This window comes from Nonomuraea sp. NPDC005501 (genome assembly GCF_040605905.1).
In the GTDB taxonomy this organism is placed as follows: Bacteria; Actinomycetota; Actinomycetes; order Streptosporangiales; family Streptosporangiaceae; genus Nonomuraea.
In genome coordinates this window covers 1-90,386 of the sequence record NZ_JBEXDT010000022.1, presented here as the reverse complement: position 1 = coordinate 90,386, position 90,386 = coordinate 1, and the positions used below count along the sequence as shown (strand labels likewise).

Annotated in this window: 76 protein-coding genes; 49 read left to right on the top strand and 27 right to left on the bottom strand. The window is 71.3% G+C overall.

Annotated features, from left to right (window positions below; all coding sequences use genetic code 11):
• The 4 genes from ABZS51_RS14380 to ABZS51_RS14365 form a co-directional block, all read left to right on the top strand.
• Positions 1-339, top strand: a 339-nt coding sequence (locus ABZS51_RS14380) for a helix-turn-helix domain-containing protein (RefSeq protein WP_355440084.1), incomplete at its 5' end; no start/stop codon positions are given.
• 45 nt (positions 340-384) lie between these two features.
• Positions 385-714 carry a winged helix-turn-helix domain-containing protein gene (locus ABZS51_RS14375; RefSeq protein ID WP_355440081.1) on the top strand — a complete coding sequence of 110 codons (330 nt, stop codon included), beginning with the start codon at positions 385-387 and terminating at the stop codon, positions 712-714.
• The gene (locus ABZS51_RS14370) at positions 711-980 is read left to right on the top strand and encodes a hypothetical protein (RefSeq protein ID WP_355440078.1); all 270 of its coding nucleotides are present in this window, start codon (positions 711-713) and stop codon (positions 978-980) included. The genes ABZS51_RS14375 and ABZS51_RS14370 overlap by 4 nt, the downstream gene beginning before the upstream one ends.
• Before the next feature lie 120 nt (positions 981-1,100).
• Complete coding sequence (locus ABZS51_RS14365) at positions 1,101-3,371, top strand: MMPL family transporter (RefSeq protein ID WP_355440075.1); 2,271 nt, start codon at positions 1,101-1,103, stop codon at positions 3,369-3,371.
• Here ABZS51_RS14365 and ABZS51_RS14360 read toward each other — a convergent pair.
• Entirely contained in the window at positions 3,329-4,270 is a 942-nt protein-coding gene (locus ABZS51_RS14360; protein WP_355440072.1) for an NYN domain-containing protein, read from the bottom strand. The genes ABZS51_RS14365 and ABZS51_RS14360 overlap by 43 nt on opposite strands.
• A gap of 108 nt (positions 4,271-4,378) precedes the next feature.
• Positions 4,379-4,579, bottom strand: a complete 201-nt coding sequence (locus tag ABZS51_RS14355; protein WP_355440069.1) for an acyl-CoA carboxylase subunit epsilon — start codon at positions 4,577-4,579, stop codon at positions 4,379-4,381.
• 101 nt (positions 4,580-4,680) lie between these two features.
• Between ABZS51_RS14355 and ABZS51_RS14350 the strand changes: the two genes are divergently transcribed.
• Positions 4,681-5,880, top strand: a complete 1,200-nt coding sequence (locus ABZS51_RS14350; RefSeq protein ID WP_355440066.1) for an RNA-guided endonuclease TnpB family protein — start codon at positions 4,681-4,683, stop codon at positions 5,878-5,880.
• 14 nt (positions 5,881-5,894) lie between these two features.
• On the opposite strand, the gene ABZS51_RS14345 is transcribed toward ABZS51_RS14350, so the two are convergent.
• Positions 5,895-7,505, bottom strand: a complete 1,611-nt coding sequence (locus ABZS51_RS14345) for an acyl-CoA carboxylase subunit beta (protein ID WP_355440064.1) — start codon at positions 7,503-7,505, stop codon at positions 5,895-5,897.
• A gap of 36 nt (positions 7,506-7,541) precedes the next feature.
• Here ABZS51_RS14345 and ABZS51_RS14340 point away from each other — a divergent pair, with 36 nt between their 5' ends.
• The 3 genes from ABZS51_RS14340 (at position 7,542) to ABZS51_RS14330 (ending at position 12,570) form a co-directional block, all read left to right on the top strand.
• On the top strand, positions 7,542-8,315 hold the full coding sequence (locus ABZS51_RS14340) for an ABC transporter ATP-binding protein (RefSeq protein WP_355440061.1): 774 nt from the start codon (positions 7,542-7,544) through the stop codon (positions 8,313-8,315).
• Positions 8,312-9,880 (top strand): hypothetical protein, encoded by a 1,569-nt coding sequence (locus ABZS51_RS14335; protein WP_355440058.1) that lies wholly within the window; start codon positions 8,312-8,314, stop codon positions 9,878-9,880. The genes ABZS51_RS14340 and ABZS51_RS14335 overlap by 4 nt, the downstream gene beginning before the upstream one ends.
• A 68-nt stretch (positions 9,881-9,948) precedes the next feature.
• Positions 9,949-12,570: a phosphoenolpyruvate carboxylase gene (locus ABZS51_RS14330; protein ID WP_355440055.1), complete on the top strand. Its 2,622-nt coding sequence runs from the start codon at positions 9,949-9,951 to the stop codon at positions 12,568-12,570.
• Between the two features lie 12 nt (positions 12,571-12,582).
• On the opposite strand, the gene ABZS51_RS14325 is transcribed toward ABZS51_RS14330, so the two are convergent.
• From ABZS51_RS14325 to ABZS51_RS14315, 3 genes are all read right to left on the bottom strand, one after another.
• Positions 12,583-13,692: an epoxide hydrolase gene (locus tag ABZS51_RS14325; protein WP_355440052.1), complete on the bottom strand. Its 1,110-nt coding sequence runs from the start codon at positions 13,690-13,692 to the stop codon at positions 12,583-12,585.
• A gap of 137 nt (positions 13,693-13,829) precedes the next feature.
• On the bottom strand, positions 13,830-14,669 hold the full coding sequence (gene fdhD / locus ABZS51_RS14320; RefSeq protein ID WP_355440049.1) for a formate dehydrogenase accessory sulfurtransferase FdhD: 840 nt from the start codon (positions 14,667-14,669) through the stop codon (positions 13,830-13,832).
• Entirely contained in the window at positions 14,666-16,870 is a 2,205-nt protein-coding gene (locus ABZS51_RS14315) for an FdhF/YdeP family oxidoreductase (protein ID WP_355440045.1), read from the bottom strand. Before ABZS51_RS14315 ends, fdhD begins: the two co-directional genes overlap by 4 nt.
• Positions 16,871-16,979: 109 nt before the next feature.
• Between ABZS51_RS14315 and ABZS51_RS14310 the strand changes: the two genes are divergently transcribed.
• The 9 genes from ABZS51_RS14310 (at position 16,980) to ABZS51_RS14270 (ending at position 24,309) form a co-directional block, all read left to right on the top strand.
• Positions 16,980-17,801 (top strand): biotin--[acetyl-CoA-carboxylase] ligase, encoded by an 822-nt coding sequence (locus tag ABZS51_RS14310; protein WP_355440042.1) that lies wholly within the window; start codon positions 16,980-16,982, stop codon positions 17,799-17,801.
• Between the two features lie 55 nt (positions 17,802-17,856).
• Positions 17,857-18,369, top strand: coding sequence for a PH domain-containing protein (locus tag ABZS51_RS14305; RefSeq protein ID WP_355440039.1), 513 nt, complete (start codon positions 17,857-17,859; stop codon positions 18,367-18,369).
• A gap of 98 nt (positions 18,370-18,467) precedes the next feature.
• Positions 18,468-19,496 carry an adenylate/guanylate cyclase domain-containing protein gene (locus tag ABZS51_RS14300; protein WP_355440036.1) on the top strand — a complete coding sequence of 343 codons (1,029 nt, stop codon included), beginning with the start codon at positions 18,468-18,470 and terminating at the stop codon, positions 19,494-19,496.
• 15 nt (positions 19,497-19,511) lie between these two features.
• Entirely contained in the window at positions 19,512-20,597 is a 1,086-nt protein-coding gene (locus ABZS51_RS14295) for an S-(hydroxymethyl)mycothiol dehydrogenase (protein ID WP_355440033.1), read from the top strand.
• Positions 20,598-21,218, top strand: a complete 621-nt coding sequence (locus ABZS51_RS14290) for an MBL fold metallo-hydrolase (protein WP_355440030.1) — start codon at positions 20,598-20,600, stop codon at positions 21,216-21,218.
• Positions 21,219-21,324: 106 nt separating this feature from the next.
• Positions 21,325-21,501, top strand: a complete 177-nt coding sequence (locus tag ABZS51_RS14285; RefSeq protein WP_310708232.1) for a (2Fe-2S)-binding protein — start codon at positions 21,325-21,327, stop codon at positions 21,499-21,501.
• Between the two features lie 16 nt (positions 21,502-21,517).
• Positions 21,518-21,997 (top strand): bacterioferritin, encoded by a 480-nt coding sequence (gene bfr, locus ABZS51_RS14280; protein ID WP_310708231.1) that lies wholly within the window; start codon positions 21,518-21,520, stop codon positions 21,995-21,997.
• 362 nt (positions 21,998-22,359) lie between these two features.
• A complete protein-coding gene (locus ABZS51_RS14275) occupies positions 22,360-23,028 on the top strand; it encodes a response regulator transcription factor (protein WP_043620820.1) in 669 nt (222 codons plus the stop codon).
• A 3-nt stretch (positions 23,029-23,031) separates the two neighbouring features.
• Positions 23,032-24,309, top strand: coding sequence for an ATP-binding protein (locus tag ABZS51_RS14270; RefSeq protein ID WP_355440025.1), 1,278 nt, complete (start codon positions 23,032-23,034; stop codon positions 24,307-24,309).
• A 29-nt stretch (positions 24,310-24,338) separates the two neighbouring features.
• On the opposite strand, the gene ABZS51_RS14265 is transcribed toward ABZS51_RS14270, so the two are convergent.
• The gene (locus tag ABZS51_RS14265) at positions 24,339-24,818 is read right to left on the bottom strand and encodes a GtrA family protein (RefSeq protein WP_355440022.1); all 480 of its coding nucleotides are present in this window, start codon (positions 24,816-24,818) and stop codon (positions 24,339-24,341) included.
• A gap of 295 nt (positions 24,819-25,113) precedes the next feature.
• On the opposite strand from ABZS51_RS14265, the gene ABZS51_RS14260 reads away from it, so the two are divergent.
• Genes ABZS51_RS14260 through purE form a run of 3 tightly spaced genes read left to right on the top strand, consistent with a single transcriptional unit; the run spans position 25,114 to position 27,716 of the window.
• Positions 25,114-26,001, top strand: a complete 888-nt coding sequence (locus ABZS51_RS14260) for a hypothetical protein (RefSeq protein WP_355440019.1) — start codon at positions 25,114-25,116, stop codon at positions 25,999-26,001.
• Between the two features lie 45 nt (positions 26,002-26,046).
• A complete protein-coding gene (locus tag ABZS51_RS14255) occupies positions 26,047-27,195 on the top strand; it encodes a 5-(carboxyamino)imidazole ribonucleotide synthase (protein WP_355440016.1) in 1,149 nt (382 codons plus the stop codon).
• A gap of 41 nt (positions 27,196-27,236) precedes the next feature.
• Positions 27,237-27,716, top strand: coding sequence for a 5-(carboxyamino)imidazole ribonucleotide mutase (gene purE, locus ABZS51_RS14250; protein WP_355440098.1), 480 nt, complete (start codon positions 27,237-27,239; stop codon positions 27,714-27,716).
• A gap of 140 nt (positions 27,717-27,856) precedes the next feature.
• On the opposite strand, the gene ABZS51_RS14245 is transcribed toward purE, so the two are convergent.
• Positions 27,857-29,170, bottom strand: a complete 1,314-nt coding sequence (locus ABZS51_RS14245) for a UDP-glucose/GDP-mannose dehydrogenase family protein (RefSeq protein ID WP_355440013.1) — start codon at positions 29,168-29,170, stop codon at positions 27,857-27,859.
• Between the two features lie 124 nt (positions 29,171-29,294).
• Between ABZS51_RS14245 and ABZS51_RS14240 the strand changes: the two genes are divergently transcribed.
• The 4 genes from ABZS51_RS14240 (at position 29,295) to ABZS51_RS14225 (ending at position 39,406) form a co-directional block, all read left to right on the top strand.
• Entirely contained in the window at positions 29,295-30,458 is a 1,164-nt protein-coding gene (locus ABZS51_RS14240; protein WP_310708224.1) for an acyl-CoA dehydrogenase family protein, read from the top strand.
• A gap of 143 nt (positions 30,459-30,601) precedes the next feature.
• Positions 30,602-31,264: a DUF4240 domain-containing protein gene (locus tag ABZS51_RS14235; protein ID WP_355440008.1), complete on the top strand. Its 663-nt coding sequence runs from the start codon at positions 30,602-30,604 to the stop codon at positions 31,262-31,264.
• Between the two features lie 764 nt (positions 31,265-32,028).
• Entirely contained in the window at positions 32,029-38,295 is a 6,267-nt protein-coding gene (locus ABZS51_RS14230) for a DNRLRE domain-containing protein (protein ID WP_355440005.1), read from the top strand.
• Positions 38,296-38,371: 76 nt separating this feature from the next.
• Entirely contained in the window at positions 38,372-39,406 is a 1,035-nt protein-coding gene (locus tag ABZS51_RS14225; protein ID WP_355440002.1) for a hypothetical protein, read from the top strand.
• Between the two features lie 365 nt (positions 39,407-39,771).
• On the opposite strand, the gene ABZS51_RS14220 is transcribed toward ABZS51_RS14225, so the two are convergent.
• Positions 39,772-41,577: a sugar transferase gene (locus ABZS51_RS14220; RefSeq protein ID WP_355439999.1), complete on the bottom strand. Its 1,806-nt coding sequence runs from the start codon at positions 41,575-41,577 to the stop codon at positions 39,772-39,774.
• Between the two features lie 454 nt (positions 41,578-42,031).
• On the opposite strand from ABZS51_RS14220, the gene ABZS51_RS14215 reads away from it, so the two are divergent.
• Positions 42,032-43,516 carry an MDR family MFS transporter gene (locus tag ABZS51_RS14215; RefSeq protein ID WP_355439996.1) on the top strand — a complete coding sequence of 495 codons (1,485 nt, stop codon included), beginning with the start codon at positions 42,032-42,034 and terminating at the stop codon, positions 43,514-43,516.
• Between the two features lie 71 nt (positions 43,517-43,587).
• Here the strand turns inward: ABZS51_RS14215 and ABZS51_RS14210 are convergent, their stop codons facing one another.
• The 7 genes from ABZS51_RS14210 to ABZS51_RS14180 all read right to left on the bottom strand — a co-directional run bounded on the left by ABZS51_RS14210 (position 43,588) and on the right by ABZS51_RS14180 (position 49,497).
• Positions 43,588-44,064: a DUF1801 domain-containing protein gene (locus tag ABZS51_RS14210; protein ID WP_355439993.1), complete on the bottom strand. Its 477-nt coding sequence runs from the start codon at positions 44,062-44,064 to the stop codon at positions 43,588-43,590.
• A 215-nt stretch (positions 44,065-44,279) separates the two neighbouring features.
• Positions 44,280-44,744: a helix-turn-helix transcriptional regulator gene (locus tag ABZS51_RS14205; RefSeq protein ID WP_355439990.1), complete on the bottom strand. Its 465-nt coding sequence runs from the start codon at positions 44,742-44,744 to the stop codon at positions 44,280-44,282.
• Between the two features lie 79 nt (positions 44,745-44,823).
• On the bottom strand, positions 44,824-45,234 hold the full coding sequence (locus tag ABZS51_RS14200) for a VOC family protein (RefSeq protein ID WP_310708216.1): 411 nt from the start codon (positions 45,232-45,234) through the stop codon (positions 44,824-44,826).
• A 428-nt stretch (positions 45,235-45,662) separates the two neighbouring features.
• Positions 45,663-46,403: a DUF4097 family beta strand repeat-containing protein gene (locus ABZS51_RS14195; RefSeq protein WP_355439987.1), complete on the bottom strand. Its 741-nt coding sequence runs from the start codon at positions 46,401-46,403 to the stop codon at positions 45,663-45,665.
• 227 nt (positions 46,404-46,630) lie between these two features.
• On the bottom strand, positions 46,631-47,470 hold the full coding sequence (locus tag ABZS51_RS14190; RefSeq protein ID WP_355439984.1) for an LLM class flavin-dependent oxidoreductase: 840 nt from the start codon (positions 47,468-47,470) through the stop codon (positions 46,631-46,633).
• A 178-nt stretch (positions 47,471-47,648) separates the two neighbouring features.
• Positions 47,649-47,996, bottom strand: a complete 348-nt coding sequence (locus tag ABZS51_RS14185; protein WP_310708213.1) for an STAS domain-containing protein — start codon at positions 47,994-47,996, stop codon at positions 47,649-47,651.
• A 34-nt stretch (positions 47,997-48,030) separates the two neighbouring features.
• Positions 48,031-49,497, bottom strand: coding sequence for an LCP family protein (locus tag ABZS51_RS14180; RefSeq protein ID WP_355439981.1), 1,467 nt, complete (start codon positions 49,495-49,497; stop codon positions 48,031-48,033).
• Between the two features lie 82 nt (positions 49,498-49,579).
• Between ABZS51_RS14180 and ABZS51_RS14175 the strand changes: the two genes are divergently transcribed.
• The gene (locus ABZS51_RS14175; protein ID WP_355439978.1) at positions 49,580-50,620 is read left to right on the top strand and encodes a glycosyltransferase family 2 protein; all 1,041 of its coding nucleotides are present in this window, start codon (positions 49,580-49,582) and stop codon (positions 50,618-50,620) included.
• Between the two features lie 160 nt (positions 50,621-50,780).
• Here the strand turns inward: ABZS51_RS14175 and ABZS51_RS14170 are convergent, their stop codons facing one another.
• Entirely contained in the window at positions 50,781-52,175 is a 1,395-nt protein-coding gene (locus ABZS51_RS14170; RefSeq protein ID WP_355439975.1) for a bifunctional cytidylyltransferase/SDR family oxidoreductase, read from the bottom strand.
• Positions 52,176-52,268: 93 nt separating this feature from the next.
• Here ABZS51_RS14170 and ABZS51_RS14165 point away from each other — a divergent pair, with 93 nt between their 5' ends.
• From ABZS51_RS14165 to ABZS51_RS14140, 6 genes are all read left to right on the top strand, one after another.
• A complete protein-coding gene (locus ABZS51_RS14165) occupies positions 52,269-53,774 on the top strand; it encodes a CDP-alcohol phosphatidyltransferase family protein (RefSeq protein WP_355439972.1) in 1,506 nt (501 codons plus the stop codon).
• A complete protein-coding gene (locus ABZS51_RS14160; RefSeq protein WP_310708208.1) occupies positions 53,771-54,406 on the top strand; it encodes a DUF5941 domain-containing protein in 636 nt (211 codons plus the stop codon). Before ABZS51_RS14165 ends, ABZS51_RS14160 begins: the two co-directional genes overlap by 4 nt.
• 172 nt (positions 54,407-54,578) lie before the next feature.
• The gene (locus tag ABZS51_RS14155; protein WP_310708207.1) at positions 54,579-55,310 is read left to right on the top strand and encodes a phosphocholine cytidylyltransferase family protein; all 732 of its coding nucleotides are present in this window, start codon (positions 54,579-54,581) and stop codon (positions 55,308-55,310) included.
• Between the two features lie 60 nt (positions 55,311-55,370).
• Positions 55,371-56,411, top strand: a complete 1,041-nt coding sequence (locus tag ABZS51_RS14150) for an iron-containing alcohol dehydrogenase family protein (protein WP_355440095.1) — start codon at positions 55,371-55,373, stop codon at positions 56,409-56,411.
• Positions 56,389-57,156: a CDP-alcohol phosphatidyltransferase family protein gene (locus tag ABZS51_RS14145; RefSeq protein ID WP_310708206.1), complete on the top strand. Its 768-nt coding sequence runs from the start codon at positions 56,389-56,391 to the stop codon at positions 57,154-57,156. Before ABZS51_RS14150 ends, ABZS51_RS14145 begins: the two co-directional genes overlap by 23 nt.
• 186 nt (positions 57,157-57,342) lie before the next feature.
• Positions 57,343-58,227: a glycosyltransferase gene (locus tag ABZS51_RS14140; RefSeq protein WP_310708205.1), complete on the top strand. Its 885-nt coding sequence runs from the start codon at positions 57,343-57,345 to the stop codon at positions 58,225-58,227.
• 34 nt (positions 58,228-58,261) lie between these two features.
• Here ABZS51_RS14140 and ABZS51_RS14135 read toward each other — a convergent pair whose 3' ends face one another.
• Complete coding sequence (locus tag ABZS51_RS14135) at positions 58,262-58,927, bottom strand: acetoacetate decarboxylase family protein (protein WP_355439965.1); 666 nt, start codon at positions 58,925-58,927, stop codon at positions 58,262-58,264.
• Between the two features lie 140 nt (positions 58,928-59,067).
• Between ABZS51_RS14135 and ABZS51_RS14130 the strand changes: the two genes are divergently transcribed.
• Together ABZS51_RS14130 and ABZS51_RS14125 are read left to right on the top strand one after the other, a co-directional pair.
• The gene (locus tag ABZS51_RS14130) at positions 59,068-59,535 is read left to right on the top strand and encodes an RNA polymerase sigma factor (protein WP_355440092.1); all 468 of its coding nucleotides are present in this window, start codon (positions 59,068-59,070) and stop codon (positions 59,533-59,535) included.
• On the top strand, positions 59,532-60,455 hold the full coding sequence (locus ABZS51_RS14125; protein WP_355439962.1) for a hypothetical protein: 924 nt from the start codon (positions 59,532-59,534) through the stop codon (positions 60,453-60,455). Before ABZS51_RS14130 ends, ABZS51_RS14125 begins: the two co-directional genes overlap by 4 nt.
• Here ABZS51_RS14125 and ABZS51_RS14120 read toward each other — a convergent pair.
• The 4 genes from ABZS51_RS14120 to ABZS51_RS14105 form a co-directional block, all read right to left on the bottom strand.
• Positions 60,452-61,444 (bottom strand): glycosyltransferase, encoded by a 993-nt coding sequence (locus ABZS51_RS14120; protein WP_355439959.1) that lies wholly within the window; start codon positions 61,442-61,444, stop codon positions 60,452-60,454. The two genes, ABZS51_RS14125 and ABZS51_RS14120, sit on opposite strands and share 4 nt — an antisense overlap.
• Before the next feature lie 56 nt (positions 61,445-61,500).
• Positions 61,501-62,829: an acyltransferase family protein gene (locus ABZS51_RS14115; protein ID WP_355439956.1), complete on the bottom strand. Its 1,329-nt coding sequence runs from the start codon at positions 62,827-62,829 to the stop codon at positions 61,501-61,503.
• A gap of 176 nt (positions 62,830-63,005) precedes the next feature.
• Positions 63,006-64,643 (bottom strand): LCP family protein, encoded by a 1,638-nt coding sequence (locus ABZS51_RS14110; RefSeq protein ID WP_355439953.1) that lies wholly within the window; start codon positions 64,641-64,643, stop codon positions 63,006-63,008.
• Between the two features lie 184 nt (positions 64,644-64,827).
• Complete coding sequence (locus ABZS51_RS14105; protein ID WP_355439950.1) at positions 64,828-66,297, bottom strand: hypothetical protein; 1,470 nt, start codon at positions 66,295-66,297, stop codon at positions 64,828-64,830.
• Between the two features lie 57 nt (positions 66,298-66,354).
• On the opposite strand from ABZS51_RS14105, the gene ABZS51_RS14100 reads away from it, so the two are divergent.
• From ABZS51_RS14100 to ABZS51_RS14090, 3 genes are all read left to right on the top strand, one after another.
• Positions 66,355-68,445, top strand: coding sequence for a hypothetical protein (locus ABZS51_RS14100; protein WP_355439947.1), 2,091 nt, complete (start codon positions 66,355-66,357; stop codon positions 68,443-68,445).
• Positions 68,446-68,572: 127 nt separating this feature from the next.
• Positions 68,573-69,466 (top strand): glycosyltransferase family 2 protein, encoded by an 894-nt coding sequence (locus tag ABZS51_RS14095; protein WP_355439944.1) that lies wholly within the window; start codon positions 68,573-68,575, stop codon positions 69,464-69,466.
• 1 nt (position 69,467) lies between these two features.
• Entirely contained in the window at positions 69,468-70,529 is a 1,062-nt protein-coding gene (locus ABZS51_RS14090; RefSeq protein WP_355439941.1) for a glycosyltransferase family 4 protein, read from the top strand.
• On the opposite strand, the gene ABZS51_RS14085 is transcribed toward ABZS51_RS14090, so the two are convergent.
• Complete coding sequence (locus ABZS51_RS14085) at positions 70,430-71,389, bottom strand: lysylphosphatidylglycerol synthase transmembrane domain-containing protein (protein ID WP_310708195.1); 960 nt, start codon at positions 71,387-71,389, stop codon at positions 70,430-70,432. The two genes, ABZS51_RS14090 and ABZS51_RS14085, sit on opposite strands and share 100 nt — an antisense overlap.
• 105 nt (positions 71,390-71,494) lie before the next feature.
• Here ABZS51_RS14085 and ABZS51_RS14080 point away from each other — a divergent pair, with 105 nt between their 5' ends.
• The 7 genes from ABZS51_RS14080 to ABZS51_RS14050 all read left to right on the top strand — a co-directional run bounded on the left by ABZS51_RS14080 (position 71,495) and on the right by ABZS51_RS14050 (position 81,059).
• Positions 71,495-72,313 carry a class I SAM-dependent methyltransferase gene (locus ABZS51_RS14080; protein ID WP_310708194.1) on the top strand — a complete coding sequence of 273 codons (819 nt, stop codon included), beginning with the start codon at positions 71,495-71,497 and terminating at the stop codon, positions 72,311-72,313.
• On the top strand, positions 72,310-73,203 hold the full coding sequence (locus tag ABZS51_RS14075) for a lysylphosphatidylglycerol synthase domain-containing protein (protein ID WP_310708193.1): 894 nt from the start codon (positions 72,310-72,312) through the stop codon (positions 73,201-73,203). The genes ABZS51_RS14080 and ABZS51_RS14075 overlap by 4 nt, the downstream gene beginning before the upstream one ends.
• 95 nt (positions 73,204-73,298) lie before the next feature.
• Positions 73,299-74,417, top strand: a complete 1,119-nt coding sequence (locus ABZS51_RS14070; RefSeq protein WP_310708192.1) for a glycosyltransferase family 1 protein — start codon at positions 73,299-73,301, stop codon at positions 74,415-74,417.
• A 20-nt stretch (positions 74,418-74,437) separates the two neighbouring features.
• The gene (locus ABZS51_RS14065) at positions 74,438-75,529 is read left to right on the top strand and encodes an NDP-sugar synthase (RefSeq protein ID WP_355439936.1); all 1,092 of its coding nucleotides are present in this window, start codon (positions 74,438-74,440) and stop codon (positions 75,527-75,529) included.
• 142 nt (positions 75,530-75,671) lie between these two features.
• Positions 75,672-76,565, top strand: coding sequence for a DNA-3-methyladenine glycosylase 2 family protein (locus ABZS51_RS14060; RefSeq protein WP_355440090.1), 894 nt, complete (start codon positions 75,672-75,674; stop codon positions 76,563-76,565).
• A 60-nt stretch (positions 76,566-76,625) separates the two neighbouring features.
• Entirely contained in the window at positions 76,626-79,235 is a 2,610-nt protein-coding gene (locus ABZS51_RS14055; RefSeq protein WP_355439933.1) for a bifunctional FO biosynthesis protein CofGH, read from the top strand.
• Between the two features lie 165 nt (positions 79,236-79,400).
• A complete protein-coding gene (locus ABZS51_RS14050; RefSeq protein ID WP_355439930.1) occupies positions 79,401-81,059 on the top strand; it encodes a substrate-binding and VWA domain-containing protein in 1,659 nt (552 codons plus the stop codon).
• A 112-nt stretch (positions 81,060-81,171) separates the two neighbouring features.
• On the opposite strand, the gene ABZS51_RS14045 is transcribed toward ABZS51_RS14050, so the two are convergent.
• From ABZS51_RS14045 to cofD, 3 genes are all read right to left on the bottom strand, one after another.
• Entirely contained in the window at positions 81,172-81,906 is a 735-nt protein-coding gene (locus ABZS51_RS14045) for a lytic polysaccharide monooxygenase (RefSeq protein ID WP_355439927.1), read from the bottom strand.
• A gap of 87 nt (positions 81,907-81,993) precedes the next feature.
• Positions 81,994-83,277 carry a coenzyme F420-0:L-glutamate ligase gene (locus ABZS51_RS14040; RefSeq protein WP_355439924.1) on the bottom strand — a complete coding sequence of 428 codons (1,284 nt, stop codon included), beginning with the start codon at positions 83,275-83,277 and terminating at the stop codon, positions 81,994-81,996.
• Positions 83,274-84,224, bottom strand: coding sequence for a 2-phospho-L-lactate transferase (cofD, locus tag ABZS51_RS14035; protein ID WP_355440087.1), 951 nt, complete (start codon positions 84,222-84,224; stop codon positions 83,274-83,276). Before cofD ends, ABZS51_RS14040 begins: the two co-directional genes overlap by 4 nt.
• 192 nt (positions 84,225-84,416) lie before the next feature.
• On the opposite strand from cofD, the gene ABZS51_RS14030 reads away from it, so the two are divergent.
• Both ABZS51_RS14030 and ABZS51_RS14025 read left to right on the top strand, forming a co-directional pair.
• Positions 84,417-87,020: a hypothetical protein gene (locus ABZS51_RS14030; protein ID WP_355439921.1), complete on the top strand. Its 2,604-nt coding sequence runs from the start codon at positions 84,417-84,419 to the stop codon at positions 87,018-87,020.
• Positions 87,021-87,340: 320 nt separating this feature from the next.
• Positions 87,341-87,601, top strand: coding sequence for a WhiB family transcriptional regulator (locus tag ABZS51_RS14025; protein ID WP_049564653.1), 261 nt, complete (start codon positions 87,341-87,343; stop codon positions 87,599-87,601).
• Between the two features lie 67 nt (positions 87,602-87,668).
• On the opposite strand, the gene ABZS51_RS14020 is transcribed toward ABZS51_RS14025, so the two are convergent.
• A complete protein-coding gene (locus tag ABZS51_RS14020) occupies positions 87,669-88,121 on the bottom strand; it encodes a metallopeptidase family protein (RefSeq protein ID WP_310708183.1) in 453 nt (150 codons plus the stop codon).
• 157 nt (positions 88,122-88,278) lie between these two features.
• Between ABZS51_RS14020 and ABZS51_RS14015 the strand changes: the two genes are divergently transcribed.
• Genes ABZS51_RS14015 through ABZS51_RS14005 form a run of 3 tightly spaced genes read left to right on the top strand, consistent with a single transcriptional unit; the run spans position 88,279 to position 90,228 of the window.
• Entirely contained in the window at positions 88,279-88,644 is a 366-nt protein-coding gene (locus ABZS51_RS14015; protein ID WP_310708182.1) for a DUF3499 domain-containing protein, read from the top strand.
• Positions 88,645-88,684: 40 nt separating this feature from the next.
• Complete coding sequence (locus ABZS51_RS14010) at positions 88,685-90,046, top strand: phosphomannomutase/phosphoglucomutase (protein ID WP_310708181.1); 1,362 nt, start codon at positions 88,685-88,687, stop codon at positions 90,044-90,046.
• Positions 90,043-90,228 carry a Trm112 family protein gene (locus tag ABZS51_RS14005; protein WP_310708180.1) on the top strand — a complete coding sequence of 62 codons (186 nt, stop codon included), beginning with the start codon at positions 90,043-90,045 and terminating at the stop codon, positions 90,226-90,228. The genes ABZS51_RS14010 and ABZS51_RS14005 overlap by 4 nt, the downstream gene beginning before the upstream one ends.
• The last annotated feature ends 158 nt before the right edge of the window (positions 90,229-90,386 follow it).

The window sequence follows — 90,386 nt, the reverse complement described above, 5'->3', positions numbered from 1 at the left end:
GCCGGGCCGCGGGTCTACCCCGACACGACGCCGCCCTACCCGCCGCCGGTCCGCTACCCGCCGCGGGGCGTGGCCACGCTGTGGGAGCGCCGCGCGGCGGACACGCCCTCCGCGCTGGCCACGGTGCTCGGCCGCACCCGCGCCCGGCTGCTGGCCGAGCTGGACCAGCCCGCCTCCACGCAGGACCTGGCCCGGCGCCTGGAGCTGGCCGAGCCGGGCGTGAGCCGGCACCTCACGGCGCTGCGCGACGCCGGCCTGTGCACGTCGCACCGCACCGGGAGGTACGTCCTGTACGCGCGCACCGCGGTGGCCGAGGCGCTCCTCGGGCAGCGCACCTGAAGAAGACCTGCTAAGTTTTCTTGGCATGTGCCGTTGGACGTTTGCATGAGTGATCCCGCGCCGACGGGAGACGACCTGGTACGGGTGCTGGCCACCCTGTCCAACCCGCACCGGTTGCGGGTCGTCGCGGCACTCATGCACGGACGCAACTACGTGAGCCGGCTGGCGCGCGAGCTGGGCATCAGCAGGGCACTCCTCCAGGTCCACCTGAAGAAGCTGGAGGCGGCCGGCCTGGTCAGCTCCCAGCTCGAACTGTCGGAAGACGGAAAAGCGATGAAGTTCTACGAGACGAGACCCTTCTCGATCCACCTGACGCCGGAGTCCATCGCGGACGCCGTGGAGATGCTGACCGACGAGAAGGGATCGCCGCAGTGAACGAGCACGAGTGGCAGGAGGTCATCGGCACCATCGGCGTCTTCGTCCTTCTCACCGCCGTGATCATCACGGTCGTCTGCCAGGTGGCCGTCACCTGGCGGGCCAAGGCGCGGCTCGCGCGCGAGAGCGAGTACAGGAAGCTGGCCGAGGCCGCGGTCTCGGGACAGCAGGCCGTCGAGCAGCGGCTGGCCGAGATCGGCCGGCAGGTCTCGGAGCTGAGCGGCCGTACCGACTCCATCGAACGGATCCTCAAAGACGTCGAGTGACCCCGTGACCAGCCCTGGGCCGCCGAGCTGCAACTCGGCGGCCCAGGCACGGGGAGACGAACCACCTCGCCCAGGGCGAGTTTCCACAGGCACGTTCCACCAAGGACAGGAGAGCAGCCGATGCTGCCCGAGAGCAAATCCATCCACTCGTCATCGGCCGGCCCCGGGGCGCCCGCGCGGTCCCGGGCACGTCCCGGGTTCGCCGAGACCGTCGCGAACTGGTCGGCGCGGCACCGTGCCATGGCGATCGGTGGCTGGTTCGCGCTGGTCGTGCTCGCGACCCTGGCGGGGGCGCTGACCGGCGGCGAGTCCGCGCGGGCCGTCGATCCGGGCGAGGCCGGCCGCGCCCAGGAGATGATCGACGCCCAGCACGACGTCGGCTCCGTCCGGGAGAACGTGCTGATCCGGTCCGGGCAGGCGGGCGGCGGCCGGCGCTTCGCGGAGGACCCGGAGCTGCGCGAGGCCGCCGCCGATCTGGTGAGCCGGCTGCGCCGGACGGGCGCGGCGGTTCGGGACGTCGGCTCGCCGTCGAGCCCGCACGGCGAGCGCTGGACGTCGCGAGACGGCGGCTCGGGGCTGGTCACCTTCGAGGTGGCCGGTCCGGACGAACGGCTCGAGGACAACTACGCGGCGGCCGTTCGCGCGGTGCAGGAGGTCAGGGAACGGCATCCGGGCGTGCGACTCCTCCAGGCGGGCGACCGCAGCCTGTCGGCGGCCGTCAACGAGGGGATCAAGGACGACCTTTCGCGGGTCGAGCGGACCTCGCTGCCGCTCACCGTCCTCGTGCTGCTGGCCGTCTTCGGCTCCCTGGTGGCGGCGGGCATACCGCTGCTGCTGGCGGCGACCTCGCTGGCGGGCGCGTTCGGGCTGCTGGAGCTCGTCAGCCTGTGGGTGCCGTTCAACAGCGCGGCCTCGGCCATCGTGCTGCTGATCGGGATGGCCGTCGGCATCGACTACTCCCTGTTCTACCTGCGCCGGCTCCGTGAGGAGCGGACCGCGGGGAAGGGGGTGCGTGAGGCGCTGCGGACCACGGCGCGGACCTCGGGGCACGCCATCGTGGCCTCCGGCGTCACCGTGATGGCGTGCGCGGTGGGGCTCCTGCTGACCGGGGTGGACGTCTTCAAGGGGCTCACGGCCGGAACGCTGCTGGTCGTCGGCCTGTCCGTGCTCGGCTCGGTCACCGTGCTCCCGGCGCTGCTCGCCACGCTCGGCGACCGGGTGGATCTCGCGCGCATCCCCTGGCTGGGCCGGCGGCGGGTGACGGCCGTGGAGTCGCGCCTGTGGGGCGGGATCGCGCGTACGGTCGTCCGCCGCCCCGTGGTGACCGGCGTGGCGACGGCCGCGGTCCTGCTCGCCATGGCCCTGCCCGTGCTGGGCATCCGGCTGCAGGACGCGGCGGTGACGGCCAGCCTGCCGCCCGGCGCGTCCGCGGCCGTGGACGCCGCCTCGGCGATGCAACCGGTGTTCCCGGGCGTGGCGACCGCGGCGCGGGTGGTGGTCGCCCGTACGGACGGGGCGTCCGCCGACACGTCAGCGGTGCGTGAGGCGATCGGCGCGCTGCACCGGCAGGCCGCCGGGAGCGAAGGACTCCTGCGGGAGCCGATCACCACGGTGCCGGTCGGCCGGGCGATGGTGGTGCGGGTGCCGCTGGCGGGCGCCGTCACGGACCCGGTGGCCAACCGCGCGCTGGCCGTGCTGCGCGAGCGCGCCCTGCCCGCGACGCTGGGCTCCGTGGACGGCGCGACCTACGCCGTGGGCGGGAAGACCGCCATGCCGTACGACTTCGCGCAACAGGTCAACGGCCGCACCCCGGCCGTCTTCGGGTTCGTGCTCGTGCTGGCGTTCGTGCTGCTGGCGGTGACGTTCCGGTCGTGGGCCATCCCGCTGATGTCGATCGCGCTCAACCTGCTGTCGATCGGGGCCTCGTACGGGGTGCTCGTCTGGGTCTTCCAGGACGGTCATCTGGAGTCGCTGCTCGGGTTCACCTCGTACGGCGGCGTGGTGAGCTGGCTGCCGCTGTTCATGTTCATCGTGCTGTTCGGGCTCAGCATGGACTACCACATCTTCGTCCTCAGCCGGATCAGGGAGCGCCGGGCGGGCGGCGCCTCTCCCCGCGAGGCGGTGGCCGGGGGCATCGCGGCGAGCGCGGGTGTGGTCAGCAGCGCGGCCCTGATCATGACGGGTGTCTTCACGGTGTTCGTGACGCTGTCGGCCATCGAGTACAAGATGCTGGGCCTGGGCATGGCCCTGGCCATCCTGCTCGACGCCACCGTGGTGCGCGGCGTGCTGCTGCCCGCCGCCATGGCGATCCTCGGGGAGCGGGCGTGGCGGGGCCCGCTCCCCGCCGGTCACTTGGACGAGACGCCCACGCCCAGGTCGAACTCCCGGTAGACCCGGGCCCAGAACCCGTCGCGCAGCCACACCCTGGCCTCCGGGAACGGCCGCAGCGAGTGGCCCAGCTCCTTCTCGGCCTCGATCAGCAGCTCCGTGTCGATGACCGTGGGCAGGATCGGGCCGGGAAGCAGGTCGCGGATGTTGTCGCGGCCACGCGTGAGGATCCACTTCTGCGCCACGTGCTCGCCGACGTCCTCCACCCGCGGCCGGCTGGGGCCTAGCTTGGCCACCTGGCCGGGCTTGACCTGCGGCTTGACGGGCGCGCGCCCGGCGAACACCTGCGCGGGCGACGGCGCGGCCACGGGCGGCGCGACCGGCACGGGCTGCGGGGCACGGCTGAAAAAGGGCCTCAGGAAATCAGCGGAGATCACTTCGACGGTGTCGGACTCCCACACCAGCCGCTCGGCCTGGTTGGTCCCGTACGGCGGCTCGACGCCCCACAGGTGGATGCGCACCCCGTACGCCTGGGCGGCCTCCACGGCGGGCACCATGTCCTCGTCCCCGGCCAACAGTATCGTGTCGGTCACCGCGTGGTGGCGGGCCAGCGCCTCCAGGTCGCTCCTGATCTGCGCGTCGACGCCCTTCTGCTGGCCGCGGGCGTTGAGGTTGCCAAGCCGTACCTTGACCCAGGGCAGCTGGGCGATGACCCGCTGGTCCACGGTCGGCACGCGGTCGCGGGCGGCGTCATACCAATAGATCCGCAGCAGCTCACCGGAAATACGTTCCATCGCATGCTTCTGGAGACTTTGGATCAGCTCATCCGCGGCCACCCGGTATTCTTTACGTTCCTTGGCCCCCAGCAGGACTTCACCCGCGGCGGCGTACAGGTATCCGACATCCACGAGGACGGCGTACTTGGCCGCCACAGGATGCGGCATGAGGTCTGGGATGGCCATGATGTCCTCCAGGCCGCAGCGTTAGTTGATCGGCCGACTATATACTCCTGCTTTTTTCTAGATAGTCCCAACTCCCTGGGAAGTTGACACCCGTTTCCTGGGATCTCTCTAGGGCAGGGCGCTCATCCGCCAAGCCGCCTTCCCCGGAGCGAGGGGATTACGCATCCTTCTAGCCGGGTTTCGCCACATTTGTGGAGAGGGCGCGGCGGACGGTCGCGGCGGGGCGGCGCGGGTGGCGAGGACGGCCACGAGTGCGGCGATCTCCTCCGGCGTGGCGTCGCCCCGGACGATCCTGAGGTGCGGCTTCATCGAAACTCCTTTAATGTGGATACTTCGGGCTTCGGCCCCGGGGAGGAAACGCGACACGGCGCCGTGCTGTTTATGACAGTAGTTTTCGATAGGCTTCGAACGTGCGTACGGCTTACAAGGTGCGGGCCTATCCCACCACCGAACAGGCGGCGGTACTGAACCGCACGTTCGGCTGCGTACGCGTGGTGTGGAACCGGACCCTGGCCTGGCGGCATGGCCGCTACCACGGTGAGCGGGTCACAACGAGCTTCACCCAGGCCAATGCCCATCTCACGGCGATGAAAGCGACCGATGAACTGGCGTGGCTGAACGAGGTGTCGTCGGTGCCGATGCAGCAGGCCATCCGCCACCAGCAGGTCGCCTTCACCAACTTCTTCGCCGGGCGCGCCAAGTACCCGCGTTACAAGTCCCGGACCGTGCGGCAGAGCGCCGAGTACACCCGGTCGGGCTTCCGTTACCGCGACGGGCGACTGCTGCTGGCGAAGATGGACACGCCGCTGGCCTTCGTGTGGTCCTGGCCCGACCTCGACCCGGCGACCATCAAACCCACCACGGTCACCGTGTCCCGCGACCCGTGCGGGCGCTGGTACGTGTCCTTCGCCGTGGACGTCGAAGATCTCGAACCGGCTCCGGCGACCGGCGCGATGGTGGGCGTGGACGTCGGAGTGAAGGATTTCGCCGTCACCTCTGACGGAGAAAAGATCACCAACCTGCGCCATCTGGCCAAACGGGAGCACAACCTGGCCCGCTACCAGCGGCGCATGGCCCGCAGGCAGCGCGGTAGCGTCAACCGGGCCAAGGCGAAGGCGAAGGTCGCTCGCGCGCACCGCAAAGTCCGTTCGTCCCGCACCGACTTCCTGCACAGAATCTCGGCGCGGCTGGTTCGTGACCACGACGTGATCGTGATCGAAGACCTTGCCGTCAAGAACATGGTCCGCAACCCCAAGCTGGCCAAAGCGATCTCTGACTCCGGCTGGGGCACCTTCCGCCGCATGCTGGAGTACAAGGCAGCCAAAAACGGCCGCCACCTGATCGTGATCGATCGCTGGTACCCCTCCTCCAAGACCTGTTCGGAGTGCGGGCACCTGCTGGCCGAACTCTCGCTCAGCACCCGGACGTGGCAGTGCCCGTCCTGCGGCACCCAGCATGACCGGGACGTCAACGCCGCGAAGAACATTTTGGCGGCAGGTCTTGCCGTGTCGGCCTGTGGAGGTGACGTCAGACATTCCGGGTCCTCCCGGGTGCGGTCGCCGGTGAAGCAGGAAGCCCAGCCTGTGAAGGTTGGAATCCCCTGCCTTTAGGTGTGGGGAGGAAGTCAAAGCGGGATGTTCCCATGCTTCTTCGCCGGTAGCGAGGCACGCTTGTTGCGCAGCGCGCGCAGCGCCCGTACGACCTGGGCCCGGGTCTCCGACGGCTTGATCACCGCGTCCACGTAACCCCGCTCGGCCGCGATGTACGGGTTGGCCAGCGTGTCCTCGTACTCCGTCACCAGCCGGGCGCGCTCGGCGTCCGGGTCGCCGGCCGCCGCCAGCTCGCGCCGGTACAGGATGTTGACCGCGCCCTGGGCGCCCATCACCGCGATCTGCGCGGTCGGCCAGGCCAGGTTGACGTCCGCGCCCAGGTGCTTGGAGCCCATGACGTCGTACGCCCCGCCGTACGCCTTGCGGGTGATCACCGTGACAAGCGGGACGGTGGCCTCGGCGTAGGCGTAGAGGAGCTTCGCCCCGCGCCGGATGATTCCGTTCCATTCCTGATCTGTACCCGGCAGGAATCCCGGAACATCAACAAATGTCAGGATTGGGATATTGAAAGCATCACATGTTCGTATGAAACGGGCAGCCTTCTCGGATGCGTTGATATCAAGACATCCGGCGAAATGCATGGGCTGGTTGGCGACCACGCCGACCGACTGCCCGTCCAGCCGGCCGTACCCGACCACGATGTTGGGCGCGAACAGCGCGTGGACCTCCAGGAACTCACCGTCGTCGAGCACCCGTTCGATCACCCGGTGCATGTCGTACGGCTGGTTCGACGAGTCCGGGATCAGCTCGTCCAGCTCGGGATCGGGCTCCAGGTCGGCCGCCGTGTCGTAGGCCGGCGCCTCGTCCAGATTGTTGGAGGGCAGGTAGGACAGCAACTCCTTGACGTACTCCAGCGCGTCGTTCTCGTCGGCGGCCTGGTAGTGCGCCACGCCCGACTTGGTGTTGTGCGTGTGTGCTCCGCCCAGCTCCTCGAACGTGACCTCCTCACCCGTCACCGTCTTGATCACGTCCGGCCCGGTGATGAACATCTGCGAGGTCTGGTCCACCATGACGACGAAGTCCGTCAGCGCGGGCGAGTACACGTGACCGCCCGCCGCGGCGCCCATGATGAGCGAGATCTGCGGGATCACGCCCGACGCGTGCACGTTGCGCTTGAAGATCTCCGCGTACAGGCCGAGCGCGACCACGCCCTCCTGGATGCGCGCGCCGCCGCCCTCGTTGATGCCGATGATGGGACAGCCCGTCTTCAGCGCCATGTCCAGCACCTTGACGATCTTCTCGCCGTACACCTCGCCGAGCGAGCCGCCGAACACCGTCACGTCCTGCGAGAACACGCACACCTGCCGCCCGTCCACGGTGCCGTGGCCGGTGATCACGCCGTCGCCGTACGGCCTGCGCCGCTCCAGCCCGAACATCGTCGACCGGTGCCGGGCGAGCGCGTCGAACTCCACGAACGAGTCCTCGTCCAGCAGCGCCAGCACCCGCTCGCGGGCCGTCATCTTGCCCCGGGCGTGCTGCTTGTCCACCGCCGCGGCCGAGCCGGCATGGACCGCCTCGTCCAGCCGCCGCTCCAGGTCCGCGATCTTCCCGCCCGTGGTGTGGACGTCCGTGTGGTTGTCCGTGGTGTGGGTGTCCGGCTTTTCTGGTATGGCGTCCGCTGTCATGCGCGCAAGGGTAATCCCTCCTCCTAGAGTGGATCCATGACGGACGCGGTTCGCACGCACGGCCTTTTCAAGCGCTACGGACCGCAGGTGGCGGTCGCGGGTGTCGACCTCGTCGTCCCGGCGGGCAGCTTCGCCGGCCTCGTCGGCCCCAACGGCGCGGGCAAGACGACGACGCTCAGCATGGTCACCGGATTACTGCGCCCCGACGGCGGCCGTGCCGAGGTGGGCGGCCTCGACGTCTGGCGCGACCAGCTCCAGGTCAAGGCGCGCATCGGCGTGCTGCCCGAAGGGCTGCGGCTGTTCGAGCGGCTGTCGGGCCGGGAGCTGCTCCTCTACAACGGCCGGCTGCGCGGCATCCCCAAGGCCGACGTCGAGCGGCGCGCCACCGAGCTGCTGCGGGTCATGGACCTGGAGGAGGCCGCCGGCAAGCTCGTCGTCGACTACTCCACCGGCATGCGCAAGAAGATCGGGCTGGCGGCGGCGCTGCTGCACAACCCGGCCGTGCTGTTCCTCGACGAGCCGTTCGAGGGAGTCGACCCGGTCAGCGCCAGCACGCTCACCGAGGTGCTGCGCCGCTTCACCGCCTCCGGCTCGACCGTCATCTTCTCCAGTCACGTCATGGACCTGGTCGAGCGGCTGTGCGACTGGGTGTCGGTGATGAGCGGCGGCCACATCGTGGCCCAGGGGCCGCTCGCCGAGGTACGCGGCGGCCGCAGCCTCAACGAGGCGTTCCTCCAGCTCGTCGGCGGGCCCCGCACGGGCGGCGACGCGGGCCTGACCTGGCTCGGCGCCCACCAGGAGGAGTCGTGAGCGGCACGGTCGCGCTGTTCGCGCAGCTCAAGCTGCGCCTGCTCGCCGGCAACCTGCGCGGCGACCTCCAGCGCAAGCTCGGCTTCGTCTTCTCCCTCGTCGTGGCCGCCGGCCTCGCCGTGCTCGGCTTCGCGCTCATGGCGCTGGTGCGCCTCGCGCCGCACGACGTGGCCGCCGACATCGTCGTCGTCGCCTACACCGCCATCCTCGTCGGCTGGATGGTCGTGCCGCTGCTCGCGTTCGGGCTGGACGACACGCTCGACCCCGCCCGGCTGTCGCTGTTCCCCCTCCGCACGGGTGAGCTGGCGGTCGGCATGTTCACCGCGTCGGCCACCGGCGTCTGGCCGGTCGCCACACTCGTGGTCGTCGCCGGCGGGCTGGCCGGCCTCGCGACGAGCCCCGGCGGCGTGCTCGTCGGGGCGGTGGCGGTGCTCCTGCAGTTCGCCCTCTGCCTGGTGCTCTCCCGGCTCGTCACCACGTCGTTGTCGGGCGCGCTGCGCACCCGGCGCGGGCGCGACGTGCTGGCCGTGGCCGCGCTGTTCGTCGTGGTGCTGGCCCAGTTGCCCAACCTGCTCCTCAACACCAACCTCGGCGACCCCGCCGCGATGCTGCGCGGCACGGCGGGAGTCCTGCGGTGGACGCCGCCGGGCATGCTGGCCCACGCGATCGCCGACGGCGGGCTCATCGGCCTGGCCGAGGTCGCCGTCGTGGCGCTCGTCGTGGTGCTGGCCGCCTGGCTGTGGATCAAGGCGCTGAGCCGGGCGCTGGTCACCCCCGACGCCTCTCCCCAGGGCTCCTCCGTGCGCGAGGGGAGCGGGCTGGCCGACCGGTTCCTGCCCGACGGGCCGCTGGCGGCCGTGGTCGCCAAGGAGCTCAAGTACCTGCGGCGGGAGCCTCGGTTCCGGGTGCTCTGGTTCACCTCGGTCGTGGTCAGCGCCGTGCTCGCCCTCTCGCTCAGCTCCAACATCCCGGGCGGGGCCGGCCCGTGGCTGCCCATCGCGACCACCTCGATGGCCGCCATCATGATCGCGCTCCAGTCCGGAAACCTCTACGGCATCGACGGCGCGTCCCTCTGGATGAACGTCGTGGCCATCGGCTCGGAGGACGGCTTCCGCACCGACCTGGCCGGCCGCCACCTGGCCAACGCCATCGCCGCGACGCCGCTGCTGGTCGCCGTCGCCGTGGCCGGCTCGCTGCTGACCGGCCAGCCGACGGCCATCCCGTTCGCCGTCCTGGCCGGCTGGGGCGCGCTCGGCGTCGGGCTCGGCGTCGGCGCGGTGACCAGCGTGGCGATCCCGTACACGGTGCCCGAGCGCATGAACGCCTTCACCGGAGCCGCCCCCGGGCAGGGCGGCCAGGCGTTCGTGTCCTCCATGGGGGCCTTCGCCGGGATCGCCGCCCTGACGCTGCCGCTCGCGGTGCCGATCGCGTTCGGGCTCGTCTGGCTCTGCGTCGTCGCCCCGGTCTACGGCCTGCTGATCGAGACGCTCGGCCGCCGGCTCGGCGCGACGATCGGTTTCTCCCGCATGCCCGAGCTCGTGGCGGCCGTGTCCCGTCCCACGTGAGCAGTGGTCTAGTCCATTAGGTGAGACCGGGCTACGGCCTCCGTCGGCGACTGGATACCCTTCGACACATGATTGACCAGGGGATCGAGCGTCGTAGCGCCGCCGTCACCGAGATGCCCGACGAGCTCCGGCACGATGTGCGGCTGCTCGGCAAGCTGCTCGGACAGGTCATTGCCGAGCAGGGGGGCGAAGACCTCCTGGCCGACGTCGAGAGACTGCGCAAGGCGGTCATCGCCGCCCGCAGGGGCGAGGCGTCGGCCGACGAGATCACCGCCATGGTCGAGGCGTGGGAGATCGACCGGGCCGTCCAGATCGCTCGCGCGTTCACGTGCTACTTCCATCTGGCCAACCTGGCCGAGGAGCACTACCGCATCCGTACGTTGCGCGAGCGCGACACCGAGGGCGGCGTACAGCGCGAGTCGCTGGCGCACGCCGTGCACGAGCTGGGCGCCGACCGCGTCGCCGAGCTGGTCGAGCGCCTGGAGCTGCACCCGGTGCTCACCGCCCACCCGACCGAGGCGCGCAGGCGGGCCGTCGTCACCGCGATCCAGCGGATCAGCGGCCGGCTCACCGAGTACAACACCCCCGGCCGGGGCGCCTCCGAGCGGGCCGAGAGCCGGCGGCGGCTGCTGGAGGAGATCGACCTCCTGTGGCGCACCGCCCACCTGCGCCCGAGCAAGCTCGACCCGCTCGACGAGGTGCGCACCGCCATGGCCGCCTTCGACGAGACCCTGTTCCGCGTCGTCCCGCAGGTCTACCGCTCGCTCGACGCCGCGCTGGCCGACGGCACGGGCACCCGGGCGCCGCTGGCGCGGCCCTTCATCCGCTACGGAAGCTGGATCGGCGGCGACCGCGACGGCAACCCCAACGTCACCGCCAAGGTCACCCGCGAGGCCGTGCAAATCCAGGCCGAGCACGTGCTGACCGCGCTGGAGAACGCCACCACCCGCATCGGCCGCACCCTCACCGCCACCGCCGAGTTCGCGCCGCCGTCGCCCGAGCTGAAGAGCGCCATCGCCGCGGCCGAGGACGCCCACCCGGAGCTGGTCTCCGAGCTGGCCACCCGGTCCCCGCGCGAGCCGCACCGGCAGTGGCTCCTGTTCGTCGCGGCCCGCATCGCCGCCACCCGCCGCCGCGACCTCGACCTCGCCTACCTGTCGCCCGGCGACCTGCTCGCCGACCTGCGCCTGGCCCAGGACTCGCTGGCCCGCGACGCCGCCCGCCAGGCGTACGGGGAGCTGCAGCACCTCATCTGGCAGGTGGAGACGTTCGGCTTCCACCTGGCCGAGCTGGAGGTGCGCCAGCACTCCCAGGTTCACGCCGCGGCGCTGGAGGAGATCAGGGCCGGCGGCGAGCTGTCGGAGCGCACCGAGGAGGTGCTGTCGACGATCCGGGTGATCGGCTGGATCCAGGAGCGGTTCGGCGTGCGCGCCTGCTCCCGTTACGTGGTGTCCTTCACCCGGGGCGCGGCCGACGTGGCCGCCGTCTACGAGCTGGCCCGGCACGCCCTCGGGACGCGGGCGCCGGTGCTCGACGTGGTGCCGCTGTTCGAGTCGGGTCAGGACCTCGCCAACTCGCCGGACGTGCTGTCCGGCATGCTCGACATCCCGCAGGTGCGCGAGCGGCTCGCCGCCACCGGCCGGCGCATGGAGGTCATGCTCGGCTACTCCGACTCGGCCAAGGAGCTCGGCCCGGCCGCGGCCACGCTGCGGCTGTACGAGGCCCAGGAGCGGCTGACCGCCTGGGCGGCCGAGCACGACGTGCGGCTGCGCATGTTCCACGGCCGTGGCGGCGCGCTGGGCCGGGGCGGCGGCCCCGCCAACCGCGCCGTGCTCGCCCAGGCCCCCGGCTCGGTCGCGGGCAGCTTCAAGGTCACCGAGCAGGGCGAGGTCATCTTCGCCCGCTACGGCCACCTGGCGATCGCCCGCCGCCACATGGAGCAGGTGGCCAACGCCGTGCTGCTCGCCTCCTCGGTCACGGTCGGCGCGCGCACGGCCGCCGCGGCCGAGCGCTTCCGTCCGCTGGCCGAGCGGGTGGCGACGGCCTCCGAGAGCGCCTACCGGTCCCTCACGGAGGCGCCCGGCTTCCCCGAGTGGTTCAGCCTGGTCAGCCCGCTGGAGGAGCTGGGCTCCCTGCGGCTCGGCTCACGCCCGGCGCGCCGCGGCCTCGGCGCTCCCCGCTCCCTGGACGACCTGCGCGCCATCCCGTGGGTGTTCGCCTGGGCGCAGACCCGGGTCAACCTGCCCGGCTGGTACGGCCTGGGCGCCGGCCTGGCCGCGGTCGGCTCGCTGGAGGAGCTGCGGGCCGCGTACCAGGAGTGGCCGCTGTTCAACGCCCTGCTCGACAACGCCGAGATGTCGCTGGCCAAGACCGACCGCTCGATCGCCGAGCACTACCTGGAGCTGGGCGGCCGGCCGGACTTCGCGCGCCAGGTCCTGGAGGAGTACGACCGGACGCGGCGCCTGGTGCTGGAGGTCACGGGGCACACGCGGCTGCTGGAGAACCGCAAGGTCCTCTCGCGCGCCGTCCAGCTCCGCGACCCGTACGTGGACGCGCTGTCGCACCTCCAGCTCCGCGCCCTGCGCGCGCTGCGCACCGGCACCCCGTCCGACCACGAGCGCGAGCGCCTGTCCACGCTCCTGCTGCTCTCGGTCAACGGCGTCGCCGCCGGCCTCCAGAACACCGGCTGACGCGCCGGGGGCTCAGCGCAGGCCGGCGAAGAAGGTGTGGATGTCGGAGGTGAGGGCCTCCGTGGCGGTGTGGGCCGTGTAGTGGCCGTGGGCCGGGGCCGGGAGCGTCTTCCAGGAGACGATCCCGGCGTGGTCGCGCTCGGCGAAGCGGCGGATGGACCTGAAGTCTCCCTCGGCCATGGCCAGCGCCATCGGCACCGTCGTCGGCTCCGTGGCGGCCTGCTGAGCGCTCTGCTGGGCGCGGGCGTTCTCCCAGTACAGGCGCAGCGCCGAGCCGGACGTGCCGGTGAACCAGTGGATCGCGGCGTTCAGCACCACGAAGTCGTCGTCGAGGTCGTCGTCGAAGAGCTGGGCCAGCCAGCCGACCAAGCCGGCGGGGGAGTCGGTGATGGCGTGCGCCAGCGTCTGCGGCTGCTGCGACTGCAGGACGTTGAACGCGCCCTTCTCCTTCCAGAACCAGTCGAGCACGGCCAGCCCGGCCTGGTCCTCCTCGGTGAGGCCGGCGAACTCGGCCGGGTCGCCGGAGGGGAAGGAGAAGAGCTGGGTCACGTGGACGCCGACGACGCGGTCCGGGGCGATGCGGGCCAGCTCGGGGGAGATCATGGACCCGGCGTCGTTGCCGACCGCGCCGTAGCGGTCGTAGCCGAGGCGGGACATGAGCTCGGCCCACGCGCGGGCGATGCGGATGTTGTCCCAGCCGGTCTCGGTGGTCGGGCCGGAGAAGCCGTAGCCGGGCAGCGACGGGATGACCAGGTGGTGGTGGCGCGACAGCGGCTCGATGGCGTCGAGGTACTCGGCGATCGAGCCGGGCCAGCCGTGGGTGAGGAGCAGCGGCAGGGCGTCGGGGTCGTCGGAGCGGACGTGGATGAAGTGGATGTTCTGCCCGTCGATCTCGGTGGTGAACTGCGGGTGGGCGTTGAGGCGGGCCTCCTGGGCGCGCCAGTCGAAGCCGGTGCGCCAGTGGGTGACGAGCCGCCTGACCCGCTCGACGCTGACGCCCTGGTCGGCGCCCGGGATCTCGTCGACGAAGCGGGTCAGCGCGAGGCGGGTCTGCAGGTCGTCGAGCTCGGCCTGGGGGATCTCGACGCGGAAGGGGCGGATCTCGGCGCTGATGGCGGTCATGCTGACACCTCTTCGGAACGGAATGGAACGCTTTGTTCTGTCTCCAGAATAGCAGAACGGAATGATTTGTTCCACTGTTGCGGCGGGATCGTCAGGCACGCCCGGAGTACTCGCGAACGCGCCGACACCCCATGTCGTCAGACGCGGACGCGGTCGTGGCCCGCGTAGACGTTGCAGCGCTCGCCGCGCAGGAAGCCCACCAGCGTCATGCCGAACTCCCTGGCCACGTCCACGGCCAGCGACGACGGCGCCGACACCGCGCACACCACCGGAATCCCGGCCGCCAGCGCCTTCTGCATGATCTCGTAGCTGGCCCGGCCGCTGACCATGAGCACGTGCCGGTCCAGCGGCAGCCGCTCCGCCAGCGCCGCCCAGCCGGTCAGCTTGTCCACCGCGTTGTGCCGGCCCACGTCCTCCCGTACGGCCAGCAGCTCGCCCTCCGCCGTGAACAGCCCGGCCGCGTGCAGCCCGCCCGTCTTGCCGAAGACGCCCTGCGCCGCGCGCAGCCGGTCCGGCAGGCCGTACAGGACCTCGGTGGTGAGCTCGACGGCGCCGGGCGGCGCCGGACGGCAGCGGTCGCGCAGCGCGTCGAGGCTGGCCGAGCCGCACACGCCGCACGCGCTGGAGGTCAGGAAGTGGCGCTCCAGCGCCGGCAGGTCGGGGATCGGGCCGCGCAGCCGTACGGTGACCGTGTTGTAGCGGGCCTCGACCGGCACGTCCTCGTCGGTGCAGTAGCCGATGGAGGCGATGCCGCCGGCCCGCACCAGGCCCTCCGCGTGCAGGAACCCGGCCGCCAGCTCGAAGTCGTGGCCCGGTGTGCGCATGGTGATCGCCACCGTGCGGCGTCCGCCGTCGAGCGAGGCGAGCCGGATCTCCAGCGGCTCCTCGGTGGCCAGGTCGTCACGGCGCTCCGTGGCGGCCGGGCCGGTCAGCCGCCGGATGCGGACGCGGGTCGTGGGCCCGGGGCGCTCGCTCATGCGCGGCGCACCGTCACCGTCGCGTTGTAGTCGGGGATCCGGGCGTCGGGTGAGCGGCGCGACTCGTCGAGCAGGACGTTGCCCTCCGGCCAGTGGATCTGCAGGTTGCCCGGCATGACGGGCGCCCGCAGCACCTTGCCCCGGTAGGAGCGCTCGCCGGAGCGCAGCTCGACCGGGGTGCCGTCGGGCAGGCCGAGCCGGTCGGCGTCGTAGGCGCTCATCAGCACCGCCTCGCGCGTGGCGCCGTTGAAGCCGTCGAGCCGCTCGTGGACCATGCTGTTGAACTGCTTGCCGCGCCGGGTGGCGACCATGAACGACCCGTCCGGCCGCTCCAGCGCGGGCAGCGGCACGGCCGAGAACCTCGCCAGCCCGTCGGGGGTCTGGAAGCCGCCGTCGGCGAACAGGTGCCGCCCGCCGTACTGGACGTTGTCGCCGAACGCGCTCAGCCCCGCGATGCCCGCGTAGAACGGCACGGCCCGCTCGATCTCCTCGCGGATCGCGGGCGTGCCGGTGAAACGGATCCTCGACGCCAGCGCGGGACGGCTGCGGGCGGCCAGCTCGGTGAAGATCTTCCACTCCGGCCACGCCTCCGCCACCCGTGGCCCCTCCACCTCCGGCGAGAAGATGATCCGCCGCTCGGTCGAGGTCTCCGTCACGCCGCCCGTCATCTCGTACCGGGTCTGCGCGGGCAGCAGCAGCACGTCGCCCTCGGACGGCACGAGCATCTGGGACGACAGCACGATGTCGATGTGGACGCGCAGGCGTGGCCGGCGCAGCGCCTCGCGGCAGTACCCGGGGTCGGGGAGCACCTCCAGGAAGTTGCCGCCGCTGGAGATCAGCGCGTCCAGCTCGCCCGCGTGGGCGGCGTCGATCATGTCGGTGGCGGTCAGACCGGGGGCGGCCGGCACCTCGAAGCCCCACAGGTCCGCGAACCTCCCCGCGTTCTCCGGGGTGATCGGCAGCCCGCCCGGCAGCCCCGTGGCGTACGCGCCCATCTCCGCGCCGCCCTGCACCCCGCTGTGCCCGCGGATCGGCATCAGCCCGCAGTGCTCGCGCCCCACGAACCCGCGCGCGAGCGCCAGGTTGACGATGGCCCGCACGTTGTCCTCGCCGAAGGTGTGCTGCGTGATGCCCATCGACCACACCAGCACCGCCGACCTGGCCTCCGCGAGCAGCCGCGCCAGCCGCAGCATCTCGTCGCGCGAGGCCCCCGACAGCGCCTCCAGCTCCTCCCACGACTGCGCCTCGACCGCCTCGCGCGCCCGCTCGAAGCCCGTCGTACGGAGCGCCACGAACTTCTCGTCCACCCACTCCCGCTCGACCAGGTGCTTGAGCACCCCGTTGAGGAAGCCGATGTCGCCGCCCACGTTCACGCCGAAGAACTCGTCGGTGATCTTCGTGCCGAACACGGCCGACTCCGCGTTGGACGGCACCCAGTAGCGCTCCATGCCCGGCTCGCGGTAGGCGTTGACCATCGCCACCCGGGTGCCGGCCTTCTTGGCGTGGTAGAGGTACTTCATCGCCACCGGCTGGTTGTTCGACGGGTTGGAGCCGATGAAGACGATCAGGTCGGAGCCGATCCAGTCGGTGTAGGAGCAGGTGGTGGCCGCCGCGCCGATCGTCTGCTTGAGCGCGACCGTCGAGGGGGAGTGGCAGATGCGCGCCGCGTTGTCGATGTTGTTGGTGCCGAGCGCCCGCATCGCCTTCTGCGCGGCGTAGTAGTTCTCGTTCGGCACGCCCCTGCTGGTCAGGTACGCGCCGAAGCGCGCGTCGCGCAGCCCGGCCGCGGCGATCGAGAGCGCCTCGTCCCACGGGACGCGCGTGAAGCCGGGCTCGCCCGCGCGGCGCAGCATCGGGTACGGCAGGCGCCCCAGCTCGCGCAGCTCCGCGCTGCGCCGGCCCTCCAGCCCCGACACGTCACGCAGCACCGAGACGTCCAGCGCCGGCATCGTGTTGAGCGGCAGCAGGCGCAACCTGATGTTGCACAGATGGACTTCCCGCATCGTCCAGTCGCGCATGCCCTTGGTGCCGAGCGCGCAGCCGTCGCACGTGCCCTGCGTGAGGACCCGCCAGGCGTAACGCCTGCGACCCTTGACCGCCCGGAACGCCTTCAGCAGCTCGAGGTAGTTGTTCGGCTTGCGCAGACCGAGGCCGAACGGCCGCCAGGACGCCCAGTTACGTGGATCGAGAAGCTTGCTCACCCCTCCATCTTGCTCGCTTCCCGGCCGGGCCAAGCCCGGCGCACCGGCTCTCCCGCGGGAGGGCAGGGGCGGCGTCCGGGCGGTGCCGCGCGTCAGCCAAGATGGACAGGTGCCCGACTCGCGCTACTCCGACCTCAACCGCCCGCCCCTCTCCGAGGCGGCGCTCAACCGCGCCCTCGTCCGGCCGGGCGGCCTGTGGACGGGCGTGACCGTGGTCGAGAGCACCGGCTCCACCAACGCCGACCTCGCCGGCCAGGCCCGGGAGGGCGCCGTGGAGGGCAGGGTGCTGGTCGCCGAGGAGCAGGTGGCGGGCCGGGGCCGGCTCGGCCGCACCTGGACCGCTCCCGCCCGTTCCGGCCTGGCCGTGTCCGTGCTGCTCAGGCCGGCGCCGCCGGTCACCACGCACGGCTGGCTGCCGCTGCTGTTCGGGGTGGCCGCCGCCTCGGCCGTGCGCCGGCTGGCCGAGGTGGACGTGCGCCTCAAGTGGCCGAACGACCTGCTCGTCGGCGACCGCAAGCTGGCCGGGGTGCTGGCCGAGCACGTGGAGGACGCGGTGGTCGTCGGCATGGGCCTCAACGTGTCGCTGCGGGCCGACGAGCTGCCCGTGCAGACCGCCACGTCGCTGGCCATCCAGGAGGCCGCCTGCCTCGACCGCGACCCGTTGTTGCGGGCCGTGCTGCGCGAGGTCGAGAGCCACTACGCCGACTGGGCCGAGGCCGGCGGCGACGCCGACATGGCCGGGCTGCGCGCCGCCTACCAGGCCTCCAGCGCCACCATCGGGCGTGAGGTGCGGGTGGAGCTGCCCGGCGGCCGCTTCCTGACGGGCCGCGCCACCGGCGTCGACGAGGCCGGCCGCCTCCAGCTCACCTCCGGCGGCGAGCAGCACACGCTCAGCGCCGGCGATGTCGTCCACCTACGCCCGTCCGCGTGACGGCCCTACGTCCACGGGCGTAGCCGCGCGTCCCGGTAGGTGGCAGCATGTGCGCATGACCATCCCGGACCATCACCTCACCCAGGGTGAGCGCCGCGTCAGGTCCTTCCACCCCCACTGGAAGCGCCTCGTCGGCCCCGTCGCCGCGCTCGTGCTCATCGCCGCGGCCTCGGGCGCGGCGGTGTTCTTCGTCCCGGGCGACTGGGAGTACGCCTCCTACGCCAGGATCGCCGTCTGCGCCGTCGCCCTCGTCCTGCTGACCGTCTGGTCGTTCGTCCCCTACCTCCAGTGGAAGAACACCGGCTACGTGCTCACCACCCACCGCTTCACGATCAGCTCCGGGGTGCTCAACAAGTCGACCGACGAGATCCCGATGGCCAAGGTCAACACCGTCAGCTCCGACCAGACGTTCGTCGAGCGGCTGCTCGGCTGCGGCACGCTCACCGTGGAGTCGGCGGGCGACCGCGGCCAGATCGTGCTCCGCGACATCCCGCACCTCCAGGACGTCCGGGCCGACCTGTTCCGGCTCCTGGAGGACGCCACCGACGGCGAGCTCGACGGCCGTTGAGCGAACTGGGCGGTTGAGCGAGGAGCGCAGTTGAGCCGGGAGGGCCGTTGAGCGAGGAGGGCCGTTGAGCCGGGAGCGCCGTTGAGCCGGGAGCGCCGTTGAGCCAGGAGGGGCCGCGCAGGCCCACAGCTGAGGAGATCGGCCTGCTGCTGGCCGGCGCGCCCGCCAGCCGCACCCGCACCGAGGTGGCGGCCGGCGCCGGAGTGCCCCAGGAGCTGGCCGAGCGGGTCTGGCGCGCCCTGGGCTTCCCCACCCACGCCGACGACGCCGTCGCGTTCTCCGAGGCCGACGTGGCCGCCCTGACGCGGGTGCGGACGATGCTCGACCGCGGCCTGCTGGACGAGCCCACGGTCGTCCGCATGGCCCGTGCCCTCGGCCAGACCACGGCCCGGCTGGCCCAGTGGCAGGCCGAGATCATCATCGGCCACCTGCTGCCCGCGGAGGGCGAGCCGTCCGACGACGACGTGGCGCGCGTGTTCGACACGGCCCGCGCGCTGCTGCCCGACTTCGAGCACCTCCTCGTGCACGTCTGGCGGGCCCAGCTCGCCGCCGCGGGCACGCGCCTGCTGGCCATGGCCGACCTGCGCCCCGAGACCGCACCCGACCCGCGCCCCGAGACCGCACCCGACCCGCGCCCCGAGGCCGCACCGGGCCGCGTGGCGATGGCCGTGGGGTTCGCCGACCTCGTGGCGTTCACCAGGCGGGCCAGGGAGCTGGACGAGCGGGAGCTGGCCGATCTGGTGGAGGGGTTCGAGGCGCGGGCGGCCGACATCGTGGCGGCCCACGGCGCCCGGCTGGTCAAGACCCTCGGCGACGAGGTGCTCTTCACCGCCCCCACCCCGGCGCGGGCCGCCGCCATCGCGCTCGACCTGGCCGGCACGGCCGAGCTGCGCATCGGGATGGCGTACGGGCCGGTGGTGCCGATGATGGGCGACGTCTACGGCACCACGGTCAACCTGGCGGCCCGCCTCACCGCCATCGCCAGGCCCGGCACGGTCGTCGTCGACTCCGGCCTGGCCGAGGGGCTGGCGGGCGAGCCGGGGTTCGAGGTGCGCGGCATGCGGCGCAGGACCGCCCGGGGTCTCGGCGTGGTGCGCCCCCATCTCTTGCGGCGATCATCCTCCTGACGCAGGATGGCTGCCATGCCGTACGAAGTGCGGGGCGTCATCGCCCGAGGTAAAGGCCGGGAAGTCTCCGTCGAGAACGTGATCGTGCCCGATCCCGGGCCGGGGGAGGCCGTCGTCGCCGTGCAGGCGTGCGGGGTGTGCCACACCGACCTCCACTACCGGGAGGGCGGCATCAGCGACGACTTCCCGTTCCTGCTCGGCCACGAGGCGGCGGGCGTCGTGGAGGCCGTCGGCGAGGGCGTGACCGGGATCGAGCCGGGCGACTTCGTCATCCTCAACTGGCGGGCGGTGTGCGGCCAGTGCCGCGCCTGCCTGCGCGGCCGGCCGTGGTACTGCTTCGCCACCCACAACGCCACCCAGAAGATGACGCTGGAGGACGGCACCGAGCTGTCGCCCGCGCTCGGCATCGGCGCGTTCCTCGGCAAGACCCTCGTGGCGGCGGGCCAGTGCACCAAGGTCTCGCCCGAGGCGCCGGCGGCCGTCGCCGGCCTGCTGGGCTGCGGCGTCATGGCCGGGCTCGGCGCCGCGATCAACACCGGCGGCGTCACGCGCGGCGACTCGGTCGCGGTCATCGGATGCGGCGGGGTCGGCGGGGCGGCCGTCCTGGGCGCCTCGCTGGCCGGCGCATCGAAGATCATCGCCATCGACGTGGACGACCGCAAGCTGGGCTGGGCCCGCGACTTCGGGGCCACCCACACGGTCAACTCCCGCGAGAGCGACCCGGTCGAGGCCGTGCGCGACCTCACGGGCGGGTTCGGGGCCGACGTGGTCATCGAGGCGGTCGGCCGGCCCGAGACGTACAAGCAGGCCTTCTACGCCCGCGACCTGGCCGGCACGGTCGTGCTCGTCGGGGTGCCCACCCCGGAGATGACGCTGGAGCTGCCGCTGCTCGAAGTCTTCGGCCGCGGCGGGGCGCTGAAGTCCTCCTGGTACGGCGACTGCCTGCCGAGCCGCGACTTCCCCATGCTCATCGACCTCTACCTGCAGGGCCGGCTGCCGCTCGACAAGTTCGTCACCGAGACCATCGCGCTCGACGAGGTCGAGGAGGCGTTCGCCAAGATGGGCCGCGGCGAGGTGCTGCGATCGGTGGTGGTCCTCTAGATGCTGGACAAGGTCATCACTTCGGGGACGTTCACGCTCGACGGCGGTACCTGGGACGTCGACAACAACGTCTGGCTGGCCGGCGACGCGCGCCGGGTGCTCGTCATCGACGCCGCCCACGACGCCCGCGCCATCGCCGAGCGCGTCGGCGGGCGCACCGTCACCGCCATCGTCTGCACGCACGCGCACAACGACCACATCAACGCCGCCCGCGAGCTGGCCGAGCTGACCGGCGCGCCGATCCGGCTGCACCCCGCCGACCAGGTGCTCTGGGAGCAGGTGTACGGCGACGCGGTGCCGTACGAGCCGCTGGCCGACGGCGAGAAGCTGGAGGCGGGCGGCGTCACACTGGAGGTGCTGCACACCCCCGGCCACTCCCCGGGCGCGGTGTGCCTGCACGCGCCCGACCTGGGCGTGCTGTTCAGCGGCGACACCCTGTTCAAGGGCGGGCCAGGCGCGACCGGCCGGTCCTACTCCTCGTTCGACACGATCATCGCCTCGATCCGCGACCGGCTGCTGACGCTGCCGCCCGAGACCGTCGTCCACACCGGCCACGGCGAGTCCACCTCCATCCGCGCCGAGGCCCCCCACCTGGAGGAATGGCTGTCCAGAGGACACTGAACCCTTACCTCGGTGTGGCGGAGGTAACGTAGGCAAGCCTTACCAAACTGGGTTACATTAGGCATGCCTAACCTACGGACCGTCCAGAGAGTGAGGCTTCCCCCGCATGTACGTGTGCGTCTGTCGTGCCGTCACCGAGAACGAGGTGCACGACTGCATCGCCGCCGGCGCGCGCAGCGCCCGGCAGGTGCGCGACACCACTGGTGCCGGTGGGGACTGTGCCTCTTGTGTCCGGAAAATCTGTGCGATGCTGAAACGGTCTGAGGAACTGACGACCGCATAGCACGAGGGGCCCGTACATGCAGGGCGACAAGCAGATCATCGAGTTGCTGAACGAGCAGCTGACGGCGGAGCTGACCGCCATCAACCAGTACTTCCTGCACGCCAAGATGCAGGAGAACTGGGGCTACACGAAGCTGGCCAAGCACACCCGCGACGAGTCGTTCGAGGAGATGCGGCACGCCGAGCGCCTGACGGACCGCATCCTCTTCCTCGAAGGGCTGCCCAACTACCAGCGGCTCGGCACGCTGCACATCGGGCAGACCGTCGAGGAGCAGCTCAAGGCCGACCTGGAGATCGAGTTGTCGGTGGTGCAGCGGCTGCGCCCGGCCATCCAGCTCATGCGCGAGAAGGGCGATGTCACCTCGGCCCGCATCTTCGAGGAGATCCTGGCCGACGAGGAGCACCACATCGACTACCTGGAGACGGAGCTGGCGCTCATCCACAGCCTGGGCGAGCAGCTCTACCTCGCCCGCTACACGGAGCCGTCGACCGTCTGACGCCCGTCCGGCGCCCACCTGGCGCCTGTCCGACGTCCGTCCGCGCGACACGCCCGCCGGGGCCCTCTCCGGCGGGCGTCGTCGTCTCCGGGCGGGGTGCGCGCCGCCGGAGGCACAGGACACGGCCGTACATTCCCGGACGGATTTTATGAACGACACGCCCGAGTGCGACACGCCCGGCGCGGTACGGCATTTCGCGCCGCCGGACGCGCTCATTCGCCGTCCCGGCCGCTAATCGCGGTAATTTAAGCCCGGCTAACCGATATTTATCAGCGTTTGCCCAGGTCAATGGATAGGTCAACGACAAGTCAAACCGTGCGCTGTGCCCGGGAAACGATCGCTTAAGGTCCTACGATCGCTTCATGACCTGCGTACTTCTCGCCGAGGATGACACCTCGATTTCCGAGCCGCTCGCGCGCGCGCTTCGCCGTGAGGGCTATCAGGTTGAGGTGAGCCCCGACGGCCCGCAGGCCCTGGAAAGGGCTCTGTCGGGGGGCATCGACCTGATCGTTCTTGACCTCGGCCTGCCAGAGATGGACGGGCTGGAGGTCGCCCGCCGGATCCGCGCCGAAGGACACGGCACTCCGGTTCTCATACTCACCGCCCGCGTCGACGAGGTCGACACGGTCGTCGGCCTCGACGCCGGCGCCGACGACTACGTCACCAAGCCGTTCCGCCTGGCCGAACTGCTCGCCCGGGTGCGCGCGCTGCTGCGCCGAGGCACGTCCGAGACTCCGGTGGTCCAGGGCGTCCGCATCGACGCGGACTCCCGCCGCGCCTGGATGGGGGAGAAGGAGCTGCATCTGACGACCAAGGAGTTCGACCTGCTGCGCGTGCTGGTCCGCGACGCCGGCAAGGTGGTCACCCGCGAGCAGATCATGCGCGAGGTGTGGGACACCAACTGGTGGGGCTCGACCAAGACGCTCGACATGCACATCTCGTGGCTGCGCCGAAAGCTCGGCGACGACGCGGCGAAGCCCCGCTACATCACCACCGTCCGGGGAGTCGGCTTCCGCTTCGAGCGCGAGTAGGCGATGCGCCGCCGCCTGCTCACTTCCACTCTGGTCGTCGCGGTCATCGCGGTCCTGCTGCTGGGGGTCCCCCTGGGCATCGTGGTCAGCCGCCTGATCGTGGACGAGGCGGCCCAGGAGCTCAGGGCGGAGGCGACGCGACTGGTGGGGGAGGTGGAGTACTCCCGCATCCAGGAGACGCCGCTGGACCCTCAGCAGCTCGAACAGAAGTATCCCGGCCGCTACATCCAGATCTACGAACGAGCGAACCCTCCCAAGGCGACCATCGTCGGCACGGCATCGCCGCCGGGCCACCAGATGGCCGAGGACGCCCAGTCCGAGAACGGCATCTATGTCCGGGTGAGCCGCGACCGGGACCAGGTCGAGCAGGATGTCCGGGCGCGCCTGCTGCTGATCGTGGCCCTCGCCGTCGCGGCTCTGGCCGTGGCCGTCGGCCTGGCCATCGTGCAGTCTCGCCGGTTGACGCTGCCGCTGCTGGACCTGGCGAAGATAGCCGAGCGGCTCGGCTCCGGCGACGCCCGGCCGAGCAGACACCGCTACGGCATACCCGAGCTCGACCAGGTCGCGGAGGTGCTCGACCGCAGTGCCACCCGCATCTCGGACCTGCTCACCCGGGAGCGGGAGTTCGCCACCGACGCCTCCCACCAGCTGCGCACCCCGCTGACGGGGCTGACCATGCGCCTGGAGGAGATCGTCGCCGCCTCCGGCCAGCCCACGGTGGTCCGTGAGGAGGGCGAGGCCGCCATCGTCCAGGCCGAACGGCTCACGGCCGTCATCGACGAGCTGCTCGCCGCGGCCCGCCGCCAGCGGCACGCCCAGGCGGAGCCGGTCTCCATCGACGAGGTGCTGATCCAGCAGATCACCGAGTGGGAGCCGGTGTTCCGCGGCTGCGACCGCACGCTGCTGCTGGAGGGCACCCGCGGGCTCAAGGCGCTGGCCACCACCGGCGGCTTCGGGCAGGTCATCGCCACCCTGCTGGAGAACTCACTGCGTCACGGCGGGGGCACCGTCATCGTCACGACCACGCAGGGCGACAGCTACATCGTCATCGAGGTGGCCGACGAGGGGCCCGGCATCGCCGACGACATCGCGCCCAAGGTCTTCGAGCGGAACGTGAGCGGGGGAGGCGGCACGGGTCTCGGCCTGACGCTGGCCCGCGCCCTGGCCGCCGCCGACGGGGGCCGGCTCGAGCTGGTGCGCCGCCGCCCGGCGACGTTCGCGATCTTCCTGCGGCCGGTGGAGGAGAACAACCGGACGCGGGTGGTCAGCGGGCCCGCCTGACCGTGCCTCCCGCCTGACCGTGCCTGGCGTCAGCGCTCCTGGCGGACCTCGGTGTCGGGCAGCTCGGCCGGGATCGGGTCGGTGGCCTCCAGGAACACCCACCGCTTGTACGACCAGTAGCGGAACAGCGTGCCGAGCCCGACGCCGACAATGTTGGCGACGTTGAGGCTGAACAGGTCGTGCAGGTGCAGGGTGTACTTGGTGAAGCCGATCACCAGCACACCGAACAGCAGCGCGATGCCGTTGAGCAGGAAGAACAGGAAGTACTCGCGGCGCAGGCCGCTCTGCTCCCGGTGGCGGAACGTCCAGAACCGGTTGCCCGCGTACGCGAAGGTGGCCGAGATGGCCGTGGCCAGCACCTTGGACGTCATCGGCCCCCAGTCAAGGACGAGAAGGGCGTTGTAGATCCCCGTGTCGATGACGAACGCCGCGATGCCGATCAGCCCGAACTTGGTCAGCTCGTGCAGCAAGGACGAGAACCGCTGGTAAAGGACCCTGATGAAATCCACGTCTCCGGCTCGGTCCTCTCCTGCTCCGCGTCCTGACCGCCTGGTGTCCGCGTATGTGACAGCTTGCCCACGGCCGGGCTTGACCACACCAGCGTACTGGCCGTGGCCCCACGCACGGGCCGGAGCGGTGAAGATCGGGACCCCTACCAACACCCCCCTGAAAATCGGCTTATGCCCGGACAAATGCGGATCATGAGTATTACGCTGCGGAGGCAGACCGCCGGCGGGCCACGCGCGCCGGTGTCGGGCTCAGACGGACCGCCGTTCCCACGGCCATGACCTTCGGGACCCCACCGTGCCGTTACGACCGCTCGTGCTGCTCGCCGTTCTGTCCGTATGCGCGGCGGGATGCGCGGGTACGGCCCCCGCCGACACCGGTGGCATCGTGGCGGCCGAGCAGCAGCCGCTCCCGGTCCAGGAGTCCCCGCCGCCACGGGTGGACCCGTCCACGGCCGAGCCGGCGTTCGGTGTGCTCACCGAGCTCGACGAGGCGTGGAAACGGCGTGACTGCGCCGCCGTCGCCGGGCTCACCACGTGGGCCGAGAAGCCGCTGGGCGGCCGTGCCTGCAAGGGCACCCGGAACGGCCGCCCAGCCCTCTACAGCGAGCCGGAGTTCTTCCTGCCGGAGGAGGGCGGCTGGTTCGCGGCGCTGGCGAGGAAGCCGTCACCCGCGTACTTCGTGTTCGTGTTCGAGGACGGTCGCTGGCGGCTCGGCGCGGGCCCGATCCCCGCGCGCGGCAAGCCCGTCCGTCCCGGCGACGCCGGCGTCACGGCCGGGCCGGACCTGGCCACCGAGGCGCGGCTCGTGCCGCAGCGCCACCTCACGTACCTGACCGACCCGGCCGGCGTGAACGGCGTGCGCTTCCCCTCCGGCGACCCCGTGCGCGGGCTGCTGGACGAGATCGTCAGGCGGCCCGCCCAGGTCAGGCCGGACCGGCTGGCCATCGACGTCGAGCTGGTCGAGGGCCCGCCGCGTGCCGTCGCGCTGTCGGACGAGTCCATGCTGGTCTTCGACGTCGTACGGCTCACCTACCGGCAGCGGCCCAAGGCCGGGAGGGCGGCGCTCAGGCACCCTCTGGAGGGGCTGTCGCCGGAGGGGACGGAGCTGGTGGAGCTGGCCAGCGTGCTCACCGCCGCCGACGGCCTCACGACCGTCGGCGTGCGTCGCGGCCCGGCGGGCTGACCCGGGCCGGGCCGAGCTCGGAAAGGCCGGGTAAGCTCACGACACGTGAGTTCCTACCGCCCCATCGGCCCGGTCGTCGGCGTGGTCGGCGCCGGCCAGCTCGCCCGGATGACCCAGCAGCCCGCCATCGCGCTCGGAGTGGAGCTGCGGGTGCTGGCCAACTCGGCCGACGAGAGCGCCGCCCGGGTGATCGTCGACACGCGGATCGGCGACTACCGCGACCTGTCCGACCTGCGCGACTTCGCCAAGGGCTGCGACGCGATCACCTTCGACCACGAGCACGTGCCGACCGAGCACATCAGGGCGCTCGCCGCCGACGGCGTCACCGTCCACCCCGGCGCCGACGCGCTCGTCCACGCGCAGGACAAGGCCGTCATGCGCGAGCGGCTGACCGCCATCGGCGCGCCCTGCCCCGCCTGGGCCCGTGTCTCCGATGTCGAGGACGTCACCCGCTTCGCCGGGGAGCACGGCTGGCCGGTGGTGCTCAAGGCGGTCAGAGGCGGCTACGACGGCCGGGGCGTGTGGGTGTGCCGGTCGGCCGAGGACGCCGCCGAGGCGTTCGCCGGCGGCGTGCCGCTGATGGCCGAGGCGTTCGTGCCGTTCCAGCGGGAGCTGGCCGTCCTCGTGGCCCGCTCGCCGCACGGCCAGGGCGTCAGCTACCCCGTCGTGGAGACCGTCCAGCAGGACGGCATCTGCGTCGAGGTGCTCGCCCCCGCGCCCGGCCTCGACCCGGAGCGGGCCGCGCAGGCGCAGAACATCGCGCTGCGCATCGCCCAGGAGCTGGACGTGACCGGGCTGCTCGCCGTGGAGCTGTTCGACTCGGGGGACGGGCTGATGGTCAACGAGCTGGCCATGCGCCCCCACAACAGCGGCCACTGGACCATCGAGGGCGCGCGCACGTCCCAGTTCGAGCAGCACCTGCGGGCCGTGCTCGACCTGCCGCTCGGCTCGCCGGCCATGACCGCGCCGGTCGTCGTCATGGCCAACCTGCTCGGCGGCGACGACCCCAACCTGTTCAAGCGGTACGAGCACGTGATGGCCCACGACCCGGGGGTCAAGGTGCACTTCTACGGCAAGCAGGTCCGGCCCGGCCGCAAGATCGGCCACGTGACCGCGCTGGGCGACGACCTCGACGAGGTCCGCGCCCGCGCCCGGCACGCCGCCGTCTACCTGACCACGGGGGAGTACACGTGACCATCGGCACGGTCGGCACTGCCGGCACCATCGGCATCGTCATGGGCAGTGACTCCGACTGGCCCGTCATGCGGGCGGCGGCCGAGGCCGTGGCCGAGTTCGGCGTGCCGTTCGAGGCCGACGTGGTGTCCGCGCACCGGATGCCGGCCGAGATGATCGACTACGGCCGGCAGGCGGCCGGGCGGGGGCTCAAGGTCATCATCGCCGGGGCGGGCGGCGCGGCCCACCTGCCCGGCATGCTCGCCTCGGTGACGCCGCTGCCGGTGATCGGGGTGCCGGTGCCGCTGAAGTACCTCGACGGGATGGACTCGCTGCTGTCGATCGTGCAGATGCCCGCCGGGGTGCCGGTGGCGACGGTCGCCGTGGGCGGGGCGCGCAACGCGGGGCTGCTGGCCGTACGCATCCTGGGGGCCTCGGACCCGGAGCTCCGGCGGCGCATGGAGGAGTTCCAGGGCAGGCTGAAGGAGCAGGCTTACGCCAAGGGCGAGAAGCTCCGCCAGGAGGCGGCGGAGCTCCGCTGACCTCACCTCCGGAGGCCCCTGCATCGTACCTGAGGGCCTCCGGTGCTTCTTCCGGGTCAGGGGCGACCTCTTCCTGGTCAGGACCGGCTTCCTCCTGGTCAGGACCGGCTCCTTCCGGGCCGGGAGCGGCTTCTCGTGGGCTAGGGGCGGCCGAGGGCGCGGTAGTGCCAGCCGGCGGAGCGCCACGCCTCCGCGTTGAGCGCGTTGCGGCCGTCGACGATCCGGCGGGTCGCCACGGCGGCGCCCAGCTCCTCCGGGCCCAGCTCCACGAACTCCTGCCACTCGGTCAGCAGCAGCACCACGTGGGCGCCGCGGACCGCCTCCAGGGCCGACTCGCCGTACTTGAGCTCCGGGTGCGCCTTGCGGGCGTTGCCCAGTGCGATCGGGTCGTACACCGTGACCCGGCCGCCCTGGTGGCCGATCGTGACCGCCACGTCGAGCGCGGGGGAGTCGCGGATGTCGTCGGAGTTCGGCTTGAAGGCGGCGCCCAGGACGCCGACCGTGCAGCCGTGGAACGAGCCGCCCGCCAGCTCGCGGGCCAGGTCCACCATGCGGGCGCGGCGGCGCATGTTGATCGCGTCCACCTCGCGGAGGAACGTCAGCGCCTGGTCGGCGCCCAGCTCGCCCGCCCGGGCCATGAACGCCCGGATGTCCTTGGGCAGGCAGCCGCCGCCGAAGCCGAGCCCGGCGTTGAGGAACCGGCCGCCGATGCGGTCGTCGTACGACAGCGCCTCGGAGAGCTGCTTGACGTCGGCGTGGGCGGCCTCGCAGACCTCGGCCATGGCGTTGATGAAAGAGATCTTCGTGGCGAGGAACGCGTTGGCGGCGGTCTTGACCAGCTCGGCGGTCGCGAAGTCGGTGACGACCATGGGCACCTCGCCCAGCGGCTCGTACACCTCCCGCAGCATCTTCTCGGCGCGCTCGGAGCGGACACCGATGACGATGCGGTCCGGCTTGAGCGTGTCCTCGACGGCGTAGCCCTCGCGCAGGAACTCGGGGTTCCAGGCCAGCTCCGCCAGGACACCCGCCGGGGCGAGCCGGGCCAGCCTGTCGGCCAGCCGCCCGGCGGTGCCGACGGGCACGGTGGACTTGCCGACGACCAGGCACTCGCGGTTCAGGTACGGGGCGAGGGAGTCCACGGCGGCGTCCATGTAGGAGACGTCGGCCGCATACTCGCCGTGTTTCTGGGGAGTTCCGACGCAGATGAAGTGGACGTCCCCGAACTCGGCCACCTCCTCGTACGAGGTGGTGAAGCGCAGACGGCCCGAATCGAGGCCGCGGCGCAGGACGGATTCCAGGCCGGGCTCGTGGATCGGCAGCTCACCGCTGTTGAGCCGATTGATCTTGTCGGCGTCGATGTCGAGGCCCAGGACGTCGAATCCGAGGTCCGCCATGCAGGCCGCATGGGTGATGCCCAGGTATCCGGTCCCGATCACCGTGAGGCGATATGGCACGTGTGAGCTCCTTTCGATCGCCAGGCATGTTACCGGCCCGCGTTATCTCGTTCTGTGCCACCTGTGCCATTTCACAAACCGTACTGACTGGTAACAAAGTGGTCGGACATCCTAGTATCTGGGTATGAGCTTCCCTCTCTACGCGCCCGCCGAAGAGCACGACATGCTCAGGGAGACGGTCCGGGCCCTCGCCGACGAGAAGATCGCCCCTCAAGCCGCCGCGGCTGACGAGGCCGGCGAGTTCCCCTGGGACGTCTACAAGGCCCTCGTCGCGGCGGACCTGCACGCCGTCCACGTCCCCGAGCAGTACGGCGGCGCGGGGGCGGACGCGCTCGCCACGGTCATCGTCATCGAGGAGGTGGCGCGCGCCTGCGCCTCGTCCTCGCTCATCCCGGCCGTCAACAAGCTCGGCACCGTGCCGCTGCTCCTGTCGGCCTCCGAGGAGCTCAAGGCCCACTACCTCGCGCCGGTCGCGCGGGGGGACGCGATGTTCTCGTACGCCCTGTCGGAGCCCGAGGCCGGCTCGGACGCGGCGGCCATGAAGACCCGCGCCGTGCTCGACGGCGACCACTACGTGCTCAACGGCACCAAGATGTGGATCACCAACGCCGGTGTGTCGGAGTACTACACGGTCATGGCCGTCACGGACCCGTCGGCCGGGGCGCGCGGCATCTCCGCGTTCGTCGTGGAGAAGTCGGACGAGGGCGTCTCCTTCGGGCCGAAGGAGCGCAAGCTTGGCATCAAGGCGTCGCCGACCCGCCAGGTCATCATGGACAACGTCCGCATCCCCGCCTCCCGCATGATCGGCGACCCCGGCACAGGCTTCAAGACCGCCCTGGCCACGCTCGACCACACCCGCGTCACCATCGCCGCCCAGGCCCTCGGCATCGCCCAGGGGGCGCTCGACTTCGCGATCGGGTACGTCAAGGAGCGCAAGCAGTTCGGCCGCGCGGTCGCCGACTTCCAGGGCGTGCAGTTCATGCTGGCCGACATGGCCATGAAGCTCGAGGCGGCGCGGCAGCTCACCTACCACGCGGCGGCCAAGTCGGAGCTCGCCATGCACGGCCGGCCGCAGAAGGACCTCACGTTCCTGTCGAGCGCCGCCAAGTGCGCCGCCTCGGACGCCGCCATGGAGATCACCACGGACGCGGTGCAGCTGCTGGGCGGGTACGGGTACACGAAGGACTTCCCGGTGGAACGCATGATGCGCGACGCCAAGATCACCCAGATCTACGAGGGCACCAACCAGATCCAGCGCATGGTGATGGCCCGGCAGCTCCTCAAGTAGGTCCATGACCTGCAGAAACCCGGGGCTGGGCGCGTACGGCCCCGGGTTTTGGTGTATCAGTCGAGCGGTTCGGAAGGGCGCTGTTCCGTCGCTGTTCCGTGATCACCGGGCAGGAGGGCCCGTGAGGTGTCATGATCGCAGCCGTGGACATCGACGGCTTCTGGGAACTGGTGGAGCGTTCGGCCCGCGAGACCGAGCTCCGGCAGGCGCGAGTGGCATGGCTGAAGGATCAGCTCTCCGGCCTGTCCGCCGAGGAGGTCGTGGACTTCAAGGCCTTGTTCACGGTGTGCGCCAACCGGGCCTGCTCCTGGGACATGTACGCGGCGTTCTGGACCGTCACCGGATTCGGGTCGTCCGATGGTTTCGAGTACTTCGTGAACTGGCTGATCAGCCTGGGCCGTGACGCCTTCGAGAAGGTCGCCGGCTGTCCTGATCGGATCCTCGAGCTGCCGGAGGTGCAGCGCCTCCTCGAGTTGTCGAAGAACTTCTCTCACGAGAGGACGACCTGGAGCCGGGATGGCAGATTCAGCCTGAAGCGGGTCACTCGTATCCGGCGAGAAGTGTGGCCGGGTGAGGACGACCCCAGGTTCGAGTCCTTCGCCTACGTCACCTTCGAGCCCTACAGGCGGGCGACTGGCCTCGAAACGGACAGCTTGGGGAAGGCCGTTCGCGCACGAGGCGTCCGCAGCAAGTTTCCCTTTCTGACCTGCCACGCGGAGCCCGATGGCGAGGGGTGGGATTTCGACGACGAGGCAGAGTTCACTCGCCGTCTTCCACGGCTTGCACGGCACTACGGCCTTGCCTGATGACCCCTGGCAGAACGAGGCGGACCACACCGTTGGCGAGGTCCGCATGATAGGGGGACGCGTCGAGTGTCAGCCGAGATCCTTGATCTCAATTCTGGTGGCCCGAGGCTGGAAAGCCGGTTATCGATCGCTTGCCTGGCACGCTCATGTGAGCCCGGCATCATGCGAGCGTAGACACGGGAACTGCTGCAGCCCTCCTCTGTCGGGCCTTGCCCTCGCATGACGCAGGCATCCAGCACGATGCCGAAGGGGACCAACCATCAGATGGCGTCTCCCCCCGAGGGCCTTCTTGACACCGTCGTAACCGTGCAGGCACCGCGTTCGGTGCCGCGCACGCTCCAACTGTCGATGCCCCGGCATTTGGCGTGGGATCACACCCCTGGCTGAGCAGTTCCTGCTCGCTCAGCACGGCCAAGGCATCCTCTTGCACGCTGGCGGGCGATCCGCTATTGGCGCCAGTAGAGATACGGGCTCCACACGCCCGATGCTCACAGAAGACCACCTGCTCCGTCACCGAAAAGGATCTTTACACAAGATCGCAACACATGTGATGATCACTCCGTTTTGCCACTTTTGTTCGAAAGGCTGGAGTGAACACATCACGAACAGCGTCGGGCTTACCCGCCCGGACGCGCCGTCGCGTTGCCCTGCTCGCGGCGATGACACTGCCGCTCTCGTTAATGAGCGCACCGGCGATCGCTCAGGGCCCCACGCCACCCCCCACCACTACTCCTACAAGCAGCCCCACGACGCCCCCACCAAGCGTGCCCTCCACCCCCACCAGCAAAGCGCTGACGCAGGCGAAGAAGGACAACCGTCGCGTCGAAATCGAGTCGCTACGCTCAGAAAATGCCACCGTCTACGCCAACCCCGACGGCAAGACCCTCCGGATGGAACTGCACAGCCAGCCAGTCCGGGTGAAGAACACTGACGGCAAGGGCTTCACCCCGATCGACACCACGCTCGTCGAGCAGGCCGGCGTGATCAAACCCAAGGCGATCAACGGCACCCTCACGCTGTCTGCAGGACAGGACAAGACCCTACTCAAGAGCCAAGCAACAGCAAGCGCCGACACAGCGAAGATCACCACACCCTCGACGTTGCCCAAGCCCACACTGAAGGGCAACACCGCGCGATACCCAGCCGCCTACGGCAAAGGCCGCGACCTGCTGGTGACCGCGACCGCGACCGGCTTCCGGCAGCAGGTTGTCATCACCGAACGGCCCACCGGCCCGGTCACCTTCAAAATGCCGGTGGCACTGCCCACCGGACTCTCCTTCAGCAAGAATGCTCAAGGCCAGCCCATCATCGTGGGCAAGGACAGCAAGACGTTGACCGAGGTGCGGCCAACGCTCCTGCAGGACGCCACGGCCGCCGACGCCTACGCCCCCATCGACGCGGGCAAGGTCGGCAAAGCCGCCATCAGCCTCGATGACGACGGTAAGTCGCTGGTGTTCACCCCGGACGCCACATTCCTGGCCGACCCTGCGGTCACCTACCCCGTGACCATGGCGGCCGTGGCAGCCGACTGGTGGGAGACCCACACCGGCGCAGGCGGTCTGCCCCAGCAGGGCTGGGACACCTTCGTCAACAACGCCGACTACCAGGACAGCTGGTACAACTTCAACCTGGACCGGATCCTGGTCGGCAAGTCCAACAGCGGCACTGTCCGCTGGCGCAGCTACATCAAGTTCCCCGACATGCCCGCTGAGTTCCGCGGCCTCAAGGTCCAGAACGCTGACCTGATCCTGTGGAACCATCTGTCCAACGACTGTGGGACCTACGTCGGCTCCGGGATCACCACCCGGCGGATCACGTCGGCCTGGGACGAAGCGACCATGACGTGGAACAGCCAGCCGTCGGTCACCTCCACGGGGCAGATCACCGAATATGCTGCCTACAGCCCCAACTGCACCAGTGGAGCCGCGAGCTGGGCAGGCAAAGAATGGGACCTGGTCTACTCGATCGACGAGATCGCCCAGGCATGGTCGAACGGCGAAACCAACTACGGCGTCCAACTCACTGCCGGCAGCGAATCGGACAGCACCAACTGGCGCCGCTATCGGACCGACGAAGCAGGCGGCTGCAGGAGCACCCCGCTAGAGGCCTGTAAGGGGCAACTCCACCCACCCATCCTCACCGTCGACTTCCTGCTCCCGCCGAAGGCCTCCGTCGTGATGCTGGACGCGGGTGAGACAGCGCCGACCACGAAGGGCGAGATCGGCCAGCTGGCCGCACGCGGACGCGTGTCGAACACTCTGCCTCAACCGGACCCCATCTCAGAGGCCGAGGCGGCGGAGTACCGCCGCAACAGCGACCAGGACTACGTCGCCTCGCCGGAGGACGTTGAGGCACCACTGCCGCCACCGACGGACGACCTAGCCGGCCGCTGGTCCTTCGACGAGGCTTCCGGCACCCAAGCGGCCGACGCATCAGGGAACGGGCATCACGCCACCGTCAACAGCGGAACCTCCTGGACACCCGGCGTCAGAGGTTCGGCCGTGACTAACATCGCCGCGGCCACCGGATCGAGGCCGAAGCCGGAGGGCCCACAGGCTGCACGAGCGATGGCATCCGGTCTCGCCGCAGGTCAAGGCCGCGACGTGGAGGTCACCGAAGAAACCACCGCCACCAGCATCACCTATGCCCTGCGAGACGGACGTTCGTTCAGAACAGAAGTCGCGGCCGGTCCGGTGCGGACCAAGCGCAACGGGGGATGGGTGCCCATCGACACCACGCTGAGGACTCAGGACGGCAGATTGACGCCGAACGTGATCGCCGACGGTGTGGCTGTTGAGCTATCCGCTGGTGGCACGGATGCATTCGTCAAGATGACCGCCGATGGGAAGTCGTACGCGCTGCGCTGGCCGACGCCGTTGCCGAAGCCGACCGTCAAGGGCAGCGTGGCCACCTACACCGACGCCGCAGGCGTGGGCGCCGACCTGGTGGCGACGGCGTTGCCGAGAGGGTTCCGGCATGAGGTGGTGCTGCGGCAGCGGCCGTCGAAGCCGCTGGAGCTGAGGATCGGCGTAGATGACGAGGGCCTGACCCTGACCGAGGGCAAGGCTGGACGACTGCTGCTGAAGAGCAAGGACGAGAAGCTGGTCGCCTCGGCACCGCGACCGATCATGTGGGACGGCAGCGCCAAGGGCCGCCACCCGCTGGCCAGGAGCGCCAAAGTCAACACCGATGTGGTCACCGAGAACGGCCGCACCGAACTGGTGCTCAAACCCGATCACCGGTTCCTGACCGATTCCGCCACCGCTTACCCGGTCCGGATTCAGCCGATGGCGGCGTCGACGAGCAGCGAGGACGTCACGCTCGCCAGCACCGACACGGTCGACTGGCCGGCGTCCCCCGGCAACCCGATCATGATCGCCGGCGTGCAGCAGACCCAGAAGATGCGCTCATACCTGCGCTTCCCCACAGGAAGTCTGCAGGGGCAGACGGTGACCGACGCGAAGGTGTCGCTGTACAACTTCGAAAGCTCGGCCTGCGGAGCGTCGGTCGGTGACGGCCTTCAGGTCCGCCGGGTGACCGGCGCCTGGGACGCCGACAACCTCTACTGGGCAAACAAGCCGGCCGCGACCACCGAGGACGCGCAGACCAACAAGGCCGGCTACGACCTGACCTGCTCCGGCGGTGCTCAGCGCCTGGAGTGGAACGTCACCGGCATCGCCCAGGACTGGGCCGCCGGAGCCGCCGACCACGGCCTGGTGGTGCAGTCGCCGACCGAGGGCACCACGACCAACTGGCGCTACGTCACAGCCTCCGAAGACACCGACTTCAACCAGCCGCCCACACTGACCATCACCACCAGCGGACCCGCCTCGCAGCCGGTCGTCTCCAACCTCGCCATCACGCCGGCGCAGAGCGTGAACGGCGTCACCGTGACAACCTCATTGGCCCCGCAGCTTGCCGCGACCGTCGCCGACACGGCGAGCGGCCGTCTCACCGGCGAGTTCGAGGTCGAGCACGATCCGGCCGCGACCGGGCAGGGCTCCGGCCAGATCTGGGCCGGAGCCTCCGCGGTGGTCACCTCCGGCGGCCAGGCCACGGTGAGCGTCCCCGCCGGAAAGCTGGCCGACGGCTGGAAGATCCGCTGGCGGGCCCGCGCGTCCAACGCGACCGCCGCAACCACCTCGGCATGGTCCGCCTGGCAGATGGCCACAGTCGATGTCCCCAACCCCGCCGTGACCGGTCTCCAGGTGACACCCTCGACCCTGGTCGAGGGTGTCACTGTGAGCACCAGTGTCACGCCGAGCCTGGTCGCTACCGTCACCGACCCCGGTGGGCAGCCCGTCCGGGCCGAGTTTGAGATCGAGCACGACCCGGCTACTACCGGGCAGGGAACCGGCCAGATCTGGGCCGGCACCGTCGACAACATCGCCTCCGGCAGCCAGGCCAGTGCCACTGTTCCCGACGGGAAGCTGACCGACGGCTGGAAGATCCGCTGGCGCGCCCGCGCGGTGAATCCGAGCACCACCGTCGCCTCGCCCTGGGCGGGCTGGCAGAGCGTGATGATCGACGTCGCCGACCCGGTCTCCGAACCGGCGGTGACAGCCCTGCGAGTCGATCCATCGCAGGTCGTCGACGGGAAGACGCACACCGCCTCGCTCACCCCTAGCCTCCTGGCGCAGGTCTCCGACCCGGCCGGGGGGAGGCTCAGGGCCGAGTTCGAGGTCGAGCACGACCCGGCCGCTACCGGCCAGGGTACGGGCCAGATCTGGGCGGGTGGCGTCGATGACGTCGCCTCCGGCAGCCAGGCCAGTGCCACCATCCCCGCATCCACTCTGGCAGATGGCTGGCAGATCCGCTGGCGAGCCCGCGCCGTGTCGCCGACGGCGGCGTCGGCCTGGTCGGAGTGGCAGTCGCTGGCCGTCGCTCTGCCCAAGCCGACCGTCAGCGGTCTCGCGGTCGTCCCCTCCGCCGTCATCGGCGGAACGACCGTGATCACCAGCCTCACCCCTGCATTCATGGCCACGGTCACGGATCATGGAGGGCAGTCAGTCAGGGCTGAGTTCGAGGTCGACCACGACCCGGCGGCCACCGGCCAGGGCACGGGCCAGATCTGGGCCGGAGCCTCCGCGGTGGTCACCTCCGGCGGCCAGGCCACGGTGAGCGTCCCCGCCGGGCAACTGGCCGACGGCTGGAAGATCCGCTGGCGCGCCCGCGCTGTCAACTCCGGGACCTCCATGGCCTCGCCATGGACCGGCTGGTCCAACGGCTCCATCGACCTGACACCCACCCAGGCGGCGCCCCTCGCCCAAACTTCAGGGTCGGTGATGCGGACCGATCAGGCATTCACTGTCGGCGCATGGCTCAAATGGGATGACAAAGACGGAGGCTATTCCGTCATCGAGCAAAGAGGAGAGCACCAAGCGGCCTTCACGCTCGGGAACGACCCCGAGCATGGCCTCGTCTTCACCTTCACCGGCAGCGACCAGGCGGCACCCGCAGTGGAAGGCGTCTTGTCCGGAGTTGAACCGCCTGCCGGCGAGTGGTTCCATCTCGCTGGCACATTCGACCCGGTCAGCAAGGTCGCGACCCTGTACCTCAATGGCAACTTCATCGGCACGTCGCAGCTCAGCTTCGCGTCTTGGAGCGCGAGCGGGCCGACAATGCTGGGCGCCTCCATGAGAGGGATGCTCGACGAGACGTGGCTCTTCTCCCGCGCGCTCGAAAGCGGCGAGGTCTTCGCCCTGTACGACGGCAGCTCTGCATCGGCTGCCGAAGGCGCGGGCGTGGCGGCACGAGCCGCGGCTCCAGCGCCGCGCTATGACCGGGTGGATCCCGATGACTGCCGCAAGCTGCACGGCTGGCTCAAGCGCAGCTACGGCTACCTCAAGAACCGATACAGCGGCTGCTGGCGGCACGCCGTCCAGGTGATGGAACCCGACGACGAGGAGGACTCGGGTGACCGGGACGAAGTCCACGCGATGCAGTCGATCGACATCATGTTCGTCGCGAAGACCTGGTCAGGCCTGCGCGAACTGGAGAGCGCCTCGGCGCGCGACATCTGGTTCGACCTCTACATCGGCACGACCGGCAACGTCAATGACGTCTGGAACCGCGTCGAATCGGTCCTCCTCACCATCGGGATGGAACCGGCCCGCAGCCAGACCGCCTGCCAGCACGTCACCAGCTTCGGTGGGGCCACGCAGGTAAATCACCTGACGAAGTCTGTCGAGGACTGGACGGCCATGGGTGTCAAGGTCGGGGACACGACGACCCCTTGGAAAAAGGCCGGAACCTTCCGATTGACCGCGCCCCAGAGCGCGTCCCCCGACCCTGTGGACAACATCACCAGCTGCGACTTCCAGCCGTACGCCGCAATCAGTTTCGAGGACGAAGGCGACGACGACGGCGAATGGGTGGAGTGGCGTTACGGGACGACCCAGACCAAGATGCACGTCAGATGCGACAACGCGGAAGGCGTGTCCCGCCGTAAGGGCGGATGCATTCTTCCCGTCATCCCCTCGGTCCAGTGGAAACTCGGAAACAGCTACGACGCGGCCTACGTCCACTACTGGAGCGCCTGCTACAACAAGGCCGTGACCTTCCCGTACAACCCGCAGAAGACAATCCCGGGCTGCGCGGTGAACGGTACGGCACGTCCACCCGCCAACGCATATCTGGCCAGAACCGGCAGGACTCCCACCCAAAACCACGACCAACTCGTTGACAACATTCGTGCGAGGGCTGTCACTCGATGCCGCAGTCTGTGGCCGGGCTATGGCGCTGCTGGGCAGGAATGCGACGAGTACCCCTACGCCGCGGCGAGCAACCGGACTGTCGACACGGACAAGGCAGGCCACCTGTCCGTCTGTGCCATGCCCGGAGGAAAGACCGGGCCGAACCAGATCGCCGGCAAGGTGCTCAACCGGCTCTTCAACGAGGATCGGGTCATCTTCGAAGACCACTTCTTCAACCGGTTCGCCACCACACTGACCAATCCACCACGGATGGTGGATCACTGCTGGCCGGGCCATATCAACACCAGCTCGCCGTACTACACCGGCGTAGGATGATCTAGCCGACATCGGTGTCTTGACCGGCGCGGGATTCCGCGCCGGTCAAGACGCTACTCGCAGAGGAGACACATCAGTGATCGGCGATGAGGCGCTCGAGTACTATCACGAACTTCTCCGCACGGACCCCGATCTGGAGTCGAGTCTGTGCTGGACGGTGATCCAGCCCCTCGATGGCCCTCCTTCGCTGCGTGAAACGGCCAGACGTCTTACCGGCGGCGGCCGTCCTGACGTGGTCGACGTAAACCCGGAAGACCCGTACCCACCAATCCATGCACACGAGACTCCATCCGGCATCGCCCTGCTCGAAGAGGATGGGTTCACGTATGCGGGCCTGGATACGGTCCTGTGCCGGCTCAGTCGCCACGCTCGGGTGTGGCATGTCAGCTGGAATGTGATGGGCGCGTTCTTCTTCTACGCGGCGAATGGTCACATACTCGCGGAGATCAAAGACTTTCCCCTCCCTCGGTCGTATCTGCTCGGCTCGGAGCAGGTGTTTCTCCAAGCAGAAGCAGAGACGCTCGGTTCGGGCGCCTCGCGGATCTGGCCGTCCAAGCGGGCCAGGGCATTGGCGATGATCGAGGCACGCTCAGGCGTACGGCTCCCGCAAGGCTTCTTGGATCGACCTCATCTCGGAATTGAGATCGAGCAACCGATCTCAAGCGAGATTCCGCCCCTTGATTTCGCCTGCCACGAGCCAGGGCTGGACGCTTGGATCCGCAGCGCGCCCGCGCCTGTCCGCAACATCATGCTGCGCCGTGTCGCGGTGACTCTCTTCGACATCTTCGGTCCGGAGGGCGCCGCTATTGAGAGCGTCATCGGACAAGCACGCGGTGGTGAGCAGTTCGACGCGGCCATTCTCTCCGAGGTGAAAAGAGACGTCCTAAATCTCGGATCATGGTGGGAGGGACAGCTCTTCGCTCACCGTGATAGCAACGAAGACGTATGGCGGCGATGGGTCGCGGGCAGGGGTATCTACCACTGTCTGCGCTCTGTATCCGAGGGGGCTACGTATCTCGACGGGCTGACGTACGCGAAGTTTGCCCTTGGAGAGGGCTGGGACAATGCAACGCTCTGGTTGCGAGAAAGGGTCCTGGAAGAAACACGCTGACAGACCTGCACGGGGTGCGTCGGACGGTCGATCAGAAGCCTCGGTTCTGTCCCGCTGCAAGTAGCGGTTTCCTCCCCGGGATGGAGCGTGGCCGTGGTTCATGATCTCACTGATTGAGGCGCCGGAGATCAGATTCGCACCACAACCCGCTGCGCCGCCCGTGGGCCACGACGACTCACGACGCGCAGGCCCAGGAACCCGATGCCCCGAGGCACTGCGGGCGAGGTGACGGCCATGAGAGGTGCCCAGATGCCCGCGAGCTCCTGGGTATCCACGCTGACAGCCGAGGGGGAACAGCCGGTCGTCGATCGCCTGCCCGGCACGGCTTCACCTTCCCGTTCCGCTGGGCGCGATGAAGATCGAGGTCAGGAAATGCGCTTCATGTAAGTGGAGATGAACTCCCAGAGAATATTCCGGTCCGAATGCAGGCTCGCGGTTCTGTCGTGCCAGATGCCTGTGTAGCCTCGTTGAAGGTCGAACGCCTCTGTCTTCGGCTTGAGGCCGAGCTCGACGATCTTGTTGGGGAACGGGCCGAACAGCCCGGGTTTCCCGGCCAGATCCGCCTCGTTCCAACGAGGTCCCAAGGTGGGGCCGAGGGCCTCTATCGTCTCCTGTCTGGTGGAACTCAGGAGCGGCCGGTCGTTGATGACTGACATGTCACTCTTGTAGAGGACGTTGTAGGCGAGTTGGACGAACTCGTCGAGACTGGTTCTCGCCCAGAGTTCGCCGACCCTCGTGCGCCGCGAATCCGACGAGCCGAGACTGCTGTCCTTGCCGTCGGTCGTGCTCATCGAACGGCCCTTGGCGAGGTCGAACTCGCGGCCGAACTGGCCGACTCGTTTCTGCAGGAAGAAGGGGTTCCGTCTGTCCTCGGCGAACTTCGCGAGCGCGAAGACGGCGACCGCGGGGGCGGTTACCAGGAGAATTCCCGAGGCCCACTTGACGTCATGCCACCGCTTGGCCGGGCTCTGCTTCCAGGCTCTGCCCCTCAGGCTCGCATAACTGGGGGCGGGCCAGGTCCGGGAGGCGAGTGCCGCGCCGGTGCTGAGAACAGCCATGCCGAATCCCATCTCGGCGGCGTGCTTCCAGTTCCAGCCGGCACCGGCGGCCCATCCAGCGGTCGCCAGCACGGTTGTGCTCACCGCCCCGCCGGCCATGATCCGGGAGAATGCCCGCTCCCAGGTGGCAGACTCCATGGCCTCGGCCAGGCCGGTCAGCGCGGGTCCGCCTCGGCGCAGGAGCACGGGCAGCGCGGCGTGCGCACCGGCCATCAACCCGCCGGCGAGCGCTCCGTGGAACATGTCCCGAACCAGCTCCGCCGCATCGACGTCGCCGGTGGCGAACAACTGGTCGATCGCGCTCAGTCCGCCGGAGTACATCGCACCCAGCGCGGCCTGCCGGATGACCAGCAAGATGATCCGCAGTGCCAGGCCCTCCGCTCGGAGAAGCCTTCGCACCACAACGTCGAGGAGCGGGCCGAGCCGGGGGGCCAGTAGCCTCGCGAGGAGCATCAGTGTCACCACGAACGCCGCGGATGCCACGAAGCGCCGTCTGGCCTTGACGATCGCGTCATAGGCGATCTGGCCGCAGTAGGCGAGATGCTCGCACCGCCGCCGCAGGTCCGCCAGCGGCCCCTTCTCGCCGTGCACCACTCGCGCGGCCCGCCCGAACGCGGCCGTGGCCGGCCCGAACCCGGCCCTGGTCACGCGCCCGGCCTGCCCGGCGATCTGCTCCTGAACGTCACCGACCACGCGTCCCAGCGCCGTCGCGGCATCGCGAAGCCGCGCCACCCCGTCGAGATCGGCATCCGGCCACGCGGAGCCGAAGCCCACAGATTCGAGGAACCAGATCGCCTGGCGCACCAAGCCAGGTGGTGGCGTGGTCGTCGGCAGGCCGCTCGGGCCCAGCCCAGGCTTGTACTCCTCCGGATCCGTCAGCCATCCCGGGCACCGCCGTACGTGCGGAATCCCGAGGTTGGCCGCCTCGGCTGCGGTGTACGTGTCGCCGGCGACGACCAACCCGGCCGCCATCCCGCGTAACAGGTTCACCGCCAGGACGAGGTCGTTCAGCAGGTCGTCACGTAGCCGGGCGAACCCCGGCCTGTCCGCCTCGGGATGGCCCTCGAACAGTGCCCGGCCCAGATCGTCCTGACCGAAGGGCCGCTCGTCCATCGCCCGGCAGAACGTGTCCACGCCCCGGGCCAGATCGTCGGCGGCCTCGCGGACGCCTCTCCCCGCGCTGACGCAGATCTCCGGGTCGAACTGCGCTGACCCCGCAAGGAACAGATCGTCGGCGGCGATGTCTCTTCAACCCCATGATTCACAGGCGGTCGGGCAACTCTAACGGATCAGCCACCCCGGCGGAGTGTGCGGCCGGTCGTCCCGCTACCGGCGCCTGCGACGCTCCTGGCCGCTCTCCTCCTGCGCCGAGTCAGCGGGCTCGGCGGGCGCTCCTTCTCGTGATCTTCAGATCGTTGTCCACCGGTGAAAACCGGGTGGAATTTCGCGTCGCCTGCCGGGATGCTGGGCATGAGCGATGAGTTTTGTCGGTGGTGCAGGTCAGTCTTTGCTGATGACCACTACTTCTCGTGAGACCCACGGCTGGGACGCCAGCCATGATCACGTCATGTCCGACAATCCCGATCGAGGTGCCGTGTCCAGCCCACAGCTCGACTCACCCGCCACATCAGCGACCGCCGTTCAAGGTCGCACCCCGGCCGTGGTTCGGCTGCTGGTGCTGGCCACCTTCGTGGTCATCCTCAACGAGACGATCATGATCAACGCGATCCCGCGGCTGATGGGCGCGTTGCACATCACCGAGCAGACCGCGCAGTGGCTCTCGACCGCGTTCATGCTGACCATGGCAGCTGTCATCCCGATCAGCGGTTGGTTCCTGCAGCGGGTGTCCACCCGCCGCGCGTACACCACCGCGATGGGTCTGTTCCTGATCGGGACGGCGTTGGCCGCCGTCGCGCCGACGTTCGAGGTGTTGCTGGGCGCCCGCATCATCCAGGCGTCCGGGACGGCGGTGATGATGCCGCTGCTGATGACCACGCTGATGCAGGTGGTGCCGGAGGCGGAGCGGGGCCGGGTGATGGGCAATGTCACCCTGGCCATCTCGGTCGCGCCCGCGATGGGCCCGGCGGTCTCGGGGGTGATCCTCCAATTCGGGTCCTGGCGGTTGCTGTTCGCCGTGGTGCTCCCCATCGCCGCCGTGATCACCTGGCGCGGCCTGAAGCAGCTCGAGAACGTCGGAGAGCCCGAGCTCAGCACCATCGACTGGTTGAGCGTGGTGACCGCCGCCGCCGGCTTCGGCGGCCTGGTCTACGGGCTCAGCCGGTTCGAGGGCGGTGACGTCCGTCTTGCCGCCGCGATCGTGGCAGCCGGTCTGGTCGCCATCGCCGTCTTCGTCGTCCGCCAGCTGGCGTTGCAGAAGCGCGGTGCGCCGCTGATGGACCTGCGTACCCTGCGTCACCGCACCTTCACCGTCGCGCTGATCCTGATGTCGGTGGCCTTCATGGCGATGCTCGGCTCGATGATCATGCTGCCGCTGTACCTGCAGAACGTCCGCGAGCTCAGCCCTCTGGAGACCGGGCTCCTCGTGATGCCGGGAGGCCTCGCGATGGGCCTGCTCGGTCCGGCCGTCGGCCGCCTGTTCGACCAGTTCGGTGGCCGGGTCCTGGTCATCCCCGGCGCGATCGGGATCACGCTCGCGCTCGCCGGCTTCACCCAGGTCACGATGACCATGCCGTACTGGCAGCTCCTCGGCCTGCACGCGCTGCTGATGGTGAGTCTGGCCGCGACGTTCACCCCGGTGTTCACGCTCGGGCTCGGAGCGGTTCCCTCACACCTCTACTCTCACGGCAGCTCGATCCTGAGCACGCTGCAGCAGGTCGCCGCGGCCTTCGGCACCGCGCTCGTGATCACCGTGATGAGCGCGCGAGCCGATGCCCTGAGATCCGCAGGCGTCAGCGAGGCACTCGCCAACCTCGGCGGCATGCGGCTGGCTTTCATCATCGGAGCGGTGCTGTCCTTGGCTGTGGTCGTCACCGCCCTGCTCCTGCCGGCCCGTGCGGACAGCGTCGGTGAGCTCGAGGAACCCGGTCGATGACACCAGCGTGGCGACGGCGGGTGGACCACGGTTCAGAAGGCGCCTGTCCGACAGTCACGTGAAGGGCCGGCTCAGCCTGCGGCCTTCTTGATGAGCTCGCCGATCCGTGCCTCGTCGGCGGGGGTCAGCTGCGTCAGAGCGAACGCGGTCGGCCACATGGTGCCCTCGTCGAGGTTCGCCGGGTCGTTGAAGCCGAGCGTGGCGTACCTCGCCTTGAACTTCTGGGCGCTCTGGAAGAAGCAGACGACCTTGCCGTCCCTGGCATAGGCCGGCATCCCGTACCAGAGCTCCGGCGAGAGGGCCGGCGCGCTGGCCTTGACGATCTCATGGATGCGCTCGGCGAGGACGCGGTCCGCCTCCTCCAGCTCGGCGATCTTCGCGAGCACTTCGCTCTCCGGGTCCGGCCTGGCCGCGCCGGAGCCGCGCCGCGTGGACGCCTTCAGCTCCCGGGCGCGCTCCTTCATCGCGCTCCGCTCCTCCTCCGTGAATCCGTCGTACTTCTCCGCCGCTGCGCCGGTGCTCTTGGCGGACGTCTGCGTGCTCTCCATGGCAAATTTCCTCTCATACAAGTCTTACAAGGGTTGATCCGGACAATCTGATGCTAGAGATCCGCCGCCGGTGAAGGCTTCTCGAAAACTGATCGGTTGCCGCCCGGGTGACGACAGCGGCAGGTCACGGCGTGGTCGCCGGCGATGCGGCCACCCACGCGAACCCGTCCGGGTCCGTGAAGGGCCGGGCGTCCCTGCCGAGCAGGTCATGTCGGTCACGCCGGCTGCGGCTCGCTGACGGGCGCTTCTCGGTTCCTGACCGGTCTCGTCACCTGCTTGGCCACGCACGACGGCATCCCGGCCCCGGCGCCCGCGGTGCGGCGCTGGTAGACGCTGGGCGGCATGCCGACCAGCTCGGTGAAGCGGGTGCTGAAGGTGCCCAGCGACGAGCAGCCGACCGCGAAGCAGACGTCGGTGACGCTGAGGTCGCCACGACGCAGCAGCGCCATCGCGCGTTCGATGCGCCGGGTCATCAGATAGGCATACGGCGACTCGCCGTAGGCGAGCCGGAACTGCCGGCTGAGGTGCCCGGCCGACACGTGCACGCTGCGGGCCAGCGCCTCGACGTTCAGCGGCTGCGCGTACTCGCGGTCGATCCGATCGCGGACGCCGCGCAGTCGCGCGAGGTCGTTCAGGTGCTGTGCCGCGGTGAGCGCGCGTCCCCATGCGGGATGACACATGAGAGAACTCCTTTTCATCGATGTGTGCGAGCACCCGGGCCGCACGGCGAGGTGCTCGCCGGTGAGGGTGGAGCGGGGCTCAGCGAAGCTGCTGGATGCGGACCAGGTTGCCCGCGGGATCGCGGAAGGCGCAGTCCCGAACGCCGTACGGCTGTTCCGTCGGCTCCTGGACCACCTCGGCGTCGCCGGCCTGCAGCTTCTCGAAGGTGCCGTCCAGGTCCCTGGTGGCCAGCAGGATCCAGCCGTAGGTGCCCTTGGCCATCATCTCGATGATCGTGCGGCGCTCGTCCTCGGTGATGCCGGGGTCGGCGGCCGGCGGCGCCAGGAGAATGGACGTCCCGGGCTGGCCGACAGGGCCGACCGTGATCCAGCGCATCTTGCCGTGCCCGACGTCGCTGCGTACCTCGAAACCGAGGGTGTCGCGGTAGAAGGCCACAGCGGCGTCCGGGTCGTCATGCGGGAGGAAGGTCGTGTGAATGGTGATGTCCATGGCTGTCACGGTATCCGGGGCCCGGTGACCTGTGCTTCTCCAAAACTGATCGGTCCGGCCACCCGGGATCGACTCCTGCCGGCGATGGCCTACGCGACGTCCGGGATGGCGGGAACCGGTCGGCTGCGGGCGGGCCGCCGCGGGCTCGACGTCGCCAGGACGTGGTGGCGGAGGGCAGTCCTGGCTGTCGCGCCACATGCGCGCAATCCGGCTGCCGGTGGAGGGCGGTGACCGTCTGCCCGATCGACGATCTCGCCGGGCCGGCGCACGAGGGCGGTCCGCAGTACCACCTCCACGAGCAGGGGGACGGCCGGTTCTTCCGCTACGAGGTCTGGCGTTCGCAGGAGGACCTCGACCGGCACGACGCGACCCCGCTGCAAGGAGGCGGAGCTGCGCTCATCCCCGAAATCTCCCCCGTGAGAATGCGGTCAGCGGGTGAGGATCCGGATGTCGCCGGAGGTGCTCTTCGCGACGATGGTCCGGTCGCTCCGGACGTCCTTGACCTGCGACCGCTCGTCGCCGTACCGGCTCTGCGCCGTCACGGCGTACGCCCCCCGGGGCACCGTCGTCCTGACGTAGCCGTCACGCGACATGACGTCCACCTCCGTCGGCGGCGCGGCGAACGTCAGCCGGACGGCCCCTGAGCTCGTCCGCACCCGTACGCTCGCCGACTTCAGCCCCTCGCCCGCGACCACCCCGTCGGCGCCCAGCAGCCGCAGCCGTCCCGACGTCCGGTGCGCCGTGATGGGCCCGTGCGTCGACACGTCCACGTCCTGGGCGAGGTCGTCGAGGATCACGCCCTCCTCCGCCGCCTGCACCACGATCCGCACGCCGGGCGGCACCCGTACGTGGTAGCGGGCGCCGCAGTCACCGAACACCGTCGTGCAGTCGGCGCCCAGCCGCAGGACCCCGTCCTTGAGCGACCAGGACGCGTTGCCGTCGCCGGCGGCCTTGCCGCGCACCCACCGGTCCACGCGTACCCCGCCCGGGTCGCCGGGCAGGATGCGCAGGCCGCCCGTCGAGCTGCGGATGGTGAGCTGCCCGCCCGAGTGCGCGAACGCGCGGCTGCCGTGCACCTCCTTGGCGTCCAGCTCGATCCCGCAGCCGGCCGTCGCCACTGCGAGCACGGTCACCGCCACCGCCGCCATCGTCCCCGTGATGCGTCTCATGGGAAGATCGTCGTCCGGCGGCGCCGCCCCGCCATCGGCCATCCGGCCGAGTCCGGCTCCGCCGTTCGGCCGCATTTCCCTCCGTGACCGGACAATGCCGCGCTCCTCACCGGCGAACGGGTCAGAAGCGCCTCACCGGTGAAACGGGTCAGAAGGGTCTCACCGCCGAACAGGTCAGAAGGGTCTCACCGGCGAAACGGGTCAGAAGAGTCTTCCCGCCGGCCGGGTCAGAGGGCGGCGAGGAGCTTGCGAACGTGGGACAGCGGCTCGGCGCCCATCGGCCGTACCGCGACCGTCGTCGCCCCCGCCTCCCACAGCTCGCGCACCTGCGCGGCGGCCTCCTCCGGCGAGCCCACGGCCATGACGACCTCCTCGGGCGTCACGTCGAGGAACGCCGCCTGGCCCTCCGCCGCCGGCCGCATCACCTCACGGGCGTCGTCGCCGACGCACAGGAACGTGAACGCCACCAGCTCGTGCCCCTCCGGCGCGCCGATCTGCTCCAGGATGGCGGGCAACCGGTCGGGCCGCAGCCCCTCGGGGACGATCGTGCCCTGGGCCACGCGGCCCGACAGCGCGAGCGAGCGCGGGCTGACCACCCCGGCCAGCACCGGCGGCGGCTCGGCGGGCGGGTGGACGAGCGAGACGCCGTCCAGCTGCACCGCCCGGCCGTGCAGGGTCACGGTCTCACCGCGCAGCAGGGCCCGTACGGAGGTGATCGTCTCCTCCAGCAGCGCCAGCGGCGACGGTACGGCGGCGCCGACCTGGCGCATCCAGTCCTGTACCCCGTGCCCGATGCCGGCGGCGAGCCGGCCGGGGTGCAGGCGGGCCAGGTTGGCCAGCTCCATCGCCAGCAGCGCGGGATTACGCAGGGGAGCGGGGGTGATGCCGATGCCGACCCGCAGGCGTTCGGTCACGGCCAGCGCGGTCGCGGCCGCGGACACGGCGCCGGTCCACCCCAGGTCCTCCACGACCCACAGGTCGGCCACGTCCAGGCCGTCCAGCTCCCGCGCGAAGGGCACCAGCAGCTCCGGCGCCAGGTCGCGGTCGAACATCACTCCGAGCCTCACAGCGGCCTCCTGTGTCGTCACCGTCGGGCGGCACGACCATCCCCGGCGGCGTGCCACGCCTCCGAGGAATGATCGCCTCCACGGGCCGCCTGCCGGTAGAGGGCAGCGGCCGATCGGCATCCGAGTATCCAGTACGCCGGCAGGCCGCGGTCATCCGGCCTCAGGTCGCCGCCCGGAGTCAGGCCGCCGCCGACACCGCCGAGCACGCCTCCTCGACCGACGAGGCCGTCTCGAAGTGACGGTCGAGGTTGGTGATGGTGAGGAGGTGGCTGATCATGCCGTCCGCCAGCACGAGGATGAGTCTGCCATGTACGTGGTGAACATGGTTGAACGCGCTCACCAGAACGCCGAGCCCTACCGAATCGCAGAACGGGACCGCTGTCAGGTCGATGACCACGTTGCTTGAGTCGGTCCTGGTGAGGATGTGGTCCAGCTCCGCCCGCAGACGCGGGGCTCCGGCCACGTCGAGATCACCGACAACGCGCACAACCGTGCAGAGGTCCTCCCGCCAGTACTTGACCACCATGACGGTCCAGTGCCCGTTGTTAGGATACTTATACCTATTTCTTGCATATGTTCTGAGTTGCCGTTTTCGCAGTCGGTGTAGCGGTTGACGTGGGCTTCACCCCTGGGGTTGCCGTCTGGGCCGGTTTCGAGATCTTCGGCTGGTCGCTGCCCACGATGACCTCGACGCCCTTGACATCCGCCGCCTCGCGCAGCTCCGCCCCGGGGATCGCGGCGGCGACGGTGCGGGCGGAGTCCTCGCGGTCGGCGGCGTAGCGGATGACCGTCTTCTTGTAGTCCTTGCGCGGGGTGTTGCCCGGCTGGTCCGGCACGCGGAACCCGGCCGCCACCAGCGCCTCCTTCGTCCGGGCGCCCAGACCCGTGACGAGCGTGCCGTTCTTGACCGTGACCGCGATGCGCTCCGGCGGGATCGCCTCGCCGGCCGGCTTGGCGGTGGCGCTCGCCGAGGAGGAGGCGGAGGGCGAGGGGCTGGGCTTGACCAGGTCCTCGTCGGCGCCGATCCGCCGGAACAGCTCGCGCGCCGCCGTCTCGTCCCACAGCACCGCCGACTCGCCGGTCGGCGCCTTGAAGTCCACGTTCTTCAACGGCACGTCCGCGAACGCGACGTCGTCCAGCGAGACGTCGCGCATCTGCGTGGCCAGCCCCATCAGCCCGTCGTCGGGATCGACCTTGATCGTGCGCAGCGTGGAGTCGACGAACCCGGCCAGCTTGGCCGGGTTGGCCAGCGTGCCGGCGCTGAGGGCGCGGTTCAGCAGCGCGGAGATGACCTGCTGCTGCCGGTCGATGCGGTCGAGGTCGGAGCGGGCCGTGGCGCGGGTGCGGGCGTAGCCGAGCGCCTGAGCGCCGTGCAGCTCGTGGGTCCCGGCGGTGAGCGTGAGCCCCGCCTTGGGGTCGTTGATGGCGACCGGGGTGCACACCGTGACGCCGCCGAGCGCGTCCACGACGTCGATGAAGCCGAGGACGTTCACCTCGATGTAGCGGTTGATGGACAGTCCCGTTACCTGCTCCACGGTCTGCTTGGCGAGCTTCGGCCCGCCGAACTGGTACGCGGAGTTGATCTTGTGCTGGCCTTTGCCGGGGATGGTCGTCCAGGTGTCGCGGGGGAGGCTCACGACGGTCACCTTGCTGTGGTCCTCGGACAGGTGGATGACCATCATCGTGTCGGTCCGCTGCCCGACCTCACGGCCGAGCTTGAGCTGGTTCTGCTGCTTACGGGTGAGGTCGTCGCGCTTGTCGACGCCGACGAGCAGGACGTTCATCGCGCCGCGGGACACCGGCTCGGTCACGCCCGCGTCGACCGTGCCGATCTGCCTGGGGGTCGCCCACACCACGCCGGTGCCGACCAGCACCCCGGCCGACAACAGGCCGGACAGGATCAGGTTGCGCCGACGCGCCCGGGCGCCGCGTCCTTGCCTGCGTTTACGACCTGGCGCGAGCCTGACGCCGCCGTAGGCGTCTCCGCCCACATGCACCCCAGCGTCCTCCTCGCCCGGGTCGCGCATCCCGTCCCCCTCATGTGCCGCCGCGAGGATCGGGCCTTCGATTGCCCTCCTCCCCTGCCCGTACAGTAGCGTGAGCCCCGCCATGAAGCAGTTCCCCGACTCGCCGCACGCGCCAGCGGAGACCCGAAGCTGGCCGCCCATCTCCGTCGTCATGCCGGTCCTCAACGAGGAGCGGCATCTTCGCGAGGCCGTCCACCAGATCCTCGCCCAGAGCTATCCGGGCGAGATCGAGGTCATCCTCGCCGTGGGACCCTCCCAAGACCGCACCCAGGAGGTCGCCGACGCCATCGCGGCGGCCGACCGGCGGGTCGTCGTGGTGCCCAACCCGACGGGCCGCACGCCCAACGCGCTCAACGCCGCCATCGCGGCCTCGCGCAACGGCATCGTCGCCCGGGTCGACGGGCACGCCATGCTGCCGCCCGACTACCTGCGGGTGGCGGTCGAGACGTTGGAGGAGACCGGCGCCGACAACGTGGGTGGCGTCATGGCTGCCGAGGGCGTGACCGCCTTCGAGCAGGCCGTCGCCTGCGCCATGACCTCCAAGATCGGCGTCGGCGCCGCGGCCTTCCACGTGGGCGGCACGGCCGGCCCGGCCGACACGGTCTACCTGGGCGTGTTCCGTCGCTCCGCGCTCGACCGTGTCGGCGGCTACGACGAGCACTTCCAGCGCGCCCAGGACTGGGAGATGAACCACCGCATCCGCCAGAGCGGCGGCCTGGTGTGGTTCCAGCCGCGCATGCGGGTGTCCTACCGGCCCCGGCCCAACGTCAAGGCGCTGGCCAAGCAGTACTTCCACTACGGCCGCTGGCGCCGCGTCGTCTCGCGCACCCACGAGGGCACGATCAACCTGCGCTACCTCGCGCCGCCCGCCGCCGTGCTGGCCATCGCGCTCGGGCTGGTCGTCTCGCCGTTCTTCCCGCTCGGGCTGGTGATCCCGGGCGGTTACGCGCTGGCCATCGTGGTCGGCTCGGTGCTGACGGGCAGCGGCCATCCGGCGGCGGTCAAGGCGAAACTGCCGCTGGTGTACGCCACCATGCACCTCTCGTGGGGCTGGGGCTTCCTGACCAGCCCCCGCAAGCTGGCCCGCCCGTCGCCCCAGCAGGGCCACCTGGCGCTGCACTGACGACCGCCACGGGCGCGCGCACCACGAGGTGACACGCGCCCGTACGGGGCCGTCCGCGCCCCGTACGAGCCGGTCCGTGCCGTACGGATGGCCGGGCGCTCGCGGAGGGCGTCAGCCGTCGCCGAGTGAGAGGGCGTCACCGTCCCCGAGTGAGAGGGCGTCAGCCGTCCCCGAGTGACGGGTCCACGACCTGGCCCGTGAGGCCCGACGCCAGCACGGCCAGCGACGCCCGCGCCGCTTCGCCCGCCGTCCCGCCGGCGGTGACGCAGTTGACCCGCACGCCCTCGACGGCCCACTCGGCGGCCAGGGACCGGGCGAGCGCGGTCACCGCCGCCCCGGCCGGCGCCCGCAGCGCGTCCCCCGGGCCCGGCACCGCCCCCGCCGCGTCCACCATGCCGGTGGGGTCCGGCGGCGCCGGGGCCCGCAGGAGCAGCCCCCCGCCGCTCTCCCGCAGGCGCGGGTACGCCGCTCGCGCCACGTTGACCGGCCCCAGGTAGCCGGACACCGCCGCTTCGGCCACGCTCTCGTCCGTGGCGTCCACGAGGCTCCCCGCCCGTCCCGGGGACACGGCCAGGACCAGGTGGTCGATCCGCCCCACCCCGGCCAGGGCCTTGGCCACGGCGGCATGGTCGTCCAGCCGCAGCCCGTCCCGCTCGCGGGACAGGACCCGCACCACCGCGCCGTGCCCGGCGGCCAGCTCGGCCAGCTCCGCCGCCACCCGCGCGTCCGCGCCTTCAGGACCTGCGCCCCCCGGACCCGCCCCCGCGTCGAGCACCACCACGGTCCGCCCCGCCAGCGCCGCCCGCAGGCCCGCCTCCGGCACCACCGGCACCGGCGACGTCGCGAGGAGGCCGGCCGCGATCCGCGCGTCCACCGGATGAGTGATCTTCAGGTTGCGCTCGCTGCCCGGCACGATGTGGATGGGCACGTCCGGCAGGTACCGCAGCACCACCCCGCAGTCGTCCGTCGCCGGCCGGCTGCCGAAGTCCGGGTCCGCCAGCGCCCGCTCGTACGCCTCCCTGATGACCGACAGCCGGAAGCACTGCGGCGTCTGCGCGCGCCGCAGCCGCGACCGGTCCAGAACCTCCGCAATGGTCTCCCCGGCCGGGCCCGGATCGACCGTGAAGACGGTGTCGGAGCTGGGGATCGCCACCTCGACGGCCCGGTGGGTCCGCAGGGCCCGCACACAGTCCGTGATGATCCGGGGCTCCAGCAGGGGCCGGACGGCGTCGTGCAGCAGCACGTCGCACTCCTCCGTGCCGATCGCCTGGAGCGCCCGCCAGGTGCTCTCCGTGCGGCTCGCCCCGCCCTCGACGACCTGGCTGACCTTACGGAACCCGGCGCGCCCGACCAGCTCCCTCGCCTCGTCCGCGAGGCCCGGCGTCATCAGCACCACGACCTCGTCGATGTCGGGGGAGCCGTCGAACAGGGCGATCGTGTGCTCCAGGATCGTCCGCCCGGCGATCGTGGCGAGCTGCTTGGGCCGCCCGAGCCCCATCCGCTGCCCCACTCCGCCCGCCAGAACGACCCCGACGGCGCGCAACCCAGAATCCATACCCGGAGCGTAACGGTCTGGGTCCGTGATATCCCGTCGCCCTGTCGCTACGCTGAGTCCACGCACTCCCTCACTACCGGGAGGACCTGCGCTTTGACCGACTCCTTGACCCGCGCGAGCTCGGCCGCCTCGGTGGTCCTGCTCGCCACGACTCCGGCATGCAGGCTCTCCTGCGCGGACGGCACACTGCTCGACCGGCTCGGCGACCAGCTCGCGACGCTCTCCGTCCGCGACGTACAGGTGCTGACGCCAGGCGGTGCGCTGCTCACGCACGGAGAGCGGCCCGACGCGGAGCATGCCGAAAACGCCGGAGGGCTCGGCGCCGACCTGCGGGCCGTGGCCAAGCTGGCCCGCGGCTCGACCGGCGCCGTCGTCGTGCTGCCCGCCGACCTCGTCGCCCACACCGACGCGCTGGGGCTGCTGCTCCAGCACCCCGCGCGCGGCTCCGCCGCGCTCGTCTCGTCCGACGCGGACGGCGGGCCGCTGCGCCCGCCCGTACGGGTGGAGGGCGGCCGGGTGGTCGCCGCGGGCAGCTCCTTCCACACGGTTCCGCAGGCCAACGCCACCTTCCGCGGCGTGCTGCAGGCGGGCGAGGGCGACCTCGCCTCGCTCGCCGACGTCGCGGAGGAGCTGGCCGACCTCGCCGAGAGCGGGCGGCTCGGCCCGGTCAGCACCATCGAGGCCGTGGACCTGCTCCTGGTGGGCATGGTCAGGGCCGGCGCGCGGGTCCGCGCCGCCCGGCTCGGCCGGTTGCACGCCGACCGGGTGACCGGGCAGTCCACCTGCGACGGCGCGATGGCCCGCCTCGCGGAGGTGGACGAGGACCAGGTGCGCCTCGACACCGCGATCAAGGACCGCGACGGCTTCTTCACCACGTTCTTCGTCTCCACCTGGTCACGCCATCTGGTGCGCCCCGCGGCCCGGCTCAAGCTCACGCCCAACACCGTCACGGGCTGCTCCGTCGCCCTGGCCGTCCTCGCGGCGGTCTGGTTCTCGGCCGGCACGCGCGGCGGGCAGGTGGCGGGGGCCGCGCTGGTCTACCTGTCGTTCGTGCTCGACTGCCTGGACGGCCAGCTCGCCCGCTACACCCGCGCGTTCACCCCGCTCGGGGCGTGGGCGGACGGGATGGCCGACCGGCTGAAGGAGTACGTCGTCTACGCCGGTCTGGCGCTCGGCTACGCCGACGGCCTGCCGTGGCAGAACGGCGGACCCGACGGCATCTGGTACCTCGCCATCGCCGCGATGATCCTCCAGGTCGTCCGGCACGCGATCGACTTCGCGTTCGGGGGATCGGTGGCGGACGCCAACCGCATCGGCGCGATGTGGGCCAAGCCGGTGCGCTCGCTGCTGGAGGAGACCGACGGGCGGGCCGGCGCTCCCGCGCCTGGAGTGCTGGGCATCGCCCACCGGCTGGAGCGCGACTCGATCGTCCGCTGGGCGAAGAAGATGATCGTCCTGCCCATCGGCGAGCGGATGGCGCTGATCGCCGTGACCGCCGCGCTGTTCAACGCCCGCGTGACGTTCGCGGCGCTCATCACCTGGGGCAGCGTCGCGGCCCTCTACCAGCTCACCGGGCGGATCGCGAGGTCGACGCGATGATCACCGTGCACATGACACCGGTGCCGAGGAGCACGGTCGTCGCCTACCGCGACGACGGGTCGCTCTCGCGCGGCATGGGCGCGCTCGTGGCGGGCCAGCTCCCGCCGCTGCCGCCGGTCGTCGCGGGCGCGTTCGTCACCGGCGTGCTGCTGATGCTGGGCGTGGCCGGCAGCGACGGGCTGGCGCTCTTCGCGCCGGCCGTGACGCTGCTGCTGGCCGGGCCGGGCAGCTCCCACCCGCACGACGGCCGCTTCGACTGGCTGGTGCCGCCGATCCTGCGGGTGATCGAGTACTCCTTCGTCGCCGCCTGCGGGTTCGCCCACGGCGTCCATCCGGTGCTGATCGTGGTGCTGCTGGGCGCGCTCGCCTTCCACCACTACGACCTGGTGTACCGGCTGCGGCAGCGGGTCTACCCGCCGCCGTGGCTGTCCAAGTTCGGGCTCGGGTGGGAGGGGCGGATGCTGGTCATCGCGCTGGCGGGCGTCGCCGGCGTGATGACGTTCGGTTACGCGCTCCTCGCGCTCTACCTGTGGGGCCTGTTCGCGTGGGAGAGCCTCACCTGCTGGCTCGCCGCGCCCCGCTCCGGACCGGAGCCCGCGCCCGAGGTGGCCGACATGGGAACACAAGACTGACGCCGGATTACCCGCACAGGGCCCAAAGCCAACTAACCTTTGGGCCTACGGTGGTGCGCGTCCGGCGACCCACCACGTGACGGAGTCCGTGCGTACGGTGGGGCGCGTTCAGCGACCCGCCGCGGGGACGGGGTCCGTCCGTACGGAGTCATGCTCGACTGAGGAGTGCACGTTGCTGGGAATGGTGCTGGCCGCTGGAGCCGGAAGACGTCTGCGGCCGTACACCGACACGCTGCCCAAGGCTCTCGTGCCGGTCGACGGCGAGACGACGATCATGGACATCGCGCTGCGCAACCTCGCCGAGGTGGACCTGCGCGAGGTCGTGGTCGTCGTGGGATACGCCGCCCAGGCGGTGCACGAGCGCAAGGAGGAGCTGGAGCGGCGCCACGGCGTCAAGCTCACCCTCGTGCACAACGACAAGGCCGAGGAGTGGAACAACGCCTACTCCCTGTGGTGCGCCCGCGAGTACTTCGCGCAGGGCGCGCTGCTCGTCAACGGCGACACCGTCCACCCCGTCTCGGTCGAGAAGACGCTCCTGTCGGCTCCCGAGACCAGCGACATCCTGCTCGCGGTCGACGACGTGAAGAAGCTGGCCGACGAGGAGATGAAGGTCACCCTCGACGGCGGCGCGGTCAAGCGGATCACCAAGCTCATGGACCCGGCCGAGGCGTACGGCGAGTACATCGGGGCGACGCTGATCCGGCCGGGCGCCGCCGAACGGCTCGCCGACGCGCTGCGCGCCACGTTCGAGCGCGACCCGCAGCTCTACTACGAGGACGGCTACCAGGAGATGATCGAGCGCGGCGAGGGCATCCACGTCGCGCCGATCGGCGAGGTCGACTGGGTCGAGGTGGACAACCACGACGACCTGGCCAAGGCCCGCACCATCGCCGTCCGCTACTGAGGGGGCCTGGATGCCGCTTCCAGCCGCTCCTGAGGGGGCCGCATGCCGCTGCTAGCGCGGATGCTGCCGGCGCCGCTGACCATGGAGGTCAGACGGGGCGCGGTGGCGCAGCTCGGCGCGCTGCTCGCCGACAGCCGGGTGGCGACCTCCGGCCGTGTCGCGGTGGCGGTCGGGCCGGGCCAGGGCGACCACATCGAGGGCCTGATCGCGCCCACGCTCGACGAGGCCGAGGTGTTCCGGGTCGCCGACGGGTCGGTCGAGGCCGCCGTCTCGCTCGGCGCCGACCTGCGTAAGGGCGCCTACGAGGTGGTCGTGGGCGTCGGCGGCGGGCGCACGATCGACGCGACGAAGTACGCCGCCTCCCTGGCGGGCATCCCGATGGTCGCCGTGGCCACCAACCTGTCCCACGACGGCATCTGCTCCCCGACGGCCTCGCTGACGTACGAGGGCGGCAAGGGCTCCTTCGGCGTGCCGATGCCGCTGGCGATCCTGGTGGACCTCGACTTCGTGCACAACGCGCCGGAGTCGCTGGTCCGCTCGGGCGTGGGGGACGTGGTGAGCAACCTGTCGGCCATCGACGACTGGATCCTCAGCAACGTCGAGCGCGGCGAGCCGATCGACGGCCTGGCCTGCTCGATGGCGCGCACCTCCGCCGAGGCGCTGATCGGCCGCCCCGACTCGATCGAGTCCGACGCGTTCCTGACGGTCCTCGCCGAATCCCTGATCCTGTCGGGGATGTCGATGGTGATCGCCGGGTCCTCACGTCCTTCGAGCGGCGGCGACCATGAGATCCTTCATGCCGTGGACCAACTCTTCCCGGGCACCTCCAACCACGGCGAGCTCGCCGGCATCGGTGCCGCCTTCTGCTTCTTCCTCAGGGAGGATGACGCCCGGCTCGCGCAGGTGACGGGCTGCCTGCGCCGGCACCAGCTGCCCGTGTCGCCGGCCGAGATCGGGCTGAGCACGGAGCAGTTCGCCGAGGCCGTCGCGCTGGCCCCCGCCACGCGTCCCGGCCGCTACACGATCCTGGAGCACCTTCGCATGGGGGAGTCCGAGATCCGCGATCGGGTGGAGGACTATGTCCGGGCCTTCGGTAGCTGAGCTGCGGCGGGTGGCCCAGCCGGCGGGCCACCTGGAGCGCAGGAACGGCGAGCACTGGGCAGGCGTGCTCTACATGCGCCGGATGTCCATCTACGTCACCTGGCTGATGACCAAGACGCCCGTCACGCCCAACCAGCTCACCTGGGTGATGACGCTGGCGGGGGTCGCGGCCGGGGTCGTGCTGGCGCTGCCGGGGTTCTGGGCCGTCGTGGTGGCCGCCCTGCTCGTGCAGGTCTACCTGCTGCTCGACTGCTCCGACGGCGAGCTGGCCCGCTGGACCGGCAAGACCTCGCTGACCGGCGTCTACCTGGACCGCGTCGGCGCCTACTTCACCGAGGCCGCGGTGCTCGTCGGCCTCGGCTGGCGGGTCTCGGCCGTCCTGCCCGACTGGTACACCGTGCTGGGGGTCGCCGCCGCGCTCGGCGCGATCCTCATCAAGGCCGAGACCGACCTCGTGGACGTGGCGCGGGCCAAGGGCGGCCTGCCGGCCGCCACCGAGGCGTCCGTGGCGCAGTTCCGCTCCGGGTTGCTGGGACTGGGCAGGCGGGTGCTGGGGGCCACGAAGTTCCACCGCATCGTGCAGCCGATCGAGCTTTCGCTGCTCGTCGTGGTGACCACGGTGATCGACATGGTGATCGGCGGCTTCACGGCCACCCGGGTGCTGCTCGTCGCCTGCTTCGTGGCGGCCTGCCTCCAGGTCGTGCTCCATCTGGTCAGCATCATGGCGTCGAGGCGGCTTGCTTGATCAGAAGCCCGGAACCGGTTGCCCGTCTCGGCCGTCGTATAGATCGGACCTCCGTCGTTCGGCGGGGGTTCACGACCGGTTCCGATACGCTTAGCCCCACCAACATCAGGACCATGCGACCAGCAGACTCGGTGATCATGAAAGAATGCTCCGCTCGTGCTCTCAACGCGTCAGGACGATGATTCGTTGAAGATCTCGTGCGTCATCCTCACCATGGGCAACCGGGTCGCGGAGCTGAACCGGGCGGTCGAGTCCGCGCTCAACCAGATCGACGGCGACGTCGAAGTGGTGATCGTCGGCAACGGCGCCGACGTGCCCGAGGTGTCGGCGACGCCACCCGAGGGCTCGGCCGCGATCGTCAAGACGATCCGGCTCGACCGCAACACCGGCATCCCGGCCGGCCGCAACCGCGGCGTCGAGGAGTGCTCCGGCGACGTCGTGCTGTTCCTCGACGACGACGGCTGGTACGCCAACCAGAAGGTCGTCTCGCACGTGCGCGACCGGTTCGCCACCGAGCCCGACCTCGCCGTCATCTCGTTCCGCGTGATGGACCCCGAGGGCGGCACCGGCCAGCGCCGCCACGTTCCCCGGCTGCGCGCGGGCGATCCCGAGCGGTCCTCGCCGGTCACCACGTTCCTCGGCGGCGCCTCGGCCATCAGGCGCTCGGCCTTCCTCCAGGTGGGCGGGCTGCCCGAGCGGTTCTTCTACGCCCACGAGGAGACCGACCTGGCCTGGCGGCTGCTCGGCGAGGGCTACCGGATCGAGTACGACGCCGAGACGGTCATGTACCACCCGCAGGTCCCGCCGACCCGGCACTCCGACTTCCACCGGCTCAACGCCCGCAACCGGGTCTGGCTGGCCCGCCGCAACCTGCCGTGGCCGCTGGCGGCCCTCTACCTGCTCGACTGGATCGTGCTGACCGTGATCCGCGAGCGCGGCTCCTCCGAGGCGCTGAAGGCGTGGTTCGCCGGCTTCCTCGAAGGGCTGCGCACGTCCGCCGGCGAGCGCCGTCCGATGGCGTGGCGGACCGCCTGGCGCATGGTGAAGCTCGGCCGCCCCCCGATCGTCTGACCAGCCCTCCGGCCCGTCCGGAGGCACGGTCCGCCTAGGGGTTGAGCGCCTCGCCGAAGGTCATCTCCACCCGCGCCACCGTGGTCGAGGTCAGGGCCCGCTTGGGCAGGCCCAGCTCGCTCAGCTCCTTGGCGATGGGGTGGTTGCCGAGCCGGATCAGCGCCCCGCCCGGCCGTACCCTGACCCCTCGCGGACGCACCGACCAGGGCACGCGCCGCGTCAGCCCGTCGCGGTGCGTGTAGGCGTCGAGCGGCGTCATGGGCCCCGAACCGGGCACGGGCAGGCCCGGCCGGAGCAGCAGGTCGAGCACCAGCCGGCCGTCCTTGCGCACGATGCAGCGCTTGTACGGCGACGCCAGCCGCAGCTCGATGTCCGCCAGCTCCTTCGGGAACCCCCAGATCGACCGCCCGGCCTCCAGCGTGAACCGCTGGTCCACCGGCAGCCAGTGGATGAACACGCCCGCCTGCCTCAGGTCGGCCAGCCCGGCCGACCCCGCCACGCCCGGCGGCCTGACCATGAAGGCCATGCCGAACTCGTGGTACTGATCGAGGTCGCCGTCGCGGTAGTCGACGAACGTCAGCACGCAGACGGCCTTGCCCGGGAACACCTCGGCCACGTCCAGCCCGGAATAGGCGATCACCGCCCGGGCCGCGTCGGCCCGCACGGGGAACATCGCGCTGCAGACGGTCGCGTCTCTCACCTCGACAGGCATGCTGACCGTACGCCCTTGGATCACATGCGATGCCATGCGTCCAGTACATCAACCGGAAAGCGATGTGACCATTCCCGGGCGGGCCCCGTCTGTGCTGATGTGACCATTCTGACCACGCGGAGGCTGTCATCGAGGAGCTCTACCGCGAGCACTGGGCGCTCGTGTGCGGGTTCCTGCTGCGCCGCACCCGCGATCCCCATCTCGCCGAGGATCTCGCCCAGGAGACGTTCGTCAAGGCGACCCGGGCCCTGCTCGGCTGGCGCGGCGAGAACCCGGCCGCCTGGCTGCTCACGATCGCCCGCAACGTGCTCATCGACCACGTCCGGCGCTCCCGCCGGGAGCTCGCCTTACCCGACGCCGACGAGCTCGGCGTGCCGCCGTTGCACGTCGACGCCCTGGAGGTGCGCGACGCCCTCGACCGGCTGCCGGAGCGGCACCGCAGGCTGCTCACGCTGGTCTACCTCGAAGGCTTCTCGCTGGTGGAGGTGGCCACGATGACCGGCACCAAGCACGCGACGATCAAGACCGCGGTGTGGCGCGCGCGGGCCGCGTTCGCCGAGACGTACGGAGTCGAGAAAAGCGGAGGAGTGCGATGAACGAGGACGAGCCGCTGCTGGAGCTGCCGGACTTCGACCCCAGGGCGACCCGCAGGTCGGTGCGCCGGGGGATCGTCAGGACGGCGACGGTGGTGCTGGCCGTGCTGGTGGCGGTCGTGCTCGTCGCGACGCTCGGCTCGGCGGCGGTGCAGAAGCGCGGCGATCGGGAGAGGCGCATGTGGGACGTGCTCGGCACGGCCTTCAAGATCTACAACCCGGCGTACGCCATCGACGTCGTGGGCTGCTGCGAGACCACGCCCTGGTCCATGTCGCTCACCGTCGGCGCCCGCCAGAGGCGCGCCCAGGGCGGCTTCGAGGGCGGCGACGGCGGCTTCTACACCATCACCCAGGACTTCTTCGGCCGGGTCGGCCGGCTGCCGCTCGGCAACTACGCCAACACCCGGCTCAGCACCTCGCTGGCCAACGTCGGCACCCGGCTCCAGTCGAAGGAGGGCGTGCGCACGGTGCTCGCGAGGCTGCCCGAGGACCTCAACGCGATGGCCGTCATCGAGTTCGCCAAGCCGATGACACCCGCCGAGTTCGGCGCGTTCGGCCACGGGTGTGATGGGAGGGTGGTCTACGAGCGGCGTCCCGGTTCGGTCCCGATCACCTGGGGCAGCACCACCTATGACCGGGCCTTTCCGGACGAGGACATGGACCTGCCCTGCGAGAAGGAGCCCGCACAGGAGCTGGAGCACTTCCGCCGCTGGGTAGCCATGCTGCACGACTACGACGAGGCGAACCTGCGCCGCTTCGACCTGTCCCTGGCCCGGCTGCGCAAGGTGGCGGCCGACGGTCTGGTGTACGCCTACGTGGACGAGATGGTGACGGTCAAGGATCTGCGCAAGCTCATCGAGGACCCGCGGGTGCGTACCGTCCGGCTGGCGGACGTGGCCTTCGACCTCGAGCGGGCGCGTTAGGCCGTCCGCGAGACAGGTGCCTTGGCGGCACGGCTCCGGACCGGGGCGGTGAGCCCGGCCCACGCCTCCATCCGGGCCACGAACGCCGGCGCCTGGTCCGGCCAGTGGTGCCGCAGCCGGGCCTCCGCGTGACCGCGCGCGCCGTGCGCGACCCGCCGTGCCGGGTCCTCCTTGAGGTCCAGAACGGCGTCCACGATCGCGTCCACGTTCAGCGGCACCACGATCCCGCAGCCGACTCCCTCCACCAGCGGTGCCGCCTGCGGCGTGGTGATCACAGGCAACCCGCGGCCCATGTAGTCGAGGACCTTGGTGGGCACCCCCGTGACCGTCTCGGCGGTCAGGGAGAGGCCGGCGAGGGCGCCCTCGGCCATCCGCAGGGCGTGCCGGTTCGGGACGTGGCCGTACCAGTCGAGCAGCCCGACCCGCTGGGCGTCGCGCAGCAGCGGGCGGACGCCCGGCTCGGCGGCGCCGATCAGCTCCATCCGGATGCCGTGCGGCGCCAGCCGCTCGGCCAGCCGGATGAGCTCCGCCAGGCCGCGCTCGGCCGAGAGCCGGCCGAGGTGGACCACCCGGGTGTCGCCGGGAACGGGCGGGTTCGGGGACACCACGGTCGCCTCCGGCACCACGGAGGAGGAGCAGACGTGGTACCGCCGCTCCGCCCGTGCCAGCCGCCGGGGGGCGACGGGCTCACGCACGTCCCACACGACCGGTGGGCGGCGGTGCGGCAGCAGGCGCAGCAGCGCGTGGTCGTGGACCAGCAGCAGGTCCGCGCCGCGCAGGCCGCGCCTGAGCCCGGCGGCGGCCCGGCCGAAGTGCCCGCCGTACGGCACGTCGACGGGGTCGAGGCCCATCGGCGGCGTGACGTTGAAATAGGTGAACGGCGCGACGTAGGTCACCTTGTGGCCCGCGTCGAGCAGCGCCCTGATCTGCCGGTGCATGATCCGGGCGTCCTCGGGATGGTGGACGGTGGTGGCTACGCATACCCGCATGCGTAGATGCTCGGTGCTGACCAGGTCGATGACGTTAATGCGGGTCGAACTACCGCTTAACTTCCAGATGGGCGCCGATACAACCAGGTCAGGCGCGGCTCCAGCACCCACTTGAACACCGTGCGGGTCTCCGGCAGGCACAGCACGATGGCCAGCGCGAAGCAGCTCGAACTGATCGCCAGCACGCCGAGCGGGCCGTGCAGCCAGGGCAGCTCCAGCCAGCCCATCTCCTTGGCGATGAGCACCGGGATGCCGTGCAGCAGGTAGCAGTACAGGGTGCGGGTGCCCAGGTCGGAGTACCACGTCTCGCGCCGGGGCACGAGCGCGAGCACCGCCAGGCACACGGCGAGCGAGCAGACGAGCAGACCCATGCGCACGCCGAGGCCCATCCACCAGGACAGGTCCATGTCCGCGTAGCTGTGCTTGAAGTAGAACGGCTTGAGCGTCGCCTTCGGTGCGATGTAGATGGCGACCGCGGCGGCGGCGGCCAGCACGCCCACGGAGACGATCTTGATCCAGCGCCGGTTGAGCAGCTCGAAGTGCTCGGGCTGCATGACCAGGCCGATGACGAAGAACGGCATGAGGCCGAAGAAGCGGTCCATGCTGAAGTCGCCGGAGATCTGCGAGAACCCGGCGAACAGGTAGATGGCGATGGCCACCGGCACCGGGTACTTCATCCGCTTCCACACCGGAGTGGACAGCCGCCAGAACAGCAGCGCCAGGAGGTACCAGTTGAGCCAGGCCGGGTCGATGATCGTCAGCGACCACTTCTGGCCCAGCGCGGACCGCAGCACCGCGTAGCCGACCTCCACGATGACGTACGGCACGACGAACGTGTCGACGAGCTTGTTCGTCTTCGCGTTGGAGTTCCAGAAGTTGCGGGACAGGTAGCCGCTGATGACCACGAACAGCGGCATGTGGAAGACGTAGATGAAGATGTACGCGGCGCGTGAGGAGTCGGCGTCGAGCGTCGGCACCAGCGAGTGGCCGATGGGCACCAGGGCGATCAGGAGGAACTTGACGTTGTCGAGGTAAGGGTCGCGCTTGCGGCGGGGCGGCTCGGGCTGCTGCAAGGGCGCGCCCTGCGCCTGGGGCGCCTCGGCCACCGCCGTCACCGGCGCCGCCTGATCACCCGGAGCCGCCTTCGGGGCGCTGGGAGGAGCGCTCGGGGTCCGGGGAGCCGTCCTCGGCGGGTCCGTGGCGGGCGGCGCGGCGCCGAGGGCCGGCGGGTCGGGGCGGACACCGTGGGGGTCGGTCTGCTCGCTCCAGAACGTCTCCTCCGGCAGCGGCCAGCTGGCTCCCGTGCTCGCGGGGCCGGCGGCCTCGCCGGGACCCCCGGGAGCCGGGGGAGTGGTGACCGGGGCGGACGGCTTGGTCTCAGACACTACGGAGTCGCTCAGCTTCGCTCGGGGCCGGGGGAACGCGACGGCCGCCACGCCTTACTGACGCCCTGACGGCGGAGGACGAGCGGTGTCGCCGACCCGCACCACGATATCCCGGCCAGGACGGTCCTGTCTCTCGACACGCATCCGAAAGCCCGCTTACACAGGGAACTCGGAGGTCACGTGCAGACGTTCTTCTGGTCCGCGGCGACGATGGTGCTGTTCTTGACGCTGTCAGGAAGCTTCTCGACCTTGACCGTCTGGAAGTCCTCGCCGACGATCAGCTGGATCACCGGCGTGCCCGCGGCCTTGGCGCCGCCCGAGGGCAGCGCGACCGGCGAGGTGTAGACGTCCGTGGTCGTGGGCCTGATCTTGCCGGCCGTGGGGGCGGGCTTGGGGACGACCATCCCGGCCAGCACGCCGGCGTAGTCGCCGCCGTCGGCGGCCTTCTTGGCGTAGCGGACCTCGGTCTTGGCCAGCGACTTGCCGTCGGGGGCCTGGTAGTTGCCCAGGCCGACGACCTTGAAGCCCTGCTTGCTGAGCTGGTCGGCGACGGTGCGGGCCCGGCCTGACGTGGTGGTGCCGTTGAGCACCTGGACCTGCACCTGCTCGGGCTTGAGCGCGACCTTGGGCGCGGTGCCGGTGCTGGTGGACGGCTCCGGCTTGGCCACCTCGATGTCGCTCTTGATGGCGTTGAACAGCTCGGTGGAGTCGGGCTCCTTCCACACGACCCGGTTCTTGTCCTCGGGGTCGGGGACCCACGGGATCGTGGTGAACTTGACGCCGTTCGCGGTGAGCTTCTCGGCGCTCTGGGCGATCTCCAGGAGCTTCCCGGTGTCGGCGGCCAGCGCGGGGTCCATGGTCACGGACTGGGCGGCGGCCTTGATGAAGCTGGTCAGCTTGGCGGGGTTGGTGAGCAGCTCGCCGCTGGTCGCCTTCGCCACGACCTTGCTGAGGAAGATCTGCTGGCGCTTGATGCGCTGGATGTCGCTGCCGTCGCCGTAGTGGCGCAGCCGCACGTAGCCGAGGGCCTGCTCGCCGTTCAGCAGGCTCTTGCCCGGGGGCAGCTTGAGCTTGGAGAACTTGTCGTCGACGCCGGACTTGAGGCAGATCTGGATGCCGCCGAGGGCGTTGACGATGTTCTTGAACCCGCTGAAGTCGACCTCGACGAAGTGGTCGATGCGGATGCCCGTGAGGGTCTCCAGCGTGGACATCGTGCAGGAGATGCCGCCGGAGCTGTAGGCGGCGTTGATCTGGCCGCGGTAGCCCGGCATCGGCTGCTTGGTGGTCTCGTTCTGGCAGGTGGGGATCTGCACCATCGAGTCACGGGGGAAGCTGATGAGCTGGGCCTTGTCGCGGTTGGGCGACAGGTGCAACAGGATGATCGTGTCGGTGCGCTTGCCGCCCGCGTCGGCGGTGCGGGCCAGTTTCTGGCCGTACTTCGCGTTGCCCTCGCCCGCGCGGGTGTCGGAGCCGACCAGGAGCACGTTGAGCGCGCCGGTGCTCGGCGGCCGCGGGGTGAGGATCTTGACGGGCTTCTGATGGATGTTGCCGAAGGCGTCGCGGTAGACCGTGTAGCCGGTCAGCGCGCCCGCGACCATCACCGTCGTGGCGCCGATGCTGATCCAGGCCAGGACGCGCATCTTGTTGACGCCGCCACCCTTGCCCGGAGCGGCCCGGCGGCCGCCGCGCGGAGGTTCGTCACCCGGCGGAGGGGGAGGCGGGGGGGACGCCGCCGCTCGGCGGGACATCCGGTGGCCGGGTTCTGCCGGGGCGACCCTGCGGTCCTGCACGGACACGCTCCTGTAGTCACTCATACGCCCCCTCGCCTGGTCTGTGCGCGCCTCACGCGTCGGCATGGTCGTTCTGCGCCACGAGACTAGGTCACGTACGGCGTACCCGTAGCCATGACCGGCGGAATTCGCCGTGACCCGGGCGTGATGTTATCGGCCAAGAGCATACTCAGAGCTAGACAATTCGTGGAATATCATCTTCAAACTCTTAGGGTTTGGCCAGCTCAGCTCGGGTAGAGACAGCGGCCGCCAGACAGGCCAGCGGCACGGCGGGCAGCACGTACCGGTAGTCGAACTCGGCCACGGCGGGCGGCACGACGAGCAGCACCACGGCCACCGACCAGGGCAGCACCCAGAGCGGCAACCGCCTCGGCCGTCCCGTCACCGGGCTCCCGGTCGCGCTCCTCCGGCGTCTCGCCGCCCGCACGGCGCCGAGGGCGGGCGGCGCCAGCAGGATCACCAGCAGCACGGCGCCGGGCAGGCGGACCGTCCCCTGGTAGGCGCGCATCCACCCGGCGTACGGCTCGACCACCTCCGTGCCGATCGGTCCCTGCTCGTACCTCTTGCCCATGTCCACGCCGAGCTGCGCCGCCCAGCGCCCCGGCGGAGGAGGGGAGGCCGACGGCAGCTCGTAGTAGCCGTAGACCTCCTGGTCGGGGTAGACCGGCCGGCCCCACACGAACGTGCGGCCCAGCTCCGACAGCACCGAGCCGGCGTAGTCGAGCGGCTGCGAGCGGATCGCCAGCGTCGCGAAGCGCGCGGCCAGGTCGTCGTTGGCCTTGGTGAAGGTGATGCCGGGCAGCTCGACCAGCGGGGAGTCGGCGGCCCAGAGGTACTCCTGCGAGGGGGGCCGGCGCTCCGGCGGGCGCGGGTCGCACAGCACCCGCAGGTCGGCGGGCGGGTCCATCCTGGCGCAGTCGGCGAACGACATCGTCCGCGCGTACAGGAACGCGCCGTTGGCGCCGACCAGGCCCGTGCGCTGGTACGTGCCGTAGAACCAGGCGCCGTACGCGGCGAGCGGGATCAGCGCGGCGGCGAGCACCACCGCGGCCCGCCGCAGTCGCCCCGCCAGCACGAACCACACCGCGAGGACCAGGATGAGCGGCTGGCCCACGGTCCTGGTCAGCGTCGCCGCGGCCAGCAGCAGCCCGATCGCCACGGCCCGCCGCCTTCCTCCCATGGCCAGCGCCACCGCCGCGACCAGCAGGAACATGAACAGCGTGTCGGAGACCAGCAGGTGCTCCAGCTCGACCTGGTAGGCGTCGAGCAGCACCGGCGCGGCCGCCAGGGCGGCCCCCCACCGGGGCACCGCCCGGCGCGCGACCGCGTACACGAGCACGCCCGTCGCCAGCCCGAGCAGGTGCTGCGCCGCCGCCACCACCGCGAAGGAGTGGAACGGCTCCAGCAGCTTGAGGAACGCCGAGTAGCCCGCGGGGCGCACCAGGTCGGGGCGGGGGCGGAAGACGGTGACGATGTAGGTGTAGGAGTCGGGGAACCACAGGACCGGCCGGTAGCCCAGCATGGTCAGCACCCGCAGCCCCGCGCCGAGGGCCAGCACCCCGAGGAACCACCCGTGCCGCCGCACCGCCGCCAGGACCGTCCTGGGGGTACGACGGGCCGCCGGGGCCGTGCGCCCGGCTGGGCGGGAGAGCCGGTGGGACGCTGGACGATGACGCACGTCGCGTACGCTACCCGGCCCGGTCGTACCCGCAGGTCGGATACCCTCGCGATCACGATGGGATCCGGCGGGCCCGACCAGGTGCGAAGGCCGTCGGCGGGCAGGGTGCTCGCCGTGGCCTCGGTGCTGCCCGCCCTCGTCGTGGCGGGCTGGCTGCTGGCCGGCCTCCCGCTGCTGCTCGCCGGCGTGTACCGGCCGCTGCCCGCGCTGGCGCTCGGCCTGCCCGTGATCGCGCTGCTGTGCCTGGCCGCCCTCCGCGTGTCGGCGGGCGACCCCGAAGGGCCCGAGGCCGAGGGGCTGAGGGCGGGACGGTGGCAGGTGACCGGAGTCGCCGGGGTGGCTCTCGCCTCCGGCGTGTTCAACGCCGTCCTGCACTCCGAGCAGCTCGTGGTCCGGCGCGACCCCGCCACCTACGCCCAGTACGCCGTCTGGCTGGCCGGCCACGGCTCGCTCCCGATCCCCTCGCAGGTGGCGGCGTTCGGCGGGCCGGACCCGTCCCTGGTCTTCGAGAGCATGGGCTTCTACGAGGTCGGCGGCGCGGTCGTGCCGCAGTTCATGCCCGGCCCGCCGCTGCTGTTCGCCGCCGGTCAGTGGGCCGGCGGGCTGCTGGTGACCCCTGCCGTGCTGGGGGCGCTCGCGGTGCTCACGGTGGCCGGGGTGGCGGCGCGGCTGGTGGGGGCGCGGTGGGCGGCCCCGGCCGCGCTCGCGTTCGCGGTGTGCCAGCCGGTGCTCTACACCTCGCGCACCACGCTGAGCGAGATCCCGTCGCTGATCCTGCTGCTCGGCGGCCTGGCCCTGCTGCACGACACGCTGTCGCGGGCCGTGGCCGCGCCGGGCGCGCCGGGCCGGAGGTGGGCGGAGGCGGCGGTGGCCGGGCTGGTGTTCGGGCTGGCCGTGCTGGTGCGGGTGGACGGGCTGCGTGACGTGCTGCCGGTGCTCGCGTTCGCCGGGCTGCTGGTGGCGATGCGCCGCTCCGGCCGGCCGGAGGGCGTGGCGGGGCCGCCGCTCCTGGCCGGTGTCGCCGTGGGCGCCGGGCTGGGGCTGTACGCGGCGTACGAGCTGGCCCGGCCGTACCTGGTCTACCTGTCGCGGTCCGTCCAGCCGTTGCTGCTCATCTGCGCGGCCGTGCTGGCGCTGACCGTGCTGGGCACGGCGGTGGCGCCGTGGGTGGCGCGCCTGCCGCGCCCGCGACGCCTGGCGCGGTGGCTGCCGACGGCGGGCGCCGCGCTGACCGTCCTCGTCATGGCGGGGCTGGCGGCGCGGCCGTTGTTCCAGACGGTGCGGCGCGTGCCCGTGACGCAGGAGGACCGGCTGACCGCGCGGTTCATCGAGGAGACGCAGCGCGCCAACGGCCTGCCGCTGGACGGCGAGCACCTCTACTTCGAGCAGTCGCTGCGCTGGGTCGTGTGGTACGTGGGCGTGCCGGCCGTGCTGCTGGCGACGCTGGCGGCCGCCGTCCTGGTGCGCCGGCTGCTGCGCGACGGCAGGCCGTTCCCCTGGCTGCTGCCGCTGGCGGTGATCGGCTGGACCACGGTCACCACGCTGCTGCGCCCCGAGATCACCCCCGACCACCCGTGGGCGTCGCGCCGCCTGGTGCCCGTCGTGATCCCCGGGATGGTCCTGCTCGCGGTCTGGGGCGTCCGGTGGCTGCGCGACAGGCCCGTGTGGCGCCGGTACGGCGCCCGCGGCCCTCGATGGGTGACCGCCGCGGGCGTGGCGCTGCTGCTGGTGCCGCCGGTCGTGACGTCCATCGGCACGGCGTTCAGCCCGGTGGAGCGGGGCGAGCGGGCGGCCGTGGCCGCCATGTGCGCGCGGTTCCCGGCGAACGCGTCGGTGCTGGTCGTCGAGCGCGTCACCGGTGACCGGCTCATGCAGGTCGTCCGGGGCTCCTGCGGCGTGCCGGTCGCGGAGGCCCGCCGTACGGACGGGGACGTCGCGCCCGCGGACGAGGTGCGGCGGCTCACGGCGAGGATCAGGGCGGCCGGGCGCGTGCCGGTCGTGCTGGCCGCCGACGCGGCCCAGGTCGCGCCGTACGGCACGCCGACGCAGGTCATGGGCCTGGTGACACGCCAGGACGAGCGCTCGCTGACCGGCCCGCCCGACGCCACGTGGACGCTGCGGATCACGGCCTGGATGGCCGCCGGCTGACCTCCGCAGGACGGCCGCAGGCGCGTGGAGCAGCGGCGGGGCGAGCCGATGTGGACCCGGGCCGTCGCGGGGCAGAGTACCCTCGACGCACGTGAGCACGCCTGAGATCGCCCAGAGTGGAACCACCGTGGATGAAGCGCCCTACGTCACGATCGTCCTGCCCTGCTACAACGAGCAGGACCACGTCATCGACGAGGTCGAGCGCATCACGCGGGCGATGGACACGAGCGGCTACACCTACGAGCTGGTGGCGGTCGACGACTGCTCCACCGACGGCACGCTGGCCCGGCTGCAGGAGGCGGCGCCCCGCTTCCCGCACCTGAGGATCCGCGCCTTCCACCGCAACGGCGGATCGGGCACCGTGCGCCGCATCGGCACCCAGGAGGCGCGCGGCGAGATCGTCGTCTGGACCGACGCGGACATGACCTACCCCAACGAGCGCATCCCCGAGCTGGTGCAGCTCCTGGAGAAGGACGCCACGATCGACCAGGTCGTCGGCGCCCGCACCACCGAGGAGGGCTCCCACAAGGTGCTGCGCGTGCCGGCCAAGTGGGTGATCCGCAAGGTGGCCGAGATGCTCGCCGGCCAGAAGATCCCGGACCTGAACTCGGGGCTGCGGGCCTTCCGCAAGTCGGTGGCCAGGCCCTACCTGCGGCTGCTGCCCCCCGGCTTCTCCTGCGTCACGACGATCACGCTGTCGTTCCTGATGAACCAGCACGACGTCCACTACCTGCCGATCGAGTACGCCAAGCGGGCCGGCACGTCGAAGTTCAGCTTCGTCTCCGACGCCTACCGCTACATCCTGCAGGTGCTGCGGATGATCATGTACTTCAACCCCCTCAAGGTGCTCATGCCGCCGGCGCTCTGGCTGGTGGCGATCGGCCTGGTCAAGGGCGTGTGGGACATGATCCAGCACCCCTTCTACTTCCCCGCCAACACCGTGATGATCTTCCTGTCGGGCCTGCTGATCGGCTCGGTCGCGCTGCTGGCCGACCTGATCGTGCGGTCGCGGGGCGAATAGCGTGCGCGTCGCGATCGTCGGCCCCACCTACCCGTACAAGGGGGGCGGCGCCCAGCACACCACCGAGCTGGCGCACCGGCTGGCCGCGCTCGGCCACGACGTGGTCATCGAGTCCTGGCGGGCCCAGTACCCGTCGTTCCTCTACCCCGGCCGCCAGACGATCGACGCCCCCGAGGGCACGCCGTACCCCCGGAGCGAGCGCCGGCTCGACTGGCGCCGCCCCGACGGGTGGGTCGCCGCTGGCCGCCGGCTCCGCTCCGCCGACCTGGTCGTCCTCGCCGTGCTGAGCCCCGTGCAGGTGCCCGCCTACCTCGGCATCCTGTACGGCCTGCGCCGCCGAGCCCGTGTCGTCGCCCTGTGCCACAACGTGCTGCCCCACGAGCCGAAGCCGTACGACCGGCCGCTGATGCGGGCGCTGCTGCGGCGGGTGGACGGCGTGCTGGCCCACTCCGGGCAGCAGGCGGACCTGGCCAGGACGCTGGCCGCCACACCGGTGCGCGTGGCCGGGCTGCCGCCGCACCTGCCCTCCACCCGGGCCGAGCCGTCCTCGGGGGTTCACCGGCGGCTGCTGTTCTTCGGCCTCGTGCGGCCGTACAAGGGGCTGGACCTGCTGCTGCGCGCGCTGCCCGAGGGGGTGGCGCTGACCGTGGCCGGAGAGTTCTGGGGCGGGCTGGACGAGACCAGGGCGCTGATCGACGAGCTGGGCGTCGCCGACCGGGTGGAGCTGCGGCCCGGCTACGTGGCGGCCGAGGACGTCCCGGGGCTGTTCGCCCGCGCCGACGCCCTGGTCCTGCCGTACCGCAGCGCGACCGCGAGCCAGAACGTGTGGCTCGGCCACGAGCACGGCGTGCCGGTCATCGCGACCCGGGTGGGGGCGCTGGCCGACCACGTCACCGACGGGGTGGACGGGCTGCTGGTGGAGCCGGGCGACGTGGGGGCGCTGCGCGCGGCGATCGAGCGCTTCTACGCCTCGGGCGAGCCGGAGAGGTTGCGGTCGGGCGTCAAGGCGGTCGACCCCGAGCCGTTCTGGTCGGCGTACGCCTCGGAGCTGCTGGCGCTCTGACGGCCCAGCAGGAACGCGACCCCCGCGGCGGCCACGTCCGACAGCGTGAACACCAGCCGCGACGCGACCGCCGCGGCCAGCGCGGGCCCGGTGCCGATGATGGGCGTGAACACCAGCACCATCGCGCCCTCGCGCACCCCGACCCCGGCGGGCACGAAGAACGCGAGCAGCCCCGTGGCCCAGGCGAACGCGTAGGCCCCGGTGGCGATCACGTACAGGTCCCAGCGGCCGACGAGCAGCCAGGTGTGGATGCCGTACACGAACCAGCCGAGCGCCGTCCAGCCCACGGCGGCCACGACCGCGCGGCCGGGCAGCACGCTCTCCAGCGGTTCCTTGCGGGCCAGGCGGAGCGCCAGGTTGAGACCCCAGGTGAGCACCTTCGGGTGCAGGCACACGATGATCACCGGGACCAGCAGCAGGAGGTACCACGCCTGGCGCAGGACCTGCTGGGTGGCGAGCGTGGCGGCGGCGATCGACAGCGCCACCCCGAGGTTGATCACCAGCGACAGCGAGATGCAGGCGAACGTCCGGCGCGGCGGGCTGCCGTGGTCGCGGCCCAGCTCCATCGTCGCGGCGTACGCCCAGACCGAGCCCGGGATGTACTTGCCGAGCTGGCCCACGAACATGATGCGGCCGGCGACCCGCAGCGGCAGCGGCGAGCCGAGCCCGGCCAGCACCCGGCGCCAGGCGAGCAGGCTGCAGAGCTGACCGGCCAGCACCGCGGCGAACGCGCCGGGCAGCGCCCAGGGCGACAGCCGCGCCACGGCCGTCGTGGTCTCGTCCCAGTTGCGCGCCAGGCCGTAGCCGAGGAAACCGAGCGCGACCAGCGCGAGCACGACGCGCAGCAGGCGGCGGAGCATCCGCCAAGGGTACGCGTGATCAGCCGGACCGGGTAGGGGGCACGCTCGGCCGGGCGAACGGCGGCCCGGTCGCGGGTACTGTTGGGCCCCGTGGGAAAGCAAGCCGTGGGAAAGCAACGGGTCGCGCAGCTGGAGTACTCCGAGTTCCAGTCGGCCATGCTCGACGAGGCCAAGCGCAGGCGCAAGGCCGCGAAGATCATCGCGGTGCTGGAGCACTTCCAGGGCTCGCTCGACGGCCTGGTCGTGGGCGACGTGGGATGCTCGGCCGGGTTCATCGCCGACGAGCTGGCCGGCGCGGGCGCGGGGCACACCCTCGGGGTGGACATCGACGTGCCGGGGCTGCGCAGGGCGGCCGACCGGTTCGGCGGGCGGGTGGCGTTCGTCTGCGGTGACGGCACCGCTCTGCCGTTCCCCGACGGGTCGATCGACGTGCTGGTGTTCAACCACATCTACGAGCACGTGGTCGACCCCGACGCGGTGGTGGCCGAGATGCACCGGGTGCTGTCCGACAAGGGCGTCCTGTACCTCGGCCTGGGCAACCGGCTCGGCATCATGGAGCCCCACTACAAGCTGCCGTTCCTGTCCTACCTGCCGCCCGCGCTGGCCGACCGCTACGTGCGCGCCTTCGGCCGGGCCGACCACTACTACGAGCGCTACCGCACCCGGCGGGGGCTGCGCCGGATGCTGCGGGCCTTCCACGTGTGGGACTACACGCTCCCGGTGCTGGCCACCCCCACCCGCTTCGCCGGCTCGGAGCTGTTCCCCGGCGCGGTGGGGCGGGCGGCGCAGGCCGTGCTCGCGCGCACGCCGCGCGGGGTGCTGCGGCTGACGCTGCCGCTCGTGCCCACGTACCTGTGGGTGGCCACCAAGACGCCGCGCCGCCCCGCGGGCGCCGCGCTCCCGCAACCCCCGCAGCCGCTGTGAGCACCGAGGCCGGCGTGGGGCGGCGGCCGGTCGCCCGGCGGGTGGTCCGCCTCGGGTTCCTGCTGATCGCCCTCGGCTTCGGCGGCTGGGCCGTGGCCTCGCGGTGGGACGACGTCGTGGCCGGGCTGTCCACGCTGAGCTGGCCGATGCTCGCCGCCTCGCTGGCCGGCGTGGTCGCCGCGCTGCTCGGGGGCATGCTCACCTGGCGCACCCTGCTGGCCGACCTCGGCTCGCCGCTGCCGTTCCGACCGGCCGCCAAGGTGTTCTTCGTCGGCCAGCTCGGCAAGTACATCCCCGGCACGGTCTGGCCGGTGCTCGCCCAGATGGAGATGGGCCGCGACCTCGGCGTGCCCCGGGCGCGCAGCGCCGCCGCGTTCTTCCTGACGATGCCGATCCAGCTCGCCACCGGCCTGCTCGTCACCCTGGTGACGCTCGGCTGGGACCGGTTCGGCTGGCTGCTCCTCCTGGTGCCGGTGCTGCTGGTGCTGCTGGAGCCGAAGGTGATCAACGCCCTGATCGGCTTCGGGCTGCGCAGGCTCAAGAAGGAGCCGCTGGAGCGGCCGCTCACCCGCCGCGGCATGCTCACCGCGCTCGGCTGGGCGCTGGCCGGCTGGACGTGTTACGGCCTGCACCTGTACTTCCTCGTCCCGCAGGGCGGCCTGCTGTTCGCCGTCGGGGCGTTCGCGCTGTCGTGGTGCCTCGGCATCCTGACCTTCGTCGTGCCCGCCGGGGCGGGGGTGCGCGAGGTGGCGATGGTGGCCGTGCTGTCCCCGGTGCTGGCCCAGGGACCGGCCATCGCGATGGCCCTCTGCTCCCGGATGATCATCGTGATCGGGGACCTGATCTGCGCGGGTTTGGCGGGAATAGCTGCACGGCGTGGCGGCGTGTGATTTGAGCCTCGATTTGGGGGAGGCTGGTCATAAGCTGAACCCAGAGGGGGACGCCAGGGCTCCCACGACGATCTTGAGGGGAGAAGATCCTCGTAATGCCTCGAGTGCTCGTCGACGCGGCGGCCGTCCCCACGGACCGCGGCGCCCTCATCCGCTACGTGGACGGACTGGTGGCCGGGCTCGACGCCGCGGGGGCCGACCTCGTGGTGGTCTGCCAGCGGCCCGACGCGGACCGGTACCGCCGGCTCGCGCCCTCGGCCGACATCCGGCCGGGTCCCGTCTCGCTCACCAACCGCGCCGCCCGGCTCACCTGGGAGCAGACCGGCCTGCCGCTGGTCGCCCGGCAGGCGGGAGCCGAGGTCATCCACGCGCCCTACTACACGATCCCGCTGGGCGCGGGCCTGCCCACGGTCGCGACCGTCCACGACGTCACCTGGTTCACCGAGCCGGAGCACGACAGTCCCAGCAAGGCGGCGTTCTTCCGCTCGGCCACCCGCACGGCCGTGCGCCACGCCACCCGCCTCATCGTGCCGTCCAAGGCCACCCGTGACGAGCTGGTCCGCGTGCTGGCCGCCGACCCCACCCGCATCGACGTCGCCTACCACGGCGTCGACCAGGACCTGTTCCACCCGCCGAGCGAGGTGGAGCGCAGGCGGGCGGCCGAGCGGTTCGGCCTGCACGGCCGGCCGTACGTCGCCTTCCTGGGCGCGCTCGACCCCCGCAAGAACGTTCCCAACCTCATCCGCGGCTTCGCCGCCGCCGTCAAGAACCTCGACGAGCCGCCCGCGCTGGTCCTCGGCGGCGGCGTCCACGAGGACGACGTCGACACCGCCTGCCGGGAGGTCGAGGCCACGGTGAAGGTGGTGCGGCCCGGGTTCCTGCGCATGCCGGACCTGGCGGGGTTCCTCGGGGGCGCGCTCGTGGTGGCGTTCCCGTCGCGCGGCGAGGGGTTCGGGCTGCCCGTGCTGGAGGCCATGGCGTGCGGCGCGCCCGTGCTCACCACGCACCGCGCGTCGCTGCCGGAGGTGGGCGGCGACGCCGTCGCCTACACCGAGCCGGACGCCGACAGCATCGCCCTGGCCCTCGGCCGGCTCCTCGACTCGCCCGAGCGGCGCCGGGCGCTCCAGGAGGCGGGCCTCGCGCGGGCCCGCGAGTTCACGTGGAAGACATCGGCGCAGGCGCATCTCGCCTCCTATCAACGCGCGGTCGAATAGTTCGGTAACCTCGCGGAGTGATGGAGAGCTCTTTGCCAGACCTCGAGGCGATCCTCCTGGTCGGCGGCCAGGGCACGCGCCTGCGTCCGCTGACACTCGGCACGCCCAAGCCGTTGCTGCCGACCGCCGGCGTGCCTTTCCTGGCGCACCAGCTCGCCCGCGCCCGCTCGTTCGGAGTACGCCGGATCGTCTTCGCGACCTCCTACAAGGCGTCGATGTTCGAGCCCGCCTTCGGCGACGGCTCGGCCTTCGGGCTCTCCCTGGAGTACATGACGGAGGAGACGCCGCTCGGCACGGGCGGCGCCATCCGCAACGCCGCCGAGGCCCTCACCAGCGGCCCCTCCGATCCCGTGCTGGTGCTCAACGGCGACATCCTGTCCGGCCACGACATCGGCGACCAGGTGCGCACCCACACCTCCAGGGGCGCCTCTGTAACGCTCCATCTGACGGAGGTGGACGACCCGACCCGGTTCGGCTGCGTCCCCACCGACGACGATGGACGGGTCACCGCGTTCCTGGAGAAGACCCCCAATCCCGTCACCAACCGGATCAACGCCGGCTGCTACGTCTTCACCCGCTCGGTCATCGACCGGATACCGCGCGACGAGGTCGTCTCCGTCGAGCGCGAGACGTTCCCCGGGCTCATCGAGTCGGGTGAGCTGGTCCTCGGCTACGCCGACCGCACCTACTGGCTCGACGTCGGCACCCCGGCCGCGTTCGTGCGGGGCTCTCGTGACCTGGTGCTCGGCCGCCTGGCCTCGCCCGCGCTGCCGGGCCCGCCCGGCGAGTACCTCGCCCTCGCCGGCGCCCGCGTCTCGCCGGAGGCCAAGGTCAACGGCGGCTCCGCGATCGGCGCCGGCACGGTCGTCGAGGCCGGTGCGGTGGTGTCGGGCAGCGTGCTCAGCGACGGCTGCGTGGTGCACTCCGGCGCGACGGTGGTCGACTCCGCCGTCGGGCAGGGCGCCCGGGTGTGCGCGGGCGCCGTGGTGCGTGACGCGGTGATCGGCGACGGGGCCGTGGTCGGCGCGGGCAACGAGCTCCAGCACGGCGTGCGCGTGTGGCCGGGCGTCGAGCTCCCCGAGCGCGCCGTCCGCTACTCCACCGACGTCTGACCTCGCCGCCGCTCCTCCGGCGCCCGACCTCGCCGCCGCTCCTCCGGCGCCCGACCCCCCGTTGCTCCACCGGCGTCCGACCGGCCGCCCACCGGCGCCCCGGGCGCGGGCGCGTGTCGCGGCGCGGCACACTGGACTGGTGATGGAGCGCAGGTGGGAGCCCGGTGGGCCGCTGGACGTGGGGCTGGCGCTGGCCCCGCACCGGCGCGGCTCCGGAGACCCCGCCTGGCGGCGCACCCCCGACGGGGCCGTGTGGCGCACCTCCAGGACCCCCGACGGCCCCGGCACCCTGCGGATGAGTGCCGCCGACGGCGTCGTGCTCGGCCGGGCCTGGGGCCCCGGCGCCGGATGGCTGCTGGAGATGCTCCCGGCCTGGCTCGGGGCCGACGACGACGCGTCCGGGTTCGCGGCCCGGCACGAGGTGCTGGCCGAGGCCGCCCGCCGGCACGCCGGGCTGCGCATCGGGCGCACCGGCCGCGTCATGGAGGCCCTGGTGCCGGCCGTCCTGGAGCAGAAGGTCGTCGGCCGCGAGGCGTGGCGGGCCTGGCGATGGCTGCTGCACCGCTACGGCGAGCCCGCGCCCGGCCCCGCCCCCGAGGGCATGCGGGTCGTGCCCGAGGCCGAGGTGTGGCGGCAGATCCCGTCGTGGCACTGGCACCGCGCGGGGGCCGAGGCCGTACGCGCCCGGACCATCGCCACGGCCGCCTGGCACGCCGCCAAGCTGGAGGCCGCCGCCACCACCGAGGAGCTGGACCGGCTGCTGCGGGCGCTGCCCGGGATCGGCGTGTGGACGTCGGCGGAGGTGCGCCAGCGCGTCCTCGGCGACCCCGACGCGGTCAGCGTGGGCGACTTCCACCTGGCCAAGCTCGTCGGCTACGCGCTGACGGGCGAGAAGACCGACGACCCCGGGATGCTGCGCCTGCTGGAGCCGTACGCCGGCCACCGGCACCGGGCCGCGGTCCTCGTCATGCTCACGGGCCTGCGCCCGCCCGCGCGCGGCCCCAGGATGCCCGCCCGCGACTACCGGTCCTTCTGACCTGCGCGTACATGCCCCTGGGTGCGGGCCGCGAACTCAGGCCGACGTAGTGTGCCTCGTATGAGTCTCGTCAATGACAGCGCGCTCCGTCGCGCGCTCGCCCGCGCCCGTGACGGCAAGGCCCTCGACGTCACCGAGGCCGCCGTGCTGCTGCACGCGCGCGGCGACCACCTGAACACGCTGCTGGAGCACGCCTCCCGGGTACGGGACGCCGGGCTCGCGGCGGTGGGCAGGCCAGGCGTGATCACCTACAGCCGCAAGGTATTCATCCCGTTGACCAGGCTCTGCCGCGACAAATGTGGGTATTGCACGTTCGCGACCGCGCCGCACAAGGTGCCGTCGGCCTTCCTCAGCCCCGACGAGGTGCTGGAGATCGCCCGGCAGGGCGCGGCGATGGGGTGCAAGGAAGCGCTGTTCACCCTGGGCGACCGGCCCGAGGATCGCTGGCGGCAGGCGCGGGAGTGGCTGGACGCGCACGGTTACGACGACACGCTGTCGTACGTGCGGGCCATGGCCGTCCTCGTCCTGGAGGAGACCGGGCTGCTCCCGCACCTCAACCCCGGCGTGCTCGGCTGGCGCGACCTCCAGCGGCTCAAGCCGGTGGCCCCGTCCATGGGCATGATGCTGGAGACCACCTCGCGCCGCCTGTTCGAGGAGAAGGGGCAGGCCCACTACGGCTCGCCCGACAAGGACCCGGCCGTGCGGCTGCGCGTGCTGGAGGACGCCGGCCGCTCCAACGTGCCGTTCACCACGGGCATCCTCATCGGCATCGGTGAGACCGTCGAGGACCGGGCCGAGTCGATCTTCGCGATCCGGCGGGTGGCGCGCGAGTACGGCGGCGTCCAGGAGGTCATCGTGCAGAACTTCCGCGCCAAGCCGGACACGGCGATGCGCGGCATGCCGGACGCCGACCTGGAGGAGCTGGCCGCCACGATCGCGGTCACGCGGCTGGTGCTCGGGCCGCGCATGCGCGTCCAGGCGCCGCCGAACCTGGTCGACGCCGAGTACGAGCTGATGATCCGCGCCGGCATCGACGACTGGGGCGGCGTGTCGCCGCTGACCCCCGACCACGTCAACCCGGAGCGGCCGTGGCCGCAGATCGACGCGCTCGCGGACCGCACGGCCGAGGCCGGCTTCCGGCTGCGCGAGCGGCTGACCATCTATCCCGAGTACGTGCTGGCGGGGGAGCCGTGGCTGGACCCCCGCCTGTTCGCCCACGTCCAGGCGCTGGCGGACCCGGAGACGGGCCTGGCCCGCGAGGACGTGACGCCGCGCGGACTGCCGTGGCAGGAGCCGGACGGCGGCTTCACCGCCTCGGGCCGGGTGGACCTGCACGTCGAGGTGGACACCACGGGCCGCACCCACGACCGGCGCGACGACTTCGACCACGTCTACGGGGACTGGGACGCCCTGCGCGACCGCCTGGACCCGGACGCCGCGACCGGACCCGCGGCGACGGCCGGGGCCGGAACCGGGGCCGGTTCCGGCGGCGGCACGCCCGCCGGCCTCCGGCAGGCGCTGCGGCAGGCCGAGCGCGACCCGGCCGGGCTGAGCGAGGACGAGGCCGTGGCGCTGCTGTCGGCCGACGGACCGGCCCTGGACGAGCTGGCCGCCATCGCCGACGACCTGCGCCGCCGGAGCGCCGGCGACGACGTCACGTACGTCGTCAACAGGAACATCAACTTCACCAACGTCTGCTACACCGGCTGCCGCTTCTGCGCGTTCGCCCAGCGCCGCACCGACGCCGACGCGTACACCCTGAGCCTTGCCCAGGTCGCCGACCGGGCGGAGGAGGCGTGGCTGGCGGGCGCCACCGAGGTGTGCATGCAGGGCGGCATCCACCCCGACATGCCCGGCACGGCGTACTTCGACATCGCCAGGGCGGTCAAGGAGCGGACGCCGGACATGCACGTCCACGCGTTCTCCCCCATGGAGGTGGTCAACGGCGCCAGCCGGGCCGACCTGTCGATCGAGGAGTGGTTGCACGCCGCCAAGGAGGCCGGGGTGAACTCGCTGCCCGGGACCGCCGCCGAGATCCTCGACGACGACGTCCGCTGGGTGCTCACCAAGGGCAAGCTGCCCACCGCCGAGTGGATCGACGTGGTGACCACGGCCCACCGGGTGGGCCTCCCGACGACCTCCACGATGATGTACGGCCACGTGGACACCCACCGGCACTGGGTCAGGCACATCAAGCTGATCAGGCGGCTGCAGGAGGAGACCGGCGGCTTCTCGGAGTTCGTGCTGCTGCCGTTCGTGCACACCAGCGCGCCCATCTACCTGGCCGGGATCGCCCGGCCCGGTCCCACCGCGCAGGAGAACCGCGCCGTCCACGCGCTGGCCAGAATTCTGCTGCACGGCGCCATCTCCAACATCCAGTGCTCGTGGGTCAAGCTCGGCGACGACCTGTGCCGCCAGGTGCTCGACGGCGGCGTGAACGACCTCGGCGGCACCCTCATGGAGGAGACGATCAGCCGCATGGCCGGGTCGGAGAACGGCTCGTACAAGACCATCAGCGAGCTGCGCGCGATGGCGGGCGCCACCGGGCGGCCGGTCCGGCAGCGCACCACCGAGTACGGCCGGCCGGGCGAGGAGCGCCTGGCCGCCTCGGCGGCGAGCGACGGCGTCTGCCAGAGCGTGCGAAGGGTCTTGCCGACGGTGGAGATATAACATGTTCTAGATTGCACTTGCGTCTCGCCCCGGAGGCGCTGGGAGAATCGTCACTCCCCTGGAGAGAGGTTCACCGTGCGGTTGGGTCGACACCGCGCCGCGTTAAGCGCTGAGCTGCGGCGGAGGAAGGCACTCCAGCGAGGTTCGCTGGCCGGGATCACCGCCGTGGCTCTGGTCGCGGGCACCCTCGTGGTGCTCTTCGGCGGGGGCGGGGCGCTGTGCGCTACGCGAGAGCCTGTTCTGGTCAATGTCGCGGCGGCGGTCGACGTGGCCCCCGTGGCGATGCGGGCGGCCTCCCGCTTCAACGAGACCAGGACCTCCTCGGGCGGCCGCTGCGTGCTCGTCCAGGTCACCGAGCAGCCGCCGGCCACGGTGCTGCGCACGCTGATCGGCGACAGGGCGGGCGTGCTGCGCCAGCGGCCGGACGGCTGGATCGCCGACTCCTCCGCCTGGATCCGGCTGGCCCGCAAGCAGGGCGCGAGCGCGCTGCCCGCCGGGGAGAGCGTGGTGGCGACCTCGCCGCTGGTGTTCGCCACCAGGTCCTCGCTCGCGCGGACGTTCTCCGTCGGCGGCACGCAGATGAACTGGCGCATGGTCTTCCCCGCGACCGTGCGGGGGCGGCTGCTGCCGACCGACCAGGAGCCCGACGTCGTCCGCGTGCCCGATCCGTCCCTGGCCGGCGCGGGCATCGCCACCGTCGCCGCGGCCCGCGACGTCGTCGGCACCGGCCCGGAGGCGGACAAGGCGCTCACGGCGTTCGTGCGCTGGGCGCAGGCCGGCTCCGCGCCCGACTACCGCACGATGATGGCCGCCGTGGACGACCGCTCGTTCTGGAAGCGGCCGGTCGTCATCGTGCCCGAGCAGTCGGTGTGGAGCCACAACCAGCAGCCCTCGCCGGACCCGGTCGTCGCGCTGCGCCCGCGCGAGGGCACGATCATCCTCGATTACCCGTACGTCGTGACCGCCACCGACCCGGACGTGGCGGAGGCGTCGCGGGCCTTCGCCGACTGGCTGCGCGGCGAGGAGGCGCAGGACCTCGTGCGGCGGGCCGGGTTCTGGTCGGGCGACGGCGCCCGGGGCCCGGTCTCGCCGGGGCCGCAACTGCCGGCGGAGACGCCGGTGGCGCGTCCCTCGGTGTCGCCCGAGGACATCGACGACGCGCTCCAGGCGTGGAGCAGGCTCGCCCCGCCGACCAACATCCTGGTGCTGGCCGACACCTCCCGGCACATGGCCGAGCGGGTGAAGGGCACCACCCGGGTCGCCATCGCCCTCCAGGCCGCCAAGATCGGGCTGCGGCTGTTCCCCGACTCCACGCACATGGGCATGTGGGAGTTCGCCGACGGGCTGGGCGGGCCCAAGGGGTACCAGGAGCGGGTGGGGCTCGGGCCGATCACCCGGCCCGACACCGGCCAGGTGATCCGGCGCAGCGTCCTCGACGAGCTGACCAGCACCATCACCGCGCACCCCGACCGTGACAGCTCGCTCTACGACGCGATCCTCGGCGGCTTCCGCACGCTGACCGGGGAGTACCGCGAGGAGATGAACAACACGCTCCTCGTGATCACCTCCGGCAAGGACGACGGGCACGGCACGTCGCTCCAGGGCCTGGTGGACGAGCTGCACGACGAGTGGCGGCCGGACAAGCCGGTGCAGATCGTCATCATCGCGTTCGGGGCGGGCGCGGACCGCGACAGCCTGGGCCGGATCACGGCCGCGACGAACGGCTCCCTGCACGTGGCGCAGCAGCCAGGAGAGATCATCGACGTCTTCCTCGCCGCCCTGGCCCGCCGCCTGTGCCACCCCACCTGCAAGCCGACGCCCTGACCGGGCCGTTCCTGCCGAGTCGTTCCGGAGGGGGCGTACATGTCGGGCCGTTCGTGAGGAAGGCGCCGCCCCGCGTGCGGGGCGGCGCCTCGTCATGGGAGGGGCCGCTGGATCAGACGCGCTGCCAGAGCGCCGGGACGTTGGGCGGCTCCCACCCGGCGATCGCGGTGTGGGCCTGGAGGCACCGGTAGGAGGCGCCGCCGTAGGTCACCACGGCGCCCACGGAGTAGGCGGTGCCGGCCTTCCACGTGCCGCCGGGGTTCGAGGTCGGCGGCGGGGTGGGGGTCGGCGTGACGGTCGGCGTGGGTGTGGGCGTGGGCGTCGGGTTGCCGCCACCGCCGCCGATCTGCAGGTCGATGCAGGAGTAGAAGGCGTTGGCGGTGTCGGAGATGTTCCAGATCGCCAGGACCCTCTGCCGGCCGGACCAGCCCGAGAAGTTCACCGTGTGGGAGACCGTCGCGGGCGGCTGCTGCCCGTTGCCGTTGAAGACCGCCACCCTGGTGTTGCCGATGTAGTACTCGTACGTGCTGGTGGCGTGCCGGGCGGTGAACGTCCAGTTGAACGTCACGCTGGTGCCGACGGAGGTGGCGGGCCACGGCTTGCTCTCGTCGCTGAGCTGGGCGAAGCGGGCGACGTTGGCGTGGCAGTTGCGCAGGCCCTTGGGGCCTTCGACGCTCTGCGGCTCGTAGACGATGTCGCCGCAGTTCGGCACCTGACCGCGGGCGCAGAACGCCTGGCGGCTCGGTGGCGAGTTGACGTACCCGTGGGCCAGGGCGGGCTCGGCCACGAACACCGTGGCGGCGATCGTGATCACCGCCACGGCCAGTAACGTGAGCGTCCTTCGCATGAAAGTGCTCCTTTACGTGGGGGGTTGCCCCAAATGTAAAGGAAACTTTCCTATCGGTAAATGGCCGCTGACATCCCCTGTCAGACCTCAGCGGGTCACGATGAAGTCGGCCGGATCGCGGGGGGCGCGGTCACGGGGCGGGGCGGCGGCGTGGCCCACGGCCACGCACCCCATCGGGTCCCACGAGTCCGGCAGGTCCAGCACCTCGCGCACCACGGGACGGCAGAACATCGTGGACGACACCCACGCCGACCCCAGCCCCTCGACCGCCAGCTGGATGAGGAGGTTCTCCACCCCCGCGCCCATCGCGACCACGAACATCTCCCGCTCCGAGGCGTTGCGCCGGTCGTCGCGGTAGGTGTGGGAGCCCTCCATCACCAGGCACGGCACCACGAGGTACGGCGCGTCGCGCAGCACGTCGCCGCGCCTGACCCGCTTGGCGATCGACTCCTCGCCGAAGCCGTCGCCGCGCAGGTCGGCGATCCACGCCTCACGCATGGCGTCGAGCAGCTTCAGCCGCGTCGCGGCCGACTCCACCAGCACGAACCGCCACGGCGTCGTGTGGTGCGGAGCCGGGGCGGCGATGCCCGCACCGACCGCCCGCCGCACCGCCTCCGGGTCCACGGCCTCGTCTGAGAACGCGCGGATCGTCCGGCGGGCGAACACCACGTCCCGCGACCCGTACCGGAACAGGTCGTCGTCGGCCGGCCGGATCAGCGGGCGGACGCCCGGTCCGTCCTCGTCCGTGACCAGGTGCGCGAGGCCGCGCACCAGGGCGACGGGAACACCCGCCAGCTTGCCCTTGACCAGCTCGGCGGCCGCGGCGATCTCGTCGGCGAGCGCGGTGACAGTCGCGTTCAGCGGATTGCCGTGGGTGTCGGTCCCGCCGCGGAAGTCCTCCAGCGGGAGGACCCCGGCCGCGCCGATGGCCACGTCGGTCAGCCCGTTGCGCCAGGGACGGCCGAACGTGTCGGAGACGATCACCCCGGTCCGCACCCCGAGCAGCGCGGCGAGCCCGGCCCGGACGCGGCGGGCGGAAACGTCGGAGTCCTCGGGCAGGAGCAGGACGGTGCCCGGCTCGGTGTTGGAGGCGTCGACGCCGGCCGCGGCCATCACGAACCCATGGCGGGTCTGGGAGATCACGGTGTCGCCGCGTCTGGCGACGACCCGGACCGTCTCCTCCTCGATGGCGGCCGTGCGGTCGGGCGCCCGCCGCACCCGGCCCTCCGCCTTGCTGACGATCTTGGAGGTGATGACGACGATGTCGCCGTCGCGCAGACCGGCGTCCCGCAGGAGGAGCGCGAGGTCGTCGCCCGGCCGGACCTCGCCGAGGCCGGTGACCGGGATGACCTCGACCCGTCCGGCGCTCATCGGGCCAGCTCCAGGGCCAGGTCGAGCGCGGCGCGGGCGATGTCGGCCGCCACGTCGGCCCCGGTGGCGGGGTCGCGCATGAGGATGGGCCCGGCCACCACGCGCACGCCGTCGAGCCGGACGCCGGAGTCCTCCGGCGCCACCAGCCAGCCGTCGACGAGCTCCGGGCCGTACAGGTCGAGCACCGCCTGAGCCGACGTCTCGACGCCGATCGCCGTGAGACAGGCGTCGGCCATGCCCCGCACGGGGGCGCCGCCGATGATGGGGGAGACGCCCACGACGGTCTTGGGCAGCAACGCCTCGCGGATGCCAGGCACCTGGAGGATCGTGCCGATGCTGACCACCGGGTTCGACGGCGGCAGGATCACCACGTCGGCCTCCTCGATCGCCTCCAGCACGCCGGGGGCCGGCTTGGCGCTGTCGACGCCGACCAGCGCGATCGACTCGGCCGGCACCGAGGCGCGCAGCCGTACCCACCACTCCTGGAAGTGGACGGCGCGCCGGCCGCGCTCGTCGGTGACGACGACGTGCGTCTCGCAGCGGTCGTCGCTCATCGGCAGCAGCTCCACACCCGGCTGCCAGCGCGCGCACAGCGCCCGCGTGATCTGGGAGAGCGGATAGCCGGCCTCCAGCATCTGGGAGCGGACGATGTGGGTGGCGAAGTCGCGGTCGCCCAGCCCGAACCACTGCGGCTCGACGCCGTACGCGGCCAGCTCCTCCTTGACGACGTGGGTCTCCTCGGCCCGGCCCCAGCCCTGCTCCTCGTCGATGCCGCCGCCGAGGGTGTACATGACCGTGTCGAGGTCGGGGCAGACCCGCAGGCCGAAGAGGGTGATGTCGTCGCCTGTGTTGCCGATCACGGTGATCCGGGCGTCGGGCGCGGTCTCGCGCAGTCCGCGCAGGAAGCGCGCGCCGCCGATGCCGCCGGCGAGGGACACGATGTGCATGCGGACCAGTCTTCCACCGGCCTGTGACACGCCCGAGCCGGGCTGGGCGTTGCCGATCCGCAATCCTCCGAAAATCACGTCATAGAAGGCCATCTGGGGCTTTTGAGGGATAAGTGGTTGCCGGGACTCCCGTCATCCATGGCGGTCATGTGGCAAACTCCCTTCGGGCTAAAGGGTCCGATGGGAGTAGTTGTGAGCAAACTTGACGCAGCTCGGCTGAGAGAGCCGGCCGCCTGGCTGATGCTGGCCGCGGGCGCGATCAACGTCCTGCTGTCCATCGGCAGGCTGCTGATCGGCACGACGACGGCGTACGGCGGCGGCTCGTCCCTGATGGACCGCGCCTTCACGCACTTCTCCAGCCTCACCAGCCCCGTCACCGCGGCCCTGCTCATCGGCTCCGTGCTGCTGGTCACCCGGTTCGGGCCGCCGTCGCCCAAGGCCCGGTTCGTCACGCTCGGCGCGGCGGGCGCGCTCGGCCTCGCGACTCTGTTCGGCGCGCTGGCGCTGCTGCTGGGCCTGCTCTCGGGCAACGGGCCCCGCTCGACGGTGGAGTTCCTGCTCTCCGGCCTGCCGCTGCTCGGCCTGACGGCCATCGCGCTGGTCTACCTGCTCCCGCAGGCGCTGGCCGCGACCTCGGGCGGCCAGGGCGGGGGGCCCGGCTTCGCGCCGCAGTCGTACGGCAACGCCGCGCACGGCAGGGGCTCGGACGCGTTCGGTCCCGGGTACGACCATCAGGGACGGCCCGGCCAGGGGCCCGGCCCGTACGGCCGGCAGCCCGACTACGGGCACCAGCCCGGCTACGGGCAGCAGCAGGACTTCGGCGGCCCCGGCGACGGCGCCCCCTACGGCCCGCAGGACCCCTACCAGCAGCCGCCGCAGCAGCACGCTCCGCAGCCCCGGGCCGCGCTCCCCGCCGCGCCGGGCGACAGCCGGGCCGACGCCGGCCAGGACACCCCGCCGCACGGCCACCCCGAGCCGGGCTTCCCCCAGCCCGACCCGGGCTTCTCCCAGCCGGACCCGGGCTACCCCCAGCAGGACGAGCGCTTCTCCCAGCCGGACCAGCAGCCCGCCCACGGCCAGAGCGACCAGCAGCCCGCCTACGGTCAGGCCGGCCAGGACCAGCAGCCCGCGTACGCGCATGGCGACCAGCAGCAGCCGTACGCCCAGCCGGGCGGGCCCTACGGCCAGGGCGACGCCCAGCAGCCGCCGCACGGCCGGCCGGGCTACGGCCCCTCCGACCAGCAGCCTCCGTTCCCGGGTCAGGCGGACCAGCAGTCGCCGTTCGGGAGCCGGCCGGACCAGCAGCCCTCCTACGGCGCTCAGCCGGACCACCAGGCTCCCTTCGCCAACCAGACGGAGCAGCTGCCCCTCTACGGTCAGCCGGAGCAGCCCGCCGCGTTCGGAAGCCGGCACGGGCAGCAGGCCCCGCTCGGCCAGCCCGACCAGCAGCCCGCGTACGGCCAGGACCAGCAGCCCGCGTACGGCCAGGACCAGCCCCTCTACGGGCAGGCGGGCCAGAGCGGGCAGCAGGCGCCCTACGGCCAGGCGGCCGAGCAGGAGGGCTTCGGCCAGACCAGCCCCACCCAGGCGTTCCCGCCGCAGTCCGGCCAGCAGACCCACGGCCAGCCGGGGCAGGCCCCGTTCTCGTACACCCCGGCCGACACCGCGCCCGGCGGTCACCAGCAGCCGTCCGAGTACCAGCCGGCCCCGTACGTCCCGGCCGACAGCCACCCCGGCGCCTACGGCCAGTCGAGTCCCTACTCGTCCCTGGACTCCTCGCCGGACGTCTACTCCACGGCCGACTCCGGCCCCGGCACGTACCCGACCCTGGACACCCCGCTCACCCCGTACCCGCCGGCCGACTCCCAGCCCGGCGGCTACACCTCCGCGGACTCCCAGCCGGGCGGCTACTCGCCGGCCGACTCCCGGCCCGGCGGCTACACCCCCGCCCACTCGCAGCCCAACGCCTACGCCCCGGCCCCCGACTCCCAGGCGAACCCCTACGCCACGGACCCGCAGGCCGGCACCCCGTACGGGTCCTACGGCGCGCAGCCCCCGAGCGGCGTCCAGCCCGCCGCCCCGTACCCCCCGGCCCACGACACCGGCGCCGCGTACCAGCCCCAGGCCCCGTCCCAGGCTCAGCCGCAGGCCCCGGTCCAGCAGCCGAACGCCTTCAACGCCCCCGCCGACCCCGTCTACGCCGCCGGCGAGACCTCCCCGAGCGTGCCGTACCCCCCGGCGGGCCAGGAGCAGCGCCCGGCGTACGAGCAGCAGGGCGGCCAGCCGTTCACCGGCTACTCCGGCCACGAGTACGCGGCCCAGCCCGCCTACCAGGAGCCCGACCCGCCCGTGGACCCGCGCTCCCAGCAACTCCTCGACGCCTACCAGCAGGCCGAGACGTACCAGCACACGGGCCAGCAGCCGGGCCGGCCCACCGGCCAGCACCCGGGTCAGCACTCAGGGCAGCAGCCCGGCCAGCAGCCGTACGACGACCTGTTCGGCCACCCGCAGCAGCCGCAACAGCCCCAGCAGCAGACCGGCGCGCACCACGCCGGCCCGCAGCAGGGGTACGGGCAGCCCGCCCCGCAGGGCTACGAGCCCCAGCCGTCGCACTACGAGCCGCAGCCCTACCAGCAGCAGCCCTCCGCGCAGGGCTGGGAGCAGGCGAGCCCGGAGTCGACGGTGCGGCTCGACCAGCACCAGCACTACGCGCCCGGCGGCGCCGACCAGCCGCGCGACGGCGACGACCCGATCGACCCCACGGCGATCTACACGCCCAACGAGCCACGCAGGTAAGAAAGCGGCAAAGCAAAGGCCAGAGAGTAGGTGGGCCACGGGCGGGGCTCTATACCGCCCTGGTACGGTTCCGACCGCTGACAGCGTTGAACACGCCAGGCCAACGCCATGGAACCCGTGGTGATAGGTCAGGTACGAACATCACATGCCATGCACACCGGGGCGAGAGCTGGCCTTTCCCCGGATACCGGCATGCCGCTTGACGTCACGCACAGCACCCGCGTGTAATTACAACCATGTTGTTACGCCTCTCCGTGGGTGGGTAATAGGGAGGCGTTCATGGGGGGCTCCATTGCGGGCGGGCGGCAGGGAGGTGTGCAGTGACCGATCTGGTCATCGCACAGGATCAGCTTGACGCTGAAGAACTCGGATGGCAGGAGCGTGCCCTGTGCGCGCAGACTGATCCTGAGGCGTTCTTCCCGGAGAAAGGCGGCTCCACCCGAGAGGCCAAGAAGGTCTGCCGGTCGTGTGAAGTACGTGCAGAGTGCCTGGAATATGCACTTGAGCATGACGAGCGATTCGGCATCTGGGGTGGGCTGTCCGAGCGGGAGCGCAGAAGGATCAAGCGCCAGGCCGTTTAGGGATATCTGTCGAAAGGGTCACGCGGAACACCGCGTGACCCTTTCTCATTGCCCGTCTTCTCCCCGCTCAGCGCCGGTCGTCGTAGCCCGGGTCGACCGTCTCCGGCGACAGGCCGAGGAGCGTGGCCACCTGCTCCACGACCGTGTCGTGGACGAGCGCCCCGAGCGTGTCGCGGTCGCGGGCGCGCGCCTCCAGGGGGCGCCGGTAGAGCACGATCGCCGCGGGGTCGGCGCCCTTGGCCGGCTCGGCCCGGCCGAACGGGACCGGCTCGGCGCCCATCGCCGGACCGTCGCCCAGCTCGCTGAGCGGCGGCACGTCCTCCACCGCGAACTCCACCGCCGAGAGCTGCTTGCCCCACTGCGGGCGCAGCCGGTCCACCGCGTCGAGCACCAGGTCGTCGAACCGCTCGCTGCGCGAGCGGGCGATGGGCACGTGGGACGGCGCCAGCGGTCCGCGCAGACCGCGACCGTGCCGATCCCTCCGCCGTTCGCGCCGCCTCGGGCCCGGCTCATGTGTCACACGGCAAGTCTAAGGGGACACGGCGCGGGGGCAGAGGATGGCAGGCATCGGTGCATGTGGGTGGAAAGGCTGCGACAGCTGTCCGAATTGTGGCGACACGCTCTTTAAGAGCGCTCAGATAGTGGCGCCCCGCCCCCTTACCGGATACGGTCCCTCCGTGAGCCCCGTCCGCCGCTGTTCCCGCACCGCCTGCAGCCAGCCTGCCGTCTTCACGCTCACGTACGTATACGCCGACTCGACCGCTGTTCTCGGCCCTCTGGCGACGTACGCGGAGCCACACTGTTACGACCTGTGCGCCGAACACGCCGAGCGGCTGACCGCTCCCCGCGGCTGGGAGGTGGTGCGCCTGCCGACGGACGGCGCCTCGCCGAGCTCCGACGACCTTGAGGCGCTGGCCAACGCCGTCCGTGAGGCCGCCCGGCCCACGCCCGCCGGTGGCGAGCCGGTCGGACAGGGCGTCGAGGTCGGCCGCCGCGGGCATCTGCGCGTTCTTCGTTCCGCCCAGCAGCACCGTGACCGGTAGGCTCGTCCAGACGTAGCAGACCTAGGGGCGGAGCTGGAGAGTGGGCGACCTCGCCAAGATCTTCAAGGCTTACGACGTACGCGGAGTGGTGCCCGACGAGCTGGACGAGCCGGCGGCGGAGGCCGTGGGAGCGGCGTTCGCGGAGGTGACCGGGGCGGGGTCGGCCGTGGTCGCCCATGACATGCGCGACTCCTCCGTGCCGCTGAGCATGGCGTTCGTGCGGGGCGCGCGATCGCGCGGCGTCGACGTGGTCTACGCGGGCCTCGGGTCCACCGACCTGCTCTACTACGCCAGCGGCAGCCTCGGCCTGCCCGGCGTGATGTTCACCGCCAGCCACAACCCGGCCCGCTACAACGGCATGAAGATGTGCCGCGCGGGCGCGGTGCCGATCGGCGGCGACACGGGCCTGACCGAGATCCGCGACCGGGCCGCCGACCTGCTCGCCAGGCCCGGCGGCGCGCTCGCCGGCGGCGGGGCGAGCGGGTCGCTCATCGAGAAGGATCTCCTCCAGGGCTACGCCGGCCACCTGCGCACCCTCGTCGACCTGTCCGGGATCCGGCCGCTCAAGGTGGCCGTCGACGCGGGCAACGGCATGGGCGGCCACACGGTGCCCGCCGTCCTCGACGGCCTGCCGATCGAGGCGGTGCCGCTCTACTTCGAGCTCGACGGCTCCTTCCCCAACCACGAGGCCAACCCGCTGGAGCCCGCCAACCTGGTCGACCTGCAGCGCGCGGTCGTCGACAGCGGCGCCGACCTCGGTCTGGCCTTCGACGGCGACGCCGACCGCTGCTGGGTCGTCGACGAGCGCGGCGAGTCCGTCTCCCCGTCGGCGGTGACCGCGCTGGTCGCCACGCGGGAGCTGGCCAAGCACCCCGGCTCCGTGGTCATCCACAACCTCATCACCTCGCTCGGCGTCCCCGAGATCGTCCGTGAGCACGGCGGGCGGCCGGTGCGCACCCGCGTGGGCCACTCGTTCATCAAGGCCGAGATGGCCCGCACCGGCGCGGTCTTCGGCGGCGAGCACTCCGCCCACTACTACTTCCGCGACTTCTGGTACGCCGACTCCGGCATGCTGGCCGCGCTGCACGTGCTCGCCGCGCTCGGCGAGCAGGACCGGCCGCTGTCCGAGGTGGTCGAGTCCTACTCCCGCTACCACGCCTCCGGCGAGATCAACAGCACGGTCGGCGACCAGGCCGCCGCGCTGCGCCGGGTGCGCGAGGAATTCACGGGCAGGGGTGAGTTCGACGAGCTCGACGGGCTGACCGTCACCGGCTCCGGCTGGTGGTTCAACCTGCGCGCGTCCAACACCGAGCCGCTGCTCAGGCTCAACGCCGAGGCGGCCGACGAGACCATGATGAAGGCGGTCACCGACGAGGTGCTCGCCATCGTGAGAAGGGTGTGAGAGTGAAGATCGACGACTGGCTGCTGGAGATCCTGGCCTGTCCGGCGTGCAAGTCATCCCTGCGGGTCGAGGGCGAGGCCGGCGGTGAGGGCGGGGAGCTCGCCTGCACCGGCTGCGGGCTCGTCTACCCCGTCCGCGACGACATCCCGGTGTTGCTCGTCGACGAGGCCAGGAAGCCGTGATCTGGGAGCCCGAGCGGCTCGACGACCAGCACCACCTCACCGAGGCCGACCCGGGCGGCATGCTGCTCGCGGTCGCCGCGTCGGCGGCCCAGGTGCGCACCGGCTACCGCGTCGCCGTCGAGGCGGGCCTGCCGGGCCTGGCCGGCCAGGCCCGGCCC

Coding starts and splice junctions, on each gene's coding strand:
- ABZS51_RS14040 (WP_355439924.1), bottom strand. CDS start 83,277: ATGAGCGCCGGACGGGTCGAGGTCATCCCGGTCACCGGCCTCGGCGAG.
- ABZS51_RS14120 (WP_355439959.1), bottom strand. CDS start 61,444: ATGCGGGTATGCGTAGCCACCACCGTCCACCATCCCGAGGACGCCCGG.
- ABZS51_RS14305 (WP_355440039.1), top strand. CDS start 17,857: ATGACCATCCCGGACCATCACCTCACCCAGGGTGAGCGCCGCGTCAGG.
- ABZS51_RS14295 (WP_355440033.1), top strand. CDS start 19,512: ATGCCGTACGAAGTGCGGGGCGTCATCGCCCGAGGTAAAGGCCGGGAA.
- ABZS51_RS14175 (WP_355439978.1), top strand. CDS start 49,580: ATGAAGCAGTTCCCCGACTCGCCGCACGCGCCAGCGGAGACCCGAAGC.
- ABZS51_RS14100 (WP_355439947.1), top strand. CDS start 66,355: ATGGGATCCGGCGGGCCCGACCAGGTGCGAAGGCCGTCGGCGGGCAGG.
- ABZS51_RS14185 (WP_310708213.1), bottom strand. CDS start 47,996: ATGGTGGTCAAGTACTGGCGGGAGGACCTCTGCACGGTTGTGCGCGTT.
- ABZS51_RS14290 (WP_355440030.1), top strand. CDS start 20,598: ATGCTGGACAAGGTCATCACTTCGGGGACGTTCACGCTCGACGGCGGT.
- bfr (WP_310708231.1), top strand. CDS start 21,518: ATGCAGGGCGACAAGCAGATCATCGAGTTGCTGAACGAGCAGCTGACG.
- ABZS51_RS14285 (WP_310708232.1), top strand. CDS start 21,325: ATGTACGTGTGCGTCTGTCGTGCCGTCACCGAGAACGAGGTGCACGAC.
- ABZS51_RS14345 (WP_355440064.1), bottom strand. CDS start 7,505: ATGACAGCGGACGCCATACCAGAAAAGCCGGACACCCACACCACGGAC.
- ABZS51_RS14200 (WP_310708216.1), bottom strand. CDS start 45,234: ATGGACATCACCATTCACACGACCTTCCTCCCGCATGACGACCCGGAC.
- ABZS51_RS14340 (WP_355440061.1), top strand. CDS start 7,542: ATGACGGACGCGGTTCGCACGCACGGCCTTTTCAAGCGCTACGGACCG.
- ABZS51_RS14360 (WP_355440072.1), bottom strand. CDS start 4,270: ATGGCCATCCCAGACCTCATGCCGCATCCTGTGGCGGCCAAGTACGCC.
- ABZS51_RS14125 (WP_355439962.1), top strand. CDS start 59,532: ATGAACGAGGACGAGCCGCTGCTGGAGCTGCCGGACTTCGACCCCAGG.
- ABZS51_RS14045 (WP_355439927.1), bottom strand. CDS start 81,906: ATGCGAAGGACGCTCACGTTACTGGCCGTGGCGGTGATCACGATCGCC.
- ABZS51_RS14110 (WP_355439953.1), bottom strand. CDS start 64,643: ATGAGTGACTACAGGAGCGTGTCCGTGCAGGACCGCAGGGTCGCCCCG.
- ABZS51_RS14085 (WP_310708195.1), bottom strand. CDS start 71,389: ATGCTCCGCCGCCTGCTGCGCGTCGTGCTCGCGCTGGTCGCGCTCGGT.
- ABZS51_RS14375 (WP_355440081.1), top strand. CDS start 385: ATGAGTGATCCCGCGCCGACGGGAGACGACCTGGTACGGGTGCTGGCC.
- ABZS51_RS14355 (WP_355440069.1), bottom strand. CDS start 4,579: ATGAAGCCGCACCTCAGGATCGTCCGGGGCGACGCCACGCCGGAGGAG.
- ABZS51_RS14220 (WP_355439999.1), bottom strand. CDS start 41,577: ATGGACGAGCGGCCCTTCGGTCAGGACGATCTGGGCCGGGCACTGTTC.
- ABZS51_RS14060 (WP_355440090.1), top strand. CDS start 75,672: ATGGAGCGCAGGTGGGAGCCCGGTGGGCCGCTGGACGTGGGGCTGGCG.
- ABZS51_RS14180 (WP_355439981.1), bottom strand. CDS start 49,497: ATGCGCGACCCGGGCGAGGAGGACGCTGGGGTGCATGTGGGCGGAGAC.
- ABZS51_RS14170 (WP_355439975.1), bottom strand. CDS start 52,175: ATGGATTCTGGGTTGCGCGCCGTCGGGGTCGTTCTGGCGGGCGGAGTG.
- ABZS51_RS14195 (WP_355439987.1), bottom strand. CDS start 46,403: ATGAGACGCATCACGGGGACGATGGCGGCGGTGGCGGTGACCGTGCTC.
- ABZS51_RS14215 (WP_355439996.1), top strand. CDS start 42,032: ATGTCCGACAATCCCGATCGAGGTGCCGTGTCCAGCCCACAGCTCGAC.
- ABZS51_RS14210 (WP_355439993.1), bottom strand. CDS start 44,064: ATGGAGAGCACGCAGACGTCCGCCAAGAGCACCGGCGCAGCGGCGGAG.
- ABZS51_RS14325 (WP_355440052.1), bottom strand. CDS start 13,692: ATGACCGCCATCAGCGCCGAGATCCGCCCCTTCCGCGTCGAGATCCCC.
- ABZS51_RS14065 (WP_355439936.1), top strand. CDS start 74,438: ATGGAGAGCTCTTTGCCAGACCTCGAGGCGATCCTCCTGGTCGGCGGC.
- ABZS51_RS14275 (WP_043620820.1), top strand. CDS start 22,360: ATGACCTGCGTACTTCTCGCCGAGGATGACACCTCGATTTCCGAGCCG.
- ABZS51_RS14070 (WP_310708192.1), top strand. CDS start 73,299: ATGCCTCGAGTGCTCGTCGACGCGGCGGCCGTCCCCACGGACCGCGGC.
- ABZS51_RS14330 (WP_355440055.1), top strand. CDS start 9,949: ATGATTGACCAGGGGATCGAGCGTCGTAGCGCCGCCGTCACCGAGATG.
- ABZS51_RS14240 (WP_310708224.1), top strand. CDS start 29,295: ATGAGCTTCCCTCTCTACGCGCCCGCCGAAGAGCACGACATGCTCAGG.
- ABZS51_RS14145 (WP_310708206.1), top strand. CDS start 56,389: ATGTCCGGGCCTTCGGTAGCTGAGCTGCGGCGGGTGGCCCAGCCGGCG.
- fdhD (WP_355440049.1), bottom strand. CDS start 14,669: ATGAGCGAGCGCCCCGGGCCCACGACCCGCGTCCGCATCCGGCGGCTG.
- ABZS51_RS14150 (WP_355440095.1), top strand. CDS start 55,371: ATGCTGCCGGCGCCGCTGACCATGGAGGTCAGACGGGGCGCGGTGGCG.
- ABZS51_RS14270 (WP_355440025.1), top strand. CDS start 23,032: ATGCGCCGCCGCCTGCTCACTTCCACTCTGGTCGTCGCGGTCATCGCG.
- ABZS51_RS14055 (WP_355439933.1), top strand. CDS start 76,626: ATGAGTCTCGTCAATGACAGCGCGCTCCGTCGCGCGCTCGCCCGCGCC.
- ABZS51_RS14160 (WP_310708208.1), top strand. CDS start 53,771: ATGATCACCGTGCACATGACACCGGTGCCGAGGAGCACGGTCGTCGCC.
- ABZS51_RS14205 (WP_355439990.1), bottom strand. CDS start 44,744: ATGTGTCATCCCGCATGGGGACGCGCGCTCACCGCGGCACAGCACCTG.
- ABZS51_RS14365 (WP_355440075.1), top strand. CDS start 1,101: ATGCTGCCCGAGAGCAAATCCATCCACTCGTCATCGGCCGGCCCCGGG.
- purE (WP_355440098.1), top strand. CDS start 27,237: ATGGGCAGTGACTCCGACTGGCCCGTCATGCGGGCGGCGGCCGAGGCC.
- cofD (WP_355440087.1), bottom strand. CDS start 84,224: ATGCACATCGTGTCCCTCGCCGGCGGCATCGGCGGCGCGCGCTTCCTG.